This is a genomic window from Paenibacillus sp. E222 (assembly GCF_013401555.1).
Lineage (GTDB): Bacteria > Bacillota > Bacilli > Paenibacillales > Paenibacillaceae > Paenibacillus.
Map to the genome: position 1 here is coordinate 1,211,099 of NZ_CP058552.1, position 115,343 is coordinate 1,326,441.

Below are 115,343 nucleotides of genomic sequence, written 5' to 3' on the forward strand. Positions count from 1 at the left end.
GTGATGTGTGGTGTGTATTTTGTGTAGGGTGTCCTGCAGGTTCATTGCATGTACGGGTTCATCCAATGTGCCATAGAGATGGAATAGAGGGCTGTCCCACTTGGCAAGCGACGAGCCGACGAGTGGACCAAGACAGTCCCCCGTAGAGCGATCTGTACCGATACAGACGACAACTACATTTTGCAAAGAATGGGCTTTATAGAGATGAAACATTAAACGATGAATAATGGCTGAGTGAATGCCTGGATCTGTATGTGGGATTTTCAGGCTAGCCATGTCTTGAGATGAGAAGGAATGTGAAATGGGATTCATAGGATCTATCCTTTCCCTTGGAGATAGTAGTAACAGTATATGGAAGGATAGAACGTTTTATACTTCGTGGGGACAAGCTTTTTCAAAGGGATGAATGTAATGTGAAAGGGGCCGGACATGGACGAGTGGATTGATGATTGGATGCTGATTGCTTTTGATTCCACCCAGCAGGCGCTGCGGGCAGAAATGCTGCTGGAGTTTGCCGAGATTGAGATCGACTTATTTCCTACCCCGAAAGAGATCACAGCGGGCTGTGCTCTATGTATTCAGTTTCCAAAAGAAGATCTGGAGAGAGTGAAGCAGATCATTCGTAACGAATTTGTGGAGATCCGTGGCCTCTATTTCAAAACCGCTGACAGCTATGATAACATACCCATGTAGAGGAGGTTTGATCTATGTTGCCATTTAAGTTTGCTCAGAATGATACTAGCCCGGATGTGAAAGAAACAATAAATAGTGCAGTTCGCTGGACAGACCGATTATGGGATAAAGTCGCTGATGCAGATATGTGGTTTAATATTCTGTTCAGTTCGATCCGCATCGTTATTATTTTCATTATTACGCGTATTGTGATTAAGATTGTATCACGTATTATAGATCGCACGATGGCACGTAAGCAGGAAGGCAAGATTCGCGTCAATCCGCGGAGATTTATAACGGTTGGAGAATTGATGAAAAATGCGACCTCCATAACATGTAATTTCATTATGATTCTGTTACTGTTATCTGAGATCAATGTCAAAGTTGGACCATTGTTAGCGAGTGCGGGAGTACTTGGACTGGCTATCGGTTTTGGTGCTCAGGGCTTGGTTAAGGATGTTATTACCGGGTTCTTCATTATATTGGAGGATCAATTCGCGGTAGGCGATGTTATTCAAACAGGTACCTATAAAGGAACGGTTGAGGTCATTGGCCTGAGAACGACCAAACTGGTTAGCTGGCAAGGTGAGGTGCACATCATTCCAAATGGTACGATTGCAAGTGTAACCAATTTCTCAATGTCGAATTCCCTTGCAGTTGTGGATATTCCGATGAAGGGTGAGCAGACCCTGGACGAGTCAGTGCATTTGGTGAAAAGAGCATTGACTGGAATTGAGGATCGTGATCTGAACATCGTTAAAGTACCTGACGTGCTTGGTATCCAGTCGATGTCTACCTCGGAATATGTGGTTCGCATTGTTGCTGAGTGCTTGCCGAACTCCAGAGCATCTGTAGAGCGTCAAATTCAGAGTGATGTGAAGAAAACACTGGAGTATCATGAGATGAGCAATCGGGCAGCATTAGAGCAAGCAGCAGCTCAGGAGAAGGATGAGGGGGATGGCATAGGTGGAGCGTAAAATTTTCCAGCTTGGGGACATTGTGCAGATGAAGAAGCAGCATCCATGTGGTAGCAATGAAATGGAGATTATCCGGATGGGTATGGATATTCGCATCAAGTGTGTAGGGTGTAAACACAGCGTATTAATTCCCAGAGCGAAATTCGAGAAAAACATGAAAAAAGTGCTTCGTTCGGCAGAGGATTCGACTGAATCCTAATGGAATAATGCGGCTAATGTTTCCTCTTTTCGCACTCCATAATAACGTTTACATGTAAGCATAGCTGAGGTATTGCGTTCTGTAAATGATCATGCTATAATCATTATTGCTGCGGAAAGGTACCCAAGAGGCCCAAGGGGGCTGACTCGAAATCAGTTAGGCGTGTCACAGCGTGCGTGGGTTCGAATCCCACCCTTTCCGCCACTAATAGATCTTGCCTGAAATTGTAATTGAACAACTTACTCAACGTGTGTTGAGCTCTATACATGCAAAAAGGCCTTCCAGATGGAAGGTCTTTTATTTTTAATTTTGTTGTCTAATAATCATTTGTAATTAAAAAAACAAAGAGCCCCTAAGGGCTCTTCATCCGGCGATGCATTCGGTTTGTTAGGAAACAATCGGTCGTAACGATCAGAAACTTGGTGTACTGCAGGTAGCAATACTCGTGCTTCAGACAAAGCCTTACACACAACCATCTTGCTTCTTAAATTACGTGATGAATCTCCAACAGTGAATGTTCGGCTTCGTTGTCCAACGGAACCACACCTCTCTCGTGCATCGCCTGATTGTATTATGTGCATTAGTACGTTTTATATACAGCAGTCTGAAAAAAAACTTTACGCTTTAGTGGACGCGGGCTTTGGTAAGCTTTTTCCACTTGCGATTCTGATTGCTTGTTTCAGGGAAAGCTTCACCCTTTTGGAGAGTTACCCGTTTCGGATTGTTAATCTCCGTATGAAAGCTCTTCTCACCAACCTCGGTGTATTCGCCATCGTTTGGAGCTTTGTCTCCTGGTTCAAACTCGGTTTTTTCACCCATGATAAAACCTCCTTGGCATAATGGATTTGAATGTTGCTTCTGTAGTGTGCTCCATTGGAGTTATGATCATGTGTAATAAGAAGAGGGAACGTTTGCTTGCATTGAGACGCCATTTTTGTTATATTAATATAGTTCGAGTTTGTGCTCGTTCCTTGCTCTCAACCTAGATTGAGGGCCAGAGTCCATAAGGAGGTGAAAATTATGCGCAAATATGAAGTGATGTACATTATTCGTCCTGACGTTGAGCAAGAAGTTGTTCAAGCTACAGTCGATAAATTCCAAGGCATCATCTCCAACGGCGGTGGTGAAGTTACAGCTCACGACGTTATGGGTAAACGCCGTCTTGCGTATGAGATCAAGAAATTCCGTGATGGTGTTTATGTATTGGTACACTTCACTGCTGAACCAGCAGTAGTTACTGAACTTGAGCGTCTCATGAAGATTTCTGACGAAGTAATTCGTTATCTCATTACAAACGACGTTAAGTCTGCTTAAGACGATAACTCGTGATCAACGCACCAATACGCTCTGAAGGAGGGGATTACATTGTTGAACCGTGTCATTCTGATCGGCCGGTTAACCCGGGATCCTGAGTTGCGTTATACTCCAGCTGGAGTAGCTGTAACGCAATTTACTTTGGCAGTGGACAGACCGTTTACAAGCCAAGGGGGAGAACGGGAAGCGGATTTCATTCCGGTCGTAACCTGGAGACAGCTTGCTGAGACTTGTGCAAACTATTTGCGCAAAGGACGCCTAGCTGCAGTCGAAGGACGCATTCAAGTACGGAATTACGAGAATAACGAAGGAAAACGTGTATACGTGACCGAAGTCATTGCCGATAACGTCCGTTTCTTGGAGTCAGCTAACCGTGATAATAACGGTGGCGGCGGTGGGCAACCAATGCGTGAAGAGCCTTCTTACGGAGGCGGCGGGCGCGCGAACAATAACAACAATTCGCGTAGCAACAATCAGGATCCTTTTTCCGATGACGGAAAACCGATTGATATATCGGATGATGATTTGCCATTTTAACGTGAGCCGACACTCTTAGAGTGATTGGCTAAACGATAGGAAAGGACTGAAAAGCATGAGCTTCAAGCAAAGAGAAGGCGGAGACAACGATAAAAGACCGGCTCGCCGTGGCGGCCGTAACAAACGTCGTAAAGTGTGCTTCTTCACAGCTAACAAAATTACTCACATCGATTATAAAGATACGGACTTGCTTCGTAAATTTATCAGCGAGCGCGGAAAAATTTTGCCACGCCGTGTAACAGGTACTAGCGCTAAATATCAACGCATGCTGACGATTGCCATCAAACGCTCCCGTCAAATCGCATTGCTGCCATACACAACTGAGTAGTCTTACTCAGCATGGATACAAAGCAGTCGGCTTATAGCCGGCTGCTTTTTTGCATCCTAGAATACATTCAGGTAGTTCTCTCCTAGTAATTGGATATCGTAAGGAGCTGCGGCGATAGAGAAGCAATTCGGGCGTAAATGATTTATAATAGAGTCTATTATTGCTGATATCAGATAGCGTGAGTATGAACGAATACAGATTCCACCATCAGGAGAGAGCATGAATACATCCAAACGTAAAGTAAAACAGAGACGCAAGAGTAGTCTGCGATTTTGGATCGCAGCTACGTTGTTGCTTTCCATTATATATGTATGGTTACAGCAAAAAGGAGATACCTATGATCTATGGCCACAAACCAACGAACAAGAAACAGTGCCGATCACAGGGTTGCACCCGTTAGTTGCGGAAAGTGAGAAGTTGTTGGTTCGAAAGGCGGCTAGACGAGGAATTGAAGTCGTGATTACACATGATTTTCGCAGCATGGAGGAACAAGATGCCCTCTATAATCAAGGACGTTCCATTGCCGGAAATATCGTTACCAACGCCAAAGGGGGAGAGTCCTATCACAACTATGGTTTGGCTATTGATTTTGCACTGCGGACTCCTGAAGGAGATGTAGTGTGGGATATGGAACGTGATGATAATGGCAATGGAAAGGCCGATTGGCTGGAAGTTGTGGAGCTTGCCAAAGAACTAGGGTTTACGTGGGGCGGAGATTGGGCTAACTTCCCGGATTATCCTCACTTGCAGATGGACTTTGGTTTAAGTATCAACGATTTGAAGCGTGGGAAAAGACCACCGGACACACAGTAAATAGGATATTATATATACATGTATATGTATAAATATTAGAAAAGCCTTGCATTTTGCAGGGCTTTTTGCTTGCTTTTGTAAAATAAATGATAAAAGATGACAATTTGTTCTTTACATGAGCGATTAAATGAAACTATACTATAATAACTAGAAATTTAACTCCAATCCTTTAGTAGTATCTAATTTACACCTCTAAAAGTACAGAATTTGGATAGAAATCAATTTCACTTCCAAACGAAATAAGACCTCCACAATTCCCTCATACCTAACATAATAGTTTGTTATATCTACATTTCTAACATATAACTACACAACATGTGTAATGATAATGTCATGTATTTAGATAATCGGTATTTTTAAGATTCAAACTCTACCATCAAAAGCATCCAATTGGCTCTAAAATCCCTTGATTTATTCCCTTTAACGTATAACAATACCCAAAACTGTGCTATAAAAAACATTTATACCATAAATCTCAAATTAAGCATTGACGTCACCTAAATTTACACGTATGATTACATTAATTATTTTGCGTTATAATCCCGCTAGGAATTGTCAGTATTAATTGACCATCGGTCTAAATCCATCATTCCTAGATAGTTTACATCAAGATTTCACAGCATGAGCCAATATGCGTAATTATTCATGGATATTTATATCCAGATAATTTATTAGAAGTGAGAAATCAGAAAACTTTCGAGGGGGATTTTCATGAAGAAGAGATTTTCTTTAATGCTGGTCATCATGCTAATGTTGGTAACTGTACTGGCAGCATGTTCTAGTGGAGAGAGCGCTGAACCAACTCCAGGAGACACACCGAAAACAGAAACGCAGACTGAGAATCCGACTCCGGAAGATTCGACTCAAAACGATGGTCTATTTGAAGCAACTGACATGTCGCTGAATCCATCAACCGCTACAAACCGTAAAGACACATTAGTTGTAGGTACCACCTCACCTAAAGGGGTCTTTAACCCTTTATTTCAGGACTCAGCTTACGATGATATGATCAACCTGCTGGTGTTTGACAGTTTTGAGACCATTAATGGTGACGGGACATATTCGCCGTACCTTGCTGAAAGCATCGATGTCAGTGATGACGGTCTAAAGTACACCTTTAAGCTGAAGCCAGGCGTAACTTACACAGATGGTACACCTGCGACGGTTAAAGATTTCTACTTCGCATTGAAAGTTCTCCATGACAAGAGCTATGACGGCTCTTCTGATCCATTGTCCTATTCAATTAAAGGTGGACAAGAGTATTACGATGGAAAATCAAATGAAATTTCTGGTGTAAAAATCATTGATGATAATACAGTGGAAGTTGAAGTCACTGAAGTGACTGCCTTGACCAAAGATTTTTTGGGTGGCATAGCTTTCCTCCCAGAACATTACTATGGTAAGGACTATAAACAAGGTAACGTAGAGACGGTTAAAGCTCTGAATGATAAACCACTGGGTACGGGTCAATATATTTTGACTTCTTTCAAACCAGGTCAAGAAGTAACAATGGTGGCCAATGAGAATTATTTTGCTGGTGCCCCAAAAATCAAAAATGTCATCTTCAAGTCCACTACAGACGAGACTAAACTGGCTATGCTCGAAACTGGTGAAATCGATATGGATATGGTCACAGTAGATGAAGATAACGTAGAAGCTTTGCAAGCACTCGGGTTCCTGGACATCAATATCTTCCCTACTAATGGATATGGCTACATTGGTATGAACCATGAAAAAGAAAAATTTAAAGATCCTAAAGTAAGACAAGCCCTTGTATACGGTTTGAATCGTGCCGAGATTGTAGAAGCCGTTTATGGTAAATTCGCAGATGTTATCAACGTTCCTCAATCGAAGCAATCCTGGGCTTATACAGATGAAGGTATCGAGAAATATGAATTCGATATCGAAAAAGCAAAATCTCTGCTGGATGAAGCTGGATGGACTGTAGGAAGCGACGGTATTCGTGAGAAAAACGGAGAGAAATTTAAAATTGACTTTTCCGGTACATCCGAGAACCCTGTTGTAGATGCTATCCTGCCAATTATGACAGCAAACTATAAAGAACTGGGAATTGATATTGTAGCAGAAACACTAGATTTTAACGCAATCTTGGATAAAACAGACAAAGGCGATTTCGATATGTACTTTATGGCATGGGGGTTGACGCCTGATCCCGACTCGACAGTTTATTTGTCAAATGGAGCACAAAATCGTATTAAATACTCCAATACAACTTATGATGATCTAATGAAACAAGGTAAAAGAGAACTTGACCTTGAGAAACGTAAAGAAATTTATGCAAAAGCCTATCAAGAGTTGAATAAGGATATTGCAGACATTCTGATGTATCAAAGAAGAGATGGCTGGGCAATCAACGGTCGTGTGAACGGCTTGGATATTACTCCTTATAAAAAGTTTGTAGTAGATCTGTACAAAGCAGAACTGGAACAATAAGAATATCAACATGAAATCGATAAGCTCAGCTCTCGCCAGAGCTGAGCTTATCCACTTCTGACCCAGGAGGAATATTATGAAGCAGTACATTATCCGGCGGCTGCTGCAAATGATTCCGACAATGCTCGGAATTACAATCATTGTCTTCGCGATCACAACATTGGTTCCAGGTGATTATATTACGGCTCAGCAAAACCCGAGTATGACAGCAGAAAAGGCAGCGCAGTTAAGAGAAATTTACGGACTAGATAAGGGCCCTGTAGAGAGGTACTTTATTTGGGTGGGTAACATGCTTACCGGTAACATGGGCGATTCGTTACAACACAAACGTCCGGTCACGGACGTTATCGGGGATTATGTGTGGAATTCATTTATCATCGCTTTTCTGAGCTTGATTCTCTCATGGATCATAGCAATCTTTACCGGTGTATTTTCAGCTAAATTTCAATACTCGTTTTTCGATAAAATAGTCACCATGGCTGTATTTTTATGTATGTCTCTTCCATCCTTTTTTATAGGATTGGTTCTAATCAAGTTCCTTGCAATTGATCTCAGGTTGATGCCTGTCGGAGGAATGACTACAGCTGGTCAAACAGGATCTACATGGGACATGATTATGGACATCGGTTATCATGCTATTATGCCGGTACTGGTCTTAACAATGTTAAGTACAGGAAGCCTTACTCGCTATTTCAGAACGAGTATGCTTGAGGTCATCCGTCAGGATTATATTCGTACAGCCCGTGCAAAAGGATTGAAGGAAAGAACAGTTATTTTTAAACATGCACTTCGCAATGCCATGCTTCCTGCCATCACTCTTATGGGATTTGAATTGCCAGCTCTGTTCGGTGGAGCTATTATCCTTGAGAAAATCTTTGTATGGCCAGGCGTAGGACAGGTCTATCTGGAGTCCATAACGATGCGTGATTATCCGTTTATGCTTGGATTCACTATCTTTATGGCTGCGTTGACCCTTCTAGGTACGCTTTTGTCGGATGTTCTCTATGGGGTAGCAGATCCCAGAATTAGATTGAAGTAGGAGGAGATATCATTGTCACTTGAGGCTGCACCACTAAAATCGAAAGCACAGGTTCCTGTCCAGCAGCCCGATTCTCCTTGGCGGATTGCAGTACGACGCTTTTCCCGGAATCGGCTCGCATTAGCAGGACTTTTAATACTTGTATTGATGGTTCTCATTTGTTTCTTTGGACCGTGGATCTCTCCGTATAACATAAACGATTATAAGGTAATAGATAAAAACCAATCACCGAGCAGCGCGCACTGGTTGGGAACAGACAAGTTGGGTCGCGATGTGTTACTGCGCGTAATGTTGGCTGGCCGGATCTCGATTATGGTCGGAGTGGTCGCTACCGTTATTTCAGTTGTTTTAGGCGCCACACTCGGTGCCTTGGCGGGATTTTACAGAAAATTTATTGATTCATTTATCATGCGTATTGCTGAGATCTTTATGTCGATTCCTACGCTGCCTCTTCTAATCATTTTAGGGGCGTTGTTGTCTGATTTGAAGGTACCTCCACAGGACCGGATTTATTTTCTGATGCTGATTCTGGGTGTTCTGTCGTGGCCGGGTCTATCAAGACTGGTTCGTGGACAGATTCTAACGCTTCGGGAGCAAGAGTTTATGCAAGCTACTGAGGCACTAGGATTACGCGATCGGCGTAAAATATTTAGACACTTACTTCCCAATACTGTTCCAATTATTATTGTATCCGCTACGCTGGGTGTGGCTTCTGCAATTTTGGCTGAATCTGCGCTAAGTTATTTGGGACTTGGGGTAGTTCCACCAACTCCATCCTGGGGGAATATGATTTCTGAGGCGAACGGTATTATCGAATTCCGTAAAAGACCATGGCTCTGGATTCCTCCGGGAATATGCATATTAATAACGGTTGTAGCGATTAACTTGATTGGTGACGGACTGCGTGATGCGCTTGATCCAAAAATGAAGAAGTAGGAGATGCGATATGGCAAAAAACTTAGTTGAATTCCGTAATCTCAAAACGCATTTTCATACCTCTGCTGGAGTCGTGAAAGCCGTCGATGACGTGAGTTTCAATATCCGTGAAGGAGAGACTCTCTGTGTTGTGGGTGAATCAGGTTGCGGAAAAAGTGTTACAGCGATGTCTCTGATGCGCCTCGTGGATACCCCTCCTGCGGGCGGGGAAATATTGTTTGAAGGCAAGGATCTTCTGAAGCTTAGCAAAGGTGATATGAGTCAAATTCGTGGTAATGATATATCTGTAATTTTCCAGGAACCGATGTCCTCTCTGAATCCGGTACTGACGATTGGAGAGCAAATTACCGAACCCATATTGCTCCATACACTGTTGAGCCGTAAGGAAGCAAAGGCGCGCGCGATCGAGTTAATTACATTGGTGGGAATTCCTCGCCCTGAGAAAATATATGATTCTTATCCGCATGAACTCAGTGGTGGCATGAGGCAACGAATTATGATTGCAATTGCGCTGAGTTGCAATCCTAAACTCTTAATTGCTGATGAGCCGACAACTGCATTGGATGTTACGATTCAGGCTCAGATTCTGGACTTGATGCGTGACATCAAAGATAAAATAAATACGTCCATTATGCTAATTACTCATGATCTAGGAGTCGTTGCAGAAATGGCCGATTATGTGGTTGTCATGTATGCAGGTAAAGTGATTGAAGAGGCTTCGGTTTACGAGCTGTTCAAGTCACCCAAGCATCCATACACACAGGGCTTGTTAAAAGCCAAGCCAGTGATCAATCAGAAGCAGGATAGACTGTATTCCATCCCGGGTCAGGTTCCTAATCCTATTGAATTGGGCCAGAATTGCCACTTCCACGACAGATGTGAGTTTTGTATGAATGTATGCCGTGAGAAGGAACCACCTCTACATACTGACGCTACTGGCCATAAAGTTGCTTGCTGGTTGTATGAAGAGGGGGCGAAATAGTATGGCTGAGGCATTGATCGAGATACAAAATCTCAAAAAATATTTTCCAATCACTGGCGGAGTATTTAAACGGGTAGTTGGAAACGTAAGAGCCGTAGATGACGTCTCTTTTCAGATTAATAAAGGTGAATCTTTCGGACTTGTAGGCGAGTCCGGTTGCGGTAAAAGTACGATTGGTCGTACAATCCTTCGTTTGTTGGATAAGACGGATGGCAAGGTTGTGTTTAAGGGTGAGGACATACATGCATTGGATAAAACGAAGCTGCGTTCCCTTCGACCAAAAATGCAGATTGTGTTCCAGGACCCATTTAGTTCGCTTAATCCAAGAATCAAGGTAGGCGAAGCCATTGGTGAGGCTCTTATTGACCATGGCCTGTGTAGCCGGAGTGAAGTGAAGGACAGAGTCATTGAGACACTAAAAATTTGCGGGCTTGCGGCCTATCATTATGATCGTTATCCACATGAATTTTCCGGCGGACAACGACAGCGTATCGGTATTGCTCGGGCATTGATTATGAATCCTGATTTTATCGTAGCGGACGAGCCTGTATCCGCCCTGGATGTATCTATTCAGGCTCAAATTATAAATCTATTGAGTGATCTGCAACAGGAGAAACAGCTTACCTATCTTTTCATTTCCCATGACCTTAGTGTGGTGGAGCATTTGTGTGACCGTATCGGGGTTATGTATCTTGGTTCCATGGTAGAGATGGCAAGCAAGGAAGAAATGTTTCGCAATCCGCTTCATCCATATACCAAGGCGCTGCTGTCTGCAGTTCCTATACCGGATCCAACGTTGCGTCGTGAGCGAATTGTCCTGAAAGGGGACATTCCGAGTCCAGCCAATCCACCGTCCGGCTGCAAATTTCATACGCGATGTCCGCTGGCGACTGATATTTGCAAACAACAAGTACCAGAATATCGTGATGTTGGATCTCAACATTTTGTAGCTTGTCACCTGGTCTAACGAGTAAAGAGTTAAATATGGGCATGTCCAGCTTAAGGAATTGGGGTTCTGAACGAGTTGGAAAGCCATCTTAAAAAAGCACAAGTGATTGGCAATATTGCCGTCAGTTGTGCTTTTTTTGTTTTTAACACAATAAAAGGGGAACTTTATATAAAAGTTATTTAGATAAAATCATAATTTTAGTTTCACATGACTTAAATGTATTGTATACATCCCCACGTACGGAGATAGAAAACATCATAATTTACAGAACGTTATTTTTAGGAAGGGTCGACATATGAAAAAAATTCTATCATATAACAACGGGGTCGAGCAGGTATTGAACAAAAGAAAAGATAAAAATTTAAGCAATTTTTAGGAAAAATAAGGGTATACAGAATCGGATCAGCATGATAATCTAATTATGCAGATCGTCAATCTATAAAATCAGATCGTTAGTGTGATTACTTTTGAAGAGGAGGTAACATGAATGAGCGGCGATGAATCTTTTAACATTTCTATTGAGCAAGCGAAGCTGTTGGGGCATTCGCTTCGAGTACGAATTATTAAACAGTTGCTACATACTCCAAGGACGGCAAAACAAGTAGCGGATATGCTCGGAGAATCAGGGGGGAATGTCCATTACCATATGATGAAATTGTATGATGGTGGACTGATTAAGATGGTAGAGGAAAAAAAAGTTGGCGGAGTTACTGAAAAATATTACCTGTCCCGCTCTAAATGGTTCAATACGATAGGATCTGGAGCTGTCGATCCCGTGTTGGCTGATGAGTTTGACTCGAGTAATGTAACCAAATTGATCCTTCGTTTGGATCTTACCAACGATCAAAAGGATGAATTACATGAAGAATTTAAACAGCTGCTTGAGAGGTGGGTGGATAAAACGTCAATGCATACGACGGATAATGATTTAACAATAAGTCAGGAGTATAGCGTAGGAATCCAGATTAAGTCAACAAAGGAGAAAAAAGAAACAGGTGACAATACGGAGGTGTAACAATGAGTATGCTGCGTAACCGTAATTTTTTACTCATGTTTCTTGGGAGAGTGGTCACGAATATCGGAGATTCCCTTTATGCCGTAGCAGCGATGTGGTTGGTCTCTGAATTGGGAGGATCTACTTTTTATACAGGATTAGCTGGGTTTCTTACGATAATTCCTAGGTTTATTCAATTTTTTTCAGGTCCTATAATAGATCGGGTTAATATCCGTTCTCTTCTAATCTATACACAGTTAATACAGGCGGTATTGCTTTTATTAATTCCCATTGCTCACTACATGGGTTTCCTAACTGTGGGTCTTGTTCTTATCGTCTCTCCCATTATCTCCACGTTCAACATGTTTGTCTATCCGGCCCAGATGTCCTCCCTACCACAATTTGTTGAGGATCGAAATCTCTCCAAGGCTAATTCCATGTTCACCTTTGCCAATCAAGGCATTGAAACGGGCTGCAACGCTCTCGCAGGAATACTGTTGGTATCCATTGGGGCAATTTCCATCTATCTTCTTGATTCGGTTATGTTCATGATGAGTACGCTCCTCTTTGCTATGATTAAAGTCTCCAGGGTCAAGCACCTTGAGTCAAGGGGAGAGGAACCTAACAATCTAATACAGATTGTCAAGAAATATGGTTCTGAACTCACAGAAGGTATTCAAATCTTATTTAACAAAACAGTTTCACGCCTTCTTTTTGGAATAATCCTGATTAATTTGGTGGGCGGTGCAACATTTGTCGTTTTGCCGCAATTCAGTAAGGGATATGGAGGTGCAGAGATATATGGCTTATTGCTAATGGCCCAAGCGTTGGGAAGTTTATTAGGAGCTTTGTCGGCACCTTATCTTAGGTTAGAATCAATAGGAATGGGAAAAATTTATGCCGTAGCTTTCATGCTTAGTGGCTTGCTGTGGACGCTCTCTGTTTTTTGTCCCTATCCGTGGTTGATGATATTCGTATACGGATTAGCTTGGTTTCCTGGTGGTGTAACCAACATTTTGATTAATACTTATCTGCAAAAGGGTATACCTACGAATCTGCTAGGAAGAGTTTTTTCAGCTGCTTATAGCCTGAGTGGAATTGCTATGCCTATTGGTTCCTTAATAGGAGGAATTGTGGGTCAGATGGTGGATGGAAGGGAGGTTATTGGATGGAGTGGTTTTGTAGTTATAATGGTCGGAATCTATTGGATGTTGGACTATAAAACACGTTCGCTTCCGAATGCTCAGAATGTAACTGACAGAGCATTTATATCTTAATTACTGATACACAGGCAAACTAATGTTAGGGTAACTCACTTGTTGTCTAAATTGAGCTTTTGATTGGAAAATAGGAGATAGAATACTGCGATATTTAAAGTTATACCCTTAGAATAATTCCTTAAAAACATGGATTCCGTACACTCTGGCATGGGGGTAGGGGGTCCATGTTTTTTTTGGTAACAAAAAAAAAAAAAAATTTAACTTTTTTTCAAAAAAGTGCAGACAAAATGCCTCTTCACTTCGTCTATATCTGTAAGAGGTGATTTTCCGATGAAAAGATGGTGGATACGGGCAGGAATGCTTCTGGCTCTACTCGTTATTATATATTTGGGTGTAAAACCGGACATGCTGGTGGGCAAACCGGGGATTAAAGCTGAATCGGCTGTACTAATGGATATGAACTCCGAGCAGATTCTAATCAACTTTAACGGTTCTGAACAGATTGCACCTGCAGGAATCAGTAAACTGATGACAGAACTACTTGTAATGGAAGCTGTGATTAACGGAGAGTTGCGTTGGGACGACCCTGTAAATATCAGCCTATATGCAAGTTCAGTAGGTGGCAGCCACCTGGGTTTGAAACAAGGGGAGCAGTTCACTGTGCAGGAGCTATTCCAGATTGTAGCCGTCTATTCCGCGAATGACGCTGCTATTGCTCTGGCTGAACATATCAGTGGGACAGAGCAGACTTTTGCAAAAAAGATGAATCAGAAGGCTACAGAGATCGGACTGTCCGACAAGACAGTGTTTACCAATGCAACAGGTATAAGCGAAAAACTACTTGGTCCGAATCGTCCGAAGGAAATACAAGGCCAGACTGTAATGACCGCTGTAGATGCATGCAAGCTTGCACGTTATCTGCTGAGTAACTATCCCGAAATATTGAGAGTTTCCAGCCAAATGCAAGTTTCGATGCACCAAAAGGGAATGTACATGAGCAACACCAACTGGATGCTGTCCTCTATTGGCGGACCCTATGCTTACGATGGGAACGATGGATTGAAGACCGGATATGATGTGGATTCCGGCTATCACTTCGTTGGAACGGCGGAGCGAAATGGCAAGCGACTGATCTCCGTTGTACTGGGATCGGACAGTCGTGAGGGACGTTTTATCGAGACACGAAAGCTATTCAATTATGGATTTACCGGTTCAAAGTAAGGGGTAATGGAACTTAGGGGCTCTACCGCTGTTAACCAATGGTGTATCATGGTAAAATGATTTACGTATAATTCCAAATTATGATGTATTTCACTTTAAAGGGGGAAATAACTTGAACGCAGTGAGTAAAAAAGTATATACTCTCACGCTTACCATGGCGATGTCAATCGCTCTGATTCAACCAGCGGTCCAGGCAGCAGAAGCGGTGAAGCCTACGGCGACAGTCGCTGAATCCATTGCTTCGAAGGCAACACAGACACTACAGCAACTGGGATACATAGATGGCATAACAGATGGAATGAAAGACTCACAAACGCCAATTACCCGTGCTCAGGCGGCAATCATCCTGCAGCGTGTACTTAAACTGGATGCTCCAGCGTCTCTTACTGGTTTCGCAGATGTGTTGGCTAAGGATGGAGCTGCTCCTGCCATTTACGCGCTGAAGCAAAGTGGTCTTATTCAAGGACAAGCCAAAGGATATGCACCAGATGCACCTCTCACAAAAGCACAGATGGCATCGTTGTTTACTCGGGCGTTTGAACTGAAGGATAATGGCATTCAGGTTGTCTACAGTGATATGGCGCAGATTCCGAAGGTTCATACGGAGGATGCCATTCGTTTGAAGCAGCATTTTATTATCGAAGGCAGCGCTTTTAACGCCAAAAATTCGGTGACCCACGGTGAGTTTGCTGACGCACTGTATCTTGCTCTTGGACTTGATGTGCAGTCAGAAGGTCTCACACCTCTGGAAGACTTCTTCAAACAGCCGGCTCAAGCAGGATTCCAGATGTCTCCGGATGGTAAACATCTGGCTTACATGGAGCCTTGGAACAACCGAATGAATATCGTGGTGAAAGAGAATGGTCAGGACAAGGCAGTACGTATCACGAGTGAGACAGAGCGCAGTATAGCGGAATTTGTATGGGCGACAAAGGATAAGCTGTTGTACGTAAAGGATGAAGCAGGGGACGAGAACTATCATATTTATGTAACGGATATCGATGGGAAGAACAGCAAAGATCTGACACCATTTCCGAATACAAGAGCGATCCTGGTAGACTCGCTGGAGAACATTCCGGATGAAATTCTAGTGGGCATGAACAAACGTGATCCGCGGATCTTTGATGTGTACCGGATAAACATCAAGACAGGTGAGGCTGTGCTTGCTGCAGAGAATCCGGGCAATATTACGGGCTGGTTAACAGACCATGACGGTAAAATCCGTGTGGCCATATCGAGTGATGGTAATGTCTCTTCGTTGATGTATCGTGAATCGGAAAATAAACCATTTGAAAATTTGATGACCACCAAGCTTGGAGAAACATTTGCGCCGGTGATGTTCACGTATGATAACAAAAACATCTATGCTGTATCCAATCTGGAGCGGGATAAAACAGCGATTGTCGAATACAGCCCAAGCAGCAAAAAAGTAACAAAAACCATCTATGAAAACAAAGATGTGGACGTATCCAGTTTCGTTCCTTCTAAAGAAAAAGGCACAATCCTTGCAGCTGTCTATGAGACGGACAAGGTTAACTATGAATACTTCGATAATGATTTCAAAAAATTGATGCAGGATATCCAGGCGAAAGTTCCGGCTAAAGAAATAAGCATTTCAAACATAAGTGAAGAAGGTCAGGTTCTGTTCGTTGCCTATAGCGATAAAACCATGGGTACGTATTACTTCTACGATTCCAAGACGGGTAAGCTGGATAAATTAGCTGACGCGGCACCTTGGATTGATGAGAGTAAAATGTCGGATGTAAAACCCATTACGTACAAGTCACGTGACGGTTTAACCCTTCATGGTTATCTGACCCTCCCACAAGGAGCTGAGGCTTCCCAATTGCCATTGGTAGTTGTTCCGCATGGTGGACCTTGGGCCCGGGATTCGTGGGGCTTCAATCCGGAAATTCAATTTCTCGCAAGCCGCGGCTATGCCGTACTACAGGTGAATTTCCGTGGTTCTACTGGATACGGTAAGGAATTCCTGGATGCCGGAAACAAAGAGTGGGGTAAAGCGATGCAGGACGATCTCACAGACGGCGTAAATTGGCTGGTTAAAGAGGGAACAGTTGATGCGAAGCGCGTAGCCATCTACGGTGGATCTTATGGTGGATATGCTGCCCTGGCAGGACTGGCATTCACACCAGAAGTGTATGCTGCTGGAATTAGCTATGTTGGACCATCCAATCTGTTCACGCTGCTGGATTCACTGCCACCTTACTGGGAATCGGAGCGCAACATGTTCTATGAACGTATGGGTGATCCGGAGAAAGACAAGGAGCTGCTGACAGCTGTCTCACCACTGTTCCATATCGATCAGATGAAAGCCCCATTGTTCGTGGTTCAGGGTGCTAATGATCCGCGTGTCAAACAGGCTGAGTCTGATCAGATCGTGGAGGCTCTGCGCAAGCGTGGAGTAGATGTGCCTTATATGCTAAAAGCCAATGAGGGACATGGCTTCGGCAATGTTGAAAATCAATTGGATTTGTATCGTGCTATTGAGAAATTTCTGAACCGTCACCTGATGCAGCAATAGTAGGTTAGTTCAACAAAGAAGACCGTCCCATGGGTTTCATCCAACCTGAGGGACGGTTTTATTTGGTAGAGCAGGGAATGAGTGAATAGGAATACAAGTATATTAATAAATTGACATATGAAATCATTTTGTTTAAAATGACCAGTGAGTCATTAATGTACGATTAGGTTTAATATATATGTATCATTACAGCCATACGCTACTGGATTGCAATCTGACGGGGAGGAAACATGTGATGCAAAAACAAATGAAATGGCCGCTTATCCTATTTGCTATCGGGGTGTTTATGGCTGCGCTGGATAACGGAATTATTACGTCGTCCCTGACGACTTTAAATGCGTCGTTTGGCGTGTCGCCGACATGGGGAGCATGGACAATCACGCTCTATACGCTCGGACTTGCGGTGAGTGTGCCCATTGCGGGTAAGCTCTCCGACCGTTATGGACGCAAGAAGCTGTTTCTGATTGAAGTAGCTTTGTTCGGAATCGGGTCTTTACTCGTTGCGTTAAGCACATCGTTTACCTTCTTCCTGATTGCTCGTGTCATCCAGGCGTTGGGTGGTGGCGGGATTTTTATCATTGCGAGCTCTTACGTATTAAGCAAGTTCCCAGCGGAGCGTCAGGGTACAGCCTTGGGTCTTCTGGGAGGCATGAACGGGGTTGCCGCGATTCTTGGGCCGAATATCGGTGCTTTTATCCTCGACATTACGGGGAATTGGCATTGGTTGTTCTTAATCAATGTACCGATCGCCATTTTGTTGTTTATTGCAGGCATCCGTTATATTCATGAAGAACAGGAGCTGCACCGTAAGGCGGTGGACTGGAGTGGTATCGCGGTCCTGACGTTGGGTGTGCTCAGTCTGATGTACAGCTTCAGCAACCTGGATGGCGTAAATATGCTGCGAAGTCTTGGATCACCGACGTTCTATGGCTTCTTCCTGGCAGGTGTGGTCATTCTGGTCGTCTTCTACTTTCTTGAAAAAAGGCTGGAAGGATCACAACGTGAACCTGTTGTATCTACACAACTTCTGGGCATTGCGTCCTTTCGTTGGACGCTGCTGATTGCCTTTTTCTCAGGAGCCATTCTGGCATCTGTGATCTTCATTCCAGGCTTTGTTGAGCAATACCTCGGGGTATCCAACACAGCCTCCGGCTACTGGTTTACACCGCTTGCTCTGGCTTCAGGCATTGGTGCGGGTGGTGGCGGTTATCTGGTTGACCGCAAAGGGCCAATCTGGACGTTATCTGTAGCAGGTTTGCTGTCGGCAATCGGCTTCCTGCTCTTCCCGCTGTGGGTAGAGCATATCTGGCAATTCGTGATTGCGAGTGTACTCGTGGGGATTGGCTTCGGTATGATGCTGGGAGCTCCAGTGAACGTGCTCGTTACTGAGCAAGCGGGAGAGAACAACAAGGGCATCGCAGTAGCGACCAGTTCCTTGTTCCGTCAGATGGCTATGGCGATCGCGCCAACCATTTTTGCCGGTTTTCTGGCTCGCTCCTTCTCCAACCTGGGATCTAATATTCAGCAGGGTCTCGCAGATAAGGGCATTCAGGTGCCGCCCGAAGCGCTTCAACAATATGCGTCTGGCGGCGGTTCGGCTTCAGGGAGCGATATCTCCAGCTTAACGGAGGGACTATCCCAAATCCCTGATCCGGGCATTCGAGATGTGCTGCTACAGGCTCTACATCAGACAACCGGCGAGGGTTATAGTGGGCTGTTCTGGTCTGCGGTTATTTTCAGTGTACTCACGCTGGTCGCTGCGTTGATTACAGGACGTCAGCGTCATAAAGAGAAGAAGAATCAGGTAGAGATAGCCTCAACAAACTGAATGGATGGACATTCCACATCAAGAGAACAGTGCACCTTTTGCCAGTAAAAAAGGAGCGCTGTTCTTTTTAATTTAACCGTATTGTAACTTTTCATCACCCAGCAATGATTACAATAGAACGAGCGTGAGCGGCGTTTTCTTTTCAGATAGAGAAAACTTCAGAGAACACCGTGTCACAAGCCATTGCGCACGTTTAATGGTAAGTATATAAGTTGTTCGATTTAATTAACACTGTACCGTTGCGGGGTCAGGACAAGTTAAATTCAACTTATATCGTAGTAGTATCGAATTTCATTTTGACAGTGAAGAAGGAATCGATGGATGACAAGCAGAACTAAAGATAAGAAGAAGAAAAGAAGAAAAGGTCTATATATAACGCTCGTATCGCTCGTTGTTTTGTTAATCGGGGGCTATTTGTTTCGTCAGCAGCTTGCTGTAGCGGCCTTCGATCTGTTTCTCGCTGGTTCAGTTGAAGATCAATTGTCCCGTTCCTATGTGCCGCAGGAGGGCAACAATACGCCTGACCCAACAGTATATCGCAAAGAACCGTTCTCGGTGTTGCTTCTAGGTTCAGACAAACGTGCCTATGAGAAAACACGTGGGCGCTCGGACACGGTCATCTATGCCGTTGTTCGTCCCAAAGAATCACGCGTGCTCCTGGTCTCCATTCCTCGTGACACCTATGTGCAGATTGTTGGGCGTGATGCCAACAAGGATGGCGAGGATGATTATGACAAGCTCGCGCATGCCTACGCCTTCGGTGGGGAGAATATGTCTATCAATACGGTGGAGAAATTTCTCGATGCGGATGTTGGTTATTATGCAACGATTAACTTTGATGGGATCAAAAAAGTCGTTGATGCACTTGGGGGCGTGAAGCTGCCGATTGATGAGGACATTGTGAACAAGAACCCTGAACATGTACAGTTCACAATAGAAGGCGGTAAGCCGATCTATGACGGTCAGGAAGCACTTTACTATGTAAGATACCGTGAGGATAGCGATTTTAATCGTACCAAGCGGCAGCAGATTTTCCTGAATGCGATGGCCAATGAGATGCTTAATCTGAACGCCATCAGCAAAATTCCGGAATTAATTCAGATTATGGGAGACAGCTTCCAGACGGATATGCAGCCTTCCTTCATTATTGATCTGGCCAAGCAGGTACTGACTCAGGAAAAACCGCAAATCTCAAGCTTCACTATTTTGGGCGAAGGGATGCGGAAAGACGGAATTTATTATGGCAAGGCAGATGAGAAAGACGTCCAATATGCCAAAGAGCTGATTAACAACTGGATGGATGAGTCGACCCCAGCCGGTGAAGTGATGATTCCTGACCGGCAGAAGATCGAGTAACCAATTCCATACAGACGTTATGTTTTAACATCGATCAGCAGTGCGTTTATTGGCGGGCTGCTGTTTTTTTTACTTTGTAGAAGGAATCCTGCCTTTTGGAACATCTTGCGATCTAATGCGTACTATGTAAGTTGAATGTAATAAGCTGAATGATGAAATTCACAAGGAGGATACGTAAGGGTATGAACATCGCATTTTTTTTGCTGCCCAAACAAGAAGTTACGTGCGTAACGTCGGATTCTACTCTGCGGCAAACGTTGGAACGGATGGAATATCATCGGTTCACGGCGGTGCCCATTTTGAATAAGGAAGGCAAGTATATTGGCACGGTTACCGAAGGTGATCTGTTGTGGTATATGAAGAACTCCGAGGGAAAGATTACATTTGAAAACGCTTCAAAATTTCTGCTCAAAGACGTTCCACTTCGGCTGGACATCAAGCCGGTATCCATTGAAGCCAACATGGAGGATTTGATCAATCTGGCCAAAGTTCAGAACTTTGTGCCGGTCGTCGATGATATGGAGCGCTTTATTGGGATCGTAAGACGGAGTCAGATTATTGAGTATTGCGAGGGCATTGTAGCTAAGGAATCGATGAAAGTGAAGTAAGTCAAAATAAATTTTGATATTGTTGCAACAGCGTGGATAATCACAGCCGTCCGGTATCATGTTAAACTTAAGAACAGCTGAACTTAAATGAATTTTCGACAAGATAAAATACGAATTCGTTGTACGGGGTCCCCGCAAAGTACCTGAGATAAGTTTCGGAGGACTTCTCCGCTTTTTGGGATAATTTTGCGGCCCCCCTTTTTATGCTATAATGGAGAATAAAGCTTTTTCGGGGGAGAGTGACTTTCGCCAATATGCCTAAGGAACTGGATGTAGCCAAACGCGCAAAAGTGATTGAATGGCTTAAAACCGAAGTGCTTGATCAGGTATCCCGATTATTCAAAGCGTTATGGGAAGGCAGTACAACCCGAATCGGGGACAGTCTCGCCAGTTTGATGATGAGTAGTTACATATTGGGCCGCAGGCTCGGTATTCCTTTCAAGGATCTGGATGCACTGCTTGTTGAGAAATTGAAAAAGCATAAACAGGAAGGTCACCAGTTGGAAGATTGGTACCAGGATATTTCCGCGCTAGAAGATCACATGCGTAAGAGGTGAATTTGTTGAAGTTTAGCTTTAAATCAGCTGTCTGGAGCGTAGTTTATCTGCTCTTGCTACTTTCGCTGTTAACTCCTTTATCGGTTTTGGCCATATTTTTCATGATGATACCTGGAGTTATTTTGTATGCTTCATTACCGGTAAAATCTTTCATATGGCATCTCGTCCCAGTGGCGATTATTTTGGTCATATTTAGTCCGATTTATTTGTTATTGCTGCTTTTGTTCACCCTGCCCGCCATTGTTATGGGCAATGCGTATAAGAAAAAGAAGTCGGCCCTGTACGCCTTAATGGCCGGAAGTGGAGCCATGCTGGCCGAATATCTGTTGCTCCTGTTGATTGGAAGTGTAATCTTCCAGTTTGATTTGTCGAGTTATATTAATGATGTGGTCAGATTGACGATTGAACCGCTGACGAATACATCCAATCAGATGGTAAATGGGTTTGTATGGACACCTGAAATGACTCAGGATGTTGCAAGACAGACGCAGCTTATGATTCCTTTTGCCCTGGTGGTCACGTCTCTGGTCATGGCTCTAATCACACATCTCATTGCACGTCCGATTCTGAACGTTATGGGCGTGGTTGTACCGAAATTTCCACCTGCGCGTGAATGGCGCATGCCGCGTGCCCTGATCTGGTATTACTTCCTGGCATTGTTGTTCGAAGTGATATCCAGGCAGAGTGACGGAACGTACTGGACCATGATTGCCATGAACCTGTCGCCTCTAATCAATTTGGGCTTCATGATTCAAGCCATCGGATTCTTCTTCTTTCTCTCACATGCAAAGAAATGGAATCCGGTTGTACCGTATTTGCTGGCGGCGGCAGTTTTCTTCATTGGACCGCTGCGGATTATCGGGATTATCGATCTGGCGTTCCCGCTTCGCGAGGCAATATCGAAACCAAAACGATAGGGTGATGAGTCATGCCTAAATTTCTGAAGAAACGCTGGCACGGCTACTATACCGTATGGGCGTTCATACTGCTGCTTCTGCTTGTTATGTTCGTGACCATTTACAACTGGACGCTTGGTTTGATTAGTCTGATACTGGCTTCGGCGCTGGGAATCGTCATGATTAAGGCGGAGCTAGCGTTCCGTCGTGAGCTTAACGACTACATTAATGGCCTCTCCATTCGGATTAAGCGGATGGAGGGGGAAGCGGTCAGTATGCTCCCATTCGGTATTGTGCTGTACAGCGAAGATCGTACCGTAGAGTGGCATAACCGCTTCGTCGCGGACATGTTCCAAGAGAAGACGATGGTTGGCAATCCGCTGCAAAATTTATTTCCCAAACTTCCTCAACCGAAGGAGAAAAAGGATGGGACCAAGGAGCCTTCCAAGGAACTTCATGACGAATTCCAACTGGATGATCGATATTATGGAGTTATCCATAACCCGCAGGAACGGTATGTATATGTATACGAGATTACGGAGCTAGCCATTCTTCGTGATAAATATGAGAATGAACGCATGGCACTAGGCATTCTGGTTCTCGATAACCTGGACGAAGCAGCCCAGGGTATGGATGATCAGCAGCGGACTGCACTGATTGCCCGCGTAACAAGTGAGATCACGTCCTGGGCGAAGCGGTACGAGGTATACCTGCGCCGCCTTTCCTCTGATCGTTATCTCATGATGCTGAACTATAAGTCTTTGCAGGAACTGGAGCAGAGCCGATTTGTCATTCTGGATGAAGTCCGGGAGATGACGGCTGATCTTAAGGTGCCGATGACACTAAGTGTTGGACTGGCATTTGGTTCGGATACCATCAGTGAGATGGGAGAACTGGCTCAGTCCAGTCTGGATATGGCACTTGGCCGTGGTGGTGATCAGGCTGCCGTAAAATCTGGACAACGGCTGTCCTTTTACGGTGGGAAGTCCAACGCTGTGGAGAAACGTACACGGGTAAGAGCCCGGGTTATCGCGCATGCATTGCGTGATCTGATGCAGGAGAGCGACCGGGTGATTATCATGGGTCACAAAATGCCCGATATGGATGCGATTGGCGCGTCCATTGGGGTATGGAAAGCGGCAAGTCTGTACAATGTGGAGGCACGAATTGTGCTGGATGGGCCAAATCCTTCCATTGAACGCATGATGGAACAGGTGAATAAGGATGAGAAGCTGTCCAAAGCCTTTGTGTCACCGGAACAGGCAACGCAGATGATGACGGAGCATACGCTGCTCGTTGTTGTCGATACGCATAAGGCATCCATGACAATGGAGCCGAAACTGGTTCAATCCGCTACACGTGTCGTGGTTGTGGATCATCACCGTCGGGGTGAAGAATTCATTAACGATGCAGTGCTGATCTATCTTGAACCCTATGCATCATCTGCAGCAGAGCTGGTAACTGAGCTTCTTCAGTATATTCATGACAAGGTACAATTCACTCCGCTGGAAGCGACGGCGTTATTAGCCGGAATTACGGTGGATACGAAGCATTTTGCACTTCACACGGGATCGAGAACGTTTGAAGCGGCAGGCTTCCTGCGTCGTAGTGGTGCAGACACCATTATGATCCAGCGGCTGATGAAACAAGATCTGTCAGAATATATTGCTAAGGCAGAAATCATAAAGCATGCTAAAATGGTATACGGGAACATTGCGCTGGCGGTCACGGACCCTGGCAACAAGATTCCACAGATGATGATCGCCCAAGTGGCGGACACATTGCTCAATATGACCGACGTGGTCGCTTCATTTGTCATTAGTGAACGTCCGGATGGACTGATTGGCATCAGCGCGAGATCGCTGGGGCGCATGAATGTTCAGGTGGTCATGGAACGACTGGGCGGTGGCGGACATTTGACGAATGCTGCCGTGCAGCTTGAAGGAACGCTTGGAGAGGCGGAAAAACGGCTGACGAACGTACTGGCTGAAATCGAAAAGGAAGAGGGTTTGTTCGAATGAAAGTCATTTTTATAAAAGATATGAAGGGTCAAGGCAAAAAAGGACAAGTGAAGGAAGTGTCCGAGGGATATGCACAGAACTTCCTTCTGCCACGGGGAATCGCACGTCCAGCAACAGACGGAAACATGAAAACACTCGACAACCAGAAGGCAGCGGAAGACAGACGTAAGCAGGAAGAGAAAGCAGAAGCGGAAGCGCTGGCTAAAAAGCTGGAAGCTGAAGTGACTGAACTGAAGGCAAAAGCCGGCGAAGGCGGCCGTCTGTTCGGTGCAATCACAAGCAAACAAATCGCAGAAGCTCTGGCAGCGAAAGGTCTGAAAGTCGACAAACGCAAAATTGAACTGGACGAGCCTATTCGCACACTCGGCGTAACGCAAGTCACCGTCAAGGTTCACCCTGAAGTGAAGGCTACCTTGAAGGTACAGGTAACGGAGGAGTAAGATGGGCGGCGAAATGTTATTCGACCGGATTCCCCCACAGAACCTGGAAGCCGAACAGGCCGTGCTGGGTGCAATCCTGTTGCAGGGCGAAGCCCTGATTACAGCGATGGAACGGGTGCAAACCGAGGATTTCTATGATAAACCCCATCAATTAATTTTTGAAGCGATGATCCAGCTTGGCGAGGGAAATCAACCGATTGACCTCGTGACACTGACTTCGCTACTGAAGGATAAAGGTGAGCTTGAGGACATCGGCGGCGTCAGTTATCTGGCCAAGCTGGCTCATGGTGTTCCGACTGCTGCGAACGTGGATTATTACGCTCAGATTATCGAAGAGAAATCCATGCTGCGTCGCCTGATTCGTACGGCTACGCAGATCGTGAGTGAAGGATACACGGGCGGCGAGGATGTCGCGGCTATGCTTGGAGAAGCAGAGCGGCGAATTCTGGAGATTTCCAACCGACGTTCCAGTAGTGGTTTTATAGCCATACAGGATGTACTTATGGAAGTGTTCGACCGTGTGGAGACGCTGCATCAGAACCGGGGAACGACGACGGGTATTCCGTCAGGGTTTATCGATCTGGACAAGATGACCGCCGGATTCCAGCGGAGCGACTTGATTATTGTAGCGGCACGTCCATCTGTAGGTAAGACCGCTTTCGCCCTGAATATCGCTCAGAATGTAGCCATTCGTGCGCAGGAGACGGTTGCGATATTCAGTCTGGAGATGTCAGCCGCACAGCTCGTACAGCGTATGATCTGTGCAGAGGCCAATCTGGATGCGGGTGTCATGCGTATGGGTGACTTCAAAGGTGATGAGGATTGGCAGAAGCTGACGATGGGCATTGCAGCCTTGAATGAAGCAAATATCTACATTGACGATACGCCAGGGATCACCGTAGCTGACATTCGTGCGAAATGCCGTCGTCTCAAGAAAGAGAAAGGCCTTGGCATGATTCTGATTGACTACCTTCAACTAATTAGTGGACGTGGTAAAGCCGGCGAGAACCGTCAACAAGAGGTATCCGAGATTTCGCGTACACTGAAACAGATTGGTCGGGAATTGGAAGTTCCGGTTATTGCCTTGTCTCAGCTGAGCCGGGGTGTAGAGCAGCGTCAGGATAAGCGTCCGATGATGAGTGACTTGCGGGAATCGGGTTCGATCGAGCAAGATGCCGACATCGTAGCGTTCCTGTACCGGGATGACTACTACAACCAGGAGACCGAGAAGAAAAACATTATCGAGATTATTATCGCCAAACAGCGTAATGGTCCGGTAGGCACGGTGGAACTGGTCTTCCTGAAAAACTTTAATAAATTCGTTAACTACGAGCGGGCACATAATGACGCCTTTGCCATGTAGGGGACAGGCACAGACTGCTTCGATCAGGAAGTGAAATCGTCTGTCCCGGCATCTATCATTAGATCATATGAACTCATAAGTACGTTGTGAATGAGACATATAGCGTTGGATTTGAATGCGTAGCGTATAACCGGGGTTAGCCGTCAAGCAAGCTTTGACTGGCTTCGCCGGTTTTTTGCGTCGAAATATGGAGTCAATTCCGAACATTAGAGTTGGAGGATATCTAATTGTTCGCCATTTGATTTGACTTTGAAAAAAGGGACTGGTACACTAGTACTGCTGCGTTAAAGCAGCGAAAACCTTCCCTTGGATGTAAACCGAGGGGGATTTTCACTGTCCGTTAGCACGCTTCTCCGCTGGTAATTTCACTTCAAATTCCTGCCGAGATAGAGGACGGACAGACCAATACAAAGGTGCGCAAGGCACCCACGGAGGTATGTACTATGTCAACGGTAGTTGTAGTGGGAACGCAATGGGGAGACGAAGGTAAAGGCAAGATTACGGATTATTTGGCGGAATCCGCAGATGTGGTAGCTCGTTACCAAGGTGGTAACAATGCAGGACACACGATTCTGATCGATAACAAAAAATATAAATTGACGATGATTCCATCGGGTATCTTCTACACAGATAAAGCATGTGTAATTGGTAACGGTATGGTTATCAATCCGAAGGCACTCATCGAAGAAATTAACTATATTCATGACAATGACTTTACGACCAAAAACCTGTCTATCAGCGAACGCGCACACATCATCCTGCCATATCACATGGTATTGGATGCATTGGAAGAAGAGAGCAAAGGGCCGAACAAAATCGGTACAACAGGTAAGGGAATTGGCCCATGTTACATGGACAAATCAGCCCGTATCGGTATTCGTATGGTTGATCTGCTGGATGCGGAAGAGTTCGAACTGAAACTGCGTCATCTGGTAAAAGAAAAAAACCGTGTAATCGAGCAAGTCTATGGCGGCGAGCCTGTAGATGTAGAAGAAATTTTGAAAGATTACCTGGGATATGCAGAAATTCTGCGTCCTTATGTGCGTGATACATCCGTTGTGCTCAACGAATACATCGATGAGGACAAAAAAGTATTGTTCGAAGGTGCACAAGGTGTGATGTTGGATCTTGATCAAGGAACTTATCCATTTGTTACTTCATCCAATCCGTCCGCAGGCGGCGTATGTATCGGTTCTGGCGTTGGCCCAGCCCGTATTCAGCAGGTTATCGGTGTGGCTAAAGCCTATACAACACGTGTAGGAGATGGTCCTTTCCCGACAGAGCTGCATGATGCCGTTGGTGACCAAATTCGTGAGACCGGACATGAGTACGGTACTGTAACTGGACGTCCGCGTCGTGTGGGCTGGTTCGACAGTGTTGTTGTTCGCCACGCTCGTCGTGTCAGCGGAATTACGGGTCTGTCCCTGAACTCCCTGGATGTAATGACAGGTCTGGATACGGTGAAAATCTGCACAGGATACAAATTCCGTGGCGAGGTTATCACTCACTATCCAGCAAGCCTGAAAATGCTGGCAGAATGTGAAGCGGTATACGAAGAGCTTCCAGGCTGGAGCGAAGATATCACTTCGGCGAAGAAGCTGGAAGACCTGCCTGTGAACACACAGAACTATGTAAAACGTGTTTCCGAACTGACAGGCATTCCAATTGCCATCTTCTCTGTAGGCCGTAACCGTGAGCAAACGAATCAGGTTCTTCCTATCTACGAATAAGCAGCTAGCTTAACCTGGCAATACGAAGTTAAACGTTCATCCAAATGATATGCCTATACAGGCATCATAGAGCCCCAGATATCGCTCAAATAGCGATAACTGGGGTTTTTCGCACATCTCCCTGATATAATCCCCGAATTTCCGTCAATACTGGTTAACAGTAGACTCATAGATCCTGAACATCGAATGTGATATAGGGTCGGAAAACGGAGGGAGAGAACGGGAATGAAGTTGCTTCAATGGTTCATTAAAATATTGCTTACCGTGATGCTGGTCAGTTCACTGACCCTGCTGACAACCGGATTAATCGTTCAGTCATATGTAAAATCGCTGCTGGCGAGTTTCAATATTCAGTGGGAAGGCCAGCCCATGGGATTAACGGCCATGTTCCAGGGTGCACTGGGTGGTAAATCCAGTGAAGAGAAGAAGCCGGGAACGGGCACGACAGATCAGCCAGCAGGAGCGGAGGAGGAACACGTTCCAGAAGATGCGATCTCTGTCATGGTCAATGGAACAGAAAGTGGAGAAACAGGCGCGAATACAGGCAACAGCTCAAGACAGGGTACGGGAACAAACGAGGGCCAAGGAGCAGGTTCAGGAACGAACTCTTCTGCTACGGGATTGAGTCCAGGGGGGAGCTCAGGCACGGGAACAGACGCAGATGCTGGTTCAAATGCTGGAACCGATTCAGGGACAACAACGGGCAACAGTACAGCATCGGGCAACGGAACAGGTACGAATTCCAATGGTACGTCTTCTTCAGGAAATGATGAGATTGTAGTATCTCCCGATGACATCACAGGCAAGAAGGACAAGCTGCCGCTGGAGGAAAAAGAAAAGATTTTCAGCCTGCTGATGAACAAGCTGCCTCAGAAAGAAATGCAGCAAATCTCAGGCGCCATGGAAGGTGGCCTGACTGAGCAGGAGCTGCGCGATATTGAGCAGGTGATCTCCAAATATCTGACGAGCGAAGAATACGATAATCTGATGGAAGTCCTTCAGGCGGAATAAGCATACAACCCAACCATATGAGGCACTATATAGCAAGAGTTTAACAAAATCCTTCACCAGAGATGATCTGGCGAGGGATTTTCTATTTGTATTTTTATGAAAAAGAAAACACATTTCAGTGGGTCTTAGAACCTAGTCTTAAAAAATGATCAAAAGTACATAGTATACCTGAAGTAGAGGTGTTACGGGGAAGAATATTGATCTTCCATCTTATGGATAATACAGGAAAACCAAGCGTGGCGCGGCTTTGCCCTATGACGTGTACAGTTGAAATGAGTGTAAAACCTGTGTTAAAGTATACGGGTGTGATAAAAGGTTAAAATTTTGACACTTTTATGAGCGCAGCTAAAGTCCTGATTTTGCGGACACCCGAATACAAATATCGACAAGCATGGGACAGACACAATGGGTGATGTCTTGACAGAAATGCGAACTGAGAAGTGCTGAAAAGGAGAGAATCATGAAAGGTTTCAGAGGCATACGCCAACCGGGCAAGAACCGGGAACACGAACAATCCGGGGAACACCGGACGGCCGAAGACAAAAACAACATGAGCATGTCCAACTTCAGTAGTAACAAAAAGCGCGTTCTGGCCTCGCGCAAATGGATCATTACAGCAGCATGCGGTTTATTCATCGCTGCATCGATCGGATTCGCAGGCAAACAATACGTTGCTGCAAACACCGTTCCATATTATAAAGTGATGGTTAAAGGAAATGAGATTGGCACCATCACGGATGAGGCGCAATTACAGAAATTATTTGCAGACAAAACCGAGGAATTCCAAAATAAATATCCAGAAGCGGAAATGGTGCTGAACACAGACGGCATCACGACCGAAACCATTAAAGCATACAAACCCGTAGTGAACAGTGATGAGACGCTGGACAAGCTCGGCGACATGCTTACCGCCTATGCTAAGGGTGTAGAGCTCAAGGTAGACGGTGAAGTGATCGGCATTGTGAAGGATCAGGCAACAGCAGACGCGATTCTGGAACAAGTGCAGAACAAGTACATATCGGCATCGGCTGTGCGCAGTTCGCTCAAGACGAAGTCGGTATCGGCCAACTCATCGAAGAAAGCCGAGGGGCCGAGTACTACGCTGAAGTCGGTAGGCATCAAGGAAGATGTAGCGACAGATGTGGTGAAGGCTGATCCAAACAAAATATGGGATGTGTCCGAGGCGGTTAAAGCTTTAACCGTTGGTAAAGACGCGCCTGTAACCTATGTCGTGCGTGAAGGAGATACGATCTCCTCCATTGCTGCCAAATACGAAATTACGCAAAGCGAGATTCGCAAACATAATCCGGGCATCAAAGAAACGTCGCTGCAAATTGGGGACGAGCTTACACTGACGGTGCCAAAACCAGCCGTTACGGTTAAATCGGTTGAGCAGGTGGTTGAACAGATTGAGATTAAACCGCAGGTGGAAGTACGCAAAAGTGCTGAGCTCAAAGCAGGCACAACCAAAGTGGTGCGTCCAGGTCAAAGCGGTCTGAAGAGCATGCAATATCGGATAACGAAGGAAAATGGTGAAGTCGTTCAGGAAGAATGGCTTGGCCAGGAAGTTATCAAAGCAGCGGTGACTGAAGTGGTTCTGAGTGGAACCAAAGTGGTCGGTGAAGGTACAGGTGAATTTGCTTGGCCAGTATCGAACGCTACGATGAGCAGCAGCTTTGGACAACGCTGGGGTCGCCAGCACAAAGGTGTGGATCTTGTCGGTAACCGGGACGTGAAAGCGTCTGATGAGGGCGTGATTACTTTTGCAGGACAAAAGAGTGGTTATGGCAATGTGATTATTATTAACCACCGTAATGGATACGAAACACTATATGGGCACTTGAACAGCATCGGTGTTAAGGTTGGTCAAGTCGTCGAAAAAGGTGAGAGCATCGGCGTCATGGGCAACACGGGCCGTTCGACCGGAACGCATCTGCATTTTGAGATTATCAAGAACGGAACGGTGGAAAATCCGTTGACATACTTGAACTAGTTATATCGCAACCCGGGGCAAGGTTGGCAGTTGATGCTGGCCTTGTTTTTTGCTGCTGTAAAAATTTTTCAGTTTGGGCTGTACATTGGCCCTGATCGGGATGTGACGGTGCTTCAGGTATGTTAAACTATAGACTATAGGCAACAAGACATATGATATAGACCATATTCAATGAAATCGTAGGAAACACAATTTATATAAGTTGAATAAGAGAGATAGACCGCTCAGGCGGATCAAGCAGGATATAGGGGTGAAGACAGCCGATGCAGGGGAAGATTTTGGTGGTGGACGATGAACAGCCCATTGCGGACATTCTGAAGTTTAATTTGGAAAAAGAGGGGTACGAGGTCATCTGCGCTTTTGATGGCATTCGTGCGGTTGAATTGGCGTTATCCGAGAAGCCGGATCTGATGCTGCTGGACCTGATGCTGCCAGGTAAGGATGGTATGGATGTGTGCCGCGAGGTGCGTGCCCATCTGGAGATGCCGATCATTATGCTGACCGCAAAGGATGGCGAGATCGACAAGGTGCTCGGTCTGGAGCTGGGCGCGGATGATTACGTGACAAAGCCTTTCAGTACGCGCGAGCTGCTCGCCCGGGTGAAAGCACAGATGCGCAGACGCCAGAAGCCTGCCATCACAGCTGAAGCGCCAGAAGACGAGGAGAAGCAGGTCATGCGTTTATTTGATCTGGCGTTTGATATGGACATGTATACAGCTTACAAAGGCGGCGAACCGCTGGATCTGACCCACCGTGAGTACGAACTTCTCTATTATATGGCGAAGCATTCCGGCAAGGTCATGACACGTGAACATCTGCTGCAGGCGGTATGGGGATATGAATATTTCGGGGATGTGCGTACCGTGGATGTTACGATTCGTCGTCTGCGTGAGAAGATTGAGGAGAACCCGAGCAAACCGGAAACGATTCTGACTCGCCGCGGGCTGGGATATCTCGTGCGCAGTCCCAAAAGCGTGGGGATATAATGGGACGTTTCTCGCGATTTTCGTTCTTTCGAACGATTCAGGCGAAACTGATTATTATCTATGTACTGCTGATTCTGATTGCGATGCAATTGATCGGTGTTTATTTTGTCAGTGCAATGAAGAACTCACTGACCAGCAACTTCACTGAGGATTTGCAGGCGCGGGCTGAGATGCTCTCTGTGCTTGTAGGGGAGACGATGGCTGGTGGGGAAGCTGAGGCCGGCGAGGACAAAACGGAAAACCTGCGTGTGTTGGTAAACAACCTGTTCAACATTAACGGCGCCGAGATTCAGGTGCTGGATGCCAGCGGCAAAGTGCTGACCACCTCGCTAAGTTCCCATTCAGACTATGTTGGGCGCAAAAACACCCAGACCGTTGTCAGCCGTGCGCTGCAAGGCATTCGGGACAATGAGGAATATATTGTGGACGAGGATAATGTTCGCAAAAAGGTCGTTGCCAAGCCGGTACTGTCCGGTGGCAAGATTGTCGGCGCGGTCTACATCGCCGCTTCGATGAATGAGTTATATGCCACAATGGAGGGCATTAACAAGATTTTTATCTCCGGCATTTTGATTGCCTTGGTATTAACCGCAGTGCTTGGTGTCATTCTGTCACATACGATAACGCAGCCGATCAAGGAAGTTACCCGAAGGGCGACGGCGGTCGCGGAAGGAAACTTTGATCAGCAGACCCCTGTATTCGGAACGGATGAGATTGGACAGCTCAGCCGGGCATTCAACTATATGACGAGCAGGCTCCGGGATGCACTCTCCCAGAACGAAGAGGAGAAGGAGAAGCTTACGTCCATTCTAACCAACATGAGTGATGGCGTGGTGGCCACGGACGAATATGGCAAAGTCATTCTGGTGAACCGCCGTGCGAGCAGCATTCTGGGCATGCGTCCGGCGGACATTGAAGGAAGGCATTTTGCGGTATTGCTGGGCATAGATCCGGAAGATGCAGAAGCGCTAGCGAGTGGATTTACGGGTTCGACGCTGCTTCAGATTGCGCCTGCGGGACAGGAAGATCCCGTTGTCATCCGCATGACGTTTACACCGGTTCATCGTCGTGAGCTAGGCATTACAGGTACGATCGCTGTGCTTCAGGACGTTACGGAGCAGGAAGAACTGGAAGCATCACGGCGTGAATTCGTGGCGAATGTCTCTCATGAGCTGCGTACACCGCTGACCACCATTAAGAGCTACGCAGAAGCGCTGGATGATGGAGCTCTGGAAGATCCGCAGCTCGCTGGACGATTCGTTGGGGTAATCCAGAATGAGACGGAGCGTATGATTCGCTTGGTTACGGATTTGCTGCATCTGTCCAGGCTCGATTCCAAGGAAGCGATGCTGCGCAAACAGCCAACCGACATCATGGAGATGTTGGAAGAAGTGTCGGATCGTTTTTCGTTCCAGATGCATCAGAAGGATATTCAACCTGTGCTTTCTGTAGAGAACGGGATTCCAGCGGTTCCGCTGGATCGCGACCAAATTGATCAGGTGCTTGATAATGTTGTGTCCAACGCGCTGAAATACACGCTCGAAGGTGGCACAATTACAATTGCAGCCAGACGCAATGATGATCATACTCTCGCCATATCGGTGACCGATACGGGGATGGGAATTCCACAGCGGGATTTGGATCGCATTTTTGAACGGTTTTATCGGGTAGACAAGGCTCGTTCCCGCAGTATGGGCGGCACAGGGCTTGGGTTGTCCATTGCCCGGGAAATTGTGAAGGCTCATGATGGCAATATATCACTGGAGTCTGAGGTGGACGTGGGGACAACGGTAACGTTCACACTGCCTATGCGTGAGGAAGGAGGTGAGCACCTTGAAAGAGCGGATTAAATCTCTGGTGCTTGCTTCCCTCGTCGTTGCCAGTTTGGTACAAAGTTACTTCTTGATCTATCGTTTGCCCGGTGGTGGTGATTCGATTGTGACATCAGAGACGAACTATGTGAAAACCGAGAATATGGGCCAGGAGCGCAATATTGAAGATTTAATTTTCCCTGATCAGATGGTTATTCATCTAGGGGAGGACAAACATACGGTGTTTTATCCGGGTAATACATTCTATCAGTTGATCTATTCACGGTTGCAGGGACGTACGTTTGATGATTTCCAGCGTCGGAGCGTGCAATCGGTCAACTGGGATCAGATTCGGAAGGAGAATCCTGGCTTTGAGCTGTCGTTCAAGGAAGGCATCCCTGTAGCGTTGTTGCAGCGCGTAATGCGGCTCGGGACAGACTCCCTCTTCCAAGGGGAAACGATTAACCGGATCTCGATCTATACCGCCAAAAATGAAACAAAGGCTCACGCACTGTTCTTCAGCGCCAAAGGCGATGTGGTCTACGAGGCGACGCAGGCGGATCTGACAGTTCAGGACGTGCAGCAGCATGTCGACTTCGGCAGCAGCTGGACACCTTATATGCTGATGGACGGCGGGTATTATATCCCGGCAGAAGCACTGGAAACGATTGAGGCTGACGTGCCTACAGGCCAGTTCACTGTCGAGCAAATGCAGCGCAGCCTATTCTTTGATCCAAGTATGACCCGAAACATTCGGGAAAAGGATGGATCGGAGATCTATACAGACAGCAAACGCAGTCTGCAAGTGAAGCAAGAACAGCGCTGGATTAGCTACACTGATCCGGCGGCGCCGCCTGCGGGACAGATTGATGCAGCGAAGGATGCGCTGTCCGCGGTTGATTTTGTGAATCAGCACGGCGGCTGGAAAGGTCGTTCGCGCATGATGCTGGATACAACCGATACAAAGACGAAGCTTCAGTTCCAGCAATATTACAGCAGCTTCCCGATTATGGACTCGATGCAGTTCAGGTTCGGTACGATCAGCATGGAGATGCAGCAGGAGACGGTGTCCAGCTATGAACGTTCGCTCGAATATCTGAACGAAGGCGCGGAGACGAAGAAATCGGTCACCCTGCCCGGTGGGGACAAGCTGAAGGCCCTCATCCAGAAGGTGGCGGGAACCAATCGGAAGGTTGTAGACGTGTATCCGGCGTACCGTCCATCCAGCATTGAGGACGGGCTGAAGCTCATCCCGGTGTGGGTAATCCATTTCGGAAATGGGGAGGAGACCACTGTTTCTTGATGGGTTATAGTCATTAAACATAAGGTGGGCTGCACTATCGCACTCCGCGGTCAGAACAACCTTTCGATGGCTGTTGTGGGCTTTTTGAAAGGCAGGTTCGCCGGGTCGGAGATCTAACGAATCTGACAAGCCTTAAATCGCGGATTAGCATCAAACTCGAAATCTAACGAACTTCAGCGACGTTATTCCATCGAAAATGAGTGAAAACGGATGGGAAACCTATAAATAATTGAGATAACTTCTCTCAGATTCGTTAGATTACAAACTTGTGGAAAATAGCGCAGATAGGGCGTGTACAGTTCGTTAGTCGGAAATAACGTTATAAGCGTGTCATCTTCATGTTGACGCTCCAAGCTCATGTTACGTAAATACGATGAGTTTCCCAACGCATGGTGTAACGCTTTATGTCCACAGGTGTTCAGCCATTTGTACGTACCTGTGATATTGTTGGTGAAGCGTATTATTTGAGGTGGACATTCTACCGTGTGGAACAAATAGCGCTAACGTGGACATACGGCTGTATTTTGTGTGAGTTGTAGAGAATATTTCAGTCAGTTAACTTCTAGGGAGGTGGATGTTTTGGATTGGGGACGGGCGAAAAATGTATTGATCTATGCCTTCCTGCTGCTCAATCTGGTGCTGGGATACCAGATCTGGATGGATGCACGGGAGACTGCCGGAGCCAATCTGGACTTCACCTCGCTGGCGGATAATACACAGCAGGCGATGGAGGAGAAGGGCATTCAGGTGCTGGCTCCTATTCCGAATGAGACGCCGAAGCTGCCGAAGCTGTCGTATGAGTTTATTGAAGATAACAAAACAGGCATTGAGGTTGAATTGGAAAAGCCTGTGGACAGCAAGCTGATTTTCTCGCAAAGCGAGCTGGAGGATGCACTGCAGGACGAGATTCCCCAGATTGGTACGTATCGATGGGATCAGCTGATGGCGGAGGATGGGGCATTTGTGCTTCATCCGTTGGTGGATGGCAAATGGCCGCTCTTTAATGTTAGTCTGGAGTTATTCTACAGCGATCAGAAAATTACGGGTTACCGTCAGACTCCGGTGCGGATTACGACAGCGGAGGAAAGCGATCAGCAGGTGCTTCCCGCGTCGAAGGCGCTGGGTACGCTGATCGAGAACTTTTTGCCAAATGATGCGATTGTCAAAGATATTCAGTTGGGCTATTACGGCCAGTTGTTCAATTCAGATATGCAGGTGGCGATGCCGGCATGGCGGTTCGTGCTGGAAAGTGGCGAAGTGTTGTACGTGCAGGGCATCAGCGGGGATGTATTCAGTCCCAAGACAGACAAACCAGGGGAGTAATGCGTTATGGGGATTTATTTTACCGTGTTATCCAGCGGTTCGACAGGCAATGCCACGGTTATACAGCATGGGGGCACGTCCCTCATGATTGATGCAGGTCTCAGTGCGAAGCGGCTGGAGGCATTGTTCCTGGAACGGGAGATTTCGGGAACAGAGCTGGACGGGATTCTGGTTACACATGAACATTCCGATCATATTAAAGGACTAGGCGCGATGTCTCGGAAATATAATTTACCAATCTATGCAAATACGAATACGTGGGCGGCACTGGAGAAGTCCGTTGGGGCGATTCCAGAGGAAAACCGGAGGGTGTTTGAGACGGGAGAGAAGCATGATTTTGGCTCCCTTCGCGTGGAATCCTTTGGCATCTCCCATGATGCGGCGGAGCCGGTAGGGTACACATTCGATGATGGCAGTGAGAAGTTGTCCGTCGCGACCGATCTCGGGTATATGAGCGACAAGGTTCGCGATGCAATCTCGGATTCGGATGTACTTGTACTGGAGGCGAATCATGATGTCGAATTGCTGCGTATGGGGCGGTATCCATGGAACACCAAGCGCCGCATCCTGAGCGACATTGGGCATTTGTCGAACGAAGCGGCGGGAGCAGCGCTTAGTGAACTGATGAACGGACGCATCAAGCGTACGTATCTGGCACATTTGAGCCGGGATCATAATATGATGGACTTGGCGAAAATGACGGTGCGTGATGCGATGGAGAGTCGTGGTTGCTTTTATCGGGATCATGAGTTCAAGCTCTGTGATACGTATTATGATCGGCCTACGCCATGGGATAGGGTGGGTGAGCCATAAAGCTGTCGAGTTCGGCAGCTTTGCGCTCCACTTCCTCGCGGGTCAGAATGCCTTTGTCGACGAGCAGTTCAATAATCGTGCTTAGGGCAAGGGTATTGCGGTAATGCTCTTCCTTGAGATCGGCCAGCTTGGCCGCCATATGAACTTCATCCATGGCTGTGAGTGTACGCGTGCGATCCATCATGTGAATCCTCCTTCTATGAAGCTTCGAATTGTCTTTTACTATTATTGTAGTCAGGCTTGATGGAAAACATTCCTCTTTTTGCCGCTATAATTACACGTAAGGGACGTGTATGCTGAACCAGGGGCCGCATTTTGCTTAAGAAGATGAAAAAGTTCACGGGAATAGGCAAAATTGCGCTTAACGAACTGGATTTTGTGGTGATAGATACTATGGACCTTTATTGTTAAGCGCGTTATAGCGGAAATTTCCGATAATCTTCGTAATTATGCAACTTTTTAAGATTTGGCGTGTTTAGTATATAAGGAGCTTTTAATAGTAGAGGCTGTTTTGCGCGCAAAAAGGCATGTCGTAGAATGCGAGAGCATTTCTGATAGAGTCACAGGCAGAATGGGATGTCCGTTCTGTTGTACATAGACGCTTCATTTCGAGTTAGTAGGGATGGTAGCGATATGCAAAACGATTTTTTATGCAGGAACGCATGGAAGAATGAGTTGGTGTTTACGGTAACCGCGTAACGGAGGACACAGAACGAAGCTGGAGAAGCGAAGCGTTCGCCTGAAAGCTTTCTGAAAGAAAGCTGCTTCGGAAGGATACGCTATCACCGATTTCACCCTGTGGAAAGGGATCGAGGAAATCTGGGGATAACAGCGATCGGAAGCTCGGCTGTGGCCGGAGTGGGGTAACGTAAGGACACAGTCGTTGGCCATGCGGCAACGATCGGGCGGCAGTCAGGGTCTTGATGCGTGACAACGAAGGGGAGAGGATCACGATGGGATTGTTTGGAGACGATTTTTATTCAACCAAAGTATCAAGACGCGCCGAACCTGAACAGAAAGGTAAACTTCAGATCATTCGCCCTGGAGGCAGGGGCAGGGGACGGGACCGCTGGCAGAATCCACGCAAGTCACGCTCGGGCTTTAGCTCCACGGTTAAGGTAGCCGTGATCAGTTCGGTAATCAGCTCCATCGTGACCGTTACGCTGTTCAGCTTTATCATGCAGCCTGCATCATTACCTCTGGCGAACGCTGCAGGGAACGGCGGAGGCGGTACACAAACAGCGCAGGCGGCTGATCCGTACGACCGGATTATCCAGGCAGCGGCGAAGGTCCGCCCTTCCGTGGTGAGCATTGTGAATCATAAGACGGGCAGCAGCCTGTCGATGGAAGATTCCGCGTTGGGATCAGGGGTCATTTTCAAGAAGGAAGATGGCAAAGCCTACATCATGACCAACCATCACGTTGTGGAAGGCGCGAGTGATCTGGAGATTGTAACGGTGGATGGGGAAACGCATAAGGCGAAGTTGGTGGGCAAAGACCGAGTGAGTGACATTGCCGTATTGTCTGTGCAAGATGATAAGGGCATCGGTCCAGCGGCAGAGCTTGGTGATTCCAGCAAACTTCAGCGTGGTCAAACGGTGCTGGCGATCGGTAATCCGCTCGGTCTGGGTGGTACGCTAACATCCGGTATTGTCAGTTACACAGATCGTATTCTGCCGGTATCCATTAATCAGGATGGTGTGTACGACTGGGAACAAAACGTGATTCAGACGGATGCGGCGATTAACGAAGGCAACAGTGGTGGGGCGTTGGCCGATCTTAACGGCAAATTGGTCGGCATCAACACGATGAAGATCTCGGATACAGGCGTTGAAGGCCTCGGCTTTGCGATTCCGATGAACGAAGTGATGAAAACAGTCGATTCCCTGCTGCTGAATGGTAAAGTATCTCGCCCATATCTGGGTGTGTATACCGTCGATCTGAGCAATCCGTACGCCCCACTGGATGACGAGCAGCGTAAAGACCTGAAGCTGCCATCCCACGTGGACAGCGGTGTGGTTGTACTGGAGGCGTCCGGTCCAGCATCCGAAGCGGGCATGAAGCTGAATGATGTCATTACGGAATTTGATGGGCAAAAAATTACCTCTACGCTTGATCTGCGGAAATATCTGTACGATAAGAAGAAGATCGGCGATATGATTGAAATCACCTTTTACCGGGACGGCAACGCCGAGAAGGTATCGGTGAAGCTCACGGATAAACCGGAGTAAGAGAATTGCTCTCATGTTCATGGCACACAGAGATAGGGTATTAAAAGAGAGTCGACCAACTCGTTGATCCGCTCTTTTTTATTGCACTAATCTTGATTTACATATAAACCAAATTCATGAGGTTACAGGGGGGATTTTGTCGTTTCCCTATGATAGTTAGGACCAGAGCCAAAGTCTCTATTATAGAGGGTTTCATTTATGGTAAACTGTTGGGAATGTGTTGGTGATGGGCGGCTGTGCGAGTAACATCTGTTTGTCGATCGGTATTCTCAATCTGGAGTGGAAGGGGTTAATTCAATGAAACGTTTGACGAAAACCATGTTGGGGGGAACAGGCCTGGTATCTGCGCTGTTTGTTTTGTCCGCATGTACTTCTGAGGTGTCCCCGTCAGGGACTGCTGATGTTAGTGGTTTACAGGAGAAGATTACAGGTCTGGAGAAGAAGCTTGCGGACCAGAGCGAGAAGAATAGTGAGCAGAACAAAAAGATCGCGGATCTGGAGAAAAAGCTGGAGGAGCTGAGCTCCACCGTGATTGCGGTGAATGAGCCTGGAGGTAAAGCACCTGTTAGCTCGGGAAACAACGGATCGGCTGGAAAGGGCGATGGGGTGCTGATTACGTTTGCCCAGTATGAAAAGCTAGAGGTTGGCATGGCGGTAGAGGAAGTTATCGATATCCTTGGCGGTGAAGGCGAGGCATTGAGCGAAGCGGAAAATATGGTGGTCTACAATTATAAAGGCACCGGGGGTTCGGGAGCCAATGCAGTAATCGCATTCCAGGGCGGCAAGCTGCTGACGAAGGCGCAGTCGGGGCTGGAGTAAGATCGATATTCATTGAGTATGGATTCGAATACAATAGATATGATGATTGCTTTCATGTGTCCGTTAATCTGAATAGTAACGACCGCATGGAATAGATTCGGAATTTGGAGAAGTGTTACTTTGGGATGCCAACCGGGTGTCGAGAAGTGACGCTTTTTTGGTTTTGTTTGTGCTGAAATGAGAGGACTGGTGGAAGTTGGACACGATAAATGGGGGCTAGGGGTTTCTTTTCCGCGGCAGGTGTGATAGAACAGAGAAGTGGCTATCCTGTATGGATAAGCGGTTGTGAATCGGGAGCATAGCTGGATACAGAAAGGATGCTTGAACGGATGTACGTTGTATGCAAAGAACACGTGGACATCGCCATTGACATGTTTGTTGATGAGTATGAGGACGCTCCGGATATCGTTGATCTGAAGGAGACGGAATTTGCCGATTGGGACCCGCCTGCGAAGTGCGCCGAGTGCGAACAGCACGCAGAATTCCTTGTCGTTTAGCGTACTGTAGGAAATGGATGGCTGGAGGTGTGACTTTAGGTGGCGCTTCGAGCTAGAAATCACTTTCCATCCGGTATGAACATCACAGCAAGAAGCCAAGGAGAGCGTGATGAGCGCTCTTTTTGTGTTTGTTGGGGAGTGGTGGGGTTGGTAGGCAGCGTGGAGTTGGGCTTGGATCGTAGGGGCTAATGTGGAATTAGGCGAGAGTAGGAGTTAAAGTTAGGTAGGTGCCAAGTTCCGAGATGGGAGCCAGCTAGGTTGTAACAACGGTGCAAGGTGCAGGTAATCGAAGCCTGGGCATGGGAGAAAGTGACGTTGGGTAACCTTGATGTGGGTAGGGACGTGGATGTAGACGAGCCTAGTAGCTCTAATGAACCTGATACTTCTTATTCGTGGCAAATACCGTCTGGTTAAAATCTAACGAATCGTAGACACGTTACATTACTGAAAAGGCCTCGAGACAGGTGGGAAGAGCTCGTTTTGAATGGGATAGCGTGTTTCAGATTCGTTAGATTTTAAAGGAGCCGAAATGAGGCTGAGTAAGGTGTGTGGGGTTCGTTAGAATTGGAGAGATATGTAGTAAAGGTAACACAGTTGGAACGAATGATGCTGTGAAGCATCTACTTATAGATTATTGCGAAAAAAAGATAATTTAGGAGGAATGAATCTTCATGTTGATTCAGATTATTGGCGTAGGCAAACTGAAGGAAAAATATTTGACGCTGGGCATTCAGGAATATGCCAAGCGCCTCGCCCCGTACATCAAATTTCAGATGATCGAGGTCGCAGACGAAAAAGCGCCCGACACCCTGAGCGAAGCTGAGGTGCGGGCGGTGAAGGAGCGCGAGGGTGAACGCATCCTCGCGCATGTGAAGAGCGAGGCGCATGTCGTCGCGCTCGCATTGGACGGCCAGCTCTGGAGTTCCGAGGAGCTGGCTATGGAGATCGACAAGCTCGGCACGTATGGGACGAGCCATGTCGTGTTTGTCATCGGAGGAAGCCATGGGCTCTCCGATGAGGTGCTGCGCCGCGCGAAGCAGCGCTTGAGCTTCGGGCGCATGACCCTGCCGCATCAGCTCATGAGGCTGGTGCTGGTGGAGCAGATTTATCGCGCAGTGAAGATTAATCGGAATGAACCGTACCATAAGTAAGCACAAAGTCGTCGTTAATTGAAGCGTCAAAGAACAATTCAATGTCCTTGACGCTTCTTTCGTCGGGATTGTTTCCAACGTTAACAGTGATCTTGTTGATGATGGAGTGAAGTAGGTCTTTTTGTTTCACTGGTTCAACCTTCGTTATTACCATTGAGAAGCCCATTAAGACTTGATGAACCTGTTCAAAAGACACCTCTTTTATGGTTGGTCTATTGAGTTCATACTCTGTATCCTTCTTTGTTTCAATCAGCTTTTTCTTTTCATCTTCCAACGTACCCAACTTCTCCACTACAGATGAAGGGGGATTGTCTGTAGTTACGATCACATCAATTAACCGCTTAATGTTTCTCTCAATATTCAGAAGTTGCTCCTGAATATATTCAAGTTGATCTTGGAGGGGTTGTTTTAATGTTCTGACCTTCCCGTTTACATTCCCCACAATTTTCTCTAAGAGATCGGGATTGGATGTAATCTGCTCGATTCTCTTAAAGACGAAGGCTTCAGCTTCATCTGCCCTTACTAAATTGGTCTTACATACAGCAGAGCCTTTAGAGCGTAATGCCGCACATTGATAATAACGGAGGTATTCACCAGTGGAGTTTTTAGTTCTATGTCCGATCATTCCCTGTCCGCACATTGGACAACGCAATAGGGTAGTAAGTGGGAAGTGACCGTGAAAGGTTTTTGTAGGCTTGTGAGATTTCATTTCATTCATTGATTTAGCTTTCTCCCAAACAGCCAGATCGATTATAGGTTCATGCTCACCTTGGACAAGAGTATAGTTTTCATTCTTACCTGCTCTTCTCCTTTCGTTCCAATTTTGAACCTGATTAAACCGAATGAAGCCCGCATACAAAGGATTAATGATAATTGTACGTATTGTTGGGATGGCGAAGAAGGCGTTCTTTTTGGTTTTGTAGCCCTCTTTGTTCAACTGGTTAGCAATCGCTTTATAGCCCTTACCATTGATGTAAAGGTCAAATATATAGCGTACAAGGGTGGCTTCTTTTTCATCAATAATAAGCTGTTTGTTTACTGACTTGTAGCCTAATACAATACCACCATTCCATTTGCCTTGTTCGGCACGTTCGTTCATACCCATTTTCACGTTCTCAATGATTTGATTTCTTTCTAACTCAGCAAAGCTTCCTAATATTTGTAACATCAACTTACCTACTGGGGTAGAAGCATCGATGTTTTCACTAAGGCTGAAGAAAGCAACTGAGTTTTTTTCAAGCGTATCAATGATCTGAAGAAAATCCAATTGCTTCCGTGACATTCGGTTAATTCTCCATACTGCCACCATATCAAACAGACCGTTTCCGCTATCGGCTAGAAGCATCTTTAGATTCGGTCTATCCTCGATATTCTTACCGCTGTATCCATCATCCTTATAAACATTTACAATTTCATAGCCCTTATTCTCAAAATGACTTTTTAGCACATTGATTTGGGCATCAATTGAGTAACCTTCTTTAACTTGCTCTTCTGTCGAAACACGTATATACAATGCTACCCTCATCGCTCCATATCCTCCGTATCAACCTCATCGTCTGCAAAGAACGCATCGTTCTGTTTGTTTCGAACGTATTCAGTTACCCAACGTAATACTTCCCTTTTGCTTTTGGAATCAAGTGAAGCGATATTATTTTCGAACAAGGAACAGAAGAACTCGAAATCTTCTTCCTCTTCGGTAAGCATAGCTAAGTTACCAATGACCTTCTCTGCTCTGGATAGATCAAACTGAATAAAGCTGGTTAAGGTGTTTTCGAAGATGGATTGTTTCTTATGGATTTCGTCATACCTCTTTGAATACCATCCAGAAGCCCATTTCTCTTCCTCTTGCTCCATCAATTTTATATTCATCTCTAGATTTGTTTTCTCTCGTTCAGGTGAGATGAATCCAAAGAAGTCCAAAATACCTTCAATTTTAGATTCGTCGACTCCAAGTTCGTTAAGCAGAGCGTAACAGGTATTGTAATCGGGATTCTTTATCTTTCCGTTTTCAAGTTGTGAGACGTACGTTACTGCTTTTCCAACTTTCGAAGACAGAACCTTAGAGGAGATACCTGCGGTTGTCCGTATTCTTTTGAGTTCTTGTCCGAAATCAATACCGTTCACGTTCATTCCTCCCTTTGATACTCTTAATGATAGCATATAGTAGCATGAATTTCAATACATGCAATTTAATACTTGATTTTCATGCTACCACATGCTACTGTAGTAATACAAACTTACTTGTAACGGAGGGAACAGACGGAATGAACACAATTAACCGACTTGATGTTTTTATAGATAGGGTGTCGAGTATTGTACTAGACTTTCTTTCTAGTGAAGCGGGCGAAGCTAATGATGAATGGGGCATTGCACCAGCAGTGTTTACGCAGTGTTGGTCAGTTGATGAGGATTGGATAAGTGAACAAGATAGGGTATTTGCCGAATTTCTTGAATCATTAACACCAGCAGAATACCACAGTTATTTCGCAGAGCAAGAAGAAGCCAGAAGAGTCTATTGGGAGTTAGAGATGGCAATGGTAGCATGACAGTGGACATAAATTTGGTCATGCTACCCTCTATATTAATAGCACACTACATGGTGTGTTAGATACGGATGTAATGAAAGAATTATATATCGTTTGTAGATCAAGATTTTGACAAGGGGGAATAATTATGTTGAAGAGTATACAGATCGACACGCTTCATCTAGTGGCGAAGCTGACTAACGATCAGAAGGACGAATTGTATGATCTAATTGATTTTGGTAAAGATTTCGGTGAGGGCTTTAAGGTTTACTGGAAGGGGAATGCCGTGTATAAGCACATCATCCATTCGAAAGAACCATTCTTCATGGTATTCTTTGAGCCGAGGGTGAGGACAGGACTATGGACAAAGTCGCACTATGACATACTAGTTATACTCCAACAAGAAGCGATACAGTCAAAACCAGCAATTCTTGAATTGATCTTCAATATTGGAGATTGGCGAGTAAAGCGAATGGACATTGCCTATGATTGGTCAACTCCGATAAGCCAGCATTTCATTTGGAAAAATGCAAACGTGAAAAAGGATGAGGTTATCGGTAATCAGAACTACTATCTTTACGGTATTAGAAGTGAAAACCGAGCAGTAATATACGATAAGAAGTTACAGCTAAAACAGAAAAAGAATATAGAAATACCAGAAGAACATCTAACAAGGCTAGAAATCCGTATTCGTCCTAAGCTGAACAATTTGTCAGTAAGTGCGAATAACCTTGAATGGTTGAGAAAGCACTTAGACAAATTCATCTTTGTTGAAAATGCAGCGAAGCTATCACGATGTTTGAAGGAACAGGATAGGAAGGCATTTCGGGCATTAAGACGTAATACAAGAATGGATTGGTCGGCATACGGTGGGGATTCAGTTAAACGAAGAATCAGAGAGAAAGCAAAAGAACAATCCGTAAATTTGTTCGATCTCTTCATGTCTCATAGAGTGCAAATGAATATGACAGCATAACCCAGAATCCTGCTTCTACACGAAGTAGGATTCTTTTTTGTATCCGTGAATTGGTCTGAGATTGAAAATGACACATCTTTCGACCGACTGATGTTATTTTTTTACGATACGATAAGGATATGTAGCCGAAAACCGAGCAATATAAAGTTGTTTATCGTCAAAGAAATAGCATGAGACTGAAAATAAGTATTTGGGAGATAGTACAGGTAATCGTGAGTGTACACGAGTATAAGTAACATTTGCTCGTTAGATTGCGATAGACATAGGTTTATTGTTCATATTCCTTGACACGACGATAGAAAGTATTTGGCTTCATGTCAAGTCTTCTCATGGCTTCTGTCGCAGTGATTTGTTCTGCCTTCCATTCTTTATATACCTTCTCAAAGACAGGTGTAATCGCTTGTTTGGGTCTTCCAAACTTCACTCCCTTGTTCAAGGCAACTTCAATACCTTCGGCTTGTCGTTGCTTGATATTATCCCTTTCAAGTTCATACAAAGCACCGAAGACGGTCAGCATAAACTTCCCTTGTGGAGTGCCTGTATCAATACTCTCCTTTAAGCTAACAAGCTGTACTCCCTTTGCTTCGCACTCTTTAACAATGCTCAGGAAGTCATAGGTGCTTCTAGCAAGCCGTGAGATTGATTCTATGTAAATTGTGTCGCCTTCTCTTACGAAGTCTAATAGGGCTTGTAGTTGAGGTCTGTTGCGGTCTTTACCACTGATCTTCTCAGTGAACCATTTACCGATTTGGTGTTGCTCTAATGCTTTCAATTGCCGTTCTTCATTTTGTTCAGCGGTTGATACTCTGACATAAGCAACGTTCATCTTGTTCATCTCCTATGCACCGTTCTATGTCATAAAGTATATCAACGATTATGAAATGTTTCAATAGTCACAATAGACATTTTGACATTAAGTTTTGAAGGGTAATAGAACCTTGTCAATTCGTATAGTTTTTGACATAAGCCGTAAGGGCGAAAGTGGGCTTGTGATGAGTTCTAACGATTGCCCTTAAACTGGTATGGAAGCAACCTCTAAACACGTCAGAAAGGATGCTGAACGGTCTGGCGACCTATTGAAGGGTGGGGGGATAGTTAACATCATTTTTGTGTTTGTTGTTTTCAAATATGTTGTAGGCACATCAATCGACCGACTATGAGTCTAATTCGAACCGATACGAGAGTTTGCAATTACCAACATGTGGTATAATTAAGAGAAGCAGTATGACGGTGAATGAACTATTTTTAGAATCGAGGGTAGTTTATATGAAATTTAATATTGAATTGGAGTATACCCCCAGAAGCCCTGTTGATGGTATTCCATATACTGAAGCGAGTTTTGTACGTAGAAAAACTCCATTCACCTTTGATGTTACAGAAATTGGTGTAGCACTAATAGATGTTTGGAATTTTGGATGGGAAAATAGTCCAGTTGTTGATTCATTGGGATATGAATTAAGTCTAGAGCGTGGAGTATCTCATGCAAGAAGAAAACGTGAAATCACCATAAACGCAATTAAACCAACAGTTGATGAATTAAGAAAGATAGGTGTTCAAATATTTCATTGTAACCATAAACCGTTTCTTGAAATATACCCTCAGTGGCATAGTTCAACAATTCCAGACGAAAGGATAACATCTAACCAATATTCAACTTCTAGCACAAGCCACAAGGGAAATTATCCTTCAATTGAGTGGGTAGATTCATGGAAAGGCAAGCACATTGACGATGTATTCAATAGCAAATGGATGGAAATACAGGGTGATGCCTATGAGCAGATTTCAATTCCTAAGACAATGGAACCACAAGAAGGGGACATACTTGTGTATTCTCACCAACAATTTCATCGATTGCTTCAGAAAAAGCAAATTCGAGTTCTATTTTATATGGGGTTTGAAACCGACGAATGTGTCCAGCATAGCGATTATGGTATCGTGAATATGAATAGCTATGGCTATATGACTAATATAGTTCGGGACTGCACTACTACATACGAATCGGCTGAAACACTAAATGGATTGTGGAGAACAAAAGTTGCAATAGAATCTATTGAGAAAAAATGGGGATACTCCATATGCTCTTTTGATTTAGTCGACGCTCTAAAAAAAGGAGAATAGTCAGTATCAAGGGATGGCGTAACACATAGAGAAAGTCCTATTTAATTAAGAAACCACTCCAATGCCAGAGTGGTTTTGTCCTTTATATACAGATGTATACCTTGTGGTCAAACCGACCTTTGTGCTTAGATACATTACGGTGAACCGTATCATAAGTGACGGCGAAAAATGGCTGCAAAAATCCTCTTTCTGAAGGTTCAGCTTTAGCTTTCTGCTCATAATGTAAAAACAGTACAGTGGCATACTCTTATTGGCGTCGCGCTAAATAACTTAGCTAGTTTTCACATCCTTCAATAATGGATTAAAGCTCTTCTGTGCATATTCCATAGCATCGATATACTTTTGCTGTTTTGAACGCTCCACCATTTCTTCAGGACTAACGTCCTCTATTCTAGATGTTATCCACCATATGTTTCCAAATGGATCAACCACTCTTCCCCCCCGCTCCCCCCATGCCTGGGTTATCACTTTCGTCATGGATGTAGCGCCGGCTTTTATGGCCTGATCATAAAATTCATCGCTATCATCTACGTACAGACGAATAAAGCAAGGAAACGACGGCCATTCGGCAGGAGAATCGAACATTAGAATTTTTGAATCGCCGATGCGTACCTCAGCATGCCCTATACTTCCGTCAGCATTGTATACCCGGCCAAGTTCCTGTGCATTAAATGCGGAAACTAAAAAGGCAATCAATTTTTCTGTGCTTTTTGTAGTGATCCAAGGGGTAATGGTACGGTTCTCAGTTTGCGACATTTGGTTCTCGCTCATTCGGCTCAACCTCCAATGATTGAATTCGATTGGATTGTACCATGGGTAACTTGACAACATTATGTCATATTCTTAAAGAAAGAGGAGTAATAGGATGAGATCGACTGATGAATCTCCATTATTATGCTTTTCATGCAACCCGTTCGAGTAATGGGGGTGAACCTTATCATAAATAAGGGCAAGTTTAGGTGAATTTACATTTTCCATTTCAAATGCTATCATGCAAACATGACGTTAACGTCATATTATGTCTTGAAAGGAGTGTTCATCATGAACCGCATGCGCATTGGAGATTTGACAGAACGAGCAGGGGTAACCCAGCGCACGGTTCGCTATTACGAGAGCATCGGATTGCTTCCTTCAGGCGAGCGCGAAGGCAATGGTCATCATTACTATACGGAAGAAACGGTTGCTCGTCTGCGTAAGATTGATCAGTTGAAGAAGCTTGGCCTAAGTTTGGAGGAAATTCGGGACGTAATTGAGCTTTACTTTACGGATACGAGCGGGGTGCTGCCGAAGCGGAAAGTCCTCGGCATACTGCGCCAACATCTGGACGACACGGATCAAAGGCTTGAAGCGCTCGGGCAGTTCCGCAGCGATTTGCAGTCACATATAGAACGTTTCGAGCGATGGCTCGAGGCCAATGATAGCGATTAATTTTTTTTGCTCTAAACATGACGTTAACGTAATGTTTAGCATTTAAGGAGGTTAAATTCATGAGAGAAAACATTGGATTTATCGGACTCGGACTGCTCGGTGTTCCAGTCGCTTCCAATCTGCTCCAAGCAGGATATGCATTGACCGTATACAACCGCACCCCAGAAAAAGCGGAGCCGCTCGTGGCCCAAGGTGCGCTGCAGGCGGTCCGTCCAGCTGACACCATGACAACCGGCGGCATCGTCGTCACCTTGGTTTGGGACGATGAAGCATTGGAAGACGTCGTCAAAAGCGAAGATTTCCTAGAACGCCTGGGCATAGGCGGTATTCATGTATCAATGAGTACGGTGTCGCCGGATACGGGCAGGAAGCTGGCGGATCTGCACGCGCGGCATGGCTCCTTCTATGTTGAGGCGCCTATCTTTGGACGGCCGGAAGCAGCCGCTGCCAGGCAATTGTGGATTCCAATAGCGGGTCCCAAGGAAGCAAAGGAGCGGGTCCGGCCGATGCTGGATGCGATGGGAGCTAAGGGGATTTTTGACTTTGGCGAGGAAGCCGGTTCGGCTGTAATCATCAAACTGATCGGTAACTTCCTTATTGTCTCCGCCGCACGCTCAATGGAAGAAGCACTAGGAATAGCTGAGCGCAGCGGTGTTGATCCCACTGCGGCGGTTAATATGCTTACGAGCACACTGTTTACCGCCCCAATCTATCAAAGCTACGGCAAAATGATTGCCGAAAAGTCAGCATCCGTATACGAAAGCAAAATTCCGCAGAAGGATGTCGGTCTCTTTCTGTCGGCGGCGCAAAGCGCACAATTCCCGGCTCCGCTTGCCAGCCTGCTGTTTGATATGCTAGAGAACGGAGATCGGAGCAGACCCTAAGGCTGCGGTCGATGTTATTCGTACTCTCAGCCAATGAACAAAACAATGAGGAAGTTAATCTGAAAGAAAAATGCTCAGTACCTTTTTTGGCTACAGGGATAATGTCACAGGCGTACAACCTTCATCATGGACATATGAATATAGCACTGCTATAATGGACGTATGAACACATATGACAAAATATTGGCAGCTGCTCTTCAGGTACTCGAAGAGGAGGGCGGAGCTCATTTCTCGACGCGAGCCGTAACTGCGATCGCGCAGGTTACGGCTCCTACGCTCTACCACCATTTCGGCAATGCCGATGGACTTCTAAGTGCAGCTATAGTGGAAGCATTCAAACAGTTATTTGAAAGCAAGATTGCCGCAGTGGAGTCCACCATTCCAGAGATGGCTCTTCGTCAAGGATGGGATGACTATGTCCGCTTCGCGGCAGCCCGTCCTCGGATTTATGCAGCGATGATGGGGCGGTTGCTGGAGGGCGCCCATATCGAGGCGGCAGATCATTCGTACCAAACACTGGTGCAAAATATTCAGAGAGTTGCCGCCGAAGGTAAACTGGCTGTGTCAGCTCAGGCTGCGGCAGATCTGGTCTGGGCTTCCGCCAATTCGGCCTCTTGGCTCTATGTGACGGCCCAGATCCGTAAGGCACCCCCACCCCAACCCGACGTCGTTGATCTCATTCGGGAAAGCGTAATGCAGATCATTTTGATCCAAAGGCCGGACGCCGATTTAAAATGAGGGATTCGATGACAGAGCCTGGAGACTCCAGGCAAAGCCCCAATTTAGAAGACGCATAATAAAGATCGCCTATCCAACTGGACCCCCAGAGGATGGCGATCTTTTTATGTTTGGAGGATGCGAGCTTTAGTTCGCTCGGATTTGTGTTGTGTGATAAGTGAAATGTAGTACGCCGAGTGCATCACGCACCGCCCGCTAAAACGATGTTCAGGCCGCAGGGCAACAATTTAGAAAATATATAGCACCGCTATATACAACTTTGTATAGCGGTGCTATAATACCTGTATAGCGGTGCTATAACGTGATCCATATCTTATCAAACCTAGGAGGGATACTATGTCATTCAAAACTCAAGAACTGGTCGTCGTCACAGGTACGTCCAGCGGTATCGGCAGGGCTACCGCCGAGCAGCTCGCCGATGAAGGATTTCACGTTTTGGCCGGGGTTCGTCGTCAGGAAGACGCTGACAAAATCAGACGCAAAAATATCGAGCCGGTGATCGTCGATGTTACCAACATCGACACACTAAAGGCACTGGCCGAACGGGTGGAGCAAGATCCGCTTGGTCGCCCTTTGCGGGCAGTGGTCAACAATGCCGGCATCGCCGTTAATGCACCTCTTGAGATGGTTCCGCTCGATGAATTTCGCCGCCAGATCGAAGTCAGCGTGATCGGACAGGTCGCGGTTATTCAGGCGCTCACCCCGGCCTTGCTGAACAGCGGCGGGCGCGTAGTTAATATTGGTTCAGTTGGCGGCAAGGTCTCCATGCCTGGTTTCGGGATATATTCGGCAGCAAAGTATGCTATGGAAGCGATCAATGACAGTCTCCGGAGGGAGATGTCCTCGTTTGGCCTCAAGGTAATCATGATCACCCCGGGTGGCGTAAGCACTGGCTTGTCGGAGCACGGGATTACGACAGCGGAGCGGCTGGCCAAGTTGATGACGCCGGACCAGCATCGACGCCATGATCGTCTTTTTGACGCCGTGAAGGCTCAGGCTGAAACGTGGGCAACGGACGGTATCCGCCCTGAGAAAGTGGCAGCAGTGATTTCACGCGCAATCCACGCAAGAAAGCCACGAACCCGCTATACGGTCGGTCGCGATTCGGCACTGCTGACCCGACTGGTCCGCATTCTCCCAGACAAACTCCTCGACCGGATGCTCCGCAGCCAGATGAAGCTGCAGTAACGGCAGTTTCAGGAATTCTCTTGGACAGAAAGCTAAAATGGGGGAATGAAATATGCCACAAAACAAGTTTGAACATGCCATCATTGTAGGTGGATCTTTAGGTGGTCTAATGATGGGGCTTGCGTTATCTCGTTCTGGTTATACAGTTACCATTCTTGAACGTGCAGATTCATCATTAAGAAATGGTGCTTTTATTCGTTTGCAAACAAAGCCTTATAGTAATAGTGAAATTGAACGAGAATTAAGACACTTGGCATCCAATGGTAACAACAATGTCGAAGCCTGGTCAGCCATTCAAGAACGTTTGCGCAATGCGGTTGCTAAAGAACCGGGTATTATCCTTCGGCATAATACACGAATTGTTAGTGTTGGGCAAAATGAATCATCTGCTTGGGCTACCAGTGAAGAGGAGCAGACGTTTAAAGGTGACTTTTTGATTGGTGCAGATGGATATCGCAGTATTGTCCGCCGCTATTTAAACCCTGACAAACCATTTGCAGATTATGCTGGCTATCTGGTTTGGGTAGGGAAGGTGGACGAAGAACTGCTGCCAAAGAAGGACTGGAAAAAACGGAAACTTTCGAGTGCTTATTTTAAAAATAGTGCTGCTGGTACATTAACAACTGCGGTGATGCCAGGTATAGAAGGGGGAACTAAGCCTGGTCAGCGATGGATTGGCTTTTGCTGGTTTGATCATTCGCATAATCATTTGCTGTCTGAACTAGGTGTATTAAAGGGCGGGATTGCCCAGCATTCCTTATACGGTGAAGATATTCCGGATTCCCTTCTAGAAGAACTATCACAAACCAGCCAAGCCAATTGGAATAAAGAAGATGATGCAATTTTGCAAATCGCGATTAAGGACCGCAGTTTGATCGGGGCACCTGTTAATGAATACATCCCTAATATATTGTCAAAAGGAAGAATAGCCATAATCGGCGATGCAGCTCATACCATGTCACCAATGACTGGCGCAGGCTTTAATGATTCACTTGATGATACGGTTGCCATCATGGACTCCATTAAACAGTATCCGAATTCGATAACCAAAGCTTTGGGTGAATACCAAACACGGCGTTTAGATGTGGTTCGTCAAGATTTTCAAGCATAAACGGGGAATTCCCCCATTTGAGAAAACGGTAAAGCAAAAAATACGAAGTATTTATAAATTAGGAGGAATTAGTATGAACGATACAAAGAACCGTTACGTTACTGTACTCTGGGAGGCGAGAGCTAAGGCAGGGAGAGAAGCCGAGATGAAGGCCTTCATGACTGCTGCTGTCACCCCGTCGCGCAACGACCTGGGCAACATTGACTACGAGGCTCACGAGGTAGAAGGCCAGCCTGGCACATTCATCATCTACGAGCGCTGGGAAAACCGGGATGCCCTCGATCGGCACCTGAGCGCCCCCCGGATGCAGGAACTGGTGCCCCAGCTCTTAGAACTGATGGAGGGATCCATTGAGGAAGGGATTCGACTCCTGCAGCCGTTCCGCCCAGCGCAGTAAATGCAACACCGAGCGGAACTCATTAAGTTCTGCCGGAAAGCGTGAGAGATATTTTCGTGAGCGGTTAAAGACTTTAGTGGAGGAGGCAAAACGTTGGCAACGATTGATGATTTCTCAGCATTGGATATTCGTGTCGGAACGATTAAGGAAGCGGAGTTTTTTGAAGAAGCAAAGATCCCTGCGATAAAGCTTAAGATTGATTTTGGACCGGAGATCGGGATGAAATCCTCAAGTGCACAAATAACTAAGCGTTACAAGGTTGAGGAAATTGTAGGGAAGCAAATTATAGGAATCGTCAATTTTCCTCCTCGGCGCATTGCGGGATTCAAATCGGAGGTATTAGTTTTGGGAGGAGTCCCGGAAAAAGGAGATGTTATTCTATTGAAGCCGGATACTGAAATACCTAATGGTACTCCTATTGCGTAAAAATAAGGCTGTAACCTAAATTGGGCGATGTAGGTAGTTGTAAAGTCGATCTTTTAACTGAGTATGGGGCCTTTGTAAAGTTTGGGAAGAGTAGTGCTTTTGTAAGTCTACAGCAATAGCTGGAGAACTTATTGCCCCATTATTTCTATCTATATAAATAGTCATGTAGTGGGTAAAGCGTAAGGTGGAATTAACGGTGAGTTTGACTAGTAGTTAACAAAGATACGACAGGAGCGCAGTACACTAAATCCGGTCGTATCTTTGTAACAATCATTCAGCTAAAGGGCAGTTTAGCCCAATAGCAACGTTTGTAAATCGTATTGTATAATATTACATATGTATACTATAATCGATCTTGTCCCGGTGCCGTAGAGATACGGATGATTCCGATCGGCACTCACGGGACTGTTGCAGACCGATTTGCATCGATCCGTCGGCCATTGTATACTTTATTTATTATTGATCAATCACTATCGACAGGAGGAATTAAAGGATGGCTAAATCCGAAGCAACGTCAGTCAATCGCAAATCGGACATTATATCCGCAGCGATCGAAGTGTTCGCGGAAGCCGGATATTACCGAGCTACGACAGCGCAGGTGGCGGAACGGGCGAACATCTCGCAGCCCTACGTATTCCGATTCTTCGCGACCAAGGAGCAATTGCTGCTGGCCGCGTTGGAGGTCTCTTGGTCTCGGGTGATCGAATCGTTCCGCCAGGTGGTGGAGACGACTTCGCTGGAATTGCTGGAAGCGAAGCTTATTCAAGAGTACGAGAACATTCAGGCGATGTACCAAAACGAAATGTTCTTGCAGATGCAAGCACAGACCATTCGGGAGGAAGCAATCCAGGACACGATGCGCAACGGGCTTAAGGGTGTTCGCGATATGGTGCTGACCGCTTTCCGTGAAGCCGGTATCGAGAAGCCCGAAGAGCGGACGATGCTGTTCCTCGCGCGCGGAATGCTGTGCAACGTCGCCGTCGCGATTAACTTGCCTGAATTGATGAAAGGGTGAGGGGTGAAATTTTTCTAAAATTGTTATTGATCAATTACTAACATTCTGATATAGTGAAATCAACAAGTTAGTAATTGATCAATCACTACCAGAGAAAGCGAGGGATCAAGCACGATCCACCTGTTGGTCACGAGTCGAGCAACAGTGGGTAAAGGGACTCTAATAAATACGGATAAGCGGTTTGGCGGGTCGAATATTTTTTTGAAAAAGTGTAAGTGATTAATCAATAATAGGAGGGGATTCTTATGAGTTTCATGGTTCAATCGGCAATCGCGAATTCTCGCGCTGTTTCACTACGATGGTGGGCGCTGATCGCGCTGGCGTTCGCGCAATTCCTGGTCGTGCTTGATGCATCCATCGTCAATATCGCGCTTCCCTCTCTCGGATCAGAGCTTCACCTCAGCACAACTACTCTGAGCTGGGTTATTACGGCTTATGTATTGCCCTTCGGGGGCCTGTTGCTTTTCGGAGGAAGGCTGTCAGATCGGTTCGGACATCGAAGGTTGTTCATGACCGGAGTCGCCGGATTCGCGCTTGCTTCGGCCGCAGCCGGAATGGCAAACTCGGGAGCCTGGCTGCTCATGGCGAGAGCGATTCAAGGCGCATCGGCTGCTCTGCTGGCCCCGGCCGCGCTTGCTCTCGTCACGAAGCTGTTCGCGGATCCGAAGGATCGGGCGAAGGCGCTCGGCATCTGGGGCGCGGTTGCGGGTATCGGCAGCGCGGCGGGCGTCTTGTTGGGAGGCGTGCTGACGGCTTCGCTTGGCTGGTCCGCGGTGTTCTATGTGAATGTTCCTGTAGCCGCATTGGTTCTGGTGGCTGTTCCCTTCCTCATCGCCAAGGATTCGTTAGGCGAACGCCTTAGCCTGGATATCTCGGGCTCGGCTACTGTAACAGCCGGCATCGTAGCGCTCGTAGCTGCGCTCTTCGGGACAGAGCGGGTCGGCTGGACGGCTCCACAGACGCTGATTCTCGCAGGCTTGGCGGTGGTGCTGCTCGGATTGTTTCTCTTCCTCGAGAAGCGTGCTTCGAATCCGCTTATGCCGTTCGGCATCTTCCGCAACAAGTCGGTTACAGGCGGCAATCTAGCCATGTTCCTCATCGGAGGAGCGACGACGGGATTGTTCTTCGCGCTCTCGGTTTACATGCAGCAAGTGCTTCATTATGATGCGTTAAAAGCAGGCCTCACCCAGCTCCCGCTCGCCGGAGCGCTGGTCGCCATCGCCGGAGTCGTTCCTGCAGCGATCAAGGCAATCGGGACGAGCAAGACTCTGGCGGCATCGCTGCTTCTGTTAGCCGCAGGGTTAATATGGCTATCCTTTTCGCCTAGCGACGCTACATTCGCAGCTAATCTGCTGGGGCCATCTATTTTGATCGGGGTCGGACTGGGAGGCGCCTTCATCTCCGGAACGGAGCTTGCGGTTCACGGCGTGGCGGATGGGGAAGCGGGGCTTGCCAGCGGCTTGGTCAATACGAGCCAACAGATCGGCGGAGCCATTGGACTTGCGGTGCTGACAACGGCGGCGTCGGGTCGAATCGATCGCTTGATGGGCCGCGGCGTAGCCGAAGCGCAAGCATTGACCGGAGGATTCTCCTGGGTGTTCCTTGGAGCGGCCGCGTTCTCGATTATCGGAGCGATAGTGGTTCTAGCGATTGTGCGGAAACCTCGTCTTCCAAAGTAAGTGACTAATCAATCACAAGCTAATTGCAGTCGTATCGGCTAGGAACCAAGTCAACATGATTTAGAATCTCTAGATACCTTAACCTAGGAGTGATCAGAATGCTTAAAGCAATGGTAGTGAGAGCAGGCAGCGGGTGGGGAAAGGCGCTTGTTAAGCAATTAATCGGGGCTAATGTCGAAGTCGTTGCCTATTCGGGATCGCAAAGGAAGCTGGAAGCGCTGAAGGAGGCTTTTTCATCCTCATCGCTTCTGCGAACGGCGAGAGGAGAGGCCGGGAATCGGAGCAAGCTGCTGGCTGCCGCGGAAGGCGTTGACGTGATTTTCTGCGGGGTTTACTTGACCTACGATGATAACCCGGAGAAGGTACGGCGCATGCTGGAAGCCGTTCGAAGCGTCGCAGCGGCGACCGGAGCCAAGACGGTTACCCTCGAAGGGGTATATCTTCCCGCCGATGAGGAGGAACCGATGAACCCGAACCTTCCCGGCGCGACTTCCATGCGAATCTTCAGCCCGGAGTTGTACGGCGACGCCGTCTCCAACACGCTCATTCATTATGCGCTTCGCAAAATCGTTCAAGAGAAACCCGTCAAGCTCCTCATCGATCCGTCCGTCAGAAGAGACTACCTTTACGTGGACGATGCCGCCCGGTATGTTCTGGAATTGGCTTCGATGGAGTCCGCATATGGGGGGGATTGGCATCTGCGCGGCACAGGCCAGATCTCGCAAGCGGAGCTCTTTGACTTCACGAGCCCAGTCGTCCAAGCGGCACCGCGGTTCGAGCCAATCGGAGGGTGGCAGCGGCGACTGCTTCAGTTGTATGAGCCGAAGGTCAAGGGAATGTTGGATCGCTACGAGAAGCGCTGGGACGCTCTTGGAACATATGGCAAAGGTTATGGCGGCGTATCGATTTCTTATCAAGAAGGTATAGCATCAACGGTAAAACGCATGTTGGCGAAGTACAAAGTACAATCATTCAATTCCAAATCCAGCGAAATGAGGTCGTTGAAAATGAAAAAATCGAAAGAGGCAGTCGGCGTGACGGGATCAGAGAACACGGAAGGAATGTCTGTACGGGGGGGAGCAATCGATGTTGACCGGAACGCCCAGGTCATCGTCGACCTGTCCATTGAGATCGAGGCCTCGCAGGAGACCGTATGGGGGATACAGACTGGCATCGAGCAGTGGCCGACTTGGCAGAAGGACATCGCACAAGTGCGATTATCCGGACCGATCGCGATTGGCAGCACGTTCCGGTGGGAGACTCATGGGTTACAGATCGTCTCCACCATCCTTGAGGTTGACCCCATGAATCGTATCGTATGGGGAGGTCCGGCACACGGTATCGAAGGCGTCCATGTATGGAGCATCACCCCTACGCCTAAAGGAGTACTCGTGCACACCACGGAGTCTTGGGACGGCCCGCCCGTTGCCGCCGACCCCGACGGAATGAGCGCTGCACTCGAGGCCTCGCTTAGCGCCTGGCTCGCCGCTCTCAAAACGGCAGCCGAGAGCTTGCAGCTGACTTCGGGAGACAAGTAATTGACTAATCAATCATCGTGTGAGGTGGAAGAACTCTTGAAGAATAAAAGAAAAATCGGCAAACGCCTGATTTATATCGGACTTCCTTTGACTTTGGTGCTTCTGCTCGGAGCGGCGCTAAGCACTTATTTCTGGCAAATGAGGCTTCAGAAGCCAGAAGAGATCAACATGGCTCACCATCAGATGGCGGCTGGCATGGCCAGTATGACAAGCATGGCCGATATGACGGGCATGGAGCATATGGAGGGCAGGGAGTCTTCTTCTTCCGAAGAAGGCGGGGTATCTTGTGCTTCTATCACAATCCCGGAGTCATCGGCTCCGATCCGCAAGTTCGATCTGACGGCCGCCAAGACGACATTGAAGCTGGACAACGGCAAGACCGTCGAAGCTTGGACCTTCAACGGCATATCCCCGGGGCCGGAACTCCGCGTCACGGAGGGCGATCGGATAGTTGTTACTCTGCATAACAAGGACATCGAGGACGGCGTGACGATTCATTGGCACGGACTTGCGGTCCCGTGCTCGCAAGACGGCATTTCGGGAGTAACGCAAGACGCCGTGCCGCCGGGGGAACAGTTCACGTATTCGTTTATCGCGACGACTCCAGGTACGTACTGGTACCATTCCCACCAGATGAGCTCGATTCAGGTGAGCAAGGGACTGCTAGGTGCGCTCATCGTCGAGCCCAAGAAAGGTTCCGAATCCGATCCTTCAACATCTGAGGCAACGGCTCTCTATCAACAGCTAGGCTCTTCCATGCTGGTGAACGGAAGCGTGATCGGACTGTCGATCCCGGGCAAACCGGGCGAACAGGTCAGGCTAAGGCTGATCAATTCGGGCAATGAAACGATGGAATTCGGCGTCGACGGGGCACCCTTCCGGGTCATGGCGATGGATGGCCACGATTTGCATGAACCCGGACTACTGGAAGGGAAGATAGTTCCGATAGGAGCGGGCCAGCGTTATGATCTGCTTATCCAAGTTCCGGAGTCGGGCAAAGTCGTCGTCAGCAGCCCTTCGGCTAAAGGCTTGCCGGTTACGATAGGCAGCGGAAGCCAGCCGCAGCATAAGGAAGGGGGGCAGCTGTTCTCGTTCGTCCATTACGGCACCCCATTGCCTAACGACCCCGTCTTGCAAATCAAACCCGATCGGCACTATGAGCTTAAGCTCGGCCAAACTCTTTTCACCAAGTCAATTAACGGGAAGTCCTTCCATGAGATTCCTCCGATGACCGTGAAGAAGGGAGACCATGTTCTCATTACCGTAACCAACGAAGGCGGAGGAGACCATCCCTTCCACCTGCACGGGCACGTGTTCCGAGTCTTGAGTAAGAACGGCTCTGCCTTGCAAGGCAGCCCGGTTTATCTCGATACGCTTCTGACGAAGGAAGGCGAGACCTACGAGCTGTACCTGGAAGCAGACAATCCGGGCCTCTGGATGATCCATTGCCACAACCTCAAGCATGCCTCGATGGGCATGAGCATGATGCTGAATTACGAAGGCATTACGACGCCATACCGGGTAGGAACCAAGTCAGGCAATCTACCCGATCTATAACTAAAGACTTTCGTTATTCGCAAAGGAGCTTCATGTCATGACCAAAGACGCGAAGATATCCATCAACCGCCGAATCGACATCATCTCTGCGGCGATTGAAGTGTTTGCCGAGACCGGTTACTACAGAGCCACTACGGCACAAGTCGCGCAGAGGGCACAAATCTCGCAGCCTTACGTGTTCCGTTTCTTCGCCACGAAGGAACAGCTGCTGCTGTCAGCGCTTGAGGTATCTTGGCTGCGAATCATCAAGTCCTTCCGCCAAGTAATCGAGTCCGCGACTTCGGAGCGGCTGCAAGCCGAATTCATTGAAACCTACGAGAAAATCTCGGAGAGCCACCGTAATGAAATGCGCCTGCAGATGCAGGCGCAGACGATTCAAGAAGTCCCGATTCAAGATGCCATGCGTTATGGGTTCCGGGAGGTGCACCGAATGGTGCTTGAAGCATTCCGCCAAGCGGAGATCTCGAATCCCGAAGAGAGTACGATGCTGTTCCTAGCTCGAGGGATGCTGTGCAACATTGCCGAGGCTATCCACTTGCCGGAACTGAAGGATAGTTAAAGAGAGCGGGCAGTGCTTTAATCCAGTTAGTAATCAATCAATAATTAGTCAATAACCAATGATATAAAGGAGCAGTGATGAAATGACGATGACAAAGGCAATGGTGATTGGAGCAACGGGCGGAACGGGAGCCGCGATTACGGAAGAGCTGGTAAGAAGAGGGGTCGATACGATTGCATTCGGGCGCTCACGTCAGAAATTAGAACAGTTCGCAGCTCGGCTAGGCAACCCTGGGCATCTGACGCTTGTCGTAGGGGACGCGATGCGACCCGAGGATATTGCTTCTCAAGCAGGCGGCGCGGACGTATGGTTCCATTGCGCGAATGTTCCTTACCATGAGATGGCGAGCAAGTTGATTCCGCTGGGCGTGTCGGTGATGGAGGCGGCTGAGCGCATGGCTGTCCGAGTCGTCGCGATTGACGGTATTTACCCTTACGGCAGGAGACAGGCTAACCCGGTGACCGAGGAGCATCCCAAGCAACCGCATACTCGAAAAGGCAAAGTTCGCTTGGAATATGAACGGATGTTATTCAGCAAGCGGTGGAACCGGGCCAAGGTTCTGATCGCCCGTCTGCCCGATTATTACGGACCTACGGCCAACGAAGCTTCTTATTTGGGCTCGACTCTGGAAGCAATCGCGGCCGGCAAGATGGCGTTCCACATCGGCAATATGCATACTCCTCGCGAGTTCATCTATCTGCCGGACGCAGCGGCAATGATTGTCGAGTTGGCCGGCAAAGACTTCGCCTACGAGCAAAATTGGAATATACCGGGGGCCGGGTCGATCGCTGGAAGAGAAATCGTGAAGATCGCGCAATCGGCGAGTGGCAGCGTCAAACCGGTCATTCCGTTGAAGAAGCTGGGCTTGTCCCTGCTCGGAATCGGCTTGCCCGTCATGAAGGAAGTCGTGGATATGCTTTACTTGACCGAAGAACCGTTGACTCTAAGTCGAGACAAGTACGAACGACTCATCGGTCCGGTCATTGCAACCCCTTTCCAGGAGGGAATCGCCTCAACGATAAAAGCACTGCAGAGGAAATAAAGGGTTGCAGAATTGTGATTAATTGATCACTTTTGACCTGAAGCCAATTTTGTTGCGAAAAGCTTGGAGAATGTTGAAGAAGCAATTCTTCACAGCGCTAATCGACGGCATCCTGCTGCCTGCCCTCAAAAACCCGCAAAGGCAGGCAGGATCACAGCCCTGGAACCGGGTATAAAGGATTGGCGGTTAAGCGCTTCGGCTAATGATTCGCCGATAGACCCGTTAGACTGAACCGTATCATAAGTAAGGCGAAAATTTGAAATAATTATCGGAGCTTGCAATTGAAGGATTCATACAATACGGCAAACAAAAACTGTTGACACACCCCCCCTCAATCGATTGAGGGGGGGATGATACCCAGAAAAAGAAGGTACCGGACAAACTTGTTTTTTATATCATTGTTTGCCTATGGTTTACATGCTTAGCGATAATCTCCCCATTGAAGGCGAAATTCTTGACAACGGATATGGTTGCAACCATTTGTCTCTTTTGCTTTCTCCTCAATTCCCACATGATGACCCTATAGGATCAACTCCGCAAGACGATGAACCCCCTGCTCAATCGATGCTTCATCTACTTTTGCAAACCCCAACACCCATCCTTTTCGTTTGCTTTCCAAACAATAAGGTCGAAGAGTGTATACACGTATTCCCTTTTGAAGAGCTAACTTAGTTACAGTGTCTTCGTCGTATGACTCTTCAGCTTCAAGGAGCATATGCAATCCCGTTTCTACCCCACTTAGTGTGAAACGCTCTCCCAAACCACTTGCCACTATAGCTTTTGTCATGGCTTCATGTCTTCGTCGGTACACATTTCTGACTCTTCTCATATGGCGCATAAAATGCCCATTCTGGATGAAGTGGGTTAGAGTCAACTGGTCCATAATCGGAAGATGGCGGTAAATCAGCTCCTGTACCCTGGCTAGTTGAGCAATGGCCTCCACAGAGCCAACGATAGCCGAAATACGAATGCCTGGAGCAATCATTTTAGAAAAACTCATGAGGTACAAGGTATTATTAGGTGCCTGGCTAAACAGCGTTGGAAGTGGTTCGCCGCGATATCGAAATTCACTATCATAATCGTCCTCAATAATCCAGAATTGTTCTTGAGCAGCCTTATGTAACAATTGTTGCCTACGCGGCTCCGACATAACGACTCCGACCGCGCACTGGTGTGAAGGGGTTGTAAAGATCAGTTTGGATTGCGGGTGAATATGCTCAACCACTAGACCATACTTATCCACGGGAACGGGCACCACATTCATACGCCGGTATTTCATCGCCATCCAGGCAGCTGGAAAACCGGGATCTTCTACAGAGACAGTGTCTCCGTCAGCTAAAAGCGATTGTGCGATTAAGTCAATGCTATGCTGAGCTCCTGAGGTCAACAGAATCTGATTGGTTTGGATATGGATGCCTCGTTCAAGTGATAAATAACGCTGAATCTGCTCACGTAATGGTGTGAAACCACAGGGATTACCGTAAGACCAGTTGGATAAATCCATTGCAGCGGATGCGTGCAGAAGCGATTGTCGCCAGTTCTTTTGAAATTGTCCGTCTACATAGGGTTCATGGGGACTAAAATCAATATCCACGTCAGGATGTTCTTGGCCTTCGAACCAGTCGTGTAATTGATCGACAGCCGAGTTCAACAAAGGAAGTGAGGGGGGAATGGGGCCATCTGCTATTATTTCCTTTGTTGATTCAGTGACTTGTTGCCATTTACTAACCCGCGTCCCTCCTCGGCGAGATGTAACCGTATAGCCTCGACTTAGCAATTCCTCATAGACGATCTGTATTGTTGAGCGAGAGACACCTACCATATGAGCAAGTTCGCGGGAAGGAATCAGCAATTCCCCTGGCGCCCAGATCCCGCTCATAATATTATGAATCGCTTGATCAAGCAATTGCTGCCAGATTGGTCTCTTGTCATTACGATTCACTTTCATCATCGTATACACCTCCAGATAGAAGTTCCAATTATAAATGCTCATTATGGATTGCTTATAACCTATATCTTTGGATGTTTTAATGCAATCCATTCACTGATATACTACCGTAATAACCCTGATATTTGCAATCTAGTCGTAGCTGCACTCTAGAAGAGTATCGGGGTTTAGAGTGGGATGAGTGTGTTATGAGTGAAAGGAGAGGTTTAGAAATGAATTCGGTTCGTTACAAGATCAGGGAATGCCGGGATCAAGAGAAAATTGAATGTTTCCTTCATCAGGCGAGAATTGGGTATCTTGGGTTGGTTGATGGGACCCTGCCCTATGTTGTACCGCTTAATTATGTGTGGGCTGAGGAGAAGCTCTATTTTCACGGGGCTGGAGATGGAAGGCGTAATCATGTCATGAGTGAAAATCCAGAGGTATGTTTTACGGTATGTGAGGAATATGGGACCATCACTGACCCGGTACCTGCCAAAACGGATACGGCTTATATGAGCGTAATGGTATTTGGGCAAGCAGAGCCAATCACTGATTTGGATGAAGCCACCCATGTACTTCAGGAAATGATCAATAAATACGTACCTGGCTATTATAACCGCCCCTTGTCGAAGCAGCATGTGGACAAGTATAGGTCGGCCGTATTCGGCGGACCGGTTCAAGTGTACCGTGTTATTCCGCACCATATGACGGCAAAAGAAAGCCCAATTGAAGCAGAAAAAATGTATAGAACGGTCATGAATGGCGGACGAGGGATTTAACGACAAGATACCGTTACGACTTGCGTTAAGCTAACATGTGCGGTAGTTTAATGAAAAGTGAACACGTAAGAGGTCACCTGGGCATAGCGTTCTGGCTATGGAAAAGAAAGAATCTTCGAATCTTCGCTATGGGGTAAAGAACAAAGTGCGGCCTCAAATGATAGGTGAGGATTACCAGGAGCTTCGATTATTTAAAAAAAATGAAAAAGACGATAGCTGTGAGCTGTCGCCTTTAGACCAACTTTCATTTCATTTTCTCCAACTCCGCCTTTAATCTTGCATTCTCTTCCAACAGCTTTTGGACCTCCGGGACATCCTTGCCAGAAAGCCAGCCATACAAATCGTCTCTTGCTGCATACTCCGGCAATTGATCATGAAGTACCATTTTAATGTGCCGTACATCTTCAACATAATAGATAGGGATTTGTTCCATGACGGATTGCTTAAATTCTTGAAACTTCTGATAGTATTCAATTGCTGCGAAGTCGTATGGCTTTTGTCTTAATGCTTCATCTGTGACAACAAAAGCAAATCTAGGTTTGCCCGCTTCTCCGGCATACTCATACTCCCAATGGGTATAGCTCTTGGATTCATCTTCAGGAAGTGTTAAACCATAGAATCCTCCGAGAATCAGGACATATACATCGGACTCGTCGATCCATCTCTTCCTAATTTTCATTGGACTTTCCTTGAAAAATTGCTCGATTCCCGCAGGGATATGACCAGCTTGAAGTACGGCTTCAACAGCGGTATGTCTTTCCTCAATAAGATCGTAGTAAGTAGACGATATGTAAATTTGTAGTTTTTTTCTCATAGGCCCACCCCATTTAAAGAATGAATATAATTAGAATCTAGCACTCTCTCACTTTATTTGTCAAAATGAACTGGGGTTGAAATGGCCGAAGGTTTTGGTTTCTTCTTTGTCACTGGGGAGTTCGTCTTTAAGTGTTGGAATCATTGATTGATATGAGTCAGGATAAAGATCCAATCATTTAGAATGACTGGATCCTCAATCATAAATTAAATTTCAAAATCAATCGTACCCTTTTCGGTTAATTCAAAGGGACCAGGTGTGACAACTGCATCGGGTCTCTTTGTTCCGAAAAAGTCGGAGTCAAAATGATATGGGCTGCTGTCCGGCTCCTCAAACTTCATGTTGGCATGATAAGTCTTTCCAAGCAGATCCGTGGTAACTAACATTGCAGAGGTTCCCCGAAGCAATTCGGGATCATGGATCTGAATGTGCACTTTGCCTAGTGCAGGATTCATCTCAATTTTTACGCCCTTCTGTGCAACTATCTTCGCTTGGGATTCGTGACGACTTGGAACCGCATCGTTAAGAAATACATTGCCACCCATAGCCACCGGAAGAACGGCATTGCCTATAAAGAGATCCTTCGCGGCATCGCCAAGCTCCATAAGCTCCTCTTTGGTGTATTCCCACCATTTCTTATCTTTCACATCAGGATGTTGATCGTAGCCGCCAAGTCCCACAGCATGCAGATAGCATATGGAATTGTCCGGAACCCCGTCCATGACCGTCTTCCCGTCCTCTCCAACTTCATCCCTTGGTTTAAGTGGAAGATGCTCAAAAAAGGTGATGGGCACAGGTTCCCTATTAGGATCATTGTCACCAATAAATATATTGTTGTAGTACCTGTCATCGCCCCCAGTGATATTGGAGTATCCGGCCATGGCCGTCTCGTGAGGGAAGTGATATGGCGTAATACGAGTAATTTCAGAACGGACTACAAATCGGCCTGCAAACAAATTATGAGCAAATGCCCCGCCCTGAGCCATATTTCTGAAATTCATCGGAGAGAGAAATAGATTGTGATCGACCATATACGGACCATGGCAAACCTCAACGAAGAGATCTTCCGAAAGGTTGTCAAAAAATACATTACGGCTGATGCGAGTGCCCTGTGCCTGCCAGTCCAGCCAAAGCGCACGGTAACAGCTATACATTATATTTTCGCTAATCTGAGTATCCAGTGAAGCATGCAGTTTAATTCCGGCTACTTCGGCACCATGTCTGAGTCGTTTGTGGTGAATATTATAAATACGGTTCTGATAAATGTGGCTGAAGGCTGCTCCCATATGACCCACAATACCTGCCTGTTCGCAATCATGAATCACATTACCTCGAACAATGTGACTGCCGACGCGATCTTTATGCCAGCCGGAGCGTAATGCTCGTAAAATAACCTCCTGCTCGCGTTGAGTGCCGCCTTTACTATGCTTCTCCAAAGACTTGGTGTGCCCTGTGCCGATTTCGGTACCCAGGCTAATACCAACGCATTTGGATTCACTGATGATATTGTTTTCAATAATCCAGCCCTTGCTCCAGTGAGGTCCAATCAATCCTTCCTGGTAGTCTGTAGGTGGCGCCCATTGGGGGGAGGCTTGACGAAGAGTAAAACCGCTTACGGTGATGTAGTTAATTCCCGGTTTCTCAGGCCAGAAGCAATAAGGACGTACATTAATTTCTACATTTTCCGTACGAGGGTCTTTTCCACCAAAGTTGGCCCAGATTTTGGTTGTTGTAGAACCAACCTCGGCATACCATTTTAACAGTGAATCCTTGGGATACTTAGCTTCAGGCCACACTTCAGGATTGTGAACGCTTTCAACACTATCGCATTCATACAATGATTTGCCATCCAAATAGACATCACCGAGATGAACCGGGAAGGGCCCGTCAAACAACCAGTCTCCACTGAGTTCAACTTCAAAGGGATTGCGAACGGAAAAGATGGAATTGAGTACTTCTGTACGCCAAACATCGTCTCCTTCAGACTTCCAGTTGGTAACCCGTTCAGCTCCTGTAATGACGACTTCGCCGTCTCCTGCGGATCGATAGACGATTCTATGCTCCGCTGTTCCTCCATTAGCCGGGTTAACCCATTCCCTGTATATTCCCGCACGAACAATAACTGTATCACCAGCCATGGCATGAGCCGCAGCGCGTGATATGGTACGAAGGGGTTGATCCGCTGTTCCTTTTCCTTGATCATTCCCATGTATGGATACATGATATTCCATAACAACTCTCCTTCTATTTTAAAATTATTGTTGTATCCAGTTATTATACTAGAAAATAAATATAATGGGAGAGATAGGAAGGTGAATGTTAGGCTAAATTGATACTGATATAAGGTAAACCACATCCACTACCCTATGAGGTTGTGTTTTTTGCTTTTGAGGACTTTTAGCTATTGTTAAAAGCTATGACCAGTCATGCCTTTTTCATATAACAAGCATTTCATTTGATCATGCTATACTCATTAGACTAAAAAGCTAGAAGGAGAAATATAGATGATACCATTTCGTAATGATCATGTAGGTAGCTTTCTACGTCCTGCAAATTTAAGTCAGGCACGTGAACAATATAAATCAGGCAATATCACATATGAGGAATTAAGAGCTGTGGAAGATAAAGAGATTATTCGAATTATTGAAAAGCAAAAGGAAAATGGCGTATTGGCCGTTACCGATGGTGAATTCCGCAGAAGCTGGTGGCATTTTGATTTTCTGGATGGCTTGGATGGCGTAGAGTTATATGAGCAAATAGATGGACCAAAATTCCATAACATGCAAACTCGCAAGGGTGGGATTCGTGTTTTTGGTAAAGTTGATTTCTCGAGTCATCCCTTTGTTGAGGATTTTGTGTTTTTGAAAAAGCATGCAGGTGACGCAGTGGTGAAACAGACCATTCCAAGTCCCAACATGCTTCTATATCGGTTGGAAAATGGTGCCAATACCTATACGGATCGGGAGCAATTCCTTCAGGATACGATTGCGGCGTATCAAAAAGCCATTCAAGCCTTCTATGATGCGGGATGTCGATACCTGCAATTGGATGATACCGCTTGGGCAGATCTATTCTCAGAAGCTGGTCACGATAAGCTGCGTGCTAAAGGTCTGGAACCGGCGGAAGAGTTGAAAACGATGCAGCGAATGATTAATGAATCCTTGGCTCATAAACCGGCAGATTTAGTTGTGACGATGCATATTTGTCGTGGTAACTATAAATCGAACTATTTCTCAACGGGTGGTTACGAGTACGCTTCTGAAGTTATTTTTGGAGGCTTAAACGTAGATGGATTATTCTTAGAGTTTGATGATGAGCGCTCAGGTGGTTTCGAGCCATTACAATATGTGAATCGAAAAGATTTGAAAATCGTACTTGGTTTACTCACATCGAAATCAGGCGAGTTAGAGGATAAAGAACAAATTAAGGCTCGGATTGCAGAGGCGGCAACCTATGTATCACTTGAGCAGCTTTGTTTGAGCCCACAATGTGGTTTTTCGTCTACAGAAGAAGGCAATATTTTAACGGAAGAACAACAATGGCGTAAACTTCGTTATGTAAAGGAAATTGCAGAAGAAGTTTGGAATTAATCCATACGCTCTAACTTTTTTCTGGTGGAAATCAAAATAATAAGAAATAAAGAAGCCACTCCATTTTTTGGAGTGGCTTTGTACTCAGCTATTATACGGTAACGGCGGCTATCTTCTACCTAGTGTCTCCCAAATTCCATGGAGCCAGGAGTCGAACTCAGCATCTTTGTCGCCCTCGTAAGTATCATAGATATCCAGACGTGTCTTTTGCAGTTTTTCCTTAAATTGCTCAAATGTGTGACCTTCGGGAAGGCTTTTTTTAATCCGCAGCAAAATTTTGTTAAGACCTTTAAACAAATCGCCTTTGTTTTTGGCAGGCATTTGTACATCTTCATCCATCTGCTTAAGCTTAAGATATGCGGCTTCGCGCACTTGAAACACTTGATCATTTTTCAAAACATAATGTAGTAACTGTATGGTAGGGGCTGTATCCCAGTTTCCCAATTCGTTCACTGCATTCAGTCGGTCTCTCCAGCTTGCCGACCGATTAGCCGCTCGTTTGAGCTCTTCAAAGTTTTCCGGTAGTTCGTTAATTGCTCCAATATCATGGTTGTTCGTCAAAGTTCAATCTCCTTAATCATCGCCATCTCGGCAGAATGATGAATGTTAATCAGGTAAACACCATTATACCACGAACCTGGCTAAACTACTTCATATAAGCCGATTGGTTAATCAAAAACCCGAAAGATGCAACCAGGTTTTTAAATAAAACCTTCCAGTACAATTTTACCAATCGTCCTATTGCTCTCCAAAAATTTGTGGGCTTGCCGGAGATTATCTGCTGAGATGGGTCCAAGGACCTGGGCCAGTGTTGTCTTTAATTTTTGGTTATCCACAGCATCAGCAATACGATTAAGCAATAAATGCTGCTCAATCATATCATCTGTTTCGTAAACAGCGCGAGTAAACATAAACTCCCACACGAAGGTGACGCTTTTTTGCTTAAGCAATGTGAGGTCCAGCGGAGAGGTCGGATCATCAATTGCGCATACAACTCCTTGCGGAGAAATAGCTTCACTAATACCGGTCCAGTGTTTTTCCAAAGCATTCAGGCAAAAAATATAGGGAACGCTTGTAAATCCAATTGATTGAAGTTGTGGAAGGAGTGGCTCATGGTGATTAATGGTATAGTCCGCGCCCATTGATTTAACCCAGCTAACCGTCTCCGATCGGGAAGCAGTCCCGATTACAGTAAGCCCCGCTTGTTTTGAAAGCTGAGTGGCAATGGAACCTACACCCCCGGCTGCACCAATAATCAGCAGAGCCTTTCCTTTGTTGAAACCCGGATCTTGGGAAATAGACATTCGGGTAAATAATGCTTCCCAGGCTGTAATGGATGTTAAGGGAAGAGCTGCGGCTTCCACAAAACTTAAGGAAACAGGTTTGCGCCCAACGATTCGTTCATCGACCAGATGGTATTCACTGTTTCCGCCTTGTCGTGCAATACTGCCAGCATAAAAAACTTCATCTCCCGGACGAAACAATGAACAGTCTGGCCCTGTCTCTTCGACGACTCCTGCCACATCCCAACCTAGAATTTTAGGAACTTCCTCAACTTTTTCCTTAGGCGCTCGTACCTTTGTATCAACAGGATTGATCGATATAGCTGTAACTTTGACCAAAATGTCACGACCTGTTGCTTTTGGTTTTTCAACAACTATGTCCACCAGGCTTTGGGGATTGTCAATTGGAAGGTAACGAGTTAATCCTACCGCCTTCATTGTAGTCACGATGAACCACATCCTTTCCTTATTAGTATGCCCTTTAATTAGTACTATATTGACATGATCACTATTAGACTTAAGGTCTTAAGCATAAGTGAATTTTAGTTTAATATAGAGGTGAATGAAGTGTTAATAGTATAGAAGATATCACCTTAAGTTCACTGCTAGAGTTCATTAGTAATTTTCGGATGAAATTTCGATTGCTGTTCTAATACAAAAGAATATATTCACTATTGGACAAGTAGCCAAATTGATTTGAAAAGTAGCGCCCGAGATCCTGTAAAGGAAGGAACGATTGCTCATAAAGCAAGGGTAACGAAGCAAAAGGTCTCAGAGTGTATTCAAGAAGCTGTCGAAGAGTAAGGGATTATTTGTTTGATTCCGGTATATCCATTTCTTTTATGATTTCTGCTATCCGATTTTTTCCCCATTCATACATCATTTCAACGATAGGAAGTAAAGTCATCCCCAATTCAGTCATGGAATATTCCACTTTGGGTGGAACTTCTGGATAAACCTCGCGATGAACTATTCCATCTTCCATCAGTTCTCTTAATTGATTCGTTAATATTTTATGAGATATTTTTGGAAAAAGCCTTTGGAGATCACTGAATCGATACGGTCCTTCTACACATAAATGCCATAAAATAACAATTTTCCATTTACCACTTAGAATGGATAAGGTAAGTTCTTTTTCACAATTATAATCACCATTTATGATCTTTTCTTTAACTTCATCTCTAAACGTATCTGGCATAAGCTCTTACCTCCCTACTCGTATCAATTGTAACCTGTAGGTAACCTTCTTACACAAAAGTGCATACTTCACAGTGAAGAAAACAAGCAGTAGACTAAAATAGTCGTCTGACCGACAATCTTTTTCACTAATTAGGAGGAACTACAAATGAGTAAAAAAGCACTCTTTATTATACCACCAGAACGTTTCAATGAGGATGAATTATCTCAACCAAAAGCCGAATTGGAAAGCAACGGAATTGATGTGACCATTGCAAGTACGAAAACAGGTGAAATCATAGGGGATTATGAAGGCAAAGCAACTGCTGAGGTCATTTTCTCTGACGTTATTGCTTCTGATTATGATGTTGTATCAGTGATTGGTGGATCTGGTACGAACGATCATCTATGGGGGAATCAAGAATTACAAGATTACTTGAAACAAGCGTATACTGATAAAGTTCTGGTAACAGGAATTTGTGCAGGTGCGGTTACTGTAGCTAAAACCGGTTTACTTACCGGAAGAGAGGCTACTTGCTATCCAGTAGATGTACAAAAAGACCAATTAAAAGCGAATAAAGTAACATATGTTGAAAAACATGTTGTTGCTCATGAAGATATTATCACTGGCGATGGTCCGGATGGCGCTAAAGAATTTGGAGAAGCTTTAGTAAAAGCATTAAGCTAATTCTACATTTCCTCCTTGAATTTATATAATCGAAAGCCTACGGGATTCATTCCGTAGGCTTTTGGCACTTCAAAATCAACCTGAGTATGATCAAGCTAATCTATCACCTCGTGAAGAAAATCCGCTAGAGCCCCGATTGGTTAGCCTTTTCCTTAATGAAGTCTACCATAAACACCCAACCAATTAGTCCACATAAGACAAAACCAAACGCATGCAGAGATCCATAGATAGGAATAAAATCGAGTATGGTTAAGGAGTACATATTTTTCAGTAACGGATAGAAGATGGAAATAACAACAACCGTGTAAAAGGCTAGGCAAGAAAGGCCTAAGAAGAAGGCTGCCTTAATATCCAAAGCATTTTTCCTCAAGTAAGCAAGGAGATAAGCGGTGTATACCACAATATTGCAGGCGAACAAACTGACACCAATGTATTCAATCGGCTTGGAGAAAATCATACCAATAGCAATCAAGATGGGTCCGATGATATCGATGGCAACAACCCAGGGATACCAGCTTTTCTTCGTCATGATGCGTCCCAGTGCACCAATAAAAATTGGAACGATAGCAGATGAGAAATGGAAGTGGAGCGAGCTTAACGCGTGCGTTGCAGGATTAGCCTGGAAGAGGTTCAATTGATATTGATATAAGGTAAACCAAATGCCCCCGACAAAAAAATAAACGAGCCCCGCTCCAATCGCTACTTCCGCTGCTTTTCCTTTAGAGATCACAATCGTGGTCAAGCCATAGATGCCAAGCAGCAGGGTGAACAGTAGCCATCCAAGGGACAGAATCCCTGGGATTGCCGTACTTTCTAACCCCCACATCTTACTACTCATTACCGAGGCCAGGGTAAAAAGCGCAGCGGGAAATTGAAGCCATTTCATAGCAGCATATATCATTCGTTGATGTTTATTCTTTTCGTCATGGTTCAAAAGTAAAATCACAAGAGGTACAATGACGAAAGCCGCAAACAGTAGAAATTTCTCAACAAGTTCGAATTGAAAGTAATCAAGATAAAATATCAGAATGGTTATGATTCCACCGGGAAACACTGGTGCTAATAATGATTTCATTAGTTGCTTCAAGGAACTATTCATGGGGTTTCCTTTCTAACTACGTTTATCGTAATAACTGCCTGCATCCAGTTGAGCAGCGTTCTTTAGTATTAAATATAATGACAATACTAATCACTATAATTTGTTTGAAACCAATTTTTTAACTCTTCACTCATTATCTTATACTCCATCTCGGGAGCCTTCGAATGCAATTCGATTCCTCCAGATGGTCCGAAAATAACGATGTCTAGGCTCGTTTCATCTGTAAATGTAATTTTCCCAGCATTGTTCGATCCAACAACATCACCTGCATCAAAAGGTCTAAGTTCTGCATCTTGTATCATTTGGATAACCGTATTTTTTTCTTCCTCGCTTAATATGGAGGGATTAATCATGCCGATACTGATTTCTTTTACTTGCCCTGTATCAAGTTTTTCTTTAAATTGTTCTGCCCATTTGCTGTCCGCTCCGCTTCCTGTGGAGCAACTTGAAACGATTAGTATAAAACCGACAATCACTAAGACAATACCTGAAATCCGTCCAGCATTTAATGCTAAGTCACTTGGCTCCGCATCTTTAAAGTTCCATCCCAGTCGTAAATACCAAGCAAAGTAAGGCCAAATCGCCATAATTAATCCTATTATTAAGACTAAAACACCTATAATTCCTGTCAAACTATCACATCCTGTATATGTTAATTAGTCTATTTAATACGAAAAATACTCGTTAAAGTTCCTTGTATGTAAATATCCCTCGCTACATGTAAGTAATCTATCAACTTCCTTGGGGAAACAAAAAAAGAGCCGCACATCATGCGGCTCTCGATCTAAATTTAGCGCCCGCCCGTATTGGAAGCCCAAACAGGAATCCAACTGTTAGGATAATAGTCATTGGTCAGGGTTGTGTTATAGAGAACTAAATTCCCATCACTTTGCATGACCAGTGTATCACCTGTTGTGTTAGCCGGTAAGCTGCTCCCGTGATGACCTGGAATCCATGAGGTGGTATTGGGAGACCAAGCAGCTATCTGTACAGAAGTATCAATCATCAAAACTTTATCCCATCCCCAACCAGTGTAATATTCGAATTTACCTGTAGCCGGGTTGAAACCATAACGATAACCATATTGGTAAACATCTTGATATTTCATGCCATATTTATAGATGACAGGTTTCCCGTATTGTGGTTCAAATTTGAACGAAAGAGCCCCACTGTTACTGGTACCGCTACTCCAAAGAGAAGAACCATTCTGATAGATAACGAAATTCCCGTCATTCTGCCAAATGGCTGAGAACCTGCCATCTTGGGAGGTGAGATAGTCACCCTTGGCCATACTTTGGCCGATCGTGAGCTTATCTCCAATATAGCCAGCAGAAGCAGTTGCTGGTACGGCAAATGCAAGAATCAACAAGCAAGCCATAAGAATTCGAAAAGATCTGGGGAAAAGTTGTCTGTTCATTGGACACGCTCCTATGTTCTTTATAATGGTTTAACGCTAGCCCCAATTGGTGGAAGACGGGAACGAAGATCTAAAATGCTCCCAACGGTCACCTCCTTTTAAAGAAAGTGTGAAAATTTTTGATACATATTATGTAATGGAATGTGTGCTTTTTAGGAGATGGAAGCTAAGTGTTCTTTAGTAGAGGAGTCGCATCATCAGGCGAGAATACATACTTTATTTTCCATTATAGCAACAAAAAATATAAAATCCATATTTTTCTATATGAAATTCTGAATCTATCACTCATGTCCATTGTGTCATAACCTCTTGTCTCCTGAACTAGATTAAACCTAGCATTCGCGTCAATAAAATGAAGCCAACACTAATTTTGGTGCAGCTCGAGATACAGGTTTGCATCTCCTCTATCAATCTTCTAAATTTTTTACATCCATTTTATATTTTTTATGATTTTTATGAATTGAACTATGGTAAAATATTTCAGGATCGAAAATTGGAGAGGGGTTTTGTTAATTCATGTATTGGAAAAAAGTTTTGGGCCAAAGCACAATTCGTGTGGCAACTGCTGCACTATTACTCACCCAACTATTGGGCGCAGCAGGTTCTGTCTCTGCCGCAGGCAACGATGTAGAAGTACACTTAATTGGTATCAATGACTTCCACGGTCAGTTAGATACCACATCGATCGTTAGTGATAAAAAGGCAGGAACGGCTCCAATTCTAGCAACCTACTTAAAAGAAGCACAAGCAAAATATGAACATTCCCTTCTCTTCCATAATGGAGACTCTGTGGGTGCATCTGCTCCAGTCTCATCTCTCGATCGGGACGAGCCTACCATGGAATGGATGAATATGATGGGCTTCGATGTAGCATCTCTGGGCAATCATGAATTCGACCAAGGTATCGCTGCTTTGAAGGCACAAATCTTCGGTGGTCTTGATCCAAAAGAAGGCAAAGTAACTCATGCGGGTGCTAAATTTGATTACGTCAATGCAAACGTCATTGAAACTGCCACTGGCAAAACATTGATTAAACCCTATGTTATTAAAGAAGTGGGCGGAGTCAAAATTGGATTCATCGGGTTAGTGACGAAATCCACACCTGCCAAAGTATCCCCATCTGGGACAGCTGGCGTGCGTTTCCTAAGTGCAGAAGAAGAAGTTGAAGCCGTTAATAAATATGCAAAAGAGTTGCAAGATCAAGGTGTAGAAACGATCATCGTTTTGGCGCATGATCCAGCAACAACCAAAGAAGGCGTAACCACTGGAGAAGCGGCTGATTTGGCAAAAGCTTTGCCAGCAGATTCCCCTGTTGACGTTATCGTCGCAGGTGACAACCATGCTTTAGCTAACGGTGAAGTGAATGGAAAATTGATCGTTCAAGCGTATTCTTATGGTACGGCATTTGAAGATATTAAATTGATGATTGACCCTGCTACTGGGGATGTAACTGAGAAATCAGCTAGCGTTACAACGACTTTCCAAGAGGGTGTAAAAGAAGACCCTGAATCTTTAGCTATTATTAAAAAATCATTAGACAAGCATCCTGAGCTGACGAAGCCAGTAGGTACAACGGATGGTTCTGTTACCCGTACAGATGCTTATAATAACGAAGCCGCTCTTGGCAACCTCATTGCAGATTCAATGCGTCATGCAGATTTTGGAGATAAGGCAAGCGCTGCTGACTTTGCATTTATGAATCCAGGTGGTATTCGTGCGGATCTGCCAAAAGGCGATGTGACCTTTGCTGATCTTGCTAAAATCCAACCGTTTGGTAACACTCTAGTGAAACTGGAGCTGACTGGCGAACAAATTAAAACCTTGTTGCAGCAACAATGGGGGACCAACGCTGACGGTACACCAAACACCAAAACTCTACAGATCTCTGGCTTGAAATATACTGCCGATTTCAATAAGCCAGTGGCAGAACGTGTTACTGGTCTCACTCTTGAAGATGGCACACCTGTTGATCCTGCAAAAACATATACGGCTGTAGTTAACAACTTTATGGCTGCAGGTGGAGATAACTATAAAGTGCTAGTAGATGCTAAATCATCCTTGGCTGGTCCTATCGATCTGGATGTATTCTACCAGTACATTGTAGATACGTTTAAAGGCGCTGACATTGTGGCTAAAACGGAAGGACGTATCACGAATCTAGCTGCATCTACAGAGGAAACAGAAACACCTGTAAGCACAGAATTCATTTCCCGTGCTGAATTTGTAAGTGCTCTTGTAGACCTGTTGAAACTGAACGAAGTAGCGACAGCACCTGCATTCAAGGATGTTGCTGCTAACGCTGCATATGCAGATGCAATTGCTGAAGCGACTCATGCTGGATTCATTCAAGGCTACGGTGGTAACTTTAATCCTGATCGTGATATCACACGTGAAGAAGCGGCTACCATTCTTGCTAAATTGGTAAAAGACCAATCCTCTGATAAAAATGCGGCTACAATCATTGCAGGCTTTGAAGATGGCAAAACCGTTTCTACCTATGCGGTAAAATCGATGGCAAAACTGATTGACAAAGGTATTCTTAGTGCAGCAGAGAAGAACCTGCTTCAACCTAAACAAGGTCTTTCTGCTAACGATGCCAAAGCTTTAATTCAAAAAGCTGTTGCAGCAAAAGCTTCATAATGTAGAACTGATTCAAACCTTATATTAAAACAGGAAAACACATCCTATTGGGTAAATAAGCTTTCCAGGTGAAAGCTATATCCCAATTTAGGATGTGTTTTTTATGTTTACATGCAGTAGATTTTAACTTGGCTGAGCAAGCCGAAATGGACTATCTAGCTGCTCGCCAGCAGTTTATGGACGTGTTTGGCGTTTTTTTTTACATTTGCCCAGTCGCCCTTTCCGCGAATGCATATGATGATTATGCCTACTCATTGAAAGGAGCGATCACATATGGGATTTTTTCCAATGCCGGGGCCTGGTGGAGGGTTTCCAGGTGGACCAGTCGGACCGGGAGGGCCGAGTTTTCCAGGGGGTGCACCCGGAGGCGTTCAACCGCCGACGGCTCCTCCACCGCAGTTCATACCACAAATGCAGACCGCCACATATGCTATCGACCCTGGCGGGATCAGACGCTGCATGTTCCGCAACACATACATTTGGCTGAACAATGGCGAGCAATTCTGGTTCTTCCCGGTATTCGTCGGGCGTAATTCTGTTGCAGGGTTCAGATGGTTCGGTTTCTTCTGGGGATACTTCGGTATTGATTTGAATCGGATTAGCTCGTTCACATGCTTTTAAGACAGACTTCGAAAGAGAACAGCCTGGGGGCTGTTCTCTTTGTTGTGTAACGTATCATAAATAAAGTATGGGAACCATGTTATAACACAACATGGCTCGCCTGGCGAATTGCTTATCTGTTACTTATGGAAAAGTCGAGTTTCCATCACAGGGGAAAGTTTTTTCTTGGGAGAAACGCAGCCATACGATCGAAGTTAGCTTGGTTCTATGGAATAAAGAAACAACACGTTATGCGCTATGCACCCGTGTTGTTTCGTTGTTAGATGGAGTTCATGAATGTCGCAGGAAAAACATTTTGAAGCCAACCGTTACGAATTTTATAGTCAAGTGGAATGACTGCAGCATACACGATGCGAACGAGCACTTCGTCCACTTGCGGTTGAGGGCGTTCAACGATGGCTCCCTTCAAAATGTTTGGGCCACTTGTTTTGGGAAATGCTCATAAACATATGCTAAACTGATAATAAATAAGAGCAGAGATAGGACTCATTTTAAATTTACAATATCAAACTATTAGGTGAAGATAGCTAATAAAACAGATCTTAAATGATAAAAAGGAAGAGATTCAATGGGAAGAAAACAATCTTTTACGGAGACAGAGCTACTTGATACGACAAAAAAATTAGTGCTTGAGCATGGATACGACGGTTTTCATCTCAAGTTGCTCTCACAGCATCTGTCAGGAGCCCGAAGCACTATTTATCAATATTACTCTAATAAAGAAGAGATCGTGGCTGCTTGTATGAAGCGCGTAATGGTAACGGTATTAGAAAATGCGTTAGCTATTGATGAGACTGATCCTATGGACGCTCTCGAACAGTTACTTCTCGTTTACGTAGAAGAATCTACACTTCATCAACTTCTGGGAAATGCCAGTAAAATTAATACTACTAATTCTTCGGCGGCAGCAAGAGATCTTGAATATATTGAGGAAGCACATACGACTCTTAAAATTCAATTATCACGATTGTTTGAACGCGCACAACAGGATAAAAGCTTGCGACAAGATATGCCACTTCCTGTACTTATTAGTGTTTTTTTTAACTTGATTGATACGCCAAATATGCTGAATATCCCTGCACCTGATTGGGGGAAGCTGTTGTTTCAAATGTGGATCGGAGGAGCCAAGAGCTAACATCGGTCTTGGATTTAATTTGACACTAGTGTCATTTATATTGTTTAATGAAGTAGCTAGCAAAGTGTAATAGCCGCTTAAATATGACACAAGTGTCAAAAAAATAAAGGCAAGGAGTTGGGAATAGGAATGTTTTTAGCTATGAAGGAATTGATGCATAGTAAAACAAGGTTTTTAATGATCATCATCATTTTTGTACTAATAGCTTGGTTGGTATTTATCTTATCCGGTTTGGGAAATGGTTTATCTACGTTAGCTGCGTCAACATTCAAGACGATGAAGGCGGATTATGTCATTTTTGAAGAAGGGTCGCAGTCATCAATGAGCAAGTCGCTACTATCGGATCAATTAATGGCGGAAGTGGAGCTGCTACCAAATGTGAGTGCTGCCACACCTATGGGAAGCACGATGGCAACGGCGTTGAAGGAACAAAGCATCAAAAATGAGGAGAAGTTGGATATTGCGATTATAGGCATCAACCCAGGGAGCTTCTTGGAACCTGCTGTCGTGGAAGGGGAAAGTCTATCCTCTGCGAACCCTACTGGTGTCGTGGTGAATTCGACCATGAAGGATGAGGGCTATAACATTGGTGATACTTTTCAATTAGATGGCACGACAGAATCATTGACAATTATCGGATTTGTCGAGAATCAGACATATAACCACGTAGCGTCGGTATTTACTCCGATGGCTGAATGGCGAAAGATCACCTTTGCGGCCCCGGGTTCGGATAAGGGAGTTGCAGGGCCCGTTAATGCAATTATGTTACAAGGCAAGGATATCGATCCAAACGTAATGAATAACATGCTAACAAGTACGGACACGGTGACTAGAACGGCAGCAGTTCAAGGAATGCCAGGGTACAAAGAAGAGAATGGTACGATTTTAATGATGCTTGCATTTCTGCTCGCTATCTCCGCCTTCGTGCTTGGGGTATTCTTTTATGTAATGACGATGCAGAAGACTAACCAGTTCGGCATTATGAAAGCGATAGGCGCTAGTAACCGATTTTTGAGCAAATCCATTGTATCTCAAGTGTTTGTGCTTTCGCTGACCAGTATTGTCGTTGGAATCTTGCTTACTTATGGGACAGCAGCCATTATGCCTAAGGGCATGCCATTCAAGCTGGAAACCAGTCTTGTCGTCACGTATTCTGTTATCTTGCTGATTATCGCTATGTTAAGTTCGATGATATCTGTTCGAAAGATTACAAAGATTGATCCCCTCAAGGCGCTCGGGAGGGTTGAATAATGACTAAGGGATTGCAAATGAGTAAAGTCACAAAGTATTATGCCGAAGGAAGCAATCGGATCGCAGCACTTGATCATGTGTCCATTTCAGTGGAGCCGGGTGAATTTGTGGCTGTAGTTGGACCGTCGGGTTCTGGTAAAAGTACGTTTTTGTCTATTGCTGGAGCGCTACTTCAAGCCTCAGAAGGAGAAGTTAAGCTAAATGGACATCATATTTCTACACTTACTGCCAAAGAGCTGGCGAATGTAAGGCTACAAGAAATCGGATTTATTATGCAATCCTCGAATTTGGTTCCTTATCTAAATGTTCTGGATCAATTGCTCATCATAAAAAGGATGTCGGGAAAGGTTGAAAGGGAGGATAAGGTTTTCGCCACGAAGTTGCTGGAAGAGCTGGGTCTGGGCTCGAAGTTGAGAAGCTTCCCAGAGGAGCTATCGGGTGGTGAGAAGCAGCGGACAGCGATTGCTCGTGCTCTAATTAATAATCCCAACATCATCTTGGCGGATGAGCCGACAGCAAGTTTGGATACCAAACGTGCCCATGAAGTGGTCAGTCTCATCGCCCAAGAGGTGAATTCACGTCAGAAAGCAGCGATTATGGTTACTCATGATGAACGTATGCTTGAATATTGCGACAAGGTATACCGGATGGAAGATGGAAAATTGTCTTTGCAGTAGGGAATAGGGCGGCGTATTCGTATCCAGCAGGAAATGTAAAGGTAGAGGGGCCTGAGTCAGTCCGACATCAGATTTACGAGGAAATTATAAAATGCTGGAATGCAAAAACGCTACTGACATTACGTTGTCAGTAGCGTTTTTATATATTAACGGTATGCGAATAACGCAGTGTTTTGGAGATAGGGTAACCTTTCTCATAATATGATTATCGAGGTGGAATTTATTTATGAACAGTATCCAATGGGAAGTAGATCCTGATCACAGCTCCGTCGAGTTTTCGGTGGCGCATTTAATGATCAATAAAATCAAAGGTGTATTCGAGCAATTCGAAGCGGTTTTAAGTTTTGACCCCAACGATGTAACAACCCTGGGTATTCGGGCTTCCATCGACGCAAATAGTGTCACTACTCGCCAGCGGCAACGCGATGAACACCTGAGGAGCGAAGAATTCTTTGATGCCGCCAACTATCCAGCGATTACGTTTCAAAGCACCAACTGCGTTCTTACTGGCGAACGGCAATATGAACTTGCAGGCAATCTAACGCTCCATGGCGTAACAAAACCTATCACTTTTCATACCGTTTTTGAAGGGTTTAATAAAGACCCTCGTGGCCGGGAACGTGCAGGATTTCATTCGAATGCCAGTATCGATCGTAATGAATTTGGTTTGAGCTTCAACTCGCCTCTGGAAACGGGCGGAATTGTCGTTGGAAATGAAGTAAACATCGAGCTTTATATCGAGGCAATTCGAATAGATTAGCATGGTTACATGATACCTGAACATCCACTCGCCCATAATCGTGGCGAGTTTTTCGTTGTGTATACCACAGTCCTATTCCTAGTATTTTTTGCCTATACACTAATGCGAATGTGTATACAACTTTTTTACCAAAATATATACAGTTTGTTCGTTTACTGTCTACTCTTTCGATGTTATACTCTCAGTATTCAAAAAGAATTTGTGAAAATATGTCGAATTGAGGCTTAACTAGGATGATTATAGATAAAAGTGAAGACGGCAAAACGATCATCCTTATTCCATCGCTTGAGCCAGATGAGAGACTTCTAGCCTATGTACGGCAATTGCGAGAATATGGCTTGACTAATATTGTCATTGTGGACGATGGGTCTGGTGAAGCGTATCAGTCGATTTTCGAAGAGCTGAGTGTGAACGGGTGTGTTTTGCTGCGGCATGTGGAAAATCTGGGAAAGGGTGCTGCACTTAAGACTGGGTTTAAGTATATCGGAGAGCAGTTCGATGCGTCTTCTTACGTCGTCACAGCGGATTCAGATGGGCAGCATGCAGCCGAGGATGTTTACAGACTTGCGAAAGAAGCCAGACAGCATCCTGATGCATTGGTTCTCGGGGTAAGGAACTTCAGCGAGGGAGGCATACCGCCGAAATCTTTGCTGGGTAATCGGATGACGTCCTTTATTTTTGCTATGCTTTACGGCAAAAAACTGTCAGATACCCAAACCGGGCTTCGAGCCTTTGGCCCCGGGCTGCTGGCTTTCATGCAAGATGTTCGCGGCACTCGTTTCGAATACGAGCTGCAGATGCTCATCTCATGTATTCAATCCGGTATACCGATTCATACCATGCCGATTCAAGTTATCTATGAGAATGGAAATGCAGGGACACACTTTAAAGCGATTCAGGACAGCGCTCGGGTAATGGGTGTACTGTTCTCTAACTTCCTGCGGTTTATTTCCTCTTCCGTGGCGAGTTCGGTCGTCGATTTGGGAATTGCGTGGTTTTTGATCGACTTTTTGCGGCCCATGTTGGGTCAGCAGGATTATCTAAGAATTCTGCTCGCAACCGTGATTGCGAGAATTATTTCGATTGTCGTTAACTATGTACTGAATAGGCACTTTGTATTCCGCAAAGAGGATAGTCAGGGCAGTCTATGGCGCTATTTGACGTTGTGCGGATTCGTGATTGTGCTTTCCAGTACGGGGGTATATTTGTTCCATACGATTTTCTTCGTGGATGAAAAAATTGCGAAATTTGTCTGTGATGCCTTGCTGTTCCTGCTCAGTTTTCAATTGCAGCGAAGATGGGTATTTGCAGCAAGGAGGAAGCAGCTGTAGTGCAAAACGAAAAAAGGCAGAATATTTTCTTTGTCATCACCATGATCCTGATGTCCATTTATTTGCTATGGCGGATGTTCTTTACCCTGCCATGGGGGGAAGGCGTACTGAACGTCATCTTCGGCATTCTGCTCATTGTGGCTGAGATGGTAACCGTACTGACCACTTTTGAATTGTTTTTTCAAAAGATGCAAAAGGAACGTACGCAACTCGACTTCCCCATCGTCCCTCCCGAATATTACCCGGATGTGGATGTGTTCATTGCCACCCATAATGAGCCGGTCGATCTGTTGTATAAAACCGTCAATGCCTGTACGTTCATGGATTATCCGGACAAGCAGAAGGTTCACATCTATCTGTGTGATGATGGAGCACGACCTGAGGTGGAGGAGCTTGCGAAGCAGTTTGGCGTTGGATATCTGGGTTTCCCCGGCAACAAGCATGCCAAATCAGGGAACCTGAATAATGCCCTGAGCAAAACCACTTCTCCACTCATTGCAACCTTTGATGCAGACATGATCCCGCAGCACACCTTCTTGATGAAAACCATACCGTATTTCCTGCTCTCCACATTTATAGAAGAGAACGGGCAATGGCGGCTTCGCCGTGAGGATGAAATGGACAAGAAGTTCAAGTTGGGGCTCGTACAGACCCCTCAAAGCTTCTACAATCCGGATTTGTTCCAGTTTAACCTGTATGCAGAGCAAGGCATTCCGAATGAACAGGATTTCTTCTCCCGAGAAGTGAACATCCTGCGTAATGCCTCCAATGCAGTAGCCTATACGGGAAGTAATACGATCATTTCCCGTCAAGGCATGGAAGATATCGGCGGTTTTCCGCTGAATACAATCACCGAGGACTTTGAGACAAGCATCCGCTTACAGCAGGAAGGCTATATTACGTATGCAACTCAAGAGGTTCAAGCTGCCGGACAGACGACAACAACAGTTCCGAGCATGATTAAGCAGCGAATTCGCTGGGCAAGGGGTATTATTCAGAGCCTGCAAAATACGCGTGCTCCTATATCCGAAAAGCTTCCTTTCTGGACGAGAGTAACCTATTTAAGCAGTTTCTTATACTGGTGGTCCTTCTTTAACCGGTTGATTTTCATTTTGGCACCCATTTTGTTTGCACTATTCGATTTTAAGATTGTAAACACAACCTTCTGGCAAATCTTAATATTCTGGCTTCCGTCCTATTTCTTCTACAGTCTATCGATGCGTTATCTGTCGAGCAATATTCGGAATCAGCGCTGGAGTCAGGTTATTGATACGATATTTATGCCTTATCTGATATGGCCGGTTCTCCTTGAAACGTTGGGTATCCGCGAGAAAAAATTCAAGGTTACGAACAAAAGCAGAGCGAAAGGCCGGAAATGGATGTCTGCTCTGTTATATGCACTTCCGCATATCTTTTTGCTTTTGCTTTCGATTGCGGCTGTGATTCGATATGTTAACGGCAAGTATGGCATCGCGCTGTTCTTCAGCAGTATCATTATTTTCTGGCTCGTTCATAATATGATTGCGCTGTGTTATGCTCTGTTCTTTATGATCGGCCGTCGTGCGTATCGGGAGACAGAGCGGATTCGGGCACAGGAAGATGTCACGATCCACGATCAGGACACGAATCTGCGCTATGAGGCCAAGACAGTAGATGTATCCGAACAAGGTATTGCCTTTTATGTCCCGTATCCCATTTATCTACCTGAACAGAAGACGATCTCTCTGGTCGTAAAATCCGAGCGGTATGAGGCCAATCTCAATGCGGTCATCGTTTATGTGAAGCAGGATGGGGAAGGCTGGCGTTATTCCGCGACGGTTCAGCCGATTGATGAGACGGATAACCGTCAATACATGCAAATTATCTACGACCGTAAACACTCGTTGCCAGAGCAGATGAATCTGTGGGATACGGCATACGACGATATGCTTCGCAATGTGAAAAAACGTATTGTTCAACCTAGATCGGATCAGCGAAAAATGCCGAGGCTTTCTCTTCAGCTTCCAATTCATTTCACCAATAATGCGGGCTGTACGCTGCGCAGCTTCAATTATCGTTTCTTTTCCGCTACGGGTCTCCATGGTGACATTACGGCAGGAGCGATCGTTACTTTTTATACGAAGAGTAATATTGAAGTCATTTTGCAGCATACAGGGAGAACAACAGCCAATCGTCGCGAAGTGCTTCTCTCGGTGGAGAATATGGATGATATCGTGGAGCGCGGTTTGATAGATCAATTGCTGAGTGATTTGACCCATCCACATGCCGATCGTTTCACCAGAGAGGGTTAGGAGAGATAGATATGCTGTATATGCTTCAATTTGTGATGGGAGTTTTATTGATATTCTCCTTTATTGGTTACATGCAGTTTGTTCGAAAGGCACTATCTATACGTTGGGAGTTCATCCCTGTATTTGTGTTTTCCTCCATAGCATGTATTGTCTTTCTTAGCGGCTTGGTAGGTCAGCTCTACGTTGGCAGCCTTATCCTGCTTCTCGTCGGATTACTATTGTATGGGAGAATGGTGTTTCTCGGAATGCGCCGAGGGGCATCCTTTCGCATTTCTTTTTCCTTATTCCAATTTTCATTCCTGGCAGGCACGTTCATTTTCTTGCTGGTCCTCTTCCAAAATCAATTGACGCACTACGATAATTTTTCCCACTGGGCGATTGTTTTGAAGCAGATGCTCAGCACAGATGCTTTTCCGACACCGGATTCGAATCTAATTGATTTTAAAAATTATCCACTAGGGACCTCGTCGTTTATTTATTACGTCTGTCGCTTCATGGGGCATGACCAGTCCGTGATGCTTCTGGCACAAGGTTTGCTGATCTTTTCCTGTTTTTACGCCATGTTTGGCATCGTTTCCGAGAAGAAACGTTTTCTGCTGTATGCATTTCTCGGACTTGGGTTATCTACACTGTCTTTCTTCAACCTTACGATTCGGATTACCAACCTGCTCGTGGATTTCTTGCTTCCGATCTATGCGCTCGCTATCCTGGCGGTGATATATCAATATCGTCATGACATCAAGCGAGCATGTATAATCATGCTCCCACTTGCAGGTGTGCTGACAGTCATTAAAAGTACAGGCATTATTTTTGCAGCTATCGGCCTGATTTTCCTGGTGTATACATGGCTTAAACACAGACAAAAGTCCAGTTGGAAAGATGCACTCCCCGTAGTGGGCACCATCTGCGGTACATTGATTCCATACTTCGGCTGGAGCTGGCGGATGGCAACGGTGTTTCAGGGTGTCGATAACAAATTCGATGTGGCCACTTCCGGGATTCAATCCGGCAAAACGGCGGAGCAGATGCATGAGATTCTCTGGCTGTTCTTAAAATCGAGTACGGATATTACGACCCGGCCGGTCATCGGTATAGTCATTTTCCAGCTTGTAGCGATTGCGGCTTCGATATTTGCCTATGTGGTGCTCAAGAAGAAGTGGAATTTGTGGAAAGCACTGATTGCGCTGGATGTTGTATTGTTGCTGTATTATGCAGGCATTCTGGCGTTGTATCTCTTCTCCATGCCGCTGGATGAGGCCGTCAGACTGGCAGGATTCGAGCGTTATGCGTCGAGTATCGTGGTGCTGTTCGCAGGTGGCCTGGTGCTGTGCGCTGCAATTGACCTGGAGCGTTCATTCCATTATCGGATTGGTGAGGTGCCTGATTATCAAGCTTTCAAGACGGTCAAGACGAAGGGGCATTATCAAAAAGGAATTATTGGCTGTATGGCGATTGCGGCGACCATTCTTTTATCGGAATACAACGGGATCGTCTCGATTGCCAGAACCTACGATACGACGCTCCCTTACAAAATCCATGCGGTTACCGGTGATCGCTGGTATAAAGATGGTCAGGAGGACAACAACAGATATCTGTTCTACGCCTCGGATAGGGACCAGCAGGTCACGAATTACTACATGCAGTATGTCGGGAAGTATTTCTTGTATGCTCCGCATGTGGACGGTATCGTGTTGTTCTATGAGGATAATATGGATAATCTCCTGAGCGGATACGATTATCTGGTCGTCGTGGAGACGGATCGTAACGCAAAGTGGTTGCTGAAAAAGCACTATGGCATTGACATGAAGGAAGGTATCTACAAGATTACCCGTTCCGGAGAACAGATCATTCTTACGCTGACTTGAGATCATTAGAGTAGATTCTGATTAGGTCAAAATTCTTGGTATAATGTAAATAGCCTGAAAATGAAGGGACTGAACTATGCGCAGATATCAATATCTTAAACCTAACTATTAAATCCTAATGGAGGTAAAAGAATTGATTACAGAGTTACACACAGAACGTTTACAATTGAGAAAAATGAAGGTGTCGGATTCTTCGAGCTTGTTCACCGTTTGGTCTGATCCTGATGTTACTAAATTTATGAATGTTAGTTGTTTTACTGACGTAGAGCAAGCGAAAGAAATGATCAAACTTCTGGATAATCTCTCTCAAGATCGTAAGGCTATTCGTTTCTCCATAATTAAAAAAGAGTCCAACGAAATTATAGGTTCTTGCGGATATAATTCTTTGGATTTTGACAACTTAAAAGCAGAAATTGGATATGATATTGCTAAATCATCGTGGGGAAGAGGATATGCTTCAGAGGCGGTCTCTACTTTGGTAGATCATGCATTCTCATCTTTAAAACTGAACCGAGTCGAAGCCAAGGTTGATCCCGAAAATGTGAATTCGATAAAGCTCTTACAAAAGCTCCGTTTCACATTAGAAGGAACATTTAACGATCTCCATATGTATTCAAGGTTAGTAGATGCATGAGTTTTATATAAAATTTAAAGAGGCCGTTCCGTAGCTGGAATGGCCTCTTTATTAATATACAGCGAAACGGGTGAGTCGCACGTGTCTCGTAGGCGAGTTATTCAATTAGACTTTTCGTTGCGTTATACATAGTTTCTGCGTATTCATCGACTTCATCTCGGGACATGCGCAAACGAGCGATAGAGGTACCATAGCCAATTTCCTTATGACCCTCCTGTAATCCTTCGAAAATTCCATCTGCAAAGGCATCCAATGGTTCTCCATGCGTATGCAATCCTGCTCCACCCAGATCTGTACTTACTGCAGGAGGAGCAACTTCAATGACCTCTACAGACGTATCCGAAAGCTGGTGTCTCAGGCTGATTGTAAAGGAGTGAAGTGCTGCTTTGGTTGCTGAGTATATCGGAGCAATGGCAAACGGTGTAAAGGCTAATCCGGAGGTCACGTTAATCATTGTGGCTTCTTCTTTGGTTGAAAGGTAAGGAGCGAACAGCATGGACAGATGAAAAGGAGCTTCAATATTCGTTGTAATTTCTTTGGCAAAATAACTCCAATCATTCTTCGCATCCGCTGTCAGCATATTAAAACGTTGTTGGATACCAGCATTGTTGACTAACACATTCACTTCCGGATAGTTTGTGGTTACCCAATCAAACAACGCTACCCGCTCGGATTCAATATTCAGATCATTCACATACGTAATAAGGCCCGGGTGTGTTTCTTTTGCGTTTTGAAGTACAGCTTCACGTCGTCCAGTAACAATAACTGTATTTCCAGCTCTTAAGAAGCGTTCTGCAAATGCTAATCCGATCCCGGAGCTTCCGCCAGTAATAAGTACTGTATTTCCCGAAAGTTTCATTATAGTATCTCTCCTCTTAGGTATCTTTTTCTTCGTTTCTTTCCTGTATTTGACGGGTGTAACGTGTAATTTTAAAATCAATGCCCTTTAGGGATTCCTGCATCAACAAAATTTCATCCAGTACTGCTTGCTTGTGATTTTGCATCATTTCAAGCCTGTCCTCGAGCGTACAGTTCCCTTCGATGATCCAGTCCATATATTGCTTAATCTGACTAATGGGCATATGCGTGTTTTTTAAACAAACAAGGGTTTCCAATAAGGCCATCTGAACTTCTGAAAATAATCTCCTGCCAGCATCATCACGTTCAATCAAGGGTAGAAGTCCTTTTTTCTCATAAAAACGTAACGTTGAATCTGGAATATTCAATTGGGCTGATGCTTCGCTAATGGAAAAATACTTCATGTTGGAGACCTCCAAATAGGTGTTAACTCTGTCGACAGGAATAGCATACGACTTAAACTATGGTTTAAGTCAATAAGGTAAATAAATTTATCTTTTGGATGGAAGAGACCTCATGGGTAAAGGAAAGTTGGATTCAGCTATAGCTTATAACTATAACCTGCTATAGCTCTTTCATAGAACAGTAAATCCGATCGGATATGTTATATTTAATCTTATAATTAATTTACGGGGAGATTAAAATATGAGCATTCAAACCAAACCTAAACAGCGGACCGTCACTCCATTTCGATATGATATTGTAGGCAGTTTCTTGCGCCCAAGCGCGTTGAAAGAGGCGAGAGCGAAATACCAAAACGGTGAAATGACTTCTGGGCAACTAGAGGAAGTAGAAAACGCTGAAATTGTGAAGCTCGTGCAAAAACAAAAAGAAGTTGGCCTTCAAGCTGTAACCGACGGGGAATTCCGTCGTTCTTGGTGGCATCTGGACTTCTTCTGGGGACTTGACGGTGTTGACCGGACCATCATTGATCAAGGTTACGAGTTTAACGGTGCCAAATCCAGACCCGAAACAGCACGTCTGACCGGCAAAGTAAGCTTCAGCAGCCATCCGTTCGTTTCGCATTATGCATTCTTAAAAGGTGTTGCTGGCGATGACGTCGTTGCGCGTCAATCCATTCCTGCTGCTGCACAGTTCCTGTTTGAATTGGACCGGGCAGAAAATAAGGAAAGTACGGAAGCCATCTACCCGAACCGGGAAGAGCTGCTTTCGGATATTGCCAAAGCGTACAAAGAGGCGATTCTGGCTTTGTATGACGCGGGCTGCCGCAGCGTTCAAATTGACGATTGCACGTGGGGTGCACTTTGCGACCAGCAGTTCATGGCATTCATGGAGCAGATTGGCGTTAATGTGGCCGATTATGCAAACGAACTTGCGAAATTGAACGAGCAAGTTGTATCCGGTTTGCCGGAGGACCTCGTAGTAACGACACATGTATGCCGTGGGAATTACGTATCAACATATGCAGGTGTTGGTGGAGGTTATGAGCCGATCGCACAAACGCTCCTGAACATTGACAACTACTCCGGCTACTATCTGGAGTTTGATACCGAACGGGCAGGCGATTTCAAGCCACTTCGTTTCCTGAAAGACAACCAACAGGTCGTGCTTGGTTTGTTCTCTTCCAAATTTGGTGAGCTTGAAAGCAAGGAAGATATTCTGAAGCGTATCGAAGAAGCGAAGCAATATGTTGATCTGGATCGGATTTGCCTGAGCCCGCAATGCGGATTCGCTTCCACGGAAGAAGGCAACCATCTGACAGAAGAGCAGCAATGGCAGAAGCTTGCTTTTATCAAAGAAATTGCTGAAGAGATCTGGAAATAATTCATAAGCTAAAGGCATTTTTTTTAGCCAATATTAGCCGTACGGACAGTGATCCGTACGGCTACTTGGCATTCTAGGCCTTGCCTTAGTTTGACCAATGTTGGCCTTTATGGTGTTGGGAATCATTTATTTCAAATTTTCATATTGTATAGCTAGTTAAATGAGATACAATGCTATTATAGATAAGGGCATCCAGTGGGATGCCTTTACATATAGGAATGAAAAGAACTACATACATACCGAGGTGTCGACATTAATTTAAAGTGGTGAGCGGATGAAAGAATTGTACAGTCAGGTGAACCGAAAAACATATTATATTTCCATGTTAACGCTCATTGCTCTTATGTTATCTGGATTAATCCTATCGACTACAGAATTAAGCGGGATTACCGTGGGATATGTTATCCATTTTTTGTGTGTGGCTATTCTAGCGGTTTGTTTGTTGATCTACCCCAAGCATGAAACATATATTTTCAGAAAGATCATCATCCTGTTTGCCTTTGCTTATTTCTATACCCTGTTCTTCTTATATCCAGAGACCTGGACTACGTACATTCTCATTTGCCTGATTCCCTCACTGGCCATTCTGTTCTTTGATTTAAAATTGTTTTATTTTTCTATCATTCTGAATGGATTCTTAATTTTGCTCACGTTTGGCTACATCATCCTAATTGATCAAGGTAATATATATTCGTATTTACATCATGACATCCTAGGTAACCTCATTAATATTATAGCGAGTCAGATACTATTATTTCTTATTTTCCATTTATCCTTTAGTCGTATGAAAAAGCAGCAGCTTTATCATGAGCAATTACAACAATCGGAGCGCTTAAAGATGATAGCCCATTTGACGGCGGCTGTGGCGCATGAGATTAGAAATCCAGTCACCGTTGTTCGAGGTTTTTTGCAGTTATACAGAGAAGATCCTGCATTTGATGATCCAGTCAAAAACAAGTTCAAACTAATGATTGATGAATTAAATACTGTTGAACAAATTACCTCTCAGTTTCTAACCCTTTCCAAGCCTAATCGAGATCAGAAGCCAGAAAAGGTGGATGTGAACGATGCTCTTCAGAGCGTAACAGGGCTGGTCCGTTCCTATGCGATGTTATCTGATAATCAGATGCATATCGAGGCAGAGGAGGGTTGCTTCATTTTTATTAATCCAATTGAGTTTAAGCAGCTGCTGATGAATTTAATTAAAAACGCTTTGGAAGCCTCGAATATGGGTACTCCCGTCACGGTAATAGCCAAGAGAAATCAACATTATATCGAGATCAAAATTATTGATGAAGGAAGCGGAATGTCAGAGGATGAGGTGAAGTCGCTTGGGACGCCGTTTTATTCATTAAAAAGTAATGGCACCGGATTAGGATTAATGATCTGCTTTAACATTGTAGAAAAATATGACGGGGAAATTCACTATGACAGTAAGAAAGGTGTAGGAACAACCGTTACGATTCGCTTTTTGGCGACGGATGGGGCTTGTTTTGTTGAATGTGGTCAAGTGGCTGACATTAAATTCAAATAGGGAAAAGTGGTATAGCGCATCACATCACTGAGAATCAATTGTAGGCACATACGGCATGCTTATCTTGATTCTCAGTGGCATGCTTATTCACTCATGTTGGTGAGTCTTCTCTATTATCCATTGGATTTCGGCATTGCCAAGGTTCGCATAAATGCTTCTATGTTGTCTGTCAGAAAACCGCTATTTTCTAAGCCAGCATGATCGATCATGTTCTTGATATCTTGGACAAACTCAGACAAGCTGGAAGTAGAGGCTTTTTCGAATCGGTTCTCCACAGCGTTATTCCCGGTCGATTTGGCTACGTCCTCTTTGTATTCCTTCAACCAGTCCTGATTAGTCGATACATTTTTGGCGAAACTCTGCAGGATGCTGTTCCAGTCTTTTCCGTTCACAATTGCATCCTGGAGCTTGTCCAGCGTTTTCGGTTCAAATTTCTTCATCATATAATTTAGATCGATATAATCATCTGGAGCCCCAACAGGTCTCTGAGGAGGAGTCTCGTAATGGATTTCTTTCGTCTCAGGATCTACCGTTCTGGTTGTGGAGATGGCGGCGATTTGACGAATCGTATTCATGAATTCCGTCGCTTGATCCCCTTTCATATAGTTGTCCGCGATATACTTTGCTTGAGTGAGACCCAATTCCAGCAATGCTGATCTATCCTCTTCCCCGGTTACGTTAGTAATGAAATTGGATTGAATGATGCCATAGACAGCTTCCTTCACCTCCGAGGGTTGATCTGTAAGTAGGCGATTCAATGAATCATTGATTTGAACGGTTCCAAAATATGTAGCGGCATGATTAACAATATCGGATGCTGCTAATTGCCTGGAAGCTGGACTGATCTCCACTGTGTCGTTGTTATGTGACAGTTCGGGTATCGTGCCTGTGACCAAAGATGGCTTATCCGCGCGTTGTTTCGATTGAATGTAGGTATTGAGGTCAAACTGAGTCGTACTTTGAACCTTCATAATTACACACCCCTATTCGTTTGATATATTCCAAATATTCTCTTCTCATCATAGTATCGGAATAATATTCCATATTTTTAATATGATTGGACAAAAAAAGCAACAGGCATGTTGACGAATCGCCCATTGCTTCTTCTCGTTCTGTTTTAACCTCCGTAAATACTGTAGGCAAAGTGATACACAATATCCGTATCATTTGCACTCGGACGACTCGTTACCCTCGCCAGCACACCACAAATATCATAGTAGTGCGTGAAGCTTATGGCTCCCGGCAAGTATTGACTTATGCTCCCGGTTGAAGGAGGAAGGGACAACATAGCAGTGAATTGACCGCTGCTGTTTGTCATCACCTTGGCGCTCCGAAATCTGTTGTTGCTGCCTTCGGACCAATAATCATTCTCCCAAATGACTTCTACTTCCGCATTGGCCACCGCATAGTTATCTGAAGTTGCCGCAACGCCAGTCACCGTAAAACTGGTTCCCGTTATCCGGTAGTAGCGACCATAGGCATATGTGGGGTAGTCATTCGGACCACCATTGGAATTATAACCTGTAATCACGACTTTATCGGCTCGTAACACGGGCTGGAGGTGTAATAAATAGTTGTTATCCGAATAATTACTTGTGGTATACACCCGCAAATAATATGTGCCCGTGCCTAGAGACACATTGCCGTTGGCGGAGGGCATTAATGCCATTCGATTGTTGCTTAATGCACCATACAATTCAGCTTTATAGCCATTACCTACAGAGGCTTGATCCAGATCGATACGCATGGCGTCATAATTTCTGCTTTCGGGAACCGTGATCTTATACCAATCCTGATCGACCTCCGAATTAATGGAGCGGCTTGAAAGAGTAGAGCCACCAGTTGCCACCGTGAAAGGATAAGCATGAAGCGCATTCTCATCCGTCTCGTACGAATCATAGGTTGAGCTAGTTGAGACGGTTAGCGTGAATGGTTCATTGATGCTGCCTCCAACTGCGCCGTAGGCTTCAATGAGGTAGGCTTTGGAACTGGCCGTGCTATTTTTCGTGCCGACATTTTCAGACAAGGTTCTTGATCCATTTCCGTAGTTATTCAGATACGTGCCATATATTGAATAGTCAATTGGAGTTGGGTTCAATTCCCCAGTGGACATGTCAAATTCGTAGAGATATAGATCGTAATCTAGCTGCGCCGAAGCAGGATTATCCATTTGTACTTGCAGTATGCTCCCCGGTTGTACATAGATAGGGTATAAAAAGCTGGACGTACCTTCTTGTTGGATGTAGCCCGTGTATGTATTAGTCTCTGCTGTGGCTGTAGCGATAACCGATTGCGGAGCCGAAATGAGTCCCTTTTGTAATTCTGAAGACGCGGTAGCCGATTCCAAATTTACAGATGCCTTTACCCGATGCTTTTTCAGTTTGGACGAATCCAACTCAGAAGCATCCTTGGTAAGTTCGGGTATCATTTCCCCACTTGGCTGCAGTATCTGTTCTGTGACATGGGCATCAGGGTGAACTCCCGATTCGGCCATGCCATCGTCTGCAAACGCTTGAAAGGCGAAGGCAAAACTGAGAAATAAATTCACGACGACAACCATTGAAAGCGTCTTTTTCAAGTATAAAATCTCCTCTCGAATACAATAAAATTTTGCTACAATTGTATAATATACCAGTTATGAAGGTTTGTTAAGAGGTTATTATATGATGTTTCGAAGTTTATTTGAACAAAATAGCTATATTGCATTCCACCTGTGCTACTGATGATAGAATGACAGGATCTTATGGACAAAGGTATAGAAAGGAAGTACCATCGTAAAAGATATACTTTTCTGGGAATTTCATATATACATATGACAAATAATCTAAGATGCTTAAAGGAGACTCGAAATGCCCTCTCAATTCGTAAAAAATATGATTGTATTTTGTTTGGTTCTCTTAGTATTACCGGCAACAACCATGTCGGCTGCACCTGTTATTAAAGATGTGGCTCTGGCAAAGGTTATTCGGACCACATTGAAGATATCATCTAAAAAAGAAGTGAAGACGAGCGATCTGAAGAAATTAAAATCGTTATATGCCGAGGATACCAAAAACAAGATTTCCAATTTGCAAGGGCTTGAACATGCCGTTAACCTGGTGGATCTAATTATGCCTGGGCATAAAATAAAAAATATTGCATCGCTCAGCAAGTTGAAAAAACTAGAGTTCTTAGTTCTTGAAGGGAATCAGATCTCAGATCTATCCCCACTCTCTGGGTTAAGTAATCTAGAAAGTCTATTGATTAGTGATAATCAAATTAAAAATCTAACGCCATTGAAAAATTTACATAAGTTGACCAGTTTGCTTGCCAGCGGCAACCAGGTAGCAGACCTAAGCCCTCTTCAGAAATTGAATCTAGAATGGATCATTATGGCTGGAAATAAAATTCAAGATTTAAGTCCGTTAAAGAACCATCCGACATTGGAGTATCTTTATGTGGAGGATAACCTCATTCAAGATATTGCAGTGCTCGAAACCATACCCCATTTAATAGAGGTATCGTTGGCCGGCAATCCGTTGAATGAACAGGCGGAGCAGGTTATAAAAAAACTGGAGAAGAAAGGTGTTATCGTGAGTTTGGAAGATGACGATGAAGCTGAAACGAAGTAGAATAGGTTTCTCTTCGGTGGGAGTAAGTTAGTCACTTAAATATGGATAGAAGGCCGTTGAACAATTCAACGGCCCTTTTTTCATGCGTAGTCCCAATACTATTCCAACTCAATCTCTTTTACGGTCTCGCCCTCAACCAGCACAGGCTGGTAGTAGGTGTTGGTGGGCAGATCCTTTTTGCCTTGCAGTTTCTTGATGACCCAATCTGCTGCATCACGGCCCATTTGCTCTTGGGGATGAGTTAACGTCGTGAGTTTGATGTTCGCGTTCTTGGCGATGTACGAATTGTCCTGACCGATAATGGATAACTCGTCTGGAATGGAAATGCCCAACTTTCTACATGCATGTACGACCTCCAACCCCACCTCATCGTTGTAACAGACAAGGGATGTCAGCGCATCTCTGTTATCCTCCAGGAACACCTCCAGATTGGTGGAGAGGTCCGGCTTCGATGCCGTATCGAACGAAAGCACCTGCTCGGGATGAAACCGCAGCTTGGCTTCGCCCAAAGCTTTGATATATCCCTTCATCCGGTATTTCCCTTGTAAATCATCCATTTTCGCGATAATGCCGATCTGGCTATGTCCTTTGGCGATCAGTTCACGGGTAGCGAGATAGCTGGACTGTACGTCATCCAGACAGAAGAAAGGCACCTCCAGCTCTTCATAAAAGGCATTGATCATCGTAAACGGCACATCCTGCTCCTTGAACGACAGGTAGTATGCAATATTGGGATTGTAGAGATTACTTTTGGTCGGTTCGACGATCAGACCATCCACACCGTAGGACAGCATCATTTCGAGCGCCTTTTTCTCTTGTGCGACATCGTTATTGGTGCTGGCTAACAGCAACGAATAATTATCTTCATTCAACCGGCCTTCAATGCCGCGGATAATGGAAGGGAAGATGTAATCGGAGATGTACGTCGTGATAACGCCGATTGTTTTTTTCATCGTGTTCCCGCCGGTTCTGGATCGATACAGATTGCTTACATAGGTGCCGGAACCTTTCTCACTTCTCAAAAATCCTTCGTTCGATAGCTCCAAAATAGCCTTCCGCACCGTCTGGCGGCTCACAGTGTAGCTATCCTGCAATGCGGATTCGGTAGGGATTTGTTCGCCTACGCTATAGGTTCCGGATAGGATATTGCTTTTGATATCGTCAATGATGACCTGATACTTTGGCTTCACGCATTCCACTTCTTTCATCGTTACTTATCTATAAAAAAACATCGTTATATCCATAGTTGTACGTACATATTTTATCATGAATCGATCTGAATGGAAATAAAGCAGCCAGTTTTACAAAATAAACCGTACAAATCCCGTCATAAAATAGAGATGTGTACCCTACAACATCACCTTTTGAGCACAGAAATGAGATCGTGTAGACGTTATATTATTACTAATGTAAGTATAACTATTATATATTATTGACAAATGTACGTACAAAAAATATACTAAGGCTGTCAGAAAAGGAAAGCGCATTCTTTTCAATGAACCGAAATATGAATCCAATTCAATCGTTTTTAAGCCAATACTATTTTTACTTTTACCTACTGTGCTCAGAGAGGGGACTACGTGATCATGAGTCATGTGGATATGAAAGAAGCAATTACCAAGGGAGCCACTTCACTAGGCATAGAATTTGGATCGACGCGGATTAAAACGGTGTTGATAGACGAACGTTTTGAGACCATCGCGTCGGGCAGTTATGAATGGGAGAACCTCCTGAAAGACGGATATTGGACGTACAACCAAGAGGATATTATTACAGGTCTTCAGACAGCGTATCGTGAAATGAAGCAAGACGTAGAGCGGAAATACGGGATCACGCTGCAAAAGGTAGGTTCTATCGGATTCTCCGCCATGATGCATGGATATATCGCATTGGATAGCGCGGGAGAACTGCTGGTACCTTTCCGGACGTGGCGTAACGCGACTACTGGGAAGGCTGCGAGAGAACTGACGGATCTTCTACAGTTCAATATCCCGGAACGCTGGAGCATCGCTCATTTGTACCAAGCGATCTTGAACGAAGAGGCGCATGTGCCTCGCATTGATCATCTGACAACTTTGGCCGGGTACATACACTTGCTGCTGACGGGCAATAAAGCCATCGGTATCGGCGATGCTTCGGGCATTTTCCCAATCGACGAGTCTACGCATAATTATCACCCGTCCATGATCAAGCAGTTCGATAAACTGATTGCAAGTAAAGGTTATCCGTGGAAGGTCGAGGACCTTCTTCCCAAGGTATATCTCGCTGGTGAGAAGGCTGGTGAGTTGACGGAAGCGGGAGCCAAGCTGCTCGACCCTTCGAATGATTTGCAGTCAGGCATTCCGCTCTGTCCGCCAGAGGGCGATGCCGGAACGGGTATGGTGGCAACGAATAGCGTGAAGAAACGTACGGGGAACATCTCGGTCGGCACCTCGGTATTTGCCATGATCGTACTGGAGAAGGAACTATCCAAAGTGTATCCGGAGATCGATATGGTCACCACACCGGATGGAAGCCCAGTAGGGATGGTGCATGCCAACAACTGTTCCAGTGATATCAACGCATGGGTGGGACTGTTCCGTGAGTTTTCTCAAGCGATGGGATATGAAGTGGATAGCGGAAAGTTGTTCAGCGTGTTGTTCAATAAGGCTTTGGAGGCAGACCCTGATGGTGGCGGCTTGCTCAGCTACGGTTACTACTCAGGTGAGAATATTACGGGACTTGAGAAAGGCCGTCCATTGTTCGTCCGCTCCCCGGAAAGCAACTTCAATCTGGCGAACTTCATGCGGACACATCTGTTCAGTGCATTCGGTGCACTTAAGCTGGGTATGGACATCCTGACGGAGGAAGAGGATGTAGCCATTGATAGCATTTTGGCTCACGGTGGCCTGTTCAAGACCCCTGTTGTCGGACAACGGATTGTAGCTGCTGCGATGAACGTACCGGTCTCGGTCATGTCTACCGCTGGTGAAGGCGGCGCATGGGGCATGGCACTTCTGGCTTCGTACATGATCAACAAGGATCAAGAGGAGAGCTTGGATGTGTTCCTGGAGCAGAAGGTCTTTAACGATGTTGAGGGAGTCGAAGTGGCGCCGGATGCATCGGATGTGAAAGGGTTTGAAGCATTTATCGAACGCTACCGGAGTGGACTTGCGATTGAGCATGCAGCTGTAAACCATCTGGTAGAGAACGGGAGGGAATAACATGTTAGAACAACTGAAAGAAGAGGTATTCCAGGCAAATCTGGAACTGCCCAAGCACGGACTTGTAAAATTCACTTGGGGTAACGTCAGCGCAATCGATCGGGAAAGTGGTCTGTTCGTGATCAAACCAAGTGGCGTCAGCTACGATACGATGAAAGCAAGCGACATGGTTGTAGTTGATCTGGACGGTAACGTGGTGGAGGGTGAGATGAGACCTTCCTCGGACACTGCAACACATGCCGTACTATATAAGCATTACTCGGAGATTGGTGGCATCGTGCACACACACTCCACGTGGGCGACGATCTGGGCGCAAGCCGGACTGGACGTACCTGTAATGGGAACAACCCATGCGGACACGTTCTATGGAGCGGTGCCTTGTGCACGTTTCCTGAACCAGGACGAGGTGGATCGCGGATATGAAGCGGAGACGGGTCGAGTCATTATTGAAACGTTTGAACAGCGTGGGATTGATGTTATGGCGGTTCCGGCAGTGTTGCTCCATGGGCACGCACCGTTTACGTGGGGGAAAGATGCCAAGTCTGCGGTGGTGAACAGCGTCGTGCTGGAGGAAGTGTGCAAAATGAACCTGTACGCGCGCCAATTGAATAACTTCGCGAAGGAACTGCCGCAAGGCATTTTGGATAAACACTATCTGCGTAAACACGGCAAAGACGCGTATTACGGACAGAAATGATATGAGCAGGAAAACAGCGAATTGAAGATTGTTCTGGTTACTGAGTGATCCATATTAGGATTTAAGATTTACACGATAACGGAGATTGCAGAACCAATCTGGAGAAGCGAAGCGTTCGCCTTTATCACCGGATTTCCTCCTTTGTAAGAGATAAAAGAAATCCGGGGATAACAGCGATCGTAAGATGGTACTGCAGTTGGAGTGATCAAGTGTAAATGGAGTTAAACACACTATATAGGAAAGAAGATGATTATATGTCAGCAGCAAAAGAATTCTGGTTTGTGGTCGGTTCACAGCACTTGTACGGGGAAGAAGCACTGGGCGAAGTAAAAGCTAACGCACAGAAAATCACGGATGCCCTTAATGCAAGCGGCGTTCTGCCGTACCCGCTCGTATTGCAGGATTTGGCGGTAAGCGCAGATAAAATCACGAGCATCATGAAAGAAGTGAACTACCGCGACGAAGTGGCGGGTGTAATCACCTGGATGCATACATTCTCCCCGGCAAAAATGTGGATTCGGGGTACAAAATTGCTGCAAAAACCATTGCTGCACTTGGCAACCCAATTCAATGAAAGCATTCCGTGGGCAACCATCGATATGGACTTCATGAACCTGAACCAAGCGGCTCACGGTGACCGCGAATATGGCTTCATCAATGCACGCCTGAGAAAACAAAACAAAATCGTCGTTGGTTACTGGGAGCGTCCAGAAGTGCAGCAGCAGGTTGCGGATTGGATGGACGTAGCGGTAGCCTACAACGAAAGCTTCAACATCAAGGTTGCGCGTTTTGGCGACAACATGCGCAACGTGGGTGTAACCGAAGGTGATAAAGTAGAGGCACAGATCCAATTCGGATGGACCGTTGATTACTTCGGCATTGGCGACCTCGTGCAGTACGTGAATGCCGTAACGGAGCAAGAAATCGATGATTTGATCGCTCAGTATGCAGACCTGTATGAATTCGATTATGGCACAAACAGCAAGGAAGCTTGGGAAGCCAGCGTACGTGTGCAAGCAAGTTATGAGATTGCGATCAAACGTTTCCTGGACGAAGGTGGGTACAGTGCCTTCACTACCAACTTCGAAGATCTGCATGGCATGAAGCAGCTTCCGGGTCTGGCTGTACAACGCCTGATGGCTCAAGGGTACGGATTTGCCGGTGAGGGTGACTGGAAAACGGCTGCGCTGGATCGCTTGCTGAAAATCATGGCCCATAACGAGAACACGGGCTTCATGGAAGATTACACCTACGAGATGGCTGCTGGACAGGAAGCAATCCTGCAATCCCACATGCTTGAAGTAGATCCAACACTGGCTAGCACGAAACCAAGAATCATCGTGTCCCCACTGGGCATTGGCGATCGCGAAGATCCGGCGCGTCTTGTATTCGATGGCAAAGCAGGCGAAGGTGTTGTGGTATCCATGGCAGACTTCGGTACCCACTATAAACTGCTGATCAACGAAGTATCCGCATTTGAGCCAACCGTTCCAGCACCTAACCTGCCGGTAGCACGTGTTCTGTGGAGCGTGAAGCCTAACTTCCAAGATGGAGTGAAAGCATGGATCGAAAATGGTGGTGGTCACCATACGGTTGTATCCTTGAACCTGACTACGGATCAAATCGTAACCTATGCGAAATTGGTGAACCTGGAGTATGTTGTGATTAAATAGTTTTGTTATTCATGAACTTATACAAATTCTTTCCTTATGGCCGGGGGGTTCCCCGGCCATTTTGTCTTGCTGTGAGACACTGGGTCTGTGATCTGAAATGGGGCACCAAATTTAAAATCCTTCTTATTACAAGTACCCGCCGATCATCGTGAAGATCTAAAACAGGAGCTCTTATGTCAAAATGATTGAGGTAATACAAACTTTTGGCACTAGTGAATTGAAATAAAATTTGAAGAGTGGTTGTAATCCGAGACTCATTTCTCTTTATATCATGAGAGGCCGGTAAATCCACAAAATAGCTTAATGGAGGTAATATTTATGGCAATTGGTGAAGCATTAACTTCAAAATCTCAGCTTTACGGACGTGACAGCGTGGACTTGTTGGCCCGAACTCTTTGGGGAGAAACCAGGGGCGATTCAGATTCTCGTGTAGGCGTTGCTTATGTCATCAGCAACCGTAAAAATAATTCCACTTACAACGAATTTAAAAATCTCAACTCGGATTGAAGCAGTCGTGCTTGCTCCATAAGCTTTTAGTTGCTTTAACGAAGGTAATCCTAACCTGGCTGAATGTCTGAAACCTGATAAAGACAGTGCAGCTTGGAAAAACATTGTTAGCCTCGCATCAAACCTAAGTAGCTACTCAAATCCAATCGGCGGTAAGTGTTTTTACACTGCTAATACTAGATTTTCAGAACTGAGTTACACTTCAGGTAACAAACTCTATTATAAGTTTCCAGGTGGAAGCACGGTGCAAGTCAGCGCTAAAATCGTAGTCGGTGGACACACATTTTTTGATTATGTCGTTTAATTTAATTACCCACCAAAAAAGGCTGACCAATTGTGGTCAGCCTTTTTTTTATTTTTCAATAGGTTTAACTTCAATTTGATCAGCAAGAAATTCATTCTTAGCACTATCGAATATGTATGTGATATTGAAATCACATACATATGTGGGAGACACACCTACAGATCCTCCAAGGTTCAATTTTATTTTTTGATTCTCCAATGAATAAATATTTACACCACCAAAAGCAAGGCTGTCTTGCTTGTAATCCGGCGCTGGATCAAACCCATAATTGAAATCATATTCTCTTCCTTGTGCTTTAACGGAGATCGCTAATGTACCGTCGCCATTTTTAGCAACATGCGTCTCAATCTGATCAGCAACAATCTCCTCATAGCTTTGTACTTTAATTTCGGATAGGTCCTCGGCGCTAACGACATGAATATCATAATTGTTTAAACCTGTTCCTCGTCCAGTCTGGATAATAATTACGGCCTCTTCTTTTCCATCGCCTGTAACATCCGTATAAAATACCTGTGGGGCAGTTCCAGTATCACCAGGGACATTCCAAGAAAAGTCTTTTTTATTACCGTTAATGTCCAGTGTTACCCCGTCGGTTTGTTTATAAAATTTTACTTTTTCATCCTCTGAAGATCCCAGCAATTTTTCATTCGTACCGCGCACTGGCTGTGTTGTTACTTGTTTACTGGGAGACTCACCCGAACCTTGCGGATCGGCTGTGGGCTTATCTGATCCACATCCTGAAAGCAAAACGACACTCAACACCATCAATACACCAAGCTCTTTTTGCAACCCTATAATCTCCTTTCGTCTACCTAGCAGAAATTATATCAGAGCAAATAAACATATTAGTGACACAGAATTAACATTATTTATGATTTAAGTAAAATTTATGTTATATAATAGCAAACATTACATGGTATAACAGGATAACGTTAGTACCGTCGTCTGCGTTCTATTTTGCTATAATAGCCCAAAGGAGGTTATCCAATAATGATGCATACCCAAGAAAGTTTGCTCCACCAACTGCGCCAGCTTGGCATTGACGACCAAGGGACGCTGCTCGTTCACTCTTCCATGAAAAGCATGGGCGAAGTCGAAGGCGGTGCGGATACGGTGTTGGATGCGTTGACTGAGTATATGAAGGACGGGCTGTTGGTGTTGCCAACGCATACGTGGTCCACGATCAATGCGGACAATCCGATGTTCCACGTGGAATCCTCGCCATGCTGCGTCGGTATTCTGCCTGAGCTATTTCGCAAACGACCGGGCGTGGTTCGTTCGTGGCACCCTACGCATTCGGTAGCTGCTCTAGGACGGGATGCCGAAGCATTTACGAAGGATGATCATCTTTTCGATACACCTTGTGCGAGAGGCTCAGCCTGGGGGAAGCTGCTTGATCGGAAGGCTACCATCCTTTTGGTCGGCGTTGATCTGAAACGGAACACGTTTATCCATGGTATTGAAGAATGGGTGGACATCCCGGGTAGATTAACGGACAGCCATGAGATGTTAAAGACGGTTTTACCCGATGGAACCGAAATTTCGGTGCCTTCCCGGAGACATTGCGGATTGTCGTGGTCGGAGCATTTTTGGAAAGTGGATGACGTTCTTGAACGTAAGGGAGCGATGCGTAAGGGGATGTTTGGCGATGCGGTTGTCAGAGTGTGTGATGCCGCCTTGTTGACGGAAGTGATCACGGGCATGCTCCAAGATAATCCCGATTTGTTCTCAGACAATTTGCCTTTGGCTGCTGTACACGAATGAGGAGAGGGCCGTCCGGCGACGGAGGGCTCTACCTACGTACTCTTTGCCTTCTTACGACAGCTAACAAGGTCTTTTTCCCTCCCTTTTTGCATCCAAACGTTCAATTTCATTCACAAAAACGCAAAAATAGAGCAGAATTCAATCAGAGGTTGGTTGGACTTCCATTGTATGGGCTACTCACTCCATTAGCGGTGTGATAAGATATGGTTAATTTAACCAACAGCAATAGTATAGGAATATCTTTATAGGTTTATTGAAGGTTCACATAGCGTTAAGGAATAATTTCAGTTCAATACTATCTTCGTTGTCGCATGCAAAAAGGAGAAGATTCGTGAGCCCATTAGTATGGTATGATCTCTTTCTATTCGTCCTATTGTTTGGTGTATACGTATATGTTTTTGCTACGGTTAGAATTACGAACTTACATAAGGTTTACTTTTTGTTTCATGGGTTGATGATGCTCTGGCCATTCTGTCAATTTGCGAGTACGTTGACGGATGATCCCGGCTTGCAGCTGTTCTATGTTACGTTATCTTTTGTCGCCGTTTCCTTGCTCGGGAGTGGGTGGCTACTGCTTACGATCTTCATTACGGGTGAGGCAGAGCGATTAGGCCAAAAAAGATCCTTCCTCTTGTTCATCCCTGCGGTTATTGGAGCCGTTGGCGTGATCCTGAACCCGTGGAGCTGGTTTGTAACTCCGCTGGAAGGCGGTTATGTCGAGCGGGCATATGGACCTTGGTTCTGGGTTGTCATGGCTATACTCGTGAGTTACTTTGTAACGTCCCTCTTTATTTTATTTCGGGCACTTTATTCTTCGCGAACGTCCTCCATGATTAAAAATCAGGTGAAAGTTACGCTATGGGGCATATTTGTGCTGGCTGTTTTTGCAACAATCGACGCTCTGCTTAATGTGGTTCTACGAGCGTATTTACCGTTCATCATTCCCGGACTGACTTCGCTGGGGATTTTCGTGTCCGACCTTTTCTTCGTCTATGTCATCAAAAGGTACAATGTGTTCGATCTGGTTTCTATCGCCCATGAGGATGTGATCAATACCATTCCTTACGGCATCCTTGTACTGGATGAGAATGAGATGATTATTGAATTGAACAAAGCCTCCCGCTCCTTCATGGATCTGCATGTGGGGGATTCTTTTGATATGGATGCATTTCTGGGTTCTGTTCGTGTAGAAGGCAGCCGTAAGAAGTTCTTGGAGGCGTATAAGCAAAAGGACAATACCTTGTCTCAAATTGAAGTGATCGTAGAGCGGGATGACATCCGTCATTATATCCTTCAAGCGTCTCCCATTGTTGATGCTGCTCGCGCGCCTATTGGACATATCCTTACGTTCCAGGATGTCTCTCAAGAGCGCTTCTATGTCAAAGAAATGAATAGGCAGAACGAGACGCTTCAGGAGCGTAATCATGCCCTGGATCGGATTCGCCTGGAGTTGTCCGAGGCCAATCGCAAGCTGGAAGAACTCGCCCTGACGGACAGTCTGACGAACTGCTACAACCGCCGCTATCTGACCCAACACCTGAATCATGAGGTTATCACCAACATTCAATATAAAACGCCGTTTTCACTTATTCTGCTGGATATTGACTACTTCAAAGCGATCAATGATCGCTACGGACATGTCATCGGGGATGAAGTGCTGCATCGCACGGCTCAGGCTGTCAAAGATTCCATTCGGAGCACCGATATTCTAACGCGATATGGCGGGGAGGAATTCATGATCTACCTTCCACACACGGAGCGCGAGTTAGCCCAACAAATTGCGGAACGTGTGAGATTAGCGGTGGAGACCAACCTCATTGTGGTGGATCATGAGATCGAACAGGTGTCCATTACGATTAGCATAGGAATTCTGTCCATTGAGGATTTTGAAGTTGATCATGTACCGGAGAATCCGGAAGGGTATTTGACTCAACTGTTCGCTGCGGTGGATAAGGCGTTGTATCAGGCGAAGCAGAATGGGCGTAATCGGATTGAGTTTGCAAATATATAGTTTATTTACATTAAACAAAGAATATAACGAAATAACAAAAAGGAGGATGAGCAGGTGACATGTATAAAAGCGTTTTTGGTGGGAGTAGGTGATTATACACCACTAGAGGTAGAGAGTCTCCCTTTTTGCCAAATAGATATGAAAAATTTCTCCACCTCCCTGCAACAGGGTATCCATGTTGAAAAAAGAAATATAGTACATTTAGGAACTTCAACAGATGGCTTAGTAACTGGTGAAGAATTCTGGGATAAATTTCTCTTATTCAATGAGGAACTGAATATTGAAGACACGGCTATTTTTTATTTCTCGGGACATGGAACTTCAACAAATCCACATTATTTGGTAGTAAGTGATGATTACATTGAGACTCAAAGAATAATTGAATATTTAAATAAATCTAAAGCAAAGAATAAAATCTTATTCTTAGACTGCTGTTATTCTGGTAATTTTAATATTGAATTATCTGAACAAGTGGATATAAACGATGCTTTAGATAAATTTAATGGAATGGGATGTGCAGTTCTTACATCTAGTAATGCTTATCAAGTTTCATATGGAGACAGTATTGGAAGTGTTTTTACAAATATTTTATGTAATGCACTAATAGATAAACATCTATATAAAAAGGGGCTATTATCACTTCAAGATCTACAACTATGGGTGAAAAGATCTCTTGAAATTCACTCTCTTAAGAATCCGAATTATCCTCAAGATTCAATTTTTAGATCAAATATAGTAGGTACTGTTTATTTTAAAGTTGAAGATTATGTTCCATACAAAGTAGATGAGTACTACCTTGAGGACGAAGATTTTACGATATGCTCTGTTAATCCTGTCCATAATAATCTGGCTAAGAGATACGATGTTAAAGTCATACTTAAGTCCGTGCTGGAAGTTACAGAGATAGCAGATATAATTTTAAAAATAAGTGAAATCTTAAAATATGCTAACATATATAAAAATGAAATACAGAAGCTACGTTACGCTGGGCAAGCAACCAATATTATATGGGTATACTTTGGTTTTTGCGAAGAGGACATTGTTAAATCTAATTTTTTTGGTATAGGGACATGGGTGGACGAAAACCAAGATAAAGAGTGGTGGTATAAAATAAAAAATGAGAGTGATATTATATTGAAAAATATCCACTTCAGTAGCAATTCTTTTTACTCTGTGTTAAAGGGAATTATGAATGAAGATAGTATAAGTGATGAGGAAGCATGCTCACAGTTAAAAAGTATTAGATTTGAAATGATAAATTTAGCTCAATCTATGGTACATTCTTTCAATGAATTTAGAAATAAAATTATTAATGATGATGAATTTTTTGATATTGTAACAAACCTGAGTCCTAGGATAAATGAACTTTTTATGCTATTAACTGACATGAAATTTACATCTACAAAAATTCAAAATTATCGGGAAGCACACTTGTCATTATTAGGTACGATACACGATCTTTCTTTATTTTATAACCACAAAAATAAGGAAGTATGGAAACCTAGAAATCGGGAATCATTAATGGTCAGTACGATCACAAGGTATCATAATGATTTGTTATGTCTAGAAGATATTGAAAAAGGATTAATTTGTTAAGATCTTTAAATGCATCTAAATAATAAAAAAGCTTATCAGGAGCTGATAAGCTTTTTGACAATGTTACTTATCTGTTTTCTTTAGCGTTGGAGGAGGTCCTTGTGGTTTTGTGTTGATCGGAGGTTTTTTATTAATTCCACCTTTTTCAATAGGCTGCCATTTCAAGGGTTTGGAAGATTCGTTTTTATCTGACATGCTTTTATCCCCATCCTACTGTATTGTTCGAAACTCTATAGTGATATTATCATGATTTCTACTTACATACATAGCATCGACATTATAAAATGAATTCACGTTCTCCATGTCATACACTGTAACATCTCTAATAAACAATTCACTGTTTACATGTACTTGTGAGAACGCCTCAACCCACCCCTCGTATATTAGTTTTTTTTCAAAATCACGTAAAGTTACCCATCTTATGCTGTCGTTATTAAATACGTAGCCCCAGACATCTTCTTCAGCAAATTTTTTTGAAATCTTAAGGCTTCTGGCAATTCCATAAACTAAGCGATGTGTTATAACAAAAGTTACTATAAAACCAAGAAAAATTGCTGTTACTGTAGTCCAAACAATTTCAATCCAGACAATTGGTAGTTTTGAATCAGTAAGGAAATTTAAAAAATATACTTTGTAATTGAATCTAGGAATTAAATTTATGAGCACAATAATAAGATATCTTGTAAAATAGGCGCCCATACCCAAAACAAAAGCATTTAAAAAAAACGCCCAAATGTCCTTTCTTTCATGATCAGTAAGCATGTCGACAATTTTAGCAGCTATAATTCCTGGAAAGAAAACAAGAAGCATACGAACAAAAAGTTCGGATAATTCCAACTGAAATCACCTCTAAGAGTTTGTTAAGTTTGTTGATTAGTTTGATATGCTTGAAAAACCTCTTTGACTATTTTTCTCATAATATTAATTTGTTCATCTGTTAATGAATCTAACAAACCTAAGTATTCATCAACTGCCTCAAGTTGGTGTTTTTTTAGATCATGAATCTCCTCAACGGAGTACATTAACTCATAAAGTTCTAGATTTAAGGCGAGTAGTACTTTTTCTAGAGTATCAATGGAAAAGTTTCTTTCGCCTCTTTCTAATGCTCCGATATATCTATAATCTAACCCGGCAATATCAGCCAGCTTTTGTTGAGTAAGTCCTTTGGCATTTCGCATTGCTCTAATTCGTGTACCTATTAATTGGCGTAACTCTGACATTTAAATCACCTCATACATAAGCTTAGATAAGATGAGTCATAAAAGTCAGGTTAAAATATATAGCAATAATGGTGTTATTTACGCATTTTAAGTAGTATAATAAACGAATATCATTACTTCACAGGAGTAATTAGAAGTTCTGTTCGCCTATACTATCAAAGGAGGGCTTCTCTGTGCGAAAATCTATCCTAAAATCACTCAAACCGGACATCATTGTTGAAATGTTGGATATGGCTGTGGCTTTTGAAAATTGGAATAAGGTGATGGAGAGGGCGGACATGTTGTATCAATGTGTGCAGTGCATTCATGAAGAGCGACAGGAGCACCGTACCAAGGGATTACCTTTACCGTACATCCATACTGAGCATCCGTTGATCTATTATCACGGGTTCAGCCTCCAGATGCGGGGTATGGCTCACCAGAAGATGGGACAGGTAGATCAGGCACGAGCTTGTATCGATCAGTATGCAGAGCTGGGGTGGATGGAAGAGTTGGATGGGGCGGGAATGCAGGTAGTGCAGGAGTTTAGGCATCGTGCACAGGTGAATCGGTATGCTCTTGAGATTGAAGACGGGCAGGTGCAACTGCTGGAGGAGTTTGTGAATTTTCTGGTAGAGCATCCAGACGAATGGTTGGCAGGTCTGAAAGTGATTACGGAAGCAGCAGTGCGGCATAGGTGGCAGATTGATCGGGTTTTACATATGTTTGCGAATCAGGTTCAGGGTGTGGGGAGAGGAATGGATTCTTCAAACAACGTCGATATGTACCATTACTGTTATCAGCGGGCTTTGTATGAACGGTGGATGGAAAGACCGCAGGAGGCCGTGGAGTTCATTTTGCAGGCGATTCGGTTAGCGTATAAGCTTGAGATGGATCGGTATTTTATAAGGTGCACGGCATTGTTGGAATCATTGCGGGAAGAGGCCACAGGGGAGCAGATCGGGCGGTATAGGATGATGTTGGAGGAAATGAAGTAGGGAGGTGTTTACTGAAACTGGTAGGATATGCCTTGAAGTGGGTATATGCATATAGGACCATAGCACCGATGAGGAGCACAGCTTGTGTCTTACCATGGTGAAATCAGGATGTTAGCCGGATAGTTTACATATTACACTTCTGCTAACATTGGATAATCCTATTTCGAATGAGCGGAGAAACGTATGAGTACAATCAAAGTTACCCCTGAACAACTACATCACGTATCGAATCAGGTGGATCAAGCCAGACAACAGTTGGAGAGTATACGAAATGATCTGACGAGACAGATCATGTTCGTTCAGATGATGTGGATGGGCGCGACGCAGGAGCGATTTTACTATGAGTTCGAGCAGTCACGACCTATACTGGATAAAGCGCTGGAGAGTATGGTCAATACATCGAAGGAATTGAAGGATATCGCCACGCGTTTCCAAGATGCAGATGCTCAGAAGGGATGTCTGGGTGGTGCGTTTGGAGCAATCGGTGCCGCAGTTATGATGACCAAATCATCAGGTGATTCAAATTCGGGTGATAAGGGCTATCGGATGGCGCAAGTCAATATGTTTGGTAAGTGGGTATGGATGCCTGTCAACGAGAATGGTGATGCGGATCAGGCTGCCCTTCAGGCTTATGAGAAGGATCGGGGAGATCTAAATTTCAATCGTATGCAAGCTGTGAACGTTGAACCGCCTGGGGAAGATATTTTTGCTTTACAGATCAAGGCGTTTGAGATGGGCATTCATCCTACGACAGGAGAGCCTGTATCAGATAAATATGCTCAGATGATGGTGACCTCTCTGAAGTTTAGTCAGATATTCATGGCCATTCAGATGGTTCGTGGGAGTATGCCGGGCAGTAAAGGGCCTTATCGATTGCCATCTTCTAATCCTGCTGTGGCGAAGATTAAGCAGAATATTGAGGCGAAGAATAGGAGTATAGAAAAAAATGCACTAGAGGCAACTCCAAAAGCCACAGAGCAGAGAGCTCAGTTGAGCCAAAATTTGATTGACCATGTTATTAATAGACATTCTGTTAATAGTACGAAGCAACAACTTCCATATCTCCAAAAGAAAATGTCCGATGAACAAATCAATGAAATGCTAAGTAGAAAGTCTTTCTTTAATAAAGAGTGGTCTGATAATAAAATAACTGATGCGTCTACAGAGGCCGTTAATCAGTTGAAACAACAGGGAATAAAGGATGGTTTGCATACTGTTACTGTATTTGATGAACAGATTAAAGTTTTCATTAGAAATGATAATGTTGATTCCGTTTATGGTACACATATATATAAAATTAGTGATTTAATAGATTAGGGGTGTTCAAATATGTTCACTATTTCATTTAAAGCAATTGATAACTTTGATGAAATTAAACAAATGTCTGCAAAGCAGTTTGATCTAACGAAACAAGATATCGAGGGAATTATTGAATTGGACTTTAACGGAAGTAAGTACGGTATGTTCTTTGACGATTGTCCATTTGGTAATGAAAGACTTATTAGATGGTTTGTGGACTTACTGACTATAGTCCAGAAGATTAGAATACATCAATATGTTGCTTATCGAATTCCTGATAGCGCTAATTTGTGGCTGGAGTTTAAACGGCAGGGAGTGGAACTACAAGTTAGTTTAGTAGAAGATATTGATCGGGAAGTTATTCTGGACTTATTTATTACTGAACCAAATGAGGAATTTAGATACTCAAATTGGAATGGTGTTAATGTAAGTTCGGCTTCCTTTACAGAAGAAATTATGAAAAATGCACATCAGTTTCTGGATTTTGTTACTGAATTGAATCCTGACATACTGAAGAGTAAAAATATTCAAATACTTCAGGAAAAGTTAACCTATGTAAAGCGATTGACCACATAGAGAACCTACTTTGCTGAAAAATTTTGAAGCCGAGCATGCTCCATTCCACGCGACTATAGAAGATAAATAGTTTTGAAGCACTGTCTACATAGTTTACGGATGAAGGAGCTGTGAAAAGTAATGTACGAATATCATGGATGGACAACCATTAGAGAGAGTGCCTCGTTTGAAGAAGATGAGTATCAATATGGTTTAGTTATCCAACATCTGCGGGAATATGTATATGAGCTAAATTGGCCTACAGGTGTTTTGGACTTGAGAGCAGTTAATGGTGACTTTTAACTATGGATAGCGGGCCTGGGTAATCACAAACCTGTGTCAAAGTATGATCCCACCGAAGTGCTGAAAAAGGTAGGTGAAATAGCTCCGAGCTCCTATGGAATTCTTTATGTAAGAGATAGTGATGATACGGAATACTTCAATCAGTTTAAGGTCTACACTTTAATCCGAGGTAAAGTAATAGAGAATGATGATCCGTTTCTCTCCCCATTAATACCTAACATAGAGGATGAAATGCACATGGAACAAAATTTAGATCATAAATTTGAGCTTCACAAAAAGTGGGTAGAGACTAGTGGTCAAGAAGGTGAGAAGCTACGATTACAGGAAGTTGATTTTCAACATTATGAGTTAATTGGTGTGTGTTTGGAACAATCGTATATGACTAGCTGTAATTTTGATAATCTTAGTCTGAACAACATGGATTTCCATGCCTCAATTTTGAGTTCGTCAACTTATAACGACGCAGAGTTAGTGAATTGTGATTTTTATAAGTCGGACTTGTCTTATACTGAATTTTCTAATGCAACTTTGAATGGTGTAAGATTTGCTAGAGATGATTTTTGGGAGGCTGGTTTTAAAAGGGCTACAATTATAGATTGTAATTTGTCGGCAAGTAGCTTCTCTCTAACTGACTTTAGTAACGCTTCATTAATAAATATAGATATAAGCGAGTCGAGGTTTGAAGGAGTTTCATTCTATGGAGCAACTTTGAAAAATATTAAAGGAATAACTGAAGTGAATTTCCATAGCATTAATGTCGGCACTCCTGACAACCCAACAGTACTTCTAGGTCAAGATGCAGCAAAATGGTTAGAAGCTACCGTGGGAGAATGAATTTTAAATTATATCTTAAAGACAAGTACTGAATTTAAATTAACGGAGTAGGCATGTTGATAACATATATGGACTTACATTCTTTTAAGGAATACTTATTAAAAACTGTAGATGAATTATCCACCTATCATAACGAATTGCTAGGTGAAAACAGTAAATTCATAATCACTCCGATTGAGGAGTTGGGTAAATCTATAAATTCTACGGACGAATATCTTTACCGGGGAATGTTAAATTCGAATAATTTAGATGGACGCGAGTTCGATATTGATTCTGTTATTAAGATGTTAGGTTGTAGAGTACCCTTGTGCCCCCTTTGGATAAAAGTTTTGCTTAAAGAAGTCAGGACTGAAGCACCTGTAATTGAACTGCAGACGAGTCTAAGATTTCGTAAACCAAGTTTGTTACAAAACCAAGAAACGGGGCATCCTCCGTTCACAGCAGTTCTACAGTCCTTAAATTAAAGCCCTTGTGATTTACTGGATGGAAACTTTACTGGACATATAGGGTTGCCTATTATTTAGCCATTGGCATTTAAGCGTTGGAGAGTTGAGCTATGATAGAAGCAAAAGTCAACGATACTTACTATGATGGATACGAAGGATATCCTATAATCCTAATGTTATTTGAAAACTCTACAGAGAAAAATATCCTAAAAATGTGGAATGGATATTTTGAGACATTATTGGATCTTATGTGTCAGTATGAGTCTACCGACAATGGTATTCTACAAGAATACTATGCTCATGAAAGTTGGTATGAGGAAAGTCCATGGGAAATACAGGACCTTGATTCAGCTATTCATTTATTTAAATCCTTCAATGTGAGTAAAGTAACTGATGAGCAAATAGAGAATGTTAAGAATATTGTTCCTACTCTCCCAGAAGTAGCACATCAGATATCAACGTTTTTAGAATTAGCCAAAACGAACGGTTGCAGCGTGTATATTGAATACGACTGATTGAGATCAAGGAACATAATTTCAAACGATAACGCAGTTGCTAGGGCTGCGTTATTTAGTCTTTACCTTTGAATTAACTCTAAATAGGTTTAATAGTCAATCAAGAGGAGAGCAACGCATGGGGCATCTACTAACCAAAGCTATTGAACGTTTGTCGTTTATTTCATTTGAGGATACCGAAAATAGTTCACTAGAATCTTCTCATGTTCTGATTAAAGAATATCTGAGACGCGTTAATCAATTACTAAATGAGATGGATGCTTCAATAGATCAATATCCCCTATTTAGTTTTGCTAAAATTCTTGGAAAAGCTATAGATGAAAAAGTATATCGAGTTTGTTCAAAACTGGACACGCTAGGAAATCCTTATGTGAAGGTGGTTTGCTACGGTTATTTAGAAGTCTCCGAATTAGCAGATCAAGGAGTTGATGAAGCAATTCAATACATCGACCTCTACGAACCGATGATAAAACTCTTCGAACGAGGCGGGAGTTTCATCATAAGACAAGGCGAAATGGTTGTAGGTAGTTCAACTTATCCTCTTAAGTATTGGAGACATTTAAATATTTCAGTACAAGATATTGGCGACATCGAATAGGGTCATGTTGATCAAACTGGGGGGATACTAATGTCCGTAGGTCTATACAGATATAACGGGGATATAGAAGATCGGAATTGTGAGCTTACACTCAGTGAGAATATTGCTACTCAGGAATTTTACGATGAGTACTGGGAGGCAGCAATACATGAATTAGGAATAGCTCTAATTCGGGATGGATCTAAAATATATTTTCACCAATTAGAAGCTGCTTTAGTTGAGTTAAAACGATTAAGGGGGTGGGCAAAGGAACATTTAAACGGGAGTGAGTTAGATTATATGACGGGTAGAATTGAGAATGTACAAGATATTTTACCTCGCGCATTTATTAGTGAAGGTACAATCCTGTATATATTCTGAGGTTGGTAGCGACTATAGAAGATAAATAGTTTTGAAGCACTGTCTACATAGTTTACGGATAAAGGAGCTGTGGAAGGTAATGTACGAATATCATGGCTGGGCAACCATTAGAGAATGTGCGTCGTTTGAAGAAGATGAGTATCAATATGGTTTAGTTATTCAACGTCTGCGGGAATATGTAGAAGAGCTAAATTGGCCTACAGGTGTTTTGGACGTGAGAGCAGTTAATGGTGACTTTCAACTATGGATAGCGGGCCTAGATAATCACAAACCTGTATCAAAATATGATCCCGCCGAAGTGTTGAAAAAGGTAGGTGAAATAGCTCCGGGTTCCTATGGAATTCTTTATGTAAGAGATAGTGATGATACGGAATCCTTCAATCAGTTTAAGGTTTACACTTTAATTCGAGGTAAAGTAATGGAGAATGATGATCCGTTTCTCTCCCCATTCATACCTACACTAGAGGATGATTACGAAGGATAATTTCATATCGAACTTCTCAGCATGTAGTCATTTTAATAAAGTCTATTAGAACACTCTTATCTTATTCTATGGCATCATAAAGTTCCGACATTCGGTCAGCCAATTCCAATTGTGGCTGCATTCGCTGATGATTCATATCGGTAGGTGTCATGTACAGCAATTCTTTTCCCTGCTCAAACATCGTGACATGGTACAAAACCCCTGTTGCATCTTCTTGGTCCGGATCGAGTACGATTTCTAAATCGCGTACCTTTTCAATCCATTCCTGAATTAGTACCTGATCTGTGTTTGTTTTTTTAGTACCATCACCACCACTCATCATTTCAATAGAATCAACCTGTGTAATATCGCCAGGATAGAAGGTGTGTAATTCCTTCGGTACTTTACTTACTCTGACTTGATTGTGCTCAATACGGCAGCTGCTAAGAATCAGGATCATAACAGTAGCAATCATTAAGACGATAAGTGAATATCTTCTCATCGTACTCCCCCTCTTTAGTCCTCAAACGAAAATTGTATTTGAAATGTTCCGCATAAAATCTATTTTGTTTAATCCTTAAAGTACATCGAGGTTACTGGTCACATATGCTGGAAGACTACGAAACAGGGCTATAACTCTTCGAGGAATCTTGCATGGTTCTACCTGTAAACAATCCCGGATATTAAAGGAAATGCCCGCTAATAAAGCCCTCATATGTAACAAAAAACATGAAGAATCCGCTCTCATCCGAGAGTCGGATTTTTTCTCGTTCCAACACCAACATAACTCTTGCTAAAACGTAATCGTTACGATATGATAATACTCATTGTTTAGATCATAATGATTACGATTAAGAGAGAGGGGCATTACCTTGAATAAAAAGACGCCACTGTTAGCGCTGGTCTCCTTGGCCTTGAGCGCTGGACTGTTGAGCGCCTGCGGATCATCTGAATCCAGTCCCGCTGCGCAGCCATCTACCGATAATAAAAATGTTCACTTCCTATATAACTTTTCCACCAGTTCGCTAGATCCACATGTGGATTCTAGTTATGTGCCGCTGCGCGCGGGCATTACGGAGACGTTGGTTCGTCTCGACGAGGAGAATCTGACGGTTGCTCCATGGCTTGCTGAGAGTTGGGAGAGCGAAGACGGG

Annotated in this window: 111 protein-coding genes, 1 tRNA gene and 2 pseudogenes (2 of these 114 running past the window's edge); 87 read left to right on the forward strand and 27 right to left on the reverse strand. The window is 44.7% G+C overall.

Annotated features, from left to right (window positions below; genetic code table 11):
- Positions 1–312 carry the 5' portion of a spore protease YyaC gene (gene yyaC, locus HW560_RS05460; RefSeq protein ID WP_024629529.1) on the reverse strand. The gene continues 294 nt to the left of window position 1, outside the view, so 312 of the gene's 606 nt are visible here — the first part of the coding sequence; its start codon is at positions 310–312; its stop codon lies beyond the left edge, outside the window.
- Between the two features lie 117 nt (positions 313–429).
- Between yyaC and HW560_RS05465 the strand changes: the two genes are divergently transcribed.
- From HW560_RS05465 to HW560_RS05480, 4 genes are all read left to right on the forward strand, one after another.
- A complete protein-coding gene (locus HW560_RS05465; protein WP_029880815.1) occupies positions 430–693 on the forward strand; it encodes a putative Se/S carrier protein in 264 nt (87 codons plus the stop codon).
- A gap of 14 nt (positions 694–707) precedes the next feature.
- The gene (locus HW560_RS05470; protein WP_179262275.1) at positions 708–1,649 is read left to right on the forward strand and encodes a mechanosensitive ion channel family protein; all 942 of its coding nucleotides are present in this window, start codon (positions 708–710) and stop codon (positions 1,647–1,649) included.
- Entirely contained in the window at positions 1,639–1,848 is a 210-nt protein-coding gene (locus HW560_RS05475; RefSeq protein ID WP_090902668.1) for a DUF951 domain-containing protein, read from the forward strand. The genes HW560_RS05470 and HW560_RS05475 overlap by 11 nt, the downstream gene beginning before the upstream one ends.
- A gap of 113 nt (positions 1,849–1,961) precedes the next feature.
- A tRNA-Ser gene (locus tag HW560_RS05480) sits at positions 1,962–2,052 on the forward strand.
- Between the two features lie 420 nt (positions 2,053–2,472).
- Here the strand turns inward: HW560_RS05480 and HW560_RS05485 are convergent.
- A complete protein-coding gene (locus tag HW560_RS05485; protein ID WP_024629533.1) occupies positions 2,473–2,667 on the reverse strand; it encodes a YjzC family protein in 195 nt (64 codons plus the stop codon).
- A gap of 201 nt (positions 2,668–2,868) precedes the next feature.
- Between HW560_RS05485 and rpsF the strand changes: the two genes are divergently transcribed.
- From rpsF to HW560_RS05630, 29 genes are all read left to right on the forward strand, one after another.
- Positions 2,869–3,162 carry a 30S ribosomal protein S6 gene (rpsF, locus tag HW560_RS05490; RefSeq protein ID WP_024629534.1) on the forward strand — a complete coding sequence of 98 codons (294 nt, stop codon included), beginning with the start codon at positions 2,869–2,871 and terminating at the stop codon, positions 3,160–3,162.
- Between the two features lie 51 nt (positions 3,163–3,213).
- On the forward strand, positions 3,214–3,699 hold the full coding sequence (gene ssb, locus HW560_RS05495) for a single-stranded DNA-binding protein (protein ID WP_024629535.1): 486 nt from the start codon (positions 3,214–3,216) through the stop codon (positions 3,697–3,699).
- A gap of 55 nt (positions 3,700–3,754) precedes the next feature.
- Positions 3,755–4,027, forward strand: a complete 273-nt coding sequence (rpsR, locus tag HW560_RS05500) for a 30S ribosomal protein S18 (protein WP_062327715.1) — start codon at positions 3,755–3,757, stop codon at positions 4,025–4,027.
- Between the two features lie 219 nt (positions 4,028–4,246).
- Positions 4,247–4,840, forward strand: a complete 594-nt coding sequence (locus tag HW560_RS05505) for a M15 family metallopeptidase (protein WP_179262277.1) — start codon at positions 4,247–4,249, stop codon at positions 4,838–4,840.
- A gap of 711 nt (positions 4,841–5,551) precedes the next feature.
- Positions 5,552–7,294: an ABC transporter substrate-binding protein gene (locus HW560_RS05510; protein ID WP_090902672.1), complete on the forward strand. Its 1,743-nt coding sequence runs from the start codon at positions 5,552–5,554 to the stop codon at positions 7,292–7,294.
- Between the two features lie 76 nt (positions 7,295–7,370).
- Positions 7,371–8,333 (forward strand): ABC transporter permease, encoded by a 963-nt coding sequence (locus tag HW560_RS05515; protein WP_090902674.1) that lies wholly within the window; start codon positions 7,371–7,373, stop codon positions 8,331–8,333.
- A 12-nt stretch (positions 8,334–8,345) separates the two neighbouring features.
- Positions 8,346–9,269, forward strand: coding sequence for an oligopeptide ABC transporter permease (gene opp4C, locus HW560_RS05520; RefSeq protein ID WP_090902676.1), 924 nt, complete (start codon positions 8,346–8,348; stop codon positions 9,267–9,269).
- A gap of 10 nt (positions 9,270–9,279) precedes the next feature.
- Positions 9,280–10,251, forward strand: coding sequence for an ABC transporter ATP-binding protein (locus HW560_RS05525; protein ID WP_090902678.1), 972 nt, complete (start codon positions 9,280–9,282; stop codon positions 10,249–10,251).
- A 1-nt stretch (position 10,252) separates the two neighbouring features.
- Positions 10,253–11,218, forward strand: coding sequence for an ABC transporter ATP-binding protein (locus tag HW560_RS05530; RefSeq protein WP_090902680.1), 966 nt, complete (start codon positions 10,253–10,255; stop codon positions 11,216–11,218).
- 469 nt (positions 11,219–11,687) lie between these two features.
- Entirely contained in the window at positions 11,688–12,215 is a 528-nt protein-coding gene (locus HW560_RS05535) for an ArsR/SmtB family transcription factor (RefSeq protein ID WP_179262279.1), read from the forward strand.
- 2 nt (positions 12,216–12,217) lie between these two features.
- A complete protein-coding gene (locus HW560_RS05540) occupies positions 12,218–13,471 on the forward strand; it encodes an MFS transporter (RefSeq protein WP_090902684.1) in 1,254 nt (417 codons plus the stop codon).
- 273 nt (positions 13,472–13,744) lie between these two features.
- Positions 13,745–14,635, forward strand: coding sequence for a D-alanyl-D-alanine carboxypeptidase family protein (locus tag HW560_RS05545; RefSeq protein WP_090902685.1), 891 nt, complete (start codon positions 13,745–13,747; stop codon positions 14,633–14,635).
- Between the two features lie 121 nt (positions 14,636–14,756).
- Entirely contained in the window at positions 14,757–17,177 is a 2,421-nt protein-coding gene (locus tag HW560_RS05550; RefSeq protein ID WP_257031975.1) for a S9 family peptidase, read from the forward strand.
- A 235-nt stretch (positions 17,178–17,412) separates the two neighbouring features.
- Positions 17,413–19,005 carry an MFS transporter gene (locus HW560_RS05555; RefSeq protein WP_090902689.1) on the forward strand — a complete coding sequence of 531 codons (1,593 nt, stop codon included), beginning with the start codon at positions 17,413–17,415 and terminating at the stop codon, positions 19,003–19,005.
- Between the two features lie 321 nt (positions 19,006–19,326).
- Positions 19,327–20,361: an LCP family protein gene (locus HW560_RS05560; RefSeq protein ID WP_053781967.1), complete on the forward strand. Its 1,035-nt coding sequence runs from the start codon at positions 19,327–19,329 to the stop codon at positions 20,359–20,361.
- A 182-nt stretch (positions 20,362–20,543) separates the two neighbouring features.
- Complete coding sequence (locus tag HW560_RS05565) at positions 20,544–20,969, forward strand: CBS domain-containing protein (RefSeq protein ID WP_090902691.1); 426 nt, start codon at positions 20,544–20,546, stop codon at positions 20,967–20,969.
- Positions 20,970–21,223: 254 nt separating this feature from the next.
- Complete coding sequence (locus HW560_RS05570) at positions 21,224–21,526, forward strand: MazG-like family protein (protein ID WP_024629547.1); 303 nt, start codon at positions 21,224–21,226, stop codon at positions 21,524–21,526.
- Positions 21,523–22,443: a DUF2232 domain-containing protein gene (locus HW560_RS05575; RefSeq protein WP_244192795.1), complete on the forward strand. Its 921-nt coding sequence runs from the start codon at positions 21,523–21,525 to the stop codon at positions 22,441–22,443. The genes HW560_RS05570 and HW560_RS05575 overlap by 4 nt, the downstream gene beginning before the upstream one ends.
- Positions 22,444–22,454: 11 nt before the next feature.
- On the forward strand, positions 22,455–24,443 hold the full coding sequence (locus tag HW560_RS05580; protein ID WP_090902693.1) for a DHH family phosphoesterase: 1,989 nt from the start codon (positions 22,455–22,457) through the stop codon (positions 24,441–24,443).
- Complete coding sequence (gene rplI, locus HW560_RS05585; protein ID WP_090902695.1) at positions 24,440–24,883, forward strand: 50S ribosomal protein L9; 444 nt, start codon at positions 24,440–24,442, stop codon at positions 24,881–24,883. Before HW560_RS05580 ends, rplI begins: the two co-directional genes overlap by 4 nt.
- A gap of 1 nt (position 24,884) precedes the next feature.
- Positions 24,885–26,246 (forward strand): replicative DNA helicase, encoded by a 1,362-nt coding sequence (dnaB, locus tag HW560_RS05590; RefSeq protein WP_062327745.1) that lies wholly within the window; start codon positions 24,885–24,887, stop codon positions 26,244–26,246.
- Positions 26,247–26,689: 443 nt separating this feature from the next.
- The gene (locus HW560_RS05595; protein ID WP_090902697.1) at positions 26,690–27,976 is read left to right on the forward strand and encodes an adenylosuccinate synthase; all 1,287 of its coding nucleotides are present in this window, start codon (positions 26,690–26,692) and stop codon (positions 27,974–27,976) included.
- A 225-nt stretch (positions 27,977–28,201) separates the two neighbouring features.
- Entirely contained in the window at positions 28,202–28,987 is a 786-nt protein-coding gene (locus HW560_RS05600) for a dermokine domain-containing protein (protein WP_090902699.1), read from the forward strand.
- Positions 28,988–29,447: 460 nt separating this feature from the next.
- Complete coding sequence (locus HW560_RS05605) at positions 29,448–30,980, forward strand: peptidoglycan DD-metalloendopeptidase family protein (RefSeq protein WP_090902701.1); 1,533 nt, start codon at positions 29,448–29,450, stop codon at positions 30,978–30,980.
- A gap of 263 nt (positions 30,981–31,243) precedes the next feature.
- On the forward strand, positions 31,244–31,966 hold the full coding sequence (yycF, locus tag HW560_RS05610) for a response regulator YycF (RefSeq protein WP_062327757.1): 723 nt from the start codon (positions 31,244–31,246) through the stop codon (positions 31,964–31,966).
- Positions 31,966–33,816 (forward strand): cell wall metabolism sensor histidine kinase WalK, encoded by a 1,851-nt coding sequence (gene walK / locus HW560_RS05615; RefSeq protein ID WP_090902703.1) that lies wholly within the window; start codon positions 31,966–31,968, stop codon positions 33,814–33,816. Before yycF ends, walK begins: the two co-directional genes overlap by 1 nt.
- Positions 33,800–35,080, forward strand: coding sequence for a YycH family regulatory protein (locus HW560_RS05620; RefSeq protein ID WP_179262283.1), 1,281 nt, complete (start codon positions 33,800–33,802; stop codon positions 35,078–35,080). The genes walK and HW560_RS05620 overlap by 17 nt, the downstream gene beginning before the upstream one ends.
- 579 nt (positions 35,081–35,659) lie before the next feature.
- Positions 35,660–36,403 carry a two-component system regulatory protein YycI gene (gene yycI / locus HW560_RS05625; RefSeq protein WP_090902707.1) on the forward strand — a complete coding sequence of 248 codons (744 nt, stop codon included), beginning with the start codon at positions 35,660–35,662 and terminating at the stop codon, positions 36,401–36,403.
- A 6-nt stretch (positions 36,404–36,409) separates the two neighbouring features.
- Entirely contained in the window at positions 36,410–37,216 is an 807-nt protein-coding gene (locus tag HW560_RS05630; RefSeq protein ID WP_062327768.1) for an MBL fold metallo-hydrolase, read from the forward strand.
- On the opposite strand, the gene HW560_RS05635 is transcribed toward HW560_RS05630, so the two are convergent.
- Entirely contained in the window at positions 37,185–37,397 is a 213-nt protein-coding gene (locus HW560_RS05635; protein WP_090903604.1) for a hypothetical protein, read from the reverse strand. The genes HW560_RS05630 and HW560_RS05635 overlap by 32 nt on opposite strands.
- Positions 37,398–38,169: 772 nt before the next feature.
- On the opposite strand from HW560_RS05635, the gene HW560_RS05640 reads away from it, so the two are divergent.
- From HW560_RS05640 to rlmH, 4 genes are all read left to right on the forward strand, one after another.
- Entirely contained in the window at positions 38,170–39,447 is a 1,278-nt protein-coding gene (locus tag HW560_RS05640; protein ID WP_090902709.1) for a S1C family serine protease, read from the forward strand.
- Positions 39,448–39,744: 297 nt separating this feature from the next.
- A complete protein-coding gene (locus HW560_RS33665) occupies positions 39,745–40,266 on the forward strand; it encodes a hypothetical protein (RefSeq protein WP_256222223.1) in 522 nt (173 codons plus the stop codon).
- Between the two features lie 329 nt (positions 40,267–40,595).
- Positions 40,596–40,763 carry a CxxH/CxxC protein gene (locus HW560_RS05650; RefSeq protein ID WP_017691462.1) on the forward strand — a complete coding sequence of 56 codons (168 nt, stop codon included), beginning with the start codon at positions 40,596–40,598 and terminating at the stop codon, positions 40,761–40,763.
- Positions 40,764–41,434: 671 nt separating this feature from the next.
- Positions 41,435–41,914 carry a 23S rRNA (pseudouridine(1915)-N(3))-methyltransferase RlmH gene (rlmH, locus tag HW560_RS05655; protein ID WP_053781980.1) on the forward strand — a complete coding sequence of 160 codons (480 nt, stop codon included), beginning with the start codon at positions 41,435–41,437 and terminating at the stop codon, positions 41,912–41,914.
- Here the strand turns inward: rlmH and HW560_RS05660 are convergent.
- Positions 41,886–43,439 carry a recombinase family protein gene (locus HW560_RS05660; protein ID WP_179262285.1) on the reverse strand — a complete coding sequence of 518 codons (1,554 nt, stop codon included), beginning with the start codon at positions 43,437–43,439 and terminating at the stop codon, positions 41,886–41,888. The genes rlmH and HW560_RS05660 overlap by 29 nt on opposite strands.
- Positions 43,436–44,038 carry a helix-turn-helix domain-containing protein gene (locus HW560_RS05665; RefSeq protein WP_179262287.1) on the reverse strand — a complete coding sequence of 201 codons (603 nt, stop codon included), beginning with the start codon at positions 44,036–44,038 and terminating at the stop codon, positions 43,436–43,438. The genes HW560_RS05660 and HW560_RS05665 overlap by 4 nt, the downstream gene beginning before the upstream one ends.
- Positions 44,039–44,178: 140 nt before the next feature.
- Between HW560_RS05665 and HW560_RS05670 the strand changes: the two genes are divergently transcribed.
- Both HW560_RS05670 and HW560_RS05675 read left to right on the forward strand, forming a co-directional pair.
- On the forward strand, positions 44,179–44,460 hold the full coding sequence (locus tag HW560_RS05670) for a hypothetical protein (RefSeq protein WP_179262290.1): 282 nt from the start codon (positions 44,179–44,181) through the stop codon (positions 44,458–44,460).
- A 127-nt stretch (positions 44,461–44,587) separates the two neighbouring features.
- Entirely contained in the window at positions 44,588–45,415 is an 828-nt protein-coding gene (locus HW560_RS05675; protein WP_179262292.1) for a hypothetical protein, read from the forward strand.
- 268 nt (positions 45,416–45,683) lie between these two features.
- On the opposite strand, the gene HW560_RS05680 is transcribed toward HW560_RS05675, so the two are convergent.
- Positions 45,684–46,241: a recombinase family protein gene (locus tag HW560_RS05680; protein ID WP_179262294.1), complete on the reverse strand. Its 558-nt coding sequence runs from the start codon at positions 46,239–46,241 to the stop codon at positions 45,684–45,686.
- A gap of 398 nt (positions 46,242–46,639) precedes the next feature.
- On the opposite strand from HW560_RS05680, the gene HW560_RS05685 reads away from it, so the two are divergent.
- Positions 46,640–47,533: a cysteine hydrolase family protein gene (locus tag HW560_RS05685; RefSeq protein ID WP_179262296.1), complete on the forward strand. Its 894-nt coding sequence runs from the start codon at positions 46,640–46,642 to the stop codon at positions 47,531–47,533.
- A 270-nt stretch (positions 47,534–47,803) separates the two neighbouring features.
- Here the strand turns inward: HW560_RS05685 and HW560_RS05690 are convergent, their stop codons facing one another.
- A complete protein-coding gene (locus HW560_RS05690) occupies positions 47,804–48,304 on the reverse strand; it encodes a VOC family protein (protein ID WP_179262298.1) in 501 nt (166 codons plus the stop codon).
- Positions 48,305–48,574: 270 nt separating this feature from the next.
- Here HW560_RS05690 and HW560_RS05695 point away from each other — a divergent pair, with 270 nt between their 5' ends.
- The 13 genes from HW560_RS05695 to HW560_RS05755 all read left to right on the forward strand — a co-directional run bounded on the left by HW560_RS05695 (position 48,575) and on the right by HW560_RS05755 (position 61,095).
- The gene (locus HW560_RS05695; RefSeq protein ID WP_062327780.1) at positions 48,575–48,961 is read left to right on the forward strand and encodes a MerR family transcriptional regulator; all 387 of its coding nucleotides are present in this window, start codon (positions 48,575–48,577) and stop codon (positions 48,959–48,961) included.
- Positions 48,962–49,020: 59 nt separating this feature from the next.
- On the forward strand, positions 49,021–49,845 hold the full coding sequence (locus HW560_RS05700) for an NAD(P)-dependent oxidoreductase (protein ID WP_179262300.1): 825 nt from the start codon (positions 49,021–49,023) through the stop codon (positions 49,843–49,845).
- 162 nt (positions 49,846–50,007) lie between these two features.
- On the forward strand, positions 50,008–50,583 hold the full coding sequence (locus HW560_RS05705; RefSeq protein WP_179262302.1) for a TetR/AcrR family transcriptional regulator: 576 nt from the start codon (positions 50,008–50,010) through the stop codon (positions 50,581–50,583).
- A 336-nt stretch (positions 50,584–50,919) separates the two neighbouring features.
- Complete coding sequence (locus tag HW560_RS05710) at positions 50,920–51,771, forward strand: SDR family oxidoreductase (RefSeq protein WP_090902718.1); 852 nt, start codon at positions 50,920–50,922, stop codon at positions 51,769–51,771.
- 52 nt (positions 51,772–51,823) lie between these two features.
- Positions 51,824–52,882 (forward strand): FAD-dependent monooxygenase, encoded by a 1,059-nt coding sequence (locus tag HW560_RS05715; protein WP_179262304.1) that lies wholly within the window; start codon positions 51,824–51,826, stop codon positions 52,880–52,882.
- 73 nt (positions 52,883–52,955) lie between these two features.
- Positions 52,956–53,279 carry a putative quinol monooxygenase gene (locus HW560_RS05720; protein WP_013312741.1) on the forward strand — a complete coding sequence of 108 codons (324 nt, stop codon included), beginning with the start codon at positions 52,956–52,958 and terminating at the stop codon, positions 53,277–53,279.
- Between the two features lie 93 nt (positions 53,280–53,372).
- Entirely contained in the window at positions 53,373–53,705 is a 333-nt protein-coding gene (gene csaA, locus HW560_RS05725) for a chaperone CsaA (protein ID WP_179262305.1), read from the forward strand.
- 493 nt (positions 53,706–54,198) lie between these two features.
- On the forward strand, positions 54,199–54,720 hold the full coding sequence (locus HW560_RS05730; protein ID WP_090902724.1) for a TetR/AcrR family transcriptional regulator: 522 nt from the start codon (positions 54,199–54,201) through the stop codon (positions 54,718–54,720).
- Positions 54,721–54,974: 254 nt separating this feature from the next.
- Positions 54,975–56,399, forward strand: coding sequence for a DHA2 family efflux MFS transporter permease subunit (locus tag HW560_RS05735; protein WP_257031976.1), 1,425 nt, complete (start codon positions 54,975–54,977; stop codon positions 56,397–56,399).
- A 494-nt stretch (positions 56,400–56,893) separates the two neighbouring features.
- Positions 56,894–57,937 (forward strand): SRPBCC family protein, encoded by a 1,044-nt coding sequence (locus HW560_RS05740; RefSeq protein WP_257031977.1) that lies wholly within the window; start codon positions 56,894–56,896, stop codon positions 57,935–57,937.
- 36 nt (positions 57,938–57,973) lie between these two features.
- The gene (locus tag HW560_RS05745) at positions 57,974–59,494 is read left to right on the forward strand and encodes a multicopper oxidase family protein (RefSeq protein WP_257031750.1); all 1,521 of its coding nucleotides are present in this window, start codon (positions 57,974–57,976) and stop codon (positions 59,492–59,494) included.
- A 37-nt stretch (positions 59,495–59,531) separates the two neighbouring features.
- On the forward strand, positions 59,532–60,053 hold the full coding sequence (locus HW560_RS05750; protein ID WP_090902727.1) for a TetR/AcrR family transcriptional regulator: 522 nt from the start codon (positions 59,532–59,534) through the stop codon (positions 60,051–60,053).
- 88 nt (positions 60,054–60,141) lie between these two features.
- Complete coding sequence (locus tag HW560_RS05755; RefSeq protein WP_179265741.1) at positions 60,142–61,095, forward strand: NAD(P)H-binding protein; 954 nt, start codon at positions 60,142–60,144, stop codon at positions 61,093–61,095.
- Between the two features lie 520 nt (positions 61,096–61,615).
- On the opposite strand, the gene HW560_RS05760 is transcribed toward HW560_RS05755, so the two are convergent.
- Entirely contained in the window at positions 61,616–63,046 is a 1,431-nt protein-coding gene (locus HW560_RS05760) for a MocR-like pyridoxine biosynthesis transcription factor PdxR (RefSeq protein ID WP_179262311.1), read from the reverse strand.
- Positions 63,047–63,255: 209 nt separating this feature from the next.
- Between HW560_RS05760 and HW560_RS05765 the strand changes: the two genes are divergently transcribed.
- Positions 63,256–63,804 carry a pyridoxamine 5'-phosphate oxidase family protein gene (locus tag HW560_RS05765; RefSeq protein ID WP_090902733.1) on the forward strand — a complete coding sequence of 183 codons (549 nt, stop codon included), beginning with the start codon at positions 63,256–63,258 and terminating at the stop codon, positions 63,802–63,804.
- 244 nt (positions 63,805–64,048) lie between these two features.
- Here the strand turns inward: HW560_RS05765 and HW560_RS05770 are convergent, their stop codons facing one another.
- Positions 64,049–64,618 (reverse strand): DUF4062 domain-containing protein, encoded by a 570-nt coding sequence (locus HW560_RS05770; RefSeq protein WP_179262313.1) that lies wholly within the window; start codon positions 64,616–64,618, stop codon positions 64,049–64,051.
- A 206-nt stretch (positions 64,619–64,824) separates the two neighbouring features.
- Positions 64,825–66,849: a right-handed parallel beta-helix repeat-containing protein gene (locus tag HW560_RS05775; RefSeq protein WP_179262315.1), complete on the reverse strand. Its 2,025-nt coding sequence runs from the start codon at positions 66,847–66,849 to the stop codon at positions 64,825–64,827.
- A 273-nt stretch (positions 66,850–67,122) separates the two neighbouring features.
- On the opposite strand from HW560_RS05775, the gene HW560_RS05780 reads away from it, so the two are divergent.
- Positions 67,123–68,208: a 5-methyltetrahydropteroyltriglutamate--homocysteine S-methyltransferase gene (locus HW560_RS05780; protein WP_179262317.1), complete on the forward strand. Its 1,086-nt coding sequence runs from the start codon at positions 67,123–67,125 to the stop codon at positions 68,206–68,208.
- 108 nt (positions 68,209–68,316) lie between these two features.
- On the opposite strand, the gene HW560_RS05785 is transcribed toward HW560_RS05780, so the two are convergent.
- Positions 68,317–68,769, reverse strand: coding sequence for a HEAT repeat domain-containing protein (locus HW560_RS05785; RefSeq protein WP_090902740.1), 453 nt, complete (start codon positions 68,767–68,769; stop codon positions 68,317–68,319).
- Between the two features lie 140 nt (positions 68,770–68,909).
- Positions 68,910–69,929, reverse strand: coding sequence for a zinc-binding alcohol dehydrogenase family protein (locus HW560_RS05790; RefSeq protein WP_257031978.1), 1,020 nt, complete (start codon positions 69,927–69,929; stop codon positions 68,910–68,912).
- Positions 69,930–70,125: 196 nt separating this feature from the next.
- Here HW560_RS05790 and HW560_RS33670 point away from each other — a divergent pair.
- A pseudogene (locus HW560_RS33670) lies at positions 70,126–70,286 on the forward strand (LytTR family transcriptional regulator); the annotation flags it as partial.
- Positions 70,287–70,299: 13 nt separating this feature from the next.
- Here the strand turns inward: HW560_RS33670 and HW560_RS05795 are convergent.
- On the reverse strand, positions 70,300–70,689 hold the full coding sequence (locus tag HW560_RS05795; protein WP_179262321.1) for a winged helix-turn-helix transcriptional regulator: 390 nt from the start codon (positions 70,687–70,689) through the stop codon (positions 70,300–70,302).
- A 147-nt stretch (positions 70,690–70,836) separates the two neighbouring features.
- On the opposite strand from HW560_RS05795, the gene HW560_RS05800 reads away from it, so the two are divergent.
- Entirely contained in the window at positions 70,837–71,355 is a 519-nt protein-coding gene (locus HW560_RS05800; protein ID WP_090902745.1) for a DJ-1/PfpI family protein, read from the forward strand.
- A 124-nt stretch (positions 71,356–71,479) separates the two neighbouring features.
- Here the strand turns inward: HW560_RS05800 and HW560_RS05805 are convergent, their stop codons facing one another.
- The 3 genes from HW560_RS05805 to HW560_RS05815 all read right to left on the reverse strand — a co-directional run bounded on the left by HW560_RS05805 (position 71,480) and on the right by HW560_RS05815 (position 73,871).
- Complete coding sequence (locus tag HW560_RS05805; protein ID WP_090902747.1) at positions 71,480–72,454, reverse strand: YndJ family transporter; 975 nt, start codon at positions 72,452–72,454, stop codon at positions 71,480–71,482.
- Between the two features lie 86 nt (positions 72,455–72,540).
- On the reverse strand, positions 72,541–73,086 hold the full coding sequence (locus tag HW560_RS05810; protein WP_179262323.1) for a DUF6199 family natural product biosynthesis protein: 546 nt from the start codon (positions 73,084–73,086) through the stop codon (positions 72,541–72,543).
- A 158-nt stretch (positions 73,087–73,244) separates the two neighbouring features.
- Positions 73,245–73,871 (reverse strand): hypothetical protein, encoded by a 627-nt coding sequence (locus tag HW560_RS05815; RefSeq protein ID WP_090902751.1) that lies wholly within the window; start codon positions 73,869–73,871, stop codon positions 73,245–73,247.
- Between the two features lie 516 nt (positions 73,872–74,387).
- Here HW560_RS05815 and HW560_RS05820 point away from each other — a divergent pair.
- Together HW560_RS05820 and HW560_RS05825 are read left to right on the forward strand one after the other, a co-directional pair.
- Positions 74,388–76,511, forward strand: coding sequence for a 5'-nucleotidase C-terminal domain-containing protein (locus HW560_RS05820; protein ID WP_179262325.1), 2,124 nt, complete (start codon positions 74,388–74,390; stop codon positions 76,509–76,511).
- A gap of 273 nt (positions 76,512–76,784) precedes the next feature.
- A complete protein-coding gene (locus HW560_RS05825; protein WP_090902755.1) occupies positions 76,785–77,132 on the forward strand; it encodes a transporter in 348 nt (115 codons plus the stop codon).
- 259 nt (positions 77,133–77,391) lie between these two features.
- On the opposite strand, the gene HW560_RS05830 is transcribed toward HW560_RS05825, so the two are convergent.
- A complete protein-coding gene (locus tag HW560_RS05830) occupies positions 77,392–77,541 on the reverse strand; it encodes a hypothetical protein (protein WP_177185811.1) in 150 nt (49 codons plus the stop codon).
- A gap of 159 nt (positions 77,542–77,700) precedes the next feature.
- On the opposite strand from HW560_RS05830, the gene HW560_RS05835 reads away from it, so the two are divergent.
- The 8 genes from HW560_RS05835 (at position 77,701) to HW560_RS05870 (ending at position 87,076) form a co-directional block, all read left to right on the forward strand.
- A complete protein-coding gene (locus HW560_RS05835) occupies positions 77,701–78,267 on the forward strand; it encodes a TetR/AcrR family transcriptional regulator (RefSeq protein ID WP_090902757.1) in 567 nt (188 codons plus the stop codon).
- A 129-nt stretch (positions 78,268–78,396) separates the two neighbouring features.
- Positions 78,397–79,518: an ABC transporter permease gene (locus HW560_RS05840; RefSeq protein WP_090902759.1), complete on the forward strand. Its 1,122-nt coding sequence runs from the start codon at positions 78,397–78,399 to the stop codon at positions 79,516–79,518.
- The gene (locus tag HW560_RS05845; protein ID WP_090902761.1) at positions 79,518–80,195 is read left to right on the forward strand and encodes an ABC transporter ATP-binding protein; all 678 of its coding nucleotides are present in this window, start codon (positions 79,518–79,520) and stop codon (positions 80,193–80,195) included. The genes HW560_RS05840 and HW560_RS05845 overlap by 1 nt, the downstream gene beginning before the upstream one ends.
- A gap of 226 nt (positions 80,196–80,421) precedes the next feature.
- Positions 80,422–80,955, forward strand: coding sequence for a YceI family protein (locus HW560_RS05850; protein WP_090902762.1), 534 nt, complete (start codon positions 80,422–80,424; stop codon positions 80,953–80,955).
- A 233-nt stretch (positions 80,956–81,188) separates the two neighbouring features.
- Positions 81,189–82,286, forward strand: a complete 1,098-nt coding sequence (locus tag HW560_RS05855) for a bifunctional glycosyltransferase family 2/GtrA family protein (RefSeq protein WP_090902764.1) — start codon at positions 81,189–81,191, stop codon at positions 82,284–82,286.
- A complete protein-coding gene (locus HW560_RS05860) occupies positions 82,286–84,577 on the forward strand; it encodes a glycosyltransferase family 2 protein (RefSeq protein WP_179262327.1) in 2,292 nt (763 codons plus the stop codon). The genes HW560_RS05855 and HW560_RS05860 overlap by 1 nt, the downstream gene beginning before the upstream one ends.
- 11 nt (positions 84,578–84,588) lie before the next feature.
- Complete coding sequence (locus HW560_RS05865; RefSeq protein ID WP_179262329.1) at positions 84,589–86,442, forward strand: hypothetical protein; 1,854 nt, start codon at positions 84,589–84,591, stop codon at positions 86,440–86,442.
- A 133-nt stretch (positions 86,443–86,575) separates the two neighbouring features.
- On the forward strand, positions 86,576–87,076 hold the full coding sequence (locus HW560_RS05870) for a GNAT family N-acetyltransferase (protein ID WP_179262331.1): 501 nt from the start codon (positions 86,576–86,578) through the stop codon (positions 87,074–87,076).
- 97 nt (positions 87,077–87,173) lie between these two features.
- Here the strand turns inward: HW560_RS05870 and HW560_RS05875 are convergent, their stop codons facing one another.
- Both HW560_RS05875 and HW560_RS05880 read right to left on the reverse strand, forming a co-directional pair.
- Entirely contained in the window at positions 87,174–87,935 is a 762-nt protein-coding gene (locus HW560_RS05875) for an SDR family oxidoreductase (protein WP_110000401.1), read from the reverse strand.
- 16 nt (positions 87,936–87,951) lie between these two features.
- Positions 87,952–88,338 carry a MerR family transcriptional regulator gene (locus tag HW560_RS05880; protein ID WP_090902774.1) on the reverse strand — a complete coding sequence of 129 codons (387 nt, stop codon included), beginning with the start codon at positions 88,336–88,338 and terminating at the stop codon, positions 87,952–87,954.
- Positions 88,339–88,579: 241 nt separating this feature from the next.
- Between HW560_RS05880 and HW560_RS05885 the strand changes: the two genes are divergently transcribed.
- Both HW560_RS05885 and HW560_RS05890 read left to right on the forward strand, forming a co-directional pair.
- Positions 88,580–89,719, forward strand: coding sequence for a 5-methyltetrahydropteroyltriglutamate--homocysteine S-methyltransferase (locus HW560_RS05885; RefSeq protein WP_090902776.1), 1,140 nt, complete (start codon positions 88,580–88,582; stop codon positions 89,717–89,719).
- A 274-nt stretch (positions 89,720–89,993) separates the two neighbouring features.
- A complete protein-coding gene (locus HW560_RS05890; RefSeq protein WP_110000404.1) occupies positions 89,994–91,253 on the forward strand; it encodes a sensor histidine kinase in 1,260 nt (419 codons plus the stop codon).
- Positions 91,254–91,366: 113 nt separating this feature from the next.
- Here HW560_RS05890 and HW560_RS05895 read toward each other — a convergent pair whose 3' ends face one another.
- Both HW560_RS05895 and HW560_RS05900 read right to left on the reverse strand, forming a co-directional pair.
- Positions 91,367–92,224, reverse strand: a complete 858-nt coding sequence (locus HW560_RS05895; protein ID WP_179262333.1) for a hypothetical protein — start codon at positions 92,222–92,224, stop codon at positions 91,367–91,369.
- Between the two features lie 146 nt (positions 92,225–92,370).
- Positions 92,371–93,831: a hypothetical protein gene (locus tag HW560_RS05900; protein ID WP_373564977.1), complete on the reverse strand. Its 1,461-nt coding sequence runs from the start codon at positions 93,829–93,831 to the stop codon at positions 92,371–92,373.
- Between the two features lie 271 nt (positions 93,832–94,102).
- On the opposite strand from HW560_RS05900, the gene HW560_RS05905 reads away from it, so the two are divergent.
- Positions 94,103–94,864, forward strand: coding sequence for a leucine-rich repeat domain-containing protein (locus tag HW560_RS05905; RefSeq protein ID WP_090902782.1), 762 nt, complete (start codon positions 94,103–94,105; stop codon positions 94,862–94,864).
- A 98-nt stretch (positions 94,865–94,962) separates the two neighbouring features.
- Here HW560_RS05905 and HW560_RS05910 read toward each other — a convergent pair whose 3' ends face one another.
- Positions 94,963–96,054: a GntR family transcriptional regulator gene (locus HW560_RS05910; RefSeq protein ID WP_090902784.1), complete on the reverse strand. Its 1,092-nt coding sequence runs from the start codon at positions 96,052–96,054 to the stop codon at positions 94,963–94,965.
- 396 nt (positions 96,055–96,450) lie between these two features.
- Here HW560_RS05910 and HW560_RS05915 point away from each other — a divergent pair, with 396 nt between their 5' ends.
- From HW560_RS05915 to HW560_RS05930, 4 genes are all read left to right on the forward strand, one after another.
- Entirely contained in the window at positions 96,451–98,067 is a 1,617-nt protein-coding gene (locus tag HW560_RS05915) for a xylulokinase (protein ID WP_179262335.1), read from the forward strand.
- A 1-nt stretch (position 98,068) separates the two neighbouring features.
- Entirely contained in the window at positions 98,069–98,764 is a 696-nt protein-coding gene (locus HW560_RS05920; RefSeq protein WP_036611813.1) for an L-ribulose-5-phosphate 4-epimerase, read from the forward strand.
- Between the two features lie 254 nt (positions 98,765–99,018).
- Positions 99,019–100,437: an L-arabinose isomerase gene (araA, locus tag HW560_RS05925; RefSeq protein WP_090902788.1), complete on the forward strand. Its 1,419-nt coding sequence runs from the start codon at positions 99,019–99,021 to the stop codon at positions 100,435–100,437.
- Positions 100,438–100,755: 318 nt separating this feature from the next.
- Entirely contained in the window at positions 100,756–100,944 is a 189-nt protein-coding gene (locus HW560_RS05930) for a hypothetical protein (protein ID WP_090902790.1), read from the forward strand.
- Positions 100,945–101,296: 352 nt separating this feature from the next.
- On the opposite strand, the gene HW560_RS05935 is transcribed toward HW560_RS05930, so the two are convergent.
- Positions 101,297–102,037, reverse strand: a complete 741-nt coding sequence (locus HW560_RS05935) for a hypothetical protein (protein ID WP_179262337.1) — start codon at positions 102,035–102,037, stop codon at positions 101,297–101,299.
- Positions 102,038–102,241: 204 nt separating this feature from the next.
- Here HW560_RS05935 and HW560_RS05940 point away from each other — a divergent pair, with 204 nt between their 5' ends.
- From HW560_RS05940 to HW560_RS05950, 3 genes are all read left to right on the forward strand, one after another.
- The gene (locus HW560_RS05940; RefSeq protein ID WP_179265743.1) at positions 102,242–103,012 is read left to right on the forward strand and encodes an AAC(3) family N-acetyltransferase; all 771 of its coding nucleotides are present in this window, start codon (positions 102,242–102,244) and stop codon (positions 103,010–103,012) included.
- Positions 103,013–103,343: 331 nt separating this feature from the next.
- Entirely contained in the window at positions 103,344–105,023 is a 1,680-nt protein-coding gene (locus HW560_RS05945) for a histidine kinase N-terminal 7TM domain-containing diguanylate cyclase (RefSeq protein WP_179262339.1), read from the forward strand.
- Between the two features lie 54 nt (positions 105,024–105,077).
- The gene (locus HW560_RS05950; RefSeq protein WP_179262341.1) at positions 105,078–106,619 is read left to right on the forward strand and encodes a caspase family protein; all 1,542 of its coding nucleotides are present in this window, start codon (positions 105,078–105,080) and stop codon (positions 106,617–106,619) included.
- Positions 106,620–106,682: 63 nt separating this feature from the next.
- Here the strand turns inward: HW560_RS05950 and HW560_RS33675 are convergent, their stop codons facing one another.
- From HW560_RS33675 to HW560_RS05960, 3 genes are read right to left on the reverse strand one after another with little or no spacing between them, the layout of a single operon-like run.
- Positions 106,683–106,814 (reverse strand): hypothetical protein, encoded by a 132-nt coding sequence (locus HW560_RS33675; RefSeq protein ID WP_257031756.1) that lies wholly within the window; start codon positions 106,812–106,814, stop codon positions 106,683–106,685.
- 15 nt (positions 106,815–106,829) lie between these two features.
- Complete coding sequence (locus HW560_RS05955; RefSeq protein WP_179262343.1) at positions 106,830–107,456, reverse strand: DUF6338 family protein; 627 nt, start codon at positions 107,454–107,456, stop codon at positions 106,830–106,832.
- A gap of 23 nt (positions 107,457–107,479) precedes the next feature.
- Positions 107,480–107,839, reverse strand: a complete 360-nt coding sequence (locus HW560_RS05960; protein ID WP_179262345.1) for a helix-turn-helix domain-containing protein — start codon at positions 107,837–107,839, stop codon at positions 107,480–107,482.
- A gap of 173 nt (positions 107,840–108,012) precedes the next feature.
- On the opposite strand from HW560_RS05960, the gene HW560_RS05965 reads away from it, so the two are divergent.
- The 9 genes and pseudogenes from HW560_RS05965 (at position 108,013) to HW560_RS06005 (ending at position 114,210) form a co-directional block, all read left to right on the forward strand.
- On the forward strand, positions 108,013–108,816 hold the full coding sequence (locus tag HW560_RS05965) for a DNA-binding protein (protein ID WP_179262347.1): 804 nt from the start codon (positions 108,013–108,015) through the stop codon (positions 108,814–108,816).
- Positions 108,817–108,999: 183 nt separating this feature from the next.
- Positions 109,000–110,133: a WXG100 family type VII secretion target gene (locus HW560_RS05970; RefSeq protein ID WP_179262349.1), complete on the forward strand. Its 1,134-nt coding sequence runs from the start codon at positions 109,000–109,002 to the stop codon at positions 110,131–110,133.
- 12 nt (positions 110,134–110,145) lie between these two features.
- Entirely contained in the window at positions 110,146–110,691 is a 546-nt protein-coding gene (locus HW560_RS05975) for a hypothetical protein (protein ID WP_179262351.1), read from the forward strand.
- Between the two features lie 120 nt (positions 110,692–110,811).
- Positions 110,812–111,189, forward strand: a pseudogene (locus HW560_RS05980) (Imm7 family immunity protein); the annotation flags it as partial.
- Between the two features lie 21 nt (positions 111,190–111,210).
- Positions 111,211–111,807 carry a pentapeptide repeat-containing protein gene (locus HW560_RS05985; protein ID WP_179265744.1) on the forward strand — a complete coding sequence of 199 codons (597 nt, stop codon included), beginning with the start codon at positions 111,211–111,213 and terminating at the stop codon, positions 111,805–111,807.
- 556 nt (positions 111,808–112,363) lie between these two features.
- Positions 112,364–112,768, forward strand: coding sequence for a hypothetical protein (locus HW560_RS05990; RefSeq protein WP_179262353.1), 405 nt, complete (start codon positions 112,364–112,366; stop codon positions 112,766–112,768).
- 118 nt (positions 112,769–112,886) lie between these two features.
- Positions 112,887–113,366: a hypothetical protein gene (locus HW560_RS05995; RefSeq protein WP_179262355.1), complete on the forward strand. Its 480-nt coding sequence runs from the start codon at positions 112,887–112,889 to the stop codon at positions 113,364–113,366.
- A gap of 30 nt (positions 113,367–113,396) precedes the next feature.
- Positions 113,397–113,726, forward strand: a complete 330-nt coding sequence (locus tag HW560_RS06000; protein WP_179262357.1) for a hypothetical protein — start codon at positions 113,397–113,399, stop codon at positions 113,724–113,726.
- 79 nt (positions 113,727–113,805) lie between these two features.
- Positions 113,806–114,210 carry an Imm7 family immunity protein gene (locus HW560_RS06005; RefSeq protein ID WP_179262359.1) on the forward strand — a complete coding sequence of 135 codons (405 nt, stop codon included), beginning with the start codon at positions 113,806–113,808 and terminating at the stop codon, positions 114,208–114,210.
- Positions 114,211–114,271: 61 nt separating this feature from the next.
- Here HW560_RS06005 and HW560_RS06010 read toward each other — a convergent pair whose 3' ends face one another.
- The gene (locus tag HW560_RS06010) at positions 114,272–114,691 is read right to left on the reverse strand and encodes a hypothetical protein (RefSeq protein ID WP_179262361.1); all 420 of its coding nucleotides are present in this window, start codon (positions 114,689–114,691) and stop codon (positions 114,272–114,274) included.
- 370 nt (positions 114,692–115,061) lie between these two features.
- Here HW560_RS06010 and nikA point away from each other — a divergent pair, with 370 nt between their 5' ends.
- A protein-coding gene (nikA, locus tag HW560_RS06015; RefSeq protein WP_179262363.1) for a nickel ABC transporter substrate-binding protein crosses the window boundary here: on the forward strand, positions 115,062–115,343 show its beginning. 1,269 nt of this gene lie beyond the right edge of the window; 282 of the gene's 1,551 nt are visible here — the first part of the coding sequence; the start codon lies at positions 115,062–115,064; the stop codon falls past the right edge of the window.

Excerpts from the sequence above, each read along its gene's own strand:
- HW560_RS05895 (WP_179262333.1), bottom strand. The coding sequence starts at position 92,224 with ATGAAGGTTCAAAGTACGACTCAGTTTGACCTCAATACCTACATTCAA.
- HW560_RS05695 (WP_062327780.1), top strand. The coding sequence starts at position 48,575 with ATGAACCGCATGCGCATTGGAGATTTGACAGAACGAGCAGGGGTAACC.
- HW560_RS05685 (WP_179262296.1), top strand. The coding sequence starts at position 46,640 with ATGACGGTGAATGAACTATTTTTAGAATCGAGGGTAGTTTATATGAAA.
- HW560_RS05750 (WP_090902727.1), top strand. The coding sequence starts at position 59,532 with ATGACCAAAGACGCGAAGATATCCATCAACCGCCGAATCGACATCATC.
- HW560_RS05545 (WP_090902685.1), top strand. The coding sequence starts at position 13,745 with ATGAAAAGATGGTGGATACGGGCAGGAATGCTTCTGGCTCTACTCGTT.
- HW560_RS05905 (WP_090902782.1), top strand. The coding sequence starts at position 94,103 with ATGCCCTCTCAATTCGTAAAAAATATGATTGTATTTTGTTTGGTTCTC.
- yycF (WP_062327757.1), top strand. The coding sequence starts at position 31,244 with ATGCAGGGGAAGATTTTGGTGGTGGACGATGAACAGCCCATTGCGGAC.
- HW560_RS05705 (WP_179262302.1), top strand. The coding sequence starts at position 50,008 with ATGAACACATATGACAAAATATTGGCAGCTGCTCTTCAGGTACTCGAA.
- HW560_RS05985 (WP_179265744.1), top strand. The coding sequence starts at position 111,211 with ATGGAACAAAATTTAGATCATAAATTTGAGCTTCACAAAAAGTGGGTA.
- HW560_RS05780 (WP_179262317.1), top strand. The coding sequence starts at position 67,123 with ATGATACCATTTCGTAATGATCATGTAGGTAGCTTTCTACGTCCTGCA.
- HW560_RS05515 (WP_090902674.1), top strand. The coding sequence starts at position 7,371 with ATGAAGCAGTACATTATCCGGCGGCTGCTGCAAATGATTCCGACAATG.
- HW560_RS05880 (WP_090902774.1), bottom strand. The coding sequence starts at position 88,338 with ATGAAGTATTTTTCCATTAGCGAAGCATCAGCCCAATTGAATATTCCA.
- rlmH (WP_053781980.1), top strand. The coding sequence starts at position 41,435 with ATGTTGATTCAGATTATTGGCGTAGGCAAACTGAAGGAAAAATATTTG.
- HW560_RS05640 (WP_090902709.1), top strand. The coding sequence starts at position 38,170 with ATGGGATTGTTTGGAGACGATTTTTATTCAACCAAAGTATCAAGACGC.
- HW560_RS05600 (WP_090902699.1), top strand. The coding sequence starts at position 28,202 with ATGAAGTTGCTTCAATGGTTCATTAAAATATTGCTTACCGTGATGCTG.
- HW560_RS05675 (WP_179262292.1), top strand. The coding sequence starts at position 44,588 with ATGTTGAAGAGTATACAGATCGACACGCTTCATCTAGTGGCGAAGCTG.
- HW560_RS05890 (WP_110000404.1), top strand. The coding sequence starts at position 89,994 with ATGAAAGAATTGTACAGTCAGGTGAACCGAAAAACATATTATATTTCC.
- HW560_RS05755 (WP_179265741.1), top strand. The coding sequence starts at position 60,142 with ATGACAAAGGCAATGGTGATTGGAGCAACGGGCGGAACGGGAGCCGCG.
- HW560_RS05670 (WP_179262290.1), top strand. The coding sequence starts at position 44,179 with ATGAACACAATTAACCGACTTGATGTTTTTATAGATAGGGTGTCGAGT.
- HW560_RS33665 (WP_256222223.1), top strand. The coding sequence starts at position 39,745 with ATGAAACGTTTGACGAAAACCATGTTGGGGGGAACAGGCCTGGTATCT.
- rplI (WP_090902695.1), top strand. The coding sequence starts at position 24,440 with ATGAAAGTCATTTTTATAAAAGATATGAAGGGTCAAGGCAAAAAAGGA.
- HW560_RS05525 (WP_090902678.1), top strand. The coding sequence starts at position 9,280 with ATGGCAAAAAACTTAGTTGAATTCCGTAATCTCAAAACGCATTTTCAT.
- rpsR (WP_062327715.1), top strand. The coding sequence starts at position 3,755 with ATGAGCTTCAAGCAAAGAGAAGGCGGAGACAACGATAAAAGACCGGCT.
- HW560_RS05700 (WP_179262300.1), top strand. The coding sequence starts at position 49,021 with ATGAGAGAAAACATTGGATTTATCGGACTCGGACTGCTCGGTGTTCCA.
- HW560_RS05635 (WP_090903604.1), bottom strand. The coding sequence starts at position 37,397 with ATGGATCGCACGCGTACACTCACAGCCATGGATGAAGTTCATATGGCG.
- HW560_RS05465 (WP_029880815.1), top strand. The coding sequence starts at position 430 with ATGGACGAGTGGATTGATGATTGGATGCTGATTGCTTTTGATTCCACC.
- HW560_RS05820 (WP_179262325.1), top strand. The coding sequence starts at position 74,388 with ATGTATTGGAAAAAAGTTTTGGGCCAAAGCACAATTCGTGTGGCAACT.
- HW560_RS05825 (WP_090902755.1), top strand. The coding sequence starts at position 76,785 with ATGGGATTTTTTCCAATGCCGGGGCCTGGTGGAGGGTTTCCAGGTGGA.
- HW560_RS05995 (WP_179262355.1), top strand. The coding sequence starts at position 112,887 with ATGGGGCATCTACTAACCAAAGCTATTGAACGTTTGTCGTTTATTTCA.
- HW560_RS05805 (WP_090902747.1), bottom strand. The coding sequence starts at position 72,454 with ATGAATAGTTCCTTGAAGCAACTAATGAAATCATTATTAGCACCAGTG.
- HW560_RS05865 (WP_179262329.1), top strand. The coding sequence starts at position 84,589 with ATGCTGTATATGCTTCAATTTGTGATGGGAGTTTTATTGATATTCTCC.
- araA (WP_090902788.1), top strand. The coding sequence starts at position 99,019 with ATGTCAGCAGCAAAAGAATTCTGGTTTGTGGTCGGTTCACAGCACTTG.
- HW560_RS05730 (WP_090902724.1), top strand. The coding sequence starts at position 54,199 with ATGGCTAAATCCGAAGCAACGTCAGTCAATCGCAAATCGGACATTATA.
- HW560_RS05920 (WP_036611813.1), top strand. The coding sequence starts at position 98,069 with ATGTTAGAACAACTGAAAGAAGAGGTATTCCAGGCAAATCTGGAACTG.
- HW560_RS05485 (WP_024629533.1), bottom strand. The coding sequence starts at position 2,667 with ATGGGTGAAAAAACCGAGTTTGAACCAGGAGACAAAGCTCCAAACGAT.
- HW560_RS05760 (WP_179262311.1), bottom strand. The coding sequence starts at position 63,046 with ATGATGAAAGTGAATCGTAATGACAAGAGACCAATCTGGCAGCAATTG.
- HW560_RS05800 (WP_090902745.1), top strand. The coding sequence starts at position 70,837 with ATGAGTAAAAAAGCACTCTTTATTATACCACCAGAACGTTTCAATGAG.
- HW560_RS05740 (WP_257031977.1), top strand. The coding sequence starts at position 56,894 with ATGCGAATCTTCAGCCCGGAGTTGTACGGCGACGCCGTCTCCAACACG.
- HW560_RS05535 (WP_179262279.1), top strand. The coding sequence starts at position 11,688 with ATGAGCGGCGATGAATCTTTTAACATTTCTATTGAGCAAGCGAAGCTG.
- HW560_RS05875 (WP_110000401.1), bottom strand. The coding sequence starts at position 87,935 with ATGAAACTTTCGGGAAATACAGTACTTATTACTGGCGGAAGCTCCGGG.
- HW560_RS05775 (WP_179262315.1), bottom strand. The coding sequence starts at position 66,849 with ATGGAATATCATGTATCCATACATGGGAATGATCAAGGAAAAGGAACA.
- HW560_RS05720 (WP_013312741.1), top strand. The coding sequence starts at position 52,956 with ATGAACGATACAAAGAACCGTTACGTTACTGTACTCTGGGAGGCGAGA.
- HW560_RS05790 (WP_257031978.1), bottom strand. The coding sequence starts at position 69,929 with ATGAAGGCGGTAGGATTAACTCGTTACCTTCCAATTGACAATCCCCAA.
- HW560_RS05850 (WP_090902762.1), top strand. The coding sequence starts at position 80,422 with ATGAACAGTATCCAATGGGAAGTAGATCCTGATCACAGCTCCGTCGAG.
- HW560_RS05560 (WP_053781967.1), top strand. The coding sequence starts at position 19,327 with ATGACAAGCAGAACTAAAGATAAGAAGAAGAAAAGAAGAAAAGGTCTA.
- HW560_RS05845 (WP_090902761.1), top strand. The coding sequence starts at position 79,518 with ATGACTAAGGGATTGCAAATGAGTAAAGTCACAAAGTATTATGCCGAA.
- HW560_RS05975 (WP_179262351.1), top strand. The coding sequence starts at position 110,146 with ATGTTCACTATTTCATTTAAAGCAATTGATAACTTTGATGAAATTAAA.
- HW560_RS06010 (WP_179262361.1), bottom strand. The coding sequence starts at position 114,691 with ATGAGAAGATATTCACTTATCGTCTTAATGATTGCTACTGTTATGATC.
- HW560_RS05960 (WP_179262345.1), bottom strand. The coding sequence starts at position 107,839 with ATGTCAGAGTTACGCCAATTAATAGGTACACGAATTAGAGCAATGCGA.
- HW560_RS05530 (WP_090902680.1), top strand. The coding sequence starts at position 10,253 with ATGGCTGAGGCATTGATCGAGATACAAAATCTCAAAAAATATTTTCCA.
- HW560_RS05795 (WP_179262321.1), bottom strand. The coding sequence starts at position 70,689 with ATGCCAGATACGTTTAGAGATGAAGTTAAAGAAAAGATCATAAATGGT.
- dnaB (WP_062327745.1), top strand. The coding sequence starts at position 24,885 with ATGGGCGGCGAAATGTTATTCGACCGGATTCCCCCACAGAACCTGGAA.
- HW560_RS05940 (WP_179265743.1), top strand. The coding sequence starts at position 102,242 with ATGCATACCCAAGAAAGTTTGCTCCACCAACTGCGCCAGCTTGGCATT.
- HW560_RS05470 (WP_179262275.1), top strand. The coding sequence starts at position 708 with ATGTTGCCATTTAAGTTTGCTCAGAATGATACTAGCCCGGATGTGAAA.
- HW560_RS05570 (WP_024629547.1), top strand. The coding sequence starts at position 21,224 with ATGCCTAAGGAACTGGATGTAGCCAAACGCGCAAAAGTGATTGAATGG.
- HW560_RS33675 (WP_257031756.1), bottom strand. The coding sequence starts at position 106,814 with ATGTCAGATAAAAACGAATCTTCCAAACCCTTGAAATGGCAGCCTATT.
- HW560_RS05580 (WP_090902693.1), top strand. The coding sequence starts at position 22,455 with ATGCCTAAATTTCTGAAGAAACGCTGGCACGGCTACTATACCGTATGG.
- HW560_RS05680 (WP_179262294.1), bottom strand. The coding sequence starts at position 46,241 with ATGAACGTTGCTTATGTCAGAGTATCAACCGCTGAACAAAATGAAGAA.
- HW560_RS05715 (WP_179262304.1), top strand. The coding sequence starts at position 51,824 with ATGCCACAAAACAAGTTTGAACATGCCATCATTGTAGGTGGATCTTTA.
- HW560_RS05735 (WP_257031976.1), top strand. The coding sequence starts at position 54,975 with ATGGTTCAATCGGCAATCGCGAATTCTCGCGCTGTTTCACTACGATGG.
- HW560_RS05660 (WP_179262285.1), bottom strand. The coding sequence starts at position 43,439 with ATGAGGGTAGCATTGTATATACGTGTTTCGACAGAAGAGCAAGTTAAA.
- HW560_RS05885 (WP_090902776.1), top strand. The coding sequence starts at position 88,580 with ATGAGCATTCAAACCAAACCTAAACAGCGGACCGTCACTCCATTTCGA.
- HW560_RS05835 (WP_090902757.1), top strand. The coding sequence starts at position 77,701 with ATGGGAAGAAAACAATCTTTTACGGAGACAGAGCTACTTGATACGACA.
- HW560_RS05770 (WP_179262313.1), bottom strand. The coding sequence starts at position 64,618 with ATGAGAAAAAAACTACAAATTTACATATCGTCTACTTACTACGATCTT.
- HW560_RS06005 (WP_179262359.1), top strand. The coding sequence starts at position 113,806 with ATGTACGAATATCATGGCTGGGCAACCATTAGAGAATGTGCGTCGTTT.
- HW560_RS05555 (WP_090902689.1), top strand. The coding sequence starts at position 17,413 with ATGCAAAAACAAATGAAATGGCCGCTTATCCTATTTGCTATCGGGGTG.
- HW560_RS05650 (WP_017691462.1), top strand. The coding sequence starts at position 40,596 with ATGTACGTTGTATGCAAAGAACACGTGGACATCGCCATTGACATGTTT.
- HW560_RS05510 (WP_090902672.1), top strand. The coding sequence starts at position 5,552 with ATGAAGAAGAGATTTTCTTTAATGCTGGTCATCATGCTAATGTTGGTA.
- HW560_RS05765 (WP_090902733.1), top strand. The coding sequence starts at position 63,256 with ATGAATTCGGTTCGTTACAAGATCAGGGAATGCCGGGATCAAGAGAAA.
- HW560_RS05605 (WP_090902701.1), top strand. The coding sequence starts at position 29,448 with ATGAAAGGTTTCAGAGGCATACGCCAACCGGGCAAGAACCGGGAACAC.
- HW560_RS05710 (WP_090902718.1), top strand. The coding sequence starts at position 50,920 with ATGTCATTCAAAACTCAAGAACTGGTCGTCGTCACAGGTACGTCCAGC.
- HW560_RS05630 (WP_062327768.1), top strand. The coding sequence starts at position 36,410 with ATGGGGATTTATTTTACCGTGTTATCCAGCGGTTCGACAGGCAATGCC.
- HW560_RS05840 (WP_090902759.1), top strand. The coding sequence starts at position 78,397 with ATGTTTTTAGCTATGAAGGAATTGATGCATAGTAAAACAAGGTTTTTA.
- HW560_RS05690 (WP_179262298.1), bottom strand. The coding sequence starts at position 48,304 with ATGAGCGAGAACCAAATGTCGCAAACTGAGAACCGTACCATTACCCCT.
- HW560_RS05540 (WP_090902684.1), top strand. The coding sequence starts at position 12,218 with ATGAGTATGCTGCGTAACCGTAATTTTTTACTCATGTTTCTTGGGAGA.
- HW560_RS05565 (WP_090902691.1), top strand. The coding sequence starts at position 20,544 with ATGAACATCGCATTTTTTTTGCTGCCCAAACAAGAAGTTACGTGCGTA.
- HW560_RS05815 (WP_090902751.1), bottom strand. The coding sequence starts at position 73,871 with ATGAACAGACAACTTTTCCCCAGATCTTTTCGAATTCTTATGGCTTGC.
- HW560_RS05595 (WP_090902697.1), top strand. The coding sequence starts at position 26,690 with ATGTCAACGGTAGTTGTAGTGGGAACGCAATGGGGAGACGAAGGTAAA.
- HW560_RS05505 (WP_179262277.1), top strand. The coding sequence starts at position 4,247 with ATGAATACATCCAAACGTAAAGTAAAACAGAGACGCAAGAGTAGTCTG.
- HW560_RS05855 (WP_090902764.1), top strand. The coding sequence starts at position 81,189 with ATGATTATAGATAAAAGTGAAGACGGCAAAACGATCATCCTTATTCCA.
- HW560_RS05990 (WP_179262353.1), top strand. The coding sequence starts at position 112,364 with ATGATAGAAGCAAAAGTCAACGATACTTACTATGATGGATACGAAGGA.
- HW560_RS05930 (WP_090902790.1), top strand. The coding sequence starts at position 100,756 with ATGGCAATTGGTGAAGCATTAACTTCAAAATCTCAGCTTTACGGACGT.
- walK (WP_090902703.1), top strand. The coding sequence starts at position 31,966 with ATGGGACGTTTCTCGCGATTTTCGTTCTTTCGAACGATTCAGGCGAAA.
- rpsF (WP_024629534.1), top strand. The coding sequence starts at position 2,869 with ATGCGCAAATATGAAGTGATGTACATTATTCGTCCTGACGTTGAGCAA.
- HW560_RS05915 (WP_179262335.1), top strand. The coding sequence starts at position 96,451 with ATGAGTCATGTGGATATGAAAGAAGCAATTACCAAGGGAGCCACTTCA.
- HW560_RS06000 (WP_179262357.1), top strand. The coding sequence starts at position 113,397 with ATGTCCGTAGGTCTATACAGATATAACGGGGATATAGAAGATCGGAAT.
- HW560_RS05970 (WP_179262349.1), top strand. The coding sequence starts at position 109,000 with ATGAGTACAATCAAAGTTACCCCTGAACAACTACATCACGTATCGAAT.